The sequence below is a fragment of the Sulfuricurvum sp. genome (genome assembly GCF_031427015.1).
Lineage (GTDB): Bacteria > Campylobacterota > Campylobacteria > Campylobacterales > Sulfurimonadaceae > Sulfuricurvum.
In genome coordinates this window covers 518,171-633,513 of record NZ_JASJOW010000003.1, presented here as the reverse complement: position 1 = coordinate 633,513, position 115,343 = coordinate 518,171, and the positions used below count along the sequence as shown (strand labels likewise).

The following is a 115,343-nucleotide window of genomic DNA, read 5'->3' as shown; positions in this document are numbered from 1 at the left end:
CAATCATACTCTTTACAATCTCAGGACTAGGTTTTGAAGTTGCGATAACTCCCCACTCCGGGTAAAGATCCGTTGAATGCCAATACGGAAAGTGATCATGTTTACGGGAATTGATAATGGTTAACTCTCCCGACTTGAGTTTTCCGTTTGCAAGCATCTCTTCGATATACCCTGTTCTGAAAAAGCCGACATCGGCTTTATGAGAACGCAATGCTTTGAGTACTTTATCCATTGGCTGACCGGTATAAATCATCCGGCAATCTCTTAGGATATCGATACCGACTTTGGAAAAAACCTCTTGTTGACCTACCATTACCGCGAATCCGTTCGAATGACTGGTCGCGATTGTTTTTCCTTTAGCGTCTTGGAGTGTACGAATATCACTTCGCGACGATAAAACGGCGATCACCCCTCCGTACTGGGTCAGCGGTTCTTTGGTTGTTGTGGATAATCGTACCACTGACGCAATATTTGAAACACCGTACTTCACCTCCATGGCGACGAGTGCGTCAGGATGGAGTACGGCAAAATCGATTTTTTCTTCGGAAATATGTTTTTCGAGATCAGCTTGCGTATAAGAGGTAATATTAAAGTCAAATTGAGGAGCAAAGGAATGCAGATGTTGTTCAAGCGGGAGCCATATACGTTGATTATCAGGAATAGGGCGAAAAGATAAAATACCGATATGTATTGTTTTTCGAGGTAGTGTATCAGATGCAAATAACAGGGTTAAACTGATCATCATCAGTAGAATAAAGCGCATATGTACTACCTCACTTCGTAGGCTTATTGTAACATGTAAATTTAGAATTAGTAGTATTTATTTTAGTTTTTATCAATTATACTTATCAGTGAAGCGCTGTTCATCGGTTTATGATAGTAATAGCCCTGAATGGCATCAATACCGTTCTCGCACATAAAGCGGAGCTCTTCAGCGGTTTCTACCCCTTCGGCTATGGTCGTCATTCCTAACCCTTTCGCCAGCGCGATAATCGTTTTGACAATGGTTTGATTTTTAGGATGATCGGTGATATTTCGTACAAAGGAAATATCAATTTTCAGCTTATCTACCGGTAAGTTTTTTAGATACGATAAAGATGAGTATCCGGTTCCGAAATCATCGATTGAAATCTTAAACCCTTTCTCTTTGATCATTCCAAGTAGCGCAATCACTTTTTCAGGATATTCGAGAATGGAACTCTCGGTAATTTCAATCTCGATCCAAGCCGGATCGCACTTTGTTTTCTGTAAGAGTTCTTCGAGTTTGGCTAAAAAATGTGGGTGGATAAGCTGTTTAGCTGAAACATTGATAGCTATACGTCTGGTTAATCTCCCCTCTTGAGACCATTTTTTTGCCATTCGAAAACCTTCTTCCAACACAAATGATCCCAACTCAACGATTAATCCGCGCTCTTCCGCAATAGGTATAAAGAGGGAGGGTGGGATCATCCCCTCAGGTGTAGGCCAGCGTAAAAGTGCTTCAACCCCTGTCATTTTTTCTGAATTTGGATCGATTTGAGGCTGATAATGGAGTAAAAGCTCGTGATTGGCTATCGCTTTTTTGAGATTTGAGGCGAGGGTCGTCCTCTCCAGTACCTCCTGTGTCAAACCTGAATTGTAATAACTGTAAGTATTCCGTCCCATATTTTTGGCACGGTACATAGCCGCATCGGCTTTTTGGAGAAGTTCTTCGGTATTGTCTGCATCTTTCGGATAGATTGCAATACCGATACTGGCAGTGATGTAAACATCAATCGTATTGATAAGAATAGGTGCGTTAAAGAAGTCATGCAACTGTGTCATACAAGATTCAATAGCACTGTTTTCTTGGGCAACCTCAAGGATGATTGCAAATTCATCTCCACCGGTACGAACAATATACGATTCAGCGGGGAATACTTCTTTTAAAATTTGGGTTACACGGATCAGAAGCTCATCACCGAATCGGTGCCCGTATGCGTCATTAATCTCTTTAAATCCGTCCAAGTCGATAAAAAAGAGGGTGAACGGAGCACTTTTTAGACTTTTGGATGTTAAAAATTCACTCAAACTTAAGCGGTTTGGAAGTCCGGTAAGGACATCAATATGGGCTAAATGATCAAATCGTTCTTTCGCTTCTCTGAGGGTTTGTTCGATCTTCTTTCGATCATTGAGCTGTTGTGTATATTCGACAAATCGTGCATGTAGAAATCGGTAGCTTAGGATAAATAAAAAGAGCGTGGTTATACTAATGAAAAACCACCCTTTATACGTTTGCAACAGACTCATCTCTTGACTGGTTTTGCTCATTAATTCAACAAAAGTATCCGATAAATAGATCCATAATACACCGAATATAAGGTAAAAAAGAGAGATAACAATGGCATTCTTGAGACTTTGGGGATCACCGCTCTTCATTGCGCTCCTTTGTTGATTTTTCACGTATATAGGATTATAGCACCATCAAGGTGGAATGTCATATGCAGAGAGATTATTATCTCAAATAAAGGATTTCTTTATGGAACATCATGTCGTTATTGAAAAACTCTGCAGTTGCGCAAAAAAAGAGGAGATGGCTCAAATCACTACCTACGATGCCAAAGAGGTTGCGCACGAAGCGGCTCAAACACAATTGGCGTACATGCAAGGGCATTTTTGCGGTAAACACGAATTTCAACTGGTAGAAGTAGGGGATAATTTTGTTATAGGAATGGTCGGCGGATGCGGCTGTAAAGGGTAAATCATGGAACATCATGTTGTTGTTGAAAGATTATGCAAATGTGCTATTCGTAAAGGGATGCCACAAATTAAAACGTTTGATGATAAAGAAAATGCGATGCGCATTGCCCGTGCATGGGCGCAGGAGTTGAATGAGAGCTTTTGCGGACAGCATTCTTTCGGAGTTGTAGAAGTCGATGAAAATTTTGTTATTACCGTCGGTGAAGGGAGCTATTGAAGTTTCATAAAAGACAATATCGAGTAGAATAAAACAATTTTGTTTGAACTAAGGTATTGTCAAGGATGAAAAAATACTATTACAGTGCGGTAGCTTTTTATCTGATGGCACTAATTACTTACATCGGATATGAGTACACGCAGCAGCGTTCAGAGCTTATAGCCCATATTGATCAGCGACTGATTCAATGTGCGAGTGTAACCGATCAACTTCTCCCTTCCTCTTTGCATACTCCCGCTACGAAAGCGGGATCAATCTCTGCTGATGAAGATCTTAAAAATCGTCTTCTCTTATCGCGGTTTTCACAAAGTGTAAATGTTAAATATGTCTATTCGTTTGTTCTGCAAGATGAAAAAATCTATTTTACTTCCAGCAGTGCAACTCCCGAAGAACTCAAAAGCGGGGAAGACATTAGCTACTATTTCGATGAATATGAGGATGCCTCCCCGATATTATTTAAAGTATTTCGATCCGGAGAAATACAGTTTGATGAAACAAAAGATCAGTGGGGACATTTCAGATCGGTATTTTTGCCTCATGTCTCACCGAGCGGGCGAGTTTACATCACGGCGGCAGATATTGAGATCAGTAACATAGATGCACAATTAGATGCCCTTTTAACGCGTTCTCTATGGGAAGCATTGTTTTACATATTCATTTTAATCCCCTTTTTCATTGCGTATCGAATGCATAATAAAACCATTCAAAAAGAGCTTAGTCGCCAAGTGAATGAACGGACAGTCGATTTACAAGAACGCTCTAGGGCTATTTCACGTTTACTCAATAATGCTAATCAGGGGTTTTTGACGTTTTCTACCTCCTTGAGAGTGGAAAATGAGTATTCTCAAAAATGTATTGAAATCTTTGGTGATAGGATTGAAGGGGAACCTATCGCTGCTCTTTTATATCCGGAAGATATTCAGAAACAGGAATTTTTTGAAGAGACACTTCGAGCGATTTTCGAAGAAGAGGATGAAGTAAAAATTGATGCCATTATCTCTTTGCTTCAGCATGAGTTCGTCCTTCAGCACAAAGCAATCGATGTAGTTTATAAACAGATAGAGGCGCAGCGGTTTATGATGATCCTTACGGATGTTACCGATAAGAAAAATTTGGAAAAAAATATTGAAAGAGAACGTAATACGCTCAAAATGATTGTTTCCGTTATTAGTGGTAGTGATGAGTTTTTTGAACTCTTGGACGATTACCGACACTTTTTGGAGAATCGTGGCGAGTTGGTGGACGTTAACCAAACACCTCTGGAAAATCTCACTGCAATTTATCGTATTATTCATACTTTTAAAGGGTTGTTTTCCCAAAAAGATTTCATCACAACTCCGAAAGGGCTTCATAAAGTTGAATCCCGACTCTCTTTATGGCTACAAGAGGGATCAGTTTCAAATGATACGATCCAATCGATGATGAACAAAATTGATTTTGAGTTGTGGCTAGAAAAAGACATTGAAGTGTTGCGCAATACGCTCGGTGATGATTTTATGGAGAAAAAATCGACGATAATCCTTGATGATCTCACTTTTGAACGGTTACAAAACAAAATAACCGAAATGGTTGAGGCACAGCCTGAGGAGTGCCATGATTTGATTGAATTGTTGGATGTACTTCAAACGCTAAAATATAAATCAATCAGCGACTTTTTTAGCTCACTTCCTAAATATGTGGAGCAAATCGGTGAACGTTTGGAAAAATCTTTGTATCCGATGGAGATACATGATGAGACAAGTCTCATGATGGGTGATGCTTTTAGAGGTTTTGCAAAATCATTGATTCATGTGATTCGTAACAGTGTGGATCACGGCATTGAAAGTGCCGAAGAGAGAGTGCAACAGGGGAAAGAGGAACAGGGGAGAATCCTCCTCTCTATCACCCATACTGAAGAGACAATAATTATTGAGATTGCGGATGACGGTCGCGGAATCGATAAAGAGAAACTAAAACAAAGAGCCCTTTCCGGAGGTTTTCGCACCTCCTCAGAGCTTGAAGATGAAGAGTCCGTAATCGAATTATTGTTTGAAGACTATCTCTCCACCAAAGAGGAGGTGAATGATCTCTCGGGCAGAGGTGTGGGATTGGCATCGGTACGTTCCGAACTCTTAAAACTCGGAGGAAAATATCATGTTATTTCCCAGCAGGGGCAGGGGAGCCGATTTATATTTTTTATCCCTAAGCAATCAGTATTGAAAGGGGTATAATGGAAAATATTGACGTATTAAAAGAAGTTTTAAAAGCAATCGTATATCGTGTAGAGCTCTTGCTAAATAATGAGTTACATATACAAACATCGTTTGACGGGGAATATCGGTCCGTCCATAAAATCGAACTCAAAAAATATACAACGACAATCGGTGTCGGCGGAACGATCAATCTTTTGTTCTATGCAACGTATGATGATCTTTTGCTTGATAATTTGACCAAAGCTTTAGCGTATGGGGAAATAAAGAACGATGAGTTTGTTGAATTACGAGAAAGTGCGGCCGCGGAGATTGCTAATATGATCATTGGACATGCCGTTGTTGATTTTCCTAATCGAGGAAAGGGTGTGACCATTACCCCACCTGTGACTATTGAGAATGCAAAATCAATTTTAAAAACAAACGGTGCCGGTATTATCACCGCATTTCTCTCAACCCCTTACGGAAATGTAGAGCTAAATGTCATAGGTACCGCTGAGGGAGAATGGCATGCTTAATATTCTTGTTGTCGATGATTCGTTGATCATGAGACGAAATATTACAAAAATCATAGAATCACTAGGACATAGAGTCGTCGGTGAAGCTAAAGACGGATTGGAAGCGATTACGCTGTATATGCGATTGAAACCCGATTTAGTGACCATGGATATCACAATGCCGGAGATGGATGGTATAGCTGCGGTAAAAGAGTTAAGAAAGATTGATAAAGAGGCTAAAATTATTATGGTGACGTCCCATGGGCAAGAGGATATGGTGATTACGGCTATCCGTTCCGGTGCGAGCGGTTATCTTTTGAAACCGATCAATATTATGAAGCTTCGCGATTCGATTCGGAAAATATTTCCACATATAATCGATGAAACGACATTGGCCAGAAAAGAAGAAGCCCTTTTAGAAAATGAGGATATTCACATACCTGAAATCGAAGATATATCCTAAGAGGAGAGTGCCTCTCCTCTAATTTAACGTAATTTATAGCTATTTTCTTTTATAATTCCCTAATTTTTTTTAGTTATATTCACAAACTTTTAATGTAATACAAGGAGACGACATGCAAATCAGCGGTGCACAGATGGTTATCGAAGCACTCATCGCCGAGGAAGTCGAAGTCGTATTCGGTTATCCCGGCGGGGCGATCATGAACGTCTATGATGAGATTTATAAACAACGATCGTTTCAACATATTTTGACACGTCATGAACAAGCCGCGGTACACGCAGCGGAAGGGTATGCAAAAGCGACTGGAAAAGTAGGGGTGGCGATGATTACCTCAGGTCCAGGGTTCACAAACGGTGTGACCGGTTTGGCGGATGCTTATATGGACTCAATCCCTCTTGTCCTTATCAGCGGCCAAGTTCCGATGTCGCTTATCGGTACCGATGCGTTCCAAGAGATCGATGCGGTAGGCATTAGTCGCCCGTGTACGAAACACAACTATCTTGTTACCGATGCTGCCGATTTACCGCGTATTTTAAAAGAGGCGTTTTACATTGCACGTACCGGACGACCGGGACCTGTACATGTCGATATCCCGAAAGACGTAACGGCGCAGATTGCTAAATTTGACTATTCCAAAGAGGTTGAACTCGAAACCTATAAACCGACGACGAAAGGGAATACCCGTCAGATCAAAAAAGCGATTGATGCGATTGCGGCAGCAAAACGTCCTCTTTTGTATTTGGGTGGAGGTATTATCAACGCTAATGCGGCAGAGTTGGTACGGGAATTCTCTAAAATGACTCAAATTCCTGCCGTTGAGACCTTTATGGCGCGCGGAACGCTTCGATTTGATGATCCGTTATTAATCTCGATGCTCGGGATGCATGGATCGTATGCGGCGAATATGGCGATGAGCGAGACCGATTTGGTTATCGGTTTAGGTGCCCGATTTGATGACCGTGTTACGGGAAAACTCTCGGAATTCGCTAAAAATGCACAGATCATCCACGTTGATATTGATCCTGCGAGCATTTCAAAGCTTGTTAATGCTCATTTCCCGATTGTCGGCGATGTCAAAAATGTACTAGAGCAGATGATTCCATTGGCAAAAGAGCAAATTGATCCTAAGCGTTATGAGTCATGGCACAACACGATCGCAAACTTCAACAAACTCCATCCTTTGTCCTATAAAGAGGAGGGTGATCGTCTCAAACCTCAATGGGTTGTTGAACGAATCGGTCAGCTTTTGGGTGATGGTGCCAATATCTCGACCGATGTCGGACAGCATCAGATGTGGACGGCACAGTTCTATCCATTTACCCGTCCGCGTCAATGGGTCAGTTCAGGCGGTTTGGGGACAATGGGCTTTGGATTTCCGGCAGCCTTGGGCGTTAAGCGTGCTGATATGGATCGTGTCAGTATTAACATTACGGGTGACGGCTCTATTTTGATGAATATTCAAGAGTTGATGACGGCCGTTGAATATAAGCTTCCGGTTATCAATGTTATTTTGAATAATAACTTTTTAGGAATGGTACGTCAGTGGCAGACACTGTTTTACGATAAACGCCACTCCTCAACCGATCTTTCCATGCAACCGGATTTCATCAAGCTTGCCGAAGCCTTCGGCGGAGTCGGATATCGTGTCACGACTAAAGAAGAATTTGATGCCGCGCTCAAAGATGCGGTTGAGAAAAATGTCGTTGCGATTATCGACGTTGCGGTTAATCGATTTGAAAATGTTTTACCTATGGTTCCGGCGGGCGGATCGTTGTTTAATATGATGTTAGAGTACAAGGAGAAATGATGGAACAGACAGAACGTCGCGTTATTTCCGTTATTGTAATGAATGAAGCAAGCGTACTCTCACGCATCGCAGGATTGTTTTCAGGTCGCGGATATAATATCGAGTCTTTGACGGTGGCTCCTATCCCTGAATCAAAATATTCTCGGATTACGATTGTAACGTCAGGATCCGTCCGTGTTATTGAACAAATTACGAAACAGTTGCATAAGCTGATTCCGGTACTAAAAGTGTATGAGCATGCCGATTTAGTCGAAAAAGAGATGGCTATGGTCAAAATTCCGATGTCGGAATCAATGGGTGATATTGAAGCGCTTACCCATGCGTACAACGGTCGTATCGTCAATGTTGGAAGCGATACGATGATTGTTATGGTTGCGGATGAACCGATGCGGGTAAACCATTTTCTTGAAGCGATCAAGCGGTTTCATCCTAAAGAGATCGTCCGTAGCGGTTCTGTCGCATTAGAAAGATAAATACAATGAAACTTTATGAAATAGCGGCATTCCTTGGATGCAAAGAGATTAACGACTCTATCGAAATTAGCGGATTGAATACGCTTCGTGAGGCAGTGGAGGGGCAAATATCATTTCTCTCCGATTCAAAATATGAGAAAGAACTCTCCGAAACACGGGCTTCGGCAGTGATCCTTCCCCTTTCTAAAGCGCATCTTCTCCCTAAAGGTGTCGTAGCATTAGAATCGGATGAGCCGTACATGAGTGTTGCGCTTCTTTCAAAATATTTTGCTAAACCGATACGCAGCAGTGAAATCCCTCCCGTAATTGGAGAAGGAAGTGTTGTCTATCCGAATGCCCATATCGAAAACGGTGCACGTATCGGCGCGCATTGTACGATTATGAGCGGTGTCTATGTCGGGGCAGAGACGGTGATCGGTGATAACGTTATCCTCTATCCCAACGTTACGATTTATCGTGATTGTCTGATCGGAAATCGTGTCATGATCCATTCCGGTAGCGTAATCGGAAGTGACGGTTTCGGATACGCGCATACTAAAATAGGTGAACATATCAAACTTTATCAAAACGGTAACGTCATTATCGAAGATGATGTAGAGATTGGGGCGAATACCACCGTCGATTGTGCCGTATTCGGTTCAACCATTATTAAAATGGGGTCAAAAATTGATAATTTAGTTCAAATAGGACATAACTGTGTTGTCGGCGAACATTCGATTTTGGTTTCACAATCAGGTCTTGCCGGTTCAACAACCTTAGGGCGTAATGTGGTTATGGGGGGGCAAAGTGCTACGGCAGGTCATCTTAGCATTGCCCCCTTTACAACCTTGGCCGCACGCTCAGGTGTTACTAAAAGTATCATAAATAAAGGGATATACAGCGGCTTTCCGTTAATGGAACATAAATTATGGCTGAAAATGCAGGCGAAATTGGCTAAAATAGTAGAACATTAAGTTAAAGGGGAGATGGATGAGGATAACTTTCGTTAGTCTTATTATGGCTGCATCGCTTTTGCATGCAGATGGAGAACTTACGAATGATATTCGAATGCCGGATATTGTCCTTGATGCCATTAAACATTGCGAGTGTCTTAAAGAAGAGGGGCAATGTATTCCGCACGTTATCAGAATTAATGCGATTGAAGATGCCCAAAGAGCACAGGCAGCCGGTTTTGCGGTTAACGGACATCTGATCAAATGCGGTTCAACCGAACAATGTACTGCCCAAGCTCAGGCGCTCATTGCGGGTGGGATTACCAATCTCGACCTTGGACCTTACCAAATCAATTATAAATATCATCCTAACCCGATGCTTCACGAATTTTTTGAGGAAAATGATGCACGTGAAAAAGCCAACACTATTTTGACCCGTTTGGTGAAAAGTTTTGGATATTCATGGGAAACGTTAGGGCGCTATCATCATTTCAGTGCAACGGATCGAACGCGCAATGAGCGTTATTATCGAAAAATGTATGCTTTTATTTACGGAAATAATACAAATAATGAAGGTTCAAATTAATTCCTCTTTTTTTAAGATTGCTTTAGCCAAAATCGGCTAAACTCTTTACTATACTGTTAAGTAGGAGAAATTATGAGTTCTGCGGTAACCATTATTAAAGAGATCCCTTTGGATGGGACAAAAAAAGGGATTATCTCTATCAGTAAAGTAGATGAGCCTTATGGAACGGGAAGTGATAGTGTTGCCAGTATCGGTATTTCATTGGCAGGCGATGCAAAAAATCCTGAGTGGAAAGTTCATTTGCCGATAGGAAATATTGATGCGGTTATTGAGGCGCTAAAAAGTATTAAGTAAGTAGTTTGTTTTTCCCCTTATGCGGGGAAATACGAAGAATAATTATTTTTTTGACGCTACGAAATGGGCGATACGTTTAATTCCTTCGCGAATGCTTTCAATATCCGTTGCAAAACTAAATCTAAAATATCCCTCAGAACCGAATCCTACACCCGGAACAACGGCAATTCCCTGCTCTTCAAGCAACTCTTTGCAAAACTGCATAGAATCATTGCTCACCTCTTTGATATTTACAAAAAGGTAGAATGCACCCGCAGGGGAAAGAACAGAAAGCCCATCTACTTCGTTGAAAAGTTTTACCGCTTCGTCACGACGTGCTTTGAACTGAATACGCATCGCTTCGATATCCGCGTCCGCATCACCGTTTAGACCGACGATAGCCGCTTTTTGAGTAATGCTGTTGATGTTTGATGTGCTTTGGCTTTGGAGTTTTTTAGTGGCTTGAATGATTTCGGTTTTTGCGGCTGCCATATATCCGAAACGCCATCCGGTCATCGCTACGGATTTACTAAGACCGTTGATGGTAATAGTACGTTGATACATATCATCACTAACGGCTGCTGCAGAGGTAAATTCACCGTCATAAATCAATTTCTCATACATCTCATCACTGGCTACAAGGACGTTTGTCCCCTCCAATACTTTTCCAAGTGCCGTAAGCTCTTCACGTGAGTAAACAGCTCCTGTCGGATTGGAAGGGGAAGTAAGAATAACCATTTTGGTTTTAGGGGTAATGGCTTTTTTGAGTTGCTCAGGGGTAATTTTAAATCCGCTCGCATCGTTAGTCTCGATCTCGACAACACTCCCGCCGCAGTACATAACCAGTTCGGGGTAGGTGACCCAGTAGGGTGCCGGAATAATCACTTCATCACCCGCTTGTATGGTACATGCAAAAAGGTTGTAAAGAGAGTGTTTTGCACCGTTATTAACAATGATCTGATTCGGTTTGTATTCGAGATGATTATCCCGTTTGAGTTTAAGGGCGATAGCCGCTTTTAATTCAGGAATACCGTCAACGGCGGTATATTTGGTGAAACCGTCATTGATTGCTTTAATAGCGGCATCTTTGATGACTTGAGGCGTATCAAAGTCAGGCTCACCGGCGGAGAAGCTAAGGATATTTTTTCCTTGAGCTTTTAATTCTTGCGCTAACGTAGAGATAGCAATGGTAATCGATTCGGAGAGTATATTGACGCGATCGGTTAACATGAGGTGACCCTTATAAAAAATTTCGGAATTATAACATGGCTGGCTTTAAATTTTACATGAGTTGAGGATTTAAAAATAGAGGCTTTCCTGTATAAAATCCCTGTGCGTAGGTAACACCCATATCGGTGACATTTCGGAGTATTTCTTCGGATGAAACGAACTCAGCTACCGTATCGATACCGATCCGATGGGCAAAATCAACTATGGCTTCAACAACGATCCGATGGCGAGGATTTTCGTCGATGGATCGGATTAAAGAGCCGTCTATTTTGAGTATATCAACATTAAGTTTGAGAATATTTTCAAAGTTAGAATAGCCGGTTCCGAAATCATCAATCGCTATTTTTACCCCTAATGCTTTCATACGTGAGATAAAGGAGGCAACTTCGTCAAAATTTTCGATCCCTTCAGATTCTAATATTTCAAAAATAACCCGATCGGCAGTTCCGGTTTGACGGAGGATATTTTCGATGGTAGAGACGGTTCGACTATCGGACATATCACTTCCGGAGAGGTTGATTGAAAATTGCTCATGCCGTGCGGCAAAAAGATGACACGCCTGATAGACAACCTCTTGCGTAATATGGTGGTAGAGTTTTGTTTTTTGGGAAATCGGTAAAAAATCATTAGGGGCGATGAGTGTGCCGTCTTCATTTTTTATCCGAACCAAGGTTTCAAATTTTTCTATTTTGCCGCTACTGCAAGAAATTATAGGTTGATACTGACAGACGATACGATGCTCGATGAGTGCTTGGCGTATTTGGGCCGACATTGCTATATTGGCTTGATAGCGTTGTTCAATCCCTTCGGATTGATCATAGACAGAGTAGGGCTGCTTAATACTGCGCGCTTTATTAAGGGCAACATCGGCATGAATAAGCGGCTTATCACTTTTAATAGCAATACCTACGGTAGCTCGGATATGAACCGTTTCATCGGCAATCATAAAAAGTTTTTCATTTAAAAGAGAGAGAAGTATCTCGATATCGTGTCGGATTTCAAGGGGAGAAAGATCTTCACTCAAACGAAAGGCGAACTCATCTCCTCCGAGGCGATAGGGTGAGAGTTTCATCTCACTAAGCCAATGGGCGATTTGAGTTAAAAGCCAGTCGCCTGCATCGATACCGAAAAAGTCATTAATCTCTTTAAAATCATCAATATTTAAGAGAGCAACGGTATTAATCGGTTTAGTTAAAAGGTCTTCTTGAAGCTTTAGCCGATTCGGTAAAGCGGTAAGATTGTCATAATACAAATGGCGTATTGCCTCATGTGTTTGTTCAGTAATTTGGATTTCAAGATTTTTATTGATGGTTTCGATTTCACTAGAGTATTCTAATACTCGTTCCTGCATCGTTTCAAAAGCATGGACGATTTGTATAAATTCGGCTTGAGAATAGGGGATATCAAATATGATTTTTTCACCGGGTTTAAAATTTCGTACTTTATTGGCAATCAGTTTGATAGGTAAGAGAAGATAATTTATCCATATCAGCATAATCCATAAAATGGCAAATATGCTCAATAAAACCCAGCCATATAGCGTATAAAAATGATCCATTGTTTTTGAAAACTCTTCTCCTGAATAGGTAAGGGTAATTAAGCCGATAGGCTTAAGTGAAGAGGGCTCAATCAGTGTTTTGCTTACTTTGATCATATCATAGGGGGAAGATGCGCCAAAGGGTTGATAATCGAGTATAACGTTTCCATTTTGGTCGGCAATTTCTAACCGTATAACCTCTTTTTGTTGGGTAACGGTAGAGACCTTCTCTCCGATATCGGTGATACCAAGAAATAGAGCAAGAGAGACAGCCGGTTTAACGGTATCGATCAGTAAAGAAGCTTTTTCTTTTTGAACGTTAATAGTTAAATCCCGAACGATTAAAAAGGTCGCCACGGTAATAGTAATAAAAATGATTGAAGTGGCAAAAATGAGAGTAGCAAAAAGTTTGGTTGAAAGGCGTGCATTTTTAAAACGGTTCATTCGATAATTCTCGCAATTTGAAATAAAATGTCATTGAAACGGAATTTACCCTCTTTGAGGGTATTTTTATTAATATAAACGACAGTTGAACGTTCTATCGCAATAGCTCCAAGTATACCGTATTCGAGATCAGTTACGTCATAAGAAAAGGTTGGTATGCTATGTACTATTCCCCATGCGGCAACTTTTTTCACCAATTGAGTATTAGATCTCGGAACAACATAAATAAAAGCGATATCACGGTGTTCAATTAACTCATCGAAGGTATAGGCGGTAGCACTAAAAGAAAGATTAGATACTTTTCCGTTGTGAATTTTGTTGAATTGTTCTGCAATAGAAAGCGCGGCATTTTTTTGGTTGGTGTCATATACGACAGCTAACGTAGCTTTAAAAGAAGGGGATTTAGAAGATAATCGTGTATCTAACGCCATTATTTTTGGAATCATACGAATATGCGCATTTAATACAAAGGATTCATCGGCGGCTCCAACAATATAAGCGATGAGTAAAAGGAATAAAAGTCGCATTAAAATTTAAAACCTGACCGAATCCAAAACGTTCGACCCTCTATCGGATAATCATCCGGATAGGTGGATGGGGTGGAAGGATAGCGATAGATGACATCGGCAATATTTTTGACAGCGCCTTGGAGATAGAATCCGTTTTGGTCTGCCCATCCTAAAATCAGATCAAGCGTTGTAAAAGAATCCATTGAATTACGGGTATCGTTAGGACGGCGATCTTTCTCACTGGTATACCGACCGACAACACCGGCATTAATTTGCGGTGTGAGCGCATAAGAAAATGCCCATTTAATCATGTGGGATGATGCATAAGGGAGATAATCGGTATATTCATTTTCTTTGACGGTTTCTCCCGAAATGTAGCTATAGGAGAGGGCAATCAGGTCATTTTCGCCGATACTTCCGCGAAATTCTGTTTCGAACCCCTGGATAGTGCGTTCACCGATATTTTGATACATTTTATTCGGAGTATTAGAGGTGATTTGATCCGAATTCTGCAGATAAAAGAGATTAATCCCCAATGTTGTAGACATGGTCGGTTTATAGAGATATTGTGCTTCATATGAGAGTACATGCTCAGGCTCTAAATTTGGATTTCCGGTACGTAAAGGGTGGTTTTGAGTATACATTTCTCTAAATGAAGGGAGCCGATAATTATTCCCTACCATAAATTTTACGATATGTTGACGATGAGGTTGATAGACCAAAGCTCCTCGGGTATAGTGCTGGAAGTCTATATGAGAGGCTTTGGTTCCTCCCAGATAAAGAGACAAAGCTAATTGCTCATTCAAATCAATGGTGTCACTGAGGTAGAAATCATCGGTATGTCTGCAAGCCGCTCCGACATTAATGAAAGGGGCAACAACCGTATAATCAACTAAAGCTGACCCTCCGGTTTTGTTGGTAGTTACGGTAGACATGTCAACGATATCTTCGTACTTTTGTGTGTAACCGGCGATGATCTTATGATTTTTGATTCCGGTGTAGGTTGCGGAAAGTGTGGCATAGAGAAGACGGGTACTAAAATCCAAATATGCCCAATAACCGGTCGGAAATGTAATGCCGGTATAAGTACCGGGTGGGAGTAAACGAGCTTCATCTTCCCATCCGTCTTCCATAATCCCGGCCTTTGCTTGCAGTACTAAATTTTCAGTCATTTTATGGTGATAACCGCTTTCTAGATACCAAGCGGGAATCGTTTGTGTTCCGTCAATATTCGGCAATGCGTTCAAATTACCGAACGCACTTCCTGTTGTAAATTGGTTAAAACGTCCCTTGAGAGAAAAATTTCCATAAAGATAGGAGAGCCCAAATCCGATTTGACGGCTATTGAGTGGAGCTAGTCCCGTATTGCCGTATTTATCGGTGACATTGATAGGGGTGGTTGCATCGTTACTTTGGTAGAAAATATCCGTTGAAAGTTTCCACTCCGATCCATTATGGCTATACCAAAATCCGGCTTGTTTGGCCGAATCATTTCCGAAACTTCCGAAAATAGCTCCATTTAGAGGTTTAATGGTCTCCTGCGCATAGGTGATTACATTGATGGAGCCTGAATACCCGTTGACCCCCTCGATAAAGCTTCCCGAACCCCGTACGACCTCTATCCTTTTTATAAGTTCGATCGGAAAATCCAAATAACCGTTATAACTATCATAGACTCGGTCATTAACGACGACACCGTCAATAGCAAGTTTGGTTTGTCCATAGGTAAGAGGATTTGAGCCACGGATGACGGTTGTACGATTATTCATCGTATCTCCCATCATATCGATTCCGGGAATGAGCATGAGTGCATCTTTGAGGGTGTGGGCACCAAACTTAAAAAGATCGTCGTGTTCCCATACGGATAAAATAAAAGGTTGATAATCGATATTTTGATTGATTTGGGTTGCCAATTGTGTAGTTTGGGTTATATCTTCACTTAATGAAGTCGATACGGGAAGACCATCAGCTTTTATACTCAAGGCAAGAAGAAAGTAGGGGACAAAGCGGGTCAAAAATTTCACGGGTTACCTTGATTCTTTATAGAAAAAGTATAAATAAGTAAAAATATTTCAATTTTAATCTAAGAGAACGGTTCGATTTTTTCCCTCTTCTTTAGCACGATACAGTGCATCGTCTGCGCGGGAAATTAGAACATCATAGGTATCACCTGCATGATGCATAGTGGCTCCTACACTTACGGTCATTTTGATTGTTTTTCCGGAATATATCAGATGGCTTTGTTCGATTTTAGAGCGAATCTTATCGGCTACGATAAAAGCTTGTTCTTTATCACATCGATTTAATACCACCGTAAACTCTTCTCCGCCGTAACGATACACTTTGTCACCGCTTCGAAGGACGGATTTGATACTTTGCGCAAAAAAATAAAGGACTTTATCTCCTGCGACGTGTCCGTGTTTATCATTAAGAGATTTAAAATTATCGGCATCAATCATCAGTAGTACTAAGGGGAGCTCTTTATTCTTGCCTGCTTTAATAGCAGACGTTAAATCTTCGATTAAACCTTTACGGTTGGTTACTTTTGTAAGTGGATCAATGGTGAGTTCTGAAATGGTTTCTTGTAACTCCGCGGTTAATTCGTCAATCTTCTTCTGCGCTTTTTTGAGTTCCAAAGACATGTTTTTCCCAAGTTCACTGAGCCCGTCAACAAAAGTAATACAACGTTCTATACCATCTTCGGAGGCTTTGCTAATATAATTTTCCTGTAATGTAGCAACGTGTGAAATATCCGCATGGCTTTCGATAAACGAGGCGATAGAGCGCTGGGCAAGGTCAAGGTATCGGGCTAAATTATCATGGGACTCAAGTAAGAGATCATTTCTATCACCCATTTTTTTTCCTCATTATTTTCTAGGGGTGATTGTAGCATTTTTCAGCTCATTTGTAGATGGAACAGGTCTTAAGAGTTGGAGGGACGAATGGCAACACTAAAATTATAGGCCTTGGCGTATATTTGATAAAGTTTTTCAGCGGTGAGATTGATTTTCGGTGCTAAATTTTCGATAAGAATTTGGATTTGGTCTGTTTTTTCAAGCTTCTCGGTAATGAGTAATAATTTTCCTAAATACCCTTCACGTTTCAGCAACGCACTGATGATAGGTTGCCCGAGATGAATCTTTTCAATAATTTCAGCCATGCTAAGATGTAAGTAGGCATCGATAAGGGAGAGGCTTCCCGTTAAAAATGCTTCATCTTCAAGCGCAGGTTTACCTAACGCTATTACCAGTTCACGCATCATATTCGCTCGAAATTTTGCGGCATCGACAATAGCTTCTTGAAACATCTGCTCTTGTGCACCGGAATAGAGGAACAGTCCGAGCCATGAACGCAGCCGTGAGGGGCCAAGAAGGTTGAGTATTTGTTTAATACTCGTAATTTCCTGCCTAAAAGAAAATTCAGCCGAGTTTATATAGCGTAAAAGATTAAAGGTCAGTTCCGGATAGAATGAAAATTTTTCACTTACCGTATTGATATCATTGGTAGTGTATAACGTGTTAATGATGTCGATGGCATTAATAACGGAAGGTTCAATTTTAACTCCGCTGATGACAGTCGGTTTTTCAAAAAAGTAGCCCTGAAAATAAGAAAAGCCTGCTTTTTTACACTCCTCAAATATCTCTATATTTTCTACTTTTTCTGCTAATAGCTTAACATTTAGAGAGCTGAACTCCGAGGCGATAGCTTCGATACTCATAGCCATAGGTGCCAGCAAATCTATTTTTATAACATCAACATAGGGAAAAAGAGGTTTGAAATATTCGATATTTTCAGATTCACAGGAAAAATCATCTAAGGCAAAGCGGTATCCGAGCTCGTGAAGCTGACGTATTTTTTCAACTACTTCCGGAGTAACTTTCGTATATTCTAAAATTTCAAAAACAAATTTGGATTTAGGGAGAGATAAAAAAACATCACTGAGTATAATTTGTTCGTCTACATTGATATAACCTGTTTTCGTACCGATGATAGAAGAGAGACCGATATTATGGATAAGATTGATGATAACCCGTGCCGTGGCATTGGCATTGTTAGAGAAAACAGCACCGCTTGATTCGTGCGTACTGCGATAAAGAAGCTCATAGGATACACATTTTCCATCTTTATCGAATATAGGCTGCCTTCCGATAAAGATATCTGTTTCAATCATGCTAATACCTAAAATAGTTTTTCAATGTTTAATACTATATAGTAGGTATTATACACTGAAATTTTAGATTTTATTTATATTTTCTGTTAATTGAGCCCTTGTGAACTGTAAACATTACGCGGGTTCCAGAGAATCCATCCACAACTGCCGAACGCTTCACTGGCGGCAATCTGCTCACGAATTTCTTTGGCTCCGTAGATACGGCGATCAAACGCATAATCACGAAACGCTTGTAACCATGGACGATAGGCCAACGGGGAGGTTCCCGATTTTTCAAGCGCTTTATCAAGAGATTGTTTGACCACTTCATAATTAGCTTTTACAGGATCGGGATGCCCCGGAATACCTGCATTAAAACCTGAGGGATAGAGCATCGGAGAGAGATAGTCGACATACGGTGAAAGGGCATCGACACGCTGACCGATCTCGATATCGGCATTATGCCAGCTGACGTATCCGAAAATATCGGCAGAAATAAAGACGTTGTACGGGGTTAAACGCGTACGTGCCGCTTCCAAAAAGCCTGAAATGGCTTTGACCCGTTCCGCTTGTGTATTTTCGACGGAAAATTTTACCCCTTTCGCATCGGGAAAACGGACGTAGTCGAATTGAATTTCATCAAAACCCGCTTTAGCGGTCTCTTCAGCGATGGAAATCATATAATTCCATGCATCTTTACGGGAAGGATCGATCCAGTAGAGCCCCTCTTTATCTTTAAAGAGGCTTCCGTCACTTTTACGAACACCCCATTGAGGGTAGGCTGTAATAAGGGGGGTGTCTTTAAACGTAACGATACGTGCTATAGAGTAAATACCCTCTTTTCGAAGCTCGGCGGTGAATTTTTTTATATCTTTAAACAAAATCAACTCTTGTGCACCGATTTTGTTTGCTATTGCATTGTTGGTAGCAAAAGCAATTTGACCGCGATCCATTTTAATATCGATTACCAGAGCATTAATCTCGGTATTTTTAATAATGTCTTTGGCATTTCCCATAATCTTTCCGTGAGTAGCACCGAAACTTGAGAGGTAGAGCGCTTTTGGTTGAAAAGGTTCTAAGAATATTTTTCCGCCGCTTTTGTAAAATTTACGTTCGTAACCGATTGCACGTGCTCCGATAATAGGAGACTTCGGAACTTTAAATGTTCCGTTAGAATCTGTACGATACTCATTTTTACCTGAGATAATAATAGCATTTGGAATAGGTTTTTTGGTTGTTTTGTCCAACACGGTACCGATCATACTCGATCCCCATGTTAGTGTAGCTAATGTTACTAAAAGCGTTAATGCTTTCACTCTGTTCTCCCTGTTGAATCAATTGCGGTATCGTAGCAAAAAATAGTCCATAATGGGGAGGTTTGAAGCGATAAAATGTTAATATATATTAATACACTACCAAAAAGGTAATATCTACGATGTCATTTACGACTTTAGGGCTTAGTGCCCATCTGCTCGAAACTCTTTCCGAAAAAGGGTACACCGAAGCGACTCCGATTCAAACACAGATTATCCCGCTCATTTTGCGTGGGCGTGATGTTCTCGGAGCTGCACAAACAGGAACGGGTAAAACGGCTGCATTTGCCCTCCCGATCATCCAAAAACTAAACAGTGCAACTGAAGCTAAACAAGCGAGTGCACGTGCTCTCGTGATTGTTCCGACGCGTGAGCTTGCTTCTCAAGTCGCATCAGCGATTGAATCGTATGCACAGGGACTTGAACTTAACTGTATCGCCCTTTACGGCGGAGCCAATATGGCGCGTCAGGCCAAAGAATTAGGAGAAGGGGTCGACATCATCGTTGCCACTCCGGGACGGTTGATTGAGCTGAACAAACAAGGGCATGTTCCGTTGTCACGGATTGAGTTTTTAGTATTTGATGAAGCCGATACGATTTTTGATATGGGATTTATCCGTGAAGTGGGGCAAATCATCGATCTTCTTCCACTGAACCGACAAAATATGCTTTTTTCGGCAACGATGACCCCTGCGGTAAAACAGCTAAGTGAAAAGATTCTCAAAAAACCGCTTTTGGTGGAAGTCGATAACCTCAAAGCCGCCGATATGACCCTACGACAAGTGGTTCATCCGGTTGAAAAAGAGCGTAAAAAAGAGCTGTTATCCTTTTTAATCGGTTCTAATAACTATCCTCAGGTTCTCGTCTTTACCCGAACCAAGGCTGAAGCGGATGAAGTAAGCACTGAACTGAACGCCAGCGGTTTAAAAAATGTCGTTATCCACGGCGATAAAAAACACGGTGCACGCGATCGTGCTCTCACTGAATTTAGAGAAGGCTCTGCCCGAATTCTCGTTGCGACCGATATTGCGGCGCGAGGACTAGATATCGAGGGATTGGATGTCGTCATCAACTATGATATCCCTCATGTCAGCACCGATTATCTCCACCGCATCGGACGGACGGGACGTGCGGGGAATGAGGGTCTCGCTATCACGCTTCTCTCCTCTGCTGAGCATATTTCATGGTCAAAAATCATCACAATGCTCGGTAAAAACGTCGAGACGATCTTGGTGAGCGGATTTGAACCCCCAGCCGATAATGCACTGGTAAAAACACGGGGTAAAAGTCTCTCCAAAGAGGGAGAAAAAAAAGAAAAAACAGCCGGAGCGTTCGGGAACAAGCGTAAAAAAGCTCCTGTTCAGCCGAAATTCGTCGGGAAGCGCGGCCCTCGCGTCGCACGTGAAGAATCTATAGACAAAGGAAGCACTTCAGCTCGTGGAAGCGCTTTTGGCAATACCAAAAAACCATCACCGAAAAAATCGGGCGGACGGGGGAGATAATCTCTCCTATCACAGAAGTTTGTTATGTTAGAAATTTCAAATTCTCTCACCATCCCCGACTCTGAGATCGAGATAACCGCTATCCGTTCTCAGGGAGCGGGTGGACAAAATGTCAACAAAGTCTCTACTGCGATACACCTCCGCTTCGATATCAATGCCTCAAGTCTTCCCGATTTTTACAAAGAACGCCTCCTTGAGATCACCGACCACCGCATTACCAAAGACGGTGTTATCAACATTAAATCCCAAGAATCACGCTCGCAGGAAGAGAATAGAGAAGGGGCGTTGGAGAGGCTCAAAGAAATCATCAAAAGCGTCACCATTGTTCAGAAAAAGCGCCGCCCGACTAAACCGACCCGCAACTCACAGAAGCGACGGATGGACAGTAAGACGAAGCATGGGAATATTAAGAAGATGCGGGGGAAAGTGGATAAAGGGGAGGGGTGAACTAGGATGCGAAATAACTCTGTGCTACAATCACACGAATAAAACCACCTCTACAGGATTTCTTATGAGCGCTATCGATTTCTCATCACTACCCCATACTCCCTGCTATATCTGCGAAGAGGCTCTTTTAGAGAAAAACCTTCAAGTGATGGAGCGGGTACAGAGGGAATCGGGTGCAAAGATCATCCTCGCTCTCAAAGGGTTTGCGATGTGGTCGACGTTTCCCCTCGTGGCGAAATATCTTCAAGGGTGTACCGCCAGTGGACTCCATGAGGCCAAGCTCGCACGTGAGAAGATGAATAAAGAGGTACATACCTATTCACCTGCATTCAAAGATGAAGATATAGATGAAATCGCTCGTATCAGCGATGACATCGTATTTAACTCCCCCTCACAGTTTCACCGCTATGTTGAGCGGGTCAAAGCGATAAATCCAAATATCTCCGTATCACTCCGTGTCAATCCCGAATACTCCTCTAGCCCCGTTGATCTTTACAATCCGTGCGGACTTTACAGCCGTCTGGGGACGACGTTAGCTAATTTCGATGATTCGATTGTCTCAAAACTTGACGGACTTAATTTTCATGCGTTATGCGAACAAAACGTAGATGCGCTAGAGGGAGTTTTGGAAGCGTTTGAAGCGAAATTCGGCCAGTATATCGACGGAATGAAATACGTCAATTTCGGAGGAGGGCATCATATCACCCGTAGTGATTACGATGTCGATCGTCTGATCGAGGTGATTCGTGCGTTTAAAGCGCGACATAACGATATCACCGTCTATCTCGAACCGGGTGAAGCCATCGGATGGCAGACAGGGCCGTTGGTCGCGTCGGTGCTTGATATCGTCCATAACGGGATGGATATAGCTATTCTCGACACCTCTGCCGAAGCCCATATGCCCGACACTCTCGCGATGCCGTACCGCGCTATGATTCGTGGCTCAGGAGAAGCGGGAGAGAAAGCATATACGTACCGTTTCGGCGGTAACACGTGTCTGGCAGGGGATATTATGGGGGATTATTCGTTCGATGAACCGCTCAACGTTGGTGATAAGATCATTTTTGAAGATCAAATTCATTACACATTTGTGAAAAATACGACGTTTAACGGAATTAAGCTTCCATCGCTGGCGATCTGGACAAAAGAGGGGAAACTCGAGATGGTTCATGAATTCGGCTATGAGGATTATCGCAACCGTTTATCGTAGTGGAATAATTACCTTTTTGTAAGGGCGGTGGCGAGTGCTTCGGCAATGATTTCATAAGACTCCAGAACAGAAGCCATCTGTTCTAGATAGGTTTGCAGCGATTTTTTCTCATAATCGAGTTTTCTTTGGCGTCGCGTGAGCTCACTCATTTTATTGGCAATGCGGTTTTTACAAAGATCGACCTGATTGGTAGTTTTTTTCTTTAATTCAAACAGTTCCGTCTGATGATAATTGAGTCTATTGACTTGTGATTTTAGGGAGAGTGCTTCTTCGGGGGTTGCTCCCCTTTGATTCTTTACTTTTAGGATCGCCGCATCATTTTCATTAATCGTATCTTGCAGATCGGTTAATTTATCTTGAATAATATCTTTATTATTTTTTTCGGTCGTCAATTCCAAGAGACACTGATTCAACTCTTCTTCTACAACTGATATAGACTCTCTTTGAGAGACAATTTTTTGTTTGACTTGTTTGTATTGCATCATAACGGAGATTATAGAGCTGTAGTTCCATTTTTGTTGTTTTGAATCGATAATAGCGTATTTTTGAATTTTATTACCGTTAGTGTCAATAACAATTTCATCGGAAAAATATTTGATAAATGCTTCGGCATTTTTATCCCGTTTTTCAATAAAATGCAAAAGATTTTTCGCCGTATAGATGAAAATTCGGTGAAAGTGCTGTCGTAAAACGTATCCGGTGAACCCCTCGATTCTTTTTCTATCTTCTTCATTTATGATTTCAAGTAAAAGAATCTCAATCATAGAACGGAAAACGGGTACAAAGGTTCGGGTAAACGTGATATTATCAATCACCCCAAAGTTTAGTTTTTCTGCGATAACTTCTCCTAAAATCGGTTCAATATGGGTCCATGCACCTTCTGGAAAATAGGAGTTGTACATAGCTTCCATGAGTTCTACCGATTCACCGCCGAATCGTTTATCGACACCGTCGGGAAGTTTTTTAGGGGGAGTGTAATGACGTATCGTTATACGACCGCGTAAAAAAAAGATAATATCTCGAGGATCGAGGTTGAATATCTTGTCGATTTGTTGCCGAGTTATTTGGCGTACCGTATCATGATTATCGTCAAATTTAAGATAATTTTGACATATAGGTTCACGAATATTTTCCGGAATAGAGACCAAATAAGGGAGTGGGGAAAAATCAGATTTTTTCTCAAGTACATCGAGCAAAAGGACGTTGTTTTGATGAAGCATACGATCATATGCTTCAGGTTTTGAGGGATATATAAAATTCTTTTTTAGAGCAAAAGAAGAAAAGGTTATTTGCAGATCAATCTCTTGGTAGCTTTTGGCAAAATATTTGACCAGTGCTTTTCGAATGGCCCCTTTTTTATCATTAAAAAGTGATTCGTCATCTCCGATTTTTAACATTTTAAGAAGTGTTTTATACTGCTCTGTCGTATAGTCGAGTGCGTATAAATGTTTTGGTAAATTTTTATCAAGGATCGTGACAATCTCAGAAATAATACGAGGATTCAAAACGCGCCCTTTTTTCTCATATTGAACGTTATTGCGGCAGATATTGCGTTATTGTAACTTAATAAAGAGGCTTTATTTTGGTAAGCGATATCAAATGCCGTTCCATGGTCGACAGAAGTCCGTATAATGGGTAAACCGAGAGAGATATTGATCCCCTCATCAAAATAAAGCGCTTTGAGAGGTGCAAGACCCTGGTCGTGATACATCGCCGCAATCATCGAATAGCGCTCTCGAAAGTGGGGGGTAAAGGCGATGTCGGGGACGATAGGCCCTATAAAAACTTCTTGACCTAACGTCTCATTAGCCCTTTGGATAGCCGCTTCGATAAAACGCTCTTCATTTCCCAGCACTCCGTGATCCCCTGCATGGGGATTTAACCCTAATACGGCTATGGGTGTATGTTCGGTAGTTTGATGGAGTTGAAGTAAAAAAGAGACTAAGGGATCGATTTGTATGTATTTGGCTACTTCACGTAGGGGAATGTGCTCGGTGTAGAGGGCAACATAGAGTTTATTACATCCGAGCATCATAATGGCATCGGATTGGAAGATGTCACGTAATGCGTCGGTATGTCCCACGTAATGGATTCCTGCCATCATCCATGCCTCTTTGTGAATAGGTAGGGTAACGATAGCATCAACATGATTGTTTTTGGCCAGTTCAACAGCCGCGATAAACGAGTCATAACTGTATTGACCGCTTTGTGCGGATACTTTTCCGGCTTCGATAACAAATTCCCCTGAAACATTGAAGATCTGAAAATCATTGGGGATTTGGGTATGTAATAAATTTGCGGCTTGATGTGCCATGGTATAGTTAATACAATAGAGCGGATTGCAGAGTTGCTTAATCGTATTATGGGCTTTAAGAATGATCTCAAATCCGACACCGTTAAGATCCCCTACGCTGATAGCGATACGTTTTAACGTTGGCATAATGCTTTCATATCCGATACGGCGGTAGCTAATCCGGTAAAGACCGACCTAGCGATGATACTCTGACCTATGTTGAGTTCTTCAATGGTGTCGATATGGACGATGGGGAGAATATTTTGGTAATTTAGCCCGTGACCTGCCGCGACTTTTAATCCGAGTGAACGGGCATAATTCGCCGCATCGACAAGTTCACCGTATGCATTTTCCAACAGATTGTCCAAATCATGTCGAGAGAGGTTTTTCATTGACTCGATTGCATGATGGGAATGGGGTAATGCACTGTGGCGCATAGCATAAAGATTTGCATAGCTTCCGGTATGGAGTTCTACCCACTCGGCACCGAGACGCTCCGAAGCTTCGATTGCTTCACGTGTCGGATCGATAAAGAGGGAAACATCGATTTCATGCTCTTGCAGTTGTTGGATAGCATCGGCTATTAAATTGAAATTTCCGATAACATCCAATCCCCCCTCGGTGGTTACCTCTTGCCGTTTCTCAGGGACGAGGGTAGCTCTGTGGGGACGAAGAGCACAGACGATATTGATGATAGAGGGTTCAATAGCACACTCAAGATTAACCGGAAGCGGCGAGCTTGCAATGATTTTGCGGGCATCATCGTCGTGGATATGACGACGATCTTCTCTCAAGTGAATCGTGATTTGATCCGCACCGCTTTGGGCACAAACTGCTAATGCCATGAGCGGATCGGGATCGTTTATTTTACGCGCTTCCCGTAAGACCGCGATATGGTCGATATTGACTCCGAGTGTCATTTTAGCTTTGGCGACGTGCATAAAAATCCTTTTTGAATTCAACAAATTTTCCCGCTAAGATCGCTTCGCGTGCTTGACGTACCAGCCACAGATAGTAGTGGAGGTTATGGAGTGATGCAAGGCGAAAATAAGTCAGTTCTTTGGATCGGAAGAGATGGTGCAAATACGCACGGCTGTAACGGCGGCATGTGTAGCACTGACAATCAGGATCAATCGGTTGCGCATCGTATTTATAGATAGCCCCTTTGATATTAACTTTGCCGAACGTCGTAAAAAGGGTACCGTTACGGGCATTGCGGGTTGGCATGACACAGTCGAACATATCGACTCCCCGTTCGATGTTTTCGACTAAATCCTCAGGGGTTCCGACTCCCATAAGATAACGTGGTTTATCGTGAGGCATGAGCGGTGTCGTGTGTTCTACCGTATCGTACATAAGATTATTCGCTTCTCCGACGGAGAGCCCTCCGATGGCAAATCCGTCATAATCCATTGCGCACAGTTCTTCGGCCGATTGGGTACGAAAATTGAAATCCGTTCCCCCTTGGATAATAGCAAAAATATTTTGGTTTACACCGATCCCTTTGGTTTGGTTATTACGATGGTAATCAATCGACTGTTGCGCCCATTGGGTTGTTCTTTGAATCGAGGTCTTTATACGCTCTTGGGTTGCTGGTAGTGCCACGAGATCATCAAGAATCATCATAATATCGCTGTTCAGATTGTTTTGGATGTCGATCACTTTTTCAGGGGTAAAAAAATGCTTTGAACCGTCGATGTGACTGCGAAATTCGATTCCCGATTCGGTCGGTTTGGAGATGTCGCTGAGGCTGAATGCTTGAAATCCGCCGCTGTCGGTCAAAAAGCTATTCGGATAAGTGGTGTAGTCGTGCAATCCGCCAAACTTTGCTACCGTTTCATCTCCGGGACGGAGGTACATATGATAAGTATTGGCTAAAATAATTTGAGTATCTAAAAGCTCCGTCATATCGGCCATATCAAGTGCTTTGACACTCCCGACTGTTCCCACCGGCATAAAAATAGGGGTTTGAATGGTTGAATGTGCCGTGGTAATGGTGCACGCTCTGGCATTGCCGCACGTAGCATCGACGTGAAATTGCATAAATGACCTTATTTTTTTTTGTTATTTTAGCGCATAACGAGCCGTTTGGACAACCCAATTTTGCTATAATATTAAAAATACTATTAATTAGGATTATAAATGAGCATTGAACACTCCCTTGCAGCCTTTGAAAAAGCCCAAAATCTTATCCCCGGCGGTGTAAACTCCCCCGTACGTGCCTTTAAAAGCGTCGGTGGAATTCCCCGTTTTATCGCACAGGGTGAAGGCGGTTATTTAATCGACATCGATGAAAATCGTTACGTCGATTATGTTCAGAGCTGGGGGCCGCTTATCTTCGGACATCGTGATGAGTCTATCGAAAATGCCGTAATCGAAGCGGTCAAACACGGTCTTAGTTTCGGTGCTCCTACCGAAGCGGAGAACGATTTGGCAGAACTTATTATCTCTATTTATGACTCAATCGAGAAAATTCGCTTTGTGAGTAGCGGAACCGAAGCGGTGATGAGTGCCATCCGTTTGGCTCGGGGATTTACGGGGCGTGATGATATCGTTAAATTCACGGGATGCTACCACGGTCACAGTGACGCACTTCTTGTTCAAGCAGGTTCAGGTGCCGTGACATTCGGAACTCCGAGTTCACCGGGTGTTCCTGCTGATTTTACGAAACATACGTTGTTGGCGGAATACAACAATATCGAGAGTGTTAGAGCGTGCTTCAAAGATAGTCCGGGGATCGCGTGTGTGATCATCGAGCCGATTGCAGGAAATATGGGACTCGTTCCCGCGACCAAAGATTTTCTGGCTGAACTGCGCGCCGTGTGTGACGAATACGGCGCATTGCTGATTTTTGACGAAGTAATGAGCGGTTTCCGCGCATGTCTGCACGGAGCGGAGAGTATCACGGGAACCAAACCTGATTTGGTAACACTGGGTAAAGTGATCGGTGGGGGTATGCCGGTTGGTGCTTTCGGAGGTCGTCGTGAGATTATGGCACATCTCTCTCCTGAGGGGGGAGTCTATCAAGCGGGAACCCTCAGCGGGAACCCCGTAGCGATGGCGGCAGGATTGGCTTCGATCCATAAACTCAAAACCAATGCACGTGTATTTAGTGTCCTCGAAGCGCGTGCTGTGCGTTTGATGAGCGGTTTTGCGGAAGCGGCAGCGAAACATAATATCGGATTACAAACCGATGTCCGAGGGTCAATGTTCGGATTTTTCTTCTCCGATGATTCAGTCGGCAATTTTGCTGAAGCGTTGAAAAGTGATACGGCACGTTTTGCCTGTTTTCATGCGGCAATGTTGGATGCGGGATTTTATTTTGCGTGCTCGCAGTTTGAGACGGGCTTTATCTCCACCGCAACGACCGATATGATGATCGAAGAGACGATTGCTGCGGCGGATAAAATTTTTGGAGAGATGCAATGAGTGCAGAAGAGGAAAAACCGAGACTAAAACCGATCATCGAGGGGGCTGAAACACTTTCACTTGGCATTTCGATGGTAGTTGCTATCTTGATCGGTGTGGCGATAGGATTAGGGCTTAAAAAACTGACAGGTATCACGTGGCTTTTATGGGTAGGTGTCGCTATCGGTATTTTAGCGGCACTATTAAATATCTACAAAGCCTACAGCAAGCAATACAAAGAGTTCGAAAAGTTGGCGAAAGATCCACGCTACAATATGGGTAAATCCCAAAAAGATGACGATGACGATGATGAGGACTAAAAATGTTTAGTTTTCTAGTCGCGATGATCTCCTCGATGCTGATTGTTACGGGGTCACTCTACTCTTACCGCAATATGATTCAAAGCCGTGTCGGGGAGGTTAATGTAGACGATGTCAAAGACAGTATCGATATGATGGATGATCCGTATGATTTGTACGAAGAGGAACGCGAATCAGAGATAACCGATATAAAAGAGATGATTAAAGAGGAAAAAGCGCGTCAAAAGAGCAATATTATCGAAAATACGACCAAAAATGTATCGGCTATGGTCTCTGTCTATCGATTAATACCGTATGCTTTTTTGATACTCGGATTTATTGGACTTGAAAATGCTCATGCTTTGAACATAATACCCTATCTTCTGGGTTTAGCGGCAGGGATACCCGTCGGATATCTAATCTCTAAAAAACTATTTATTTCACAATCATAGGGACATTGATTGTGATTTTATTCTCTTTTTGATCAACGAAGAGATTGTTCTCTTCGGCTAAATGGGTAATTTCCGGTAAATATTTTCGAGTAATCGTATCGGCAGAGATCTCAATAGAGAAGAGGGAATATTTCTCCCCTTCGAACTTGATATGTTCACCGACACGGAAAAAGAGTCTTGTAAGAATTTTTTCATTGCCGTTCATAGAGATATAAATTTTATTAAGCAGTTTGATAAAAATTTCGGTGTGAAGACGAATTTCTGGAATAGTCGGATCAAGTTCTTTTGGATATTTCGTAGAAGAGCCGATTGAATTGGAACTGATACACAAATCGATTAACGTATAAACATTGACTAACTGACCGTTCGGTTTTTGGGCGGTAAATTGGAAAGAGGGGAGCTGATAAAGTCGGATACCGATTTTTTCTTCATCTTCATACCCGACGGTAATACCAAAAAATTTAAAACGGCCGAATTCAAGTTCTAAAAAAGTGGTTTTAAATCCGAAGGAAGAATTGGCGTACGTAGTCGCAATTTTATAGATAGCGGAAGCTTCAATTGCGCCGAGGAGGTATTGTGCCTCGGTATTGAGCGATACGATTTTTCCGCCGGAGTTAAAAAGTATAAATGGATTAAAATCGTATTCAATCCATTGCTGATCGAATGTCATCAGTCCTCGATATAATTTTTGAGTTTACGACCCACTTTAGGGTGTTTAAGTTTTTTGATCGCACTGGATTCGATCTGACGGACACGCTCACGGGTAACGTTAAGCTCTTTACCGATCTCTTCAAGGGTACGGTCACTCTCATCATCCATGATTCCGAAACGCATTTTGATTACCGCTTTTTCACGTTCATTGAGCTGTTCAAGAACACTTTCGATTTGAACTTTTAAATCATCTTTCAAGATAGCATCAGACGGTGAAAGTGACATTTTGTCTTCGATAAAATCACCGAAACGGCCATCTTCTTCATTCCCGATAGGGGCTTCAAGCGAGATAGGCTCTTTGGTAATTTTGATGACGTTTTTAACTTTCTCAACTGACAAGCCTACTTCTTCAGCGATGGTTTCGACATCCGGCTCTTTTCCGTGTTCTTGGAGATGTTTACGCATAATTTTATTAATACGGTTGATCGTCTCGATCATATGGATCGGGATACGGATGGTACGCGCTTGGTCTGCGATAGCGCGGCTGATCGCCTGACGGATCCACCATGTCGCGTAGGTCGAAAACTTGTACCCTTTTTGGTATTCGAATTTATCGACCGCTTTCATCAATCCGATATTTCCCTCTTGGATCAAATCCAAGAACGGTAGACCACGGTTGGTATAACGTTTCGCGATGGAGACAACGAGACGGAGGTTCGATTTCGCCATACGGGTTTTAGAAACTTCCGAAATATTTTTACCCCGTTTGATTTGTTCCAAAATATCGGCCAGTTTGTCCGGCTCCATATTGAAGCCCCCTTTGGAAGCCTCTTTGGTCTGGATCAGTTTTTTGATCTCCATATAGGTGCTTACCATTGTTGCTTCAGGAACTTTGGTTGAAATCTCTTCTTTGGTCAAATCGCAAATTTTGTTCAAAATCAATGTGTGATTCTTTTTAAGTTGATCGTTAAAAAGAGGGAGTTTGTACTCAAGACGTTTCAACTCGCGATCAAACCCCTCATCACTGCGTAAGGCTGTTTCCATCGAACGGACAAGCTCATTGATAAGTTTTGAGGTTGGTCCAAGATCAAGCAACGCTTCTTTAAGCATTTTTTTCTTGAAACTGACGTTTAGGAAAAAGAGAACATATTCCGCATCCATATCATCAATCGGACGCTCATCTAACATTTTCTCAGTCGCTTTAACCCACTCTTTTTTTGCTTTTTCGAGTGCTTTAAAGCTGGTTACCACTTTTTCTACCCGTTTTTTATCTTTGAGCGACGGGGCTTTTTCATTCGTTTCTTCTTCATCAGCATCATCATCGCTATCGTCATCGCTCTCTTCTTCTTCTGCCTCTTCAAAACTTTTGAAAAGTTCTTTTACACGGCGTTCACGGTTGATAAGCGGATCTTTGTAATCAAGGATAAAATCGATCAAATACGGGACGGAACAGATCGCATCGATAATAATCCCTTCCCCCATCTCCATACGTTTGGAGATTTCAACTTCTTCTTCTTTAGTAAGAAGGGGAATTTGACCCATTTCACGTAGGTACATACGTACGGGAGAATCCGAACGTGACCACTCAAGAAGTTCGTGTTGTTTGAGAATGTCAAACTCATCACCGCTTGCTTCTTCAATGTATTTAAGCTGAGCGGCACGTTTGGCCGCCGCTTCTTGTTGATTGAGCATCTTGGCATGCTCTGAAGAGGTAAAAAGGCAGATTTTATGTTTTTGTGCCAGTTTTAGGATATTTTTCGCTTGTGCAAGGGTGGGTTGCTTGTCAAAAGGATCAACAATTGTTTCATAGGTGAGACAATTTTTGGATTTATGTTCGGTAAATAGGGTTTCGAGATGTTTATTTAGATCTTTGACACTCATACGAGGAGGACTCCCTTAACGTTAAAAAGAGGTGGATTATACCGAAATTTTTCTTAAATAGCTTACGATACTTTTTATTTTGAGAATATTTATACTGTGGAACACTTGTTGCTATCAAAGTCTCAATACTCCACAAGGATGATAAATGCAGACCGGATATTATGCGGCGACAGGCGGGATGGTAGCGCAGTTTAATCGTATGGATACGATTGCTTCCAATCTTGCTAACGCCAATACGGCAGGGTATAAACGGGATCAATTGATCACGGGTGATTTTGCACGTTTATTTAAAACGGTACAAAGTGAGCTTCCGATTGCCAACCATACGGAAGAGGCAGCACAATATTTTAACCGCTCATTAAGTAGAGTGCCGCAAATTACTGATTCCTATACCGATCATACTTTGGGAGCAATGCAACGCACGGATAATACCTTTGATATGGCACTTTCTAAAGAGGGACAATTTTTCGCGGTTCAGACACCGCAGGGGATTCGCCTTACTCGTGATGGAACTTTTACTATTAACGATGAAGGCAAATTGGTAAATAAACAGGGGCATGAAGTTCTCTCTGCCGATAAAACACCGATTACGTTTACTCCGCAAGACAGTGTTATTACGATTGACAAAAATGGTCAAGTTTCAACCAATGTGCCCGGTACGACTCAAATGGTAGCCAACAAAAAACTTTTGGTTATTGAACCGCAAAATATCCGAGACCTAAATAAAGAGGGTGAAAACCTTTATATCCCTGATCCTGCCGATCCCCTTACCCCATTAGCGCAGAGCGGAAGTGTTATGCAGGGATTTGTTGAAAAGAGCAATGTTAATGCGGTCAATGAAATGATTGCACTTGTTGAAGCAAACCGTCTTGTCGGAATGTATCAAAAAGCGATGGATTCACAAATGAATGATCTAAACCGTGATGCGATTGAAAAACTCGCAGTAACACGTCGATAAGTTTAAGGAGATAAAACTATGATGCAATCACTCTACACCAGCTCTACCGGGATGCTGGCAATGCAAACTCAAATCGATACGACGGCGAATAATATTGCCAACGTTAACACCATGGGATACAAAAAGTCTCGTGCCGAATTTGCCGATTTGATGTACAAAGTAATGACGTATGCCGGAACCTCTACCAGTGATACGACCAAATCACCGACAGGGATTGAAGTGGGTCTAGGGGTTCGTCCTACCGCGATCAATAAAATCTTTACCGAGGGGAGTTTGAAGCAAACCGATAACACACTCGATACGGCGATTACGGGAAAAGGGTTCTTTAAACTCGAACTCCCTAACGGAACGGAAGTGTATACCCGTAATGGTTCATTTAAAATTGATGAAAACGGTACGATTGTAAACTCCGACGGCTATAAATTGGTTCCGGAAGTAGTTATTCCTGAAGATGCTATTAACATTAGTATCGGAACCGACGGTATCGTCAGTGTTACACAATCAGGTCAAGCACAGGCAACTCAAGTGGGACAAATTTCATTAACAAACTTTATTAATCCTGCCGGTTTGCATGCGATGGGAGATAACCTTTTTGTGGAGACCGACAGTTCAGGTCAGCCTGTTGAAGGGACTCCTGGGGTTGATGGATTAGGGAATATCCGACAAGGGTTTGTAGAACTTTCAAACGTTCAATTAGTCGTTGAGCTTACGGACCTGATTACGGGGCAACGTGCATACGATGCCAACTCAAAAGTCATTACGACCAGTGATGAAATGCTGGCAACCACCAATAGTCTTAAACGATAATATTGATTCATATTAAAATCCCTTTTTTCGGGATTTAAAACTCTTTCAACACATCTTTGCTATAATCCAATCAATTTTACGTACCATAGGATTTTTGATGCAAAAAATTGAAGGCAAAGTTTGGAATTTCGGTAAAGATATTGATACTGACTTGATTATCGCTGCCCGTTATCTCAATACCTCAGACCCGAAAGAACTGGCTAAACATGTCATGGAGGATGCAGATCCGACATTCGTGAATAAAATGGTTCCGGGTGACATCATCGTCGCCGATGAGAACTTCGGATGCGGCTCTTCGCGTGAACATGCCCCTATCGCACTTAAGGCTGCGGGAGTCGCCGCGGTTATCGCACCGACATTTGCCCGCATTTTTTACCGTAATGCGTTTAATATGGGATTGCCGATTCTTGAACTTCCCGAAAGCTTAGAGATTAAAGAGGGTGAATCGGTCAGTATTGATATGGATGCGGGAACCATCACAAATACGACGAATGGAAAAGTATATAACTTTATCCCTATCCCGCCGTTTATGCAAGAACTTATTGCCGCAGGCGGTTTGATGAATTATGCAGAAGCCGAAATTGCCGCTCAGGAGAAATAGTTGATGAAAAGTTATAATATTGCATTGATCAAAGGGGACGGAATCGGTCCTGAAATCGTTGACGAAGCGGTTAAAGTTTTAGATGCGGTTGCGGCATGTGAGAATTTAGAGTTTAATTACCAAGAAGCTCTTATGGGCGGATGTGCTTATGATGTAACGGGTGATCCTTTGCCGCAAGAGACCATTGATATCTCTTTAGCAAGCGATGCAGTCCTTTTTGGAGCTATCGGCGGAACAAAATGGGATACTCTTCCGCGTGAGAAACGCCCTGAGAGCGGGTTACTCCGTTTTCGTAAAGAGTTAGGAGTATTCGCTAACCTTCGTCCGGCTAATGTGTACGATGAACTCGTCAATGCCAGTTCATTGAAGCCTGAAATCGTCAAAGGGGTTGATTTGATGGTTGTTCGCGAGCTTATCGGCGGTATCTATTTCGGTGAACCGAAAGGGCGTGATGAGAATCGTGGATGGAATACGATGGTGTACACTCGTGATGAAGTGATCCGTATCGCTCACGTCGCGTTTAAAATCGCGATGGAACGTTCTAAACGTGTTTGCTCGGTGGATAAAGCGAATGTTTTGGATGTCAGCCAGCTTTGGCGTGAAGTGGTCGAAGAGGTTGCCAAAGAGTATCCGGAAGTAGAACTTTCTCATATGTATGTTGACAATGCGGCAATGCAGTTAATTCGTGATCCGAAACAATTTGATGTTATTCTGACCGGAAATATTTTCGGAGATATATTGAGCGATGAAGCAAGTATGCTCTCCGGTTCTATCGGCTTACTACCATCAGCTTCAGTAGGGGCTAAAATCGGCGTGTATGAGCCTATCCACGGTTCTGCTCCTGATATCGCGGGGCAGGGGATTGCTAATCCGATTGCAACCATTGCGAGTGCATCAATGATGCTCCGATTTGCGCTGGGAGAAAATCGTGCCGCAGATCGCATTGATTATGGGATTAAGCATGCACTGGCTGAAGGGTATCGTACCAAAGATATCGCGGGATTCGGTGCTAAAGAAGTTTGTTCAACCAGCGAGATGGGTTCTATCATCGCGAATTTTGCTGCAAAATGCAAACTTTAACTCTCGCAAATATTTACGAGCTTCAAGGGCTGAAAGAAGATGCTCTTGAAATTTACAAAGAGATTTTAAAAAAAGATCCCTCTAATGCCGATGCAAAAATTGCTATTCGCCGACTTTCCGGTATGCGTAAAAAGTTTTTAGGGGTTAATAATGAAATGAAAACTTTTTTCATTGAGATGGAAGAAGAGGCTGAATTTATTCAATTTGAAAGGTGGTTGTTGCGCGCATGGAACTAAAAGATGTCATTTTATCTACATTAGCCGAAATTGAAGAGTTATCCACGGTGTCGGAACCTGTTGAAAATACGGAAGTATTAAAAATAAAAGAAAAACCGATTCTTGCCCCTAAAGAAGAAATAATTCCTCAACACCCCAAGAGTGAGATTGTTCAAACCGTAATCGAAACAGTTCATGCCGTTCGTGATGATGAAGCTCGAATGCTTGAGGGGATCAGAGAACGGCTATTAGTCCTTTTTGAGGGATTCCAATCACCGAATAACAAACAAATAGAAGCTAAAGTCGATTTGACACTTAATTTTTTTGAATATCTGCTTGCTACCATCGATAACCGTTTAGAGACGATTAAAGAATCGTAAATACGCGTATAATTTAGGATTAATGAATGAATGAACATTATAGAGTACTAATCCATTGTAATGATGAAAAAGGGCTAGTATACAAAGTATCCGGTATTTTTTATCACCGTAATCTGAATATTATCTCTAACAATGAATTTGTAGATAAAGCGCATAATAAATTTTTTATGCGAAGTGTTGTTGCCGGTGAAATCGCTCCTGATGTACTCAGAAGCGAACTTAAAGCAGTTCTACCTGCAAATGCTCATTTAGAAGTGATTGCTCCCCGTAAAAAACGGGTTGTATTGATGGCAACGAAAGAATCCCATGCGTTGGGTGATATTTTAATCCGATACGAAGCGGGTGAACTCGATTGTCATATTATCGGTGTTGTCTCTAATTATGATCTGCTTGAACCGTTGGTTTCTAAATTTAATATCCCTTTTTATACGGTATCGCATGAGGGATGTGATCGAGATGAGCATGAAAAGCGTGTGATAGCCCAACTTTCACAACTCGGTGAGATTGATTATATTGTATTGGCAAAATATATGCGTATTTTGACTCCACAATTTGTGGAGGCGTATGAAGATAAAATTATTAATATTCACCATTCGTTTCTCCCTGCTTTTATCGGTGCTAACCCTTACAAACAAGCGTATGAGCGGGGTGTTAAAATTATTGGAGCAACAGCTCATTTTGTCAATAATCATCTTGATGAGGGGCCTATTATCGCTCAAGACGTTATTCATGTCAATCATGCTTACGGATGGGAAGAGATGCAACGATTAGGGCGTGATGTTGAAAAAATTGTGTTATCGAAAGCATTGAAACTGGCATTGGAAGATCGTATTTTTGTTCATGCCAATAAAACGATTATTTTTTAAATGTTTAACATTGTTTTAGTTAATCCCCAAATTCCTAATAATACAGGTGCTATCGGGCGGCTTTGCGTTAATACGGCTTCATCGCTTCATCTTATCAAACCGATAGGCTTTGATATTGATGAAAAAGCGGTTCGCCGTGCTGGTTTGGATTATTGGCATAAAATTGATTTACACGTATGGGAAAATATCGATGAGTTTATGGCGGCTCATCCGGTGAGGGAACGTTTTTTCTTTGCCACTACTAAAACGGATCGTCCTTATTTTGAACAGGAGTTTGAAGAGGGAGATTTCCTCTTTTTTGGAAGCGAGACCGCCGGAATCCCTTCTGAAATTTTAGAAGCGTATCCAAATCAGACAATGACGATTCCGATGACCAAAGAGGGGCGTAGTCTCAATCTTGCTATTAGCAGCGGAATCATCCTCTACGAAGCAATCAAACAAAATTTTAATTCTTACCGAAAGATGATGTAAAATGATGCAAATACTTGATACTTTAGTTGTCGTCCTACTGGTTCTTTTCTTAGTCTATATTTTTCGAGGATATCATCTTTCTCGTATGGAAAGAGACAATAAAGAGGATTAGAACAGTCTCTCTGCCCATCTCTCCATATTCATCTCGAACTTATCCATCCACCCGTTAGCTCTGCGAATTACCTTTGCCATTGTCTGCTCCTTGAGTTATATTAGGCAAATAGTAGAATAGTTTGTAAAATAATGTAAAAAATATTTCATTTTGTCATAAAATATAAAATTATATGTCATAATACCTACAATACATTATCAATATATCAAAAGGATTTCAATATGAAAACATTCAGTGATATTGTCGAGACGATCAAAGATATCGTCTCTTCTGAATTTCCCGAAAAAAAAGTATTTGATAAAGATGTCGCAGAGTTATTGGATATTTCTCAAATGAATTTTGCGACGATGAAAAAGCGTAATAAAGTTCCTTTTACCGAATTACTCGATTTTTGCGCTAAGCGTTCGATTGCAATTAACTGGTTATTGTATAACCAATCTCCGGAAAGTCTGATTGAACCGACTAACCGTTTTTATATGGTTCGTTATTTCTCTTCGGTAAATGCCTCTGCAGGGGGAGGCGCTGAGAATGAAGAATTAGAATATGAACCTCTGATGCTCGAAGATAACTTTGTCCTTTCCTTAGGCGGTGAAAAAGAGTTACGACATATTGAAGCGATAAATGTATCGGGTGATTCGATGGAGCCCTCTTTTAGTTATAACGATATTATTTTTATAAATCGTTCTAAGACCGATATTAGTCGTGGAGGAATTTTTACGATTCGTACGGAACATGGGTTATTTATTAAGAGATTGCAAGTACGGATTGATGGTAAACTTGATATTATTTCAGATAATAAAGACTATCCGACTTACGTTGCCGCTAAAGATGAAGTTGAAATCATCGGAAGGGTCGTAGGGCGATTTGGCGGAGTTGAATAAAATTGGATATTGAAATGAAAACTACCTATTGGATGAGTGGAATCTTATTGATGGCATTAAGCGGGTGCAGTACCCACACACCTGTTGTCTCCGCATCCAAAACGTTAACTTCTCTTCCAAAGCTTGATGTAAATCAAAGTGTTTTAGATGATCCTTTCTGCTGTATGCTTCCTCAAGATCTTGATATGAAATTACCTGAGTTTGGCCCGAAAGTTAATGATCTGGAACGATTTGAACAGTCAATGGTTCCTTATGTTGAACAAAACGGCATTGATCGAGAAAGTTTATTGGAAATACAAACAACATTTGGCGGACGCTATTTTTCTCCATGGGGTTATAATGCCCCTCCCCAAAAAGTTCAAGAGATTATGTGGCCTTTGCGTGCATTTAGAGGAGGATATGGGAGTAACCTCAGACCTGTATCTCCTTCATGGTTCGAAGAGATAAAAAATATTAGCAATTTTGATGCATACGGCTCAATCAATAAAAAAGCGATTACCCTAAAATGGATGAACATACGGGCACTTCCTACCGATAAGCCGCTCTATAAAGATCCTTCAAAAGCAGGGGACGGTTATCCCTTTGATCTTTTACAAAACAGCAGTGTCAATTACAATGAACCTATATTTGTCTCTCATATTTCAGACGATGGTGCTTGGAGTTATATTTTTACGAATAATGCTTCAGGTTGGGTTCCATCGGATGGTGTAAGTTTTATTGATGATGCGACAGCTTTATCGATTCAAAAATCGGAAAAAGTATTTATTACGGAAGATAATATTGCATTCCACGATGAGGCAAATCGATTTGCGGCCTATTCCCGAGTGGGAATGGTATTGCCATTGGATCACGTGGAGGGTGAATATTATTATGTCAAAGCAGTTGATTCCAATAACACTATTAAAATCTTGTCTCTCCCTAAACATTCAGCACACGTTGGAGTGAGTCGATTAAATAAGAGTGACTTGATTGCAATCGGAACACAATTGCTCAAAAATACTTATGGATGGGGCGGTATGTACGGAGAGAGAGATTGCTCTTCCATGATACGCGATTTTATGACCCCTTTTGGGATTTGGCTTCCGAGGAATTCTGCATCACAGTCTCGTAAGGGGGAAGTAGTCTCTTTTACAGGGCTAAGTGATGATGAAAAACTCTTTGCTATTAAAGAGTACGGTATTCCGTTTGAGACAATCCTCTATCTTAAAGGGCATGTATTGCTTTATGTTGGGACTTATCAGGAAAGTGTCATGGTAATGCATAACATTTGGGGAATTCGTACGATTGATAAACAGGGGAATAAGGGGCGTCATATCATTGGAAAAGCGGTTATTAGTACTTTAGAGTTGGGAGCTGAACTGGATGAATTTGATCCAGCAATGAAATTGCTCACGCGGATAGAGAGTATGAATATCTTTACAAAAACTCCACTCACACTTACCCGTCAGGGCAAAACATTTATTAAAAAGAAATCTCTTTAATTTATCCCCGAATATCGAGAAGGGAACCGTACATCTCATCTTGTGTTCTTATAGTCTGAACATTGGATTGTGTTGCTTTTTCGATAACCATTTGATCGGTTAACTCTTTCGAGAGATCGGTTTGAGATTTTTCTCCGGCTTTTGCAGAGGCTTCCGCGGTATTCGCTTTAGTTCCTCCATTTTGTGTTTCACTAATTGTTGTATTTTGGGGAGTGAAACCGTCGGTATTGACATTCGCTACATTATGAGCATTATTATTCATCCATGTCTGATGGGAAGCGATGGAAGAGACGTTTGAGCTTATCATGGTTAGCTCCTTTGTTTAAATGATGTATCAGTATAGAATCCATCACCTTAAACGGTGATAGAAAATAGAGATTAGTGTAAATCTGCGTTTAATTTAACTTCACGAGTTGAGCGGCGGATGAGCAATTGTCCCGTTGTGGAGTCTTGACGGTAGTGAATACCGTTTAGTCCTACCAAATCTTTCCCTTTAAAGCTCACTCCACTCAGTGTTTTTGATGGGTTGGCTTCTTGGATTTTTTGGAGTTCCTCGGCACTTACCGCAAATTTGGTTCCCGCTAATACGGCAATCCCCGCATCGACGATACATCCATCACCGAGCGCAATACCGGTAACCGAGTTGGCGCCCAATAGAGTATTCTTTCCGATGGTAACAGGAATACCGTCAGTACCGCTGAGAACACCGAGAATGGAAGCTCCTCCACCGACGTCTGAACCATCACCTACAACGGCAGAACTTGATATCCGCCCCTCAACCATGCTGACACCCGTGGTTCCCGCATTGAAGTTGACATAACTTGCACCCGGCATGATCGTAGTACCTGCATGGAGTTGTGCGCCGAAACGGACTTTTGAATCGTCTAATACTCGGGTATTGTTTGCAGGGATGATATGTTGGAGATAGCGTGGGAATTTGTCAACAAAATCGATTTTCGGATATTCGTTGGCAAATTTGAGTTCGATTTCGTTTTCACGGAGCCATTCGAGCTCTATCGGCTGACCGTCCGACCAAGCAACGTTGTGCAGTGCACCGAATGCACCGTTTAGGTTTAGTGAACGAAGAGCCGCTTTGGAAGTAGAGAGGGCATAGAGTTTAAGGTAGGTTCCCTCGACGCTCGTACAAGCAACGTCATTGAAAAGGATAACGAGACGGAATTCACCATCACGCATACCGCGCTCTTTGATTTGGTTGTAAAGGGCTGAGATCACTTGGATATTTTTGTGTGCATCACCGTAAGCTTCGTCGGAGTAAGGGGTAAATGCATTTAAACACCCTTCTAAAAATTTAAGGGTTACGGGGATGATAACTTCATCGGTATTAAAATCGATTACACATCCTTGCTCTTGCGCACTTTTGATAAAGATTGCCGCACTACCGAAGTTTTCGTTCCAGTTAATATGCGGATAGGTCGCTTGCAGGATTTTAGAACCATCAAGCTGACCGAAATCAACACGGCAGATACCGAATCCAAGAGGATTTTTGTATCCAGCGGTGTTTTGAATCTCTTGCACACATGCTTTAAAAGCGGCTTCGGTCTCTAAAATTTCCATATTTTCTCTCTTGGTGTAAAATTAATAGAGAATTTTACCATAAGAGCCTATGTATGGGTTGAATGTTGCGTGTTATACTACGATCATATTTTTGAATGGATTTATTATGGAACACTGGATTACTTTATTAAAAGCAAACGACTATCTCGGAATAAAAAAATACCTTAAAATCGGCGGAAATCCGAATTCGGCAGAAGAGAACGGCGAATCGGTCATCTGTTTTGCGATGCGCTACCATTGTGATAGTGATATTTTAGATCTTTTGATCGATAACGGGGCTGATTTGAATCATGTTGACAATGAGGGGGTAAGTGTTTTTGATGTAGCGGTCACTTACAATGTTCTTGCGATAATCGAACGTTTGATTGACGGTGGATTTGATGTTAATCGTCCGACACGTCGCAGCGGATTCACCCCACTGATGGGAGCCGTATGTTATGGTCGGGTCGAAGTAATTAAAAAATTGATTGAAAAAGGTGTTGATATTACGGCCAGAGATAATCATGGACTCAGCGCACTTGATTTTGCCCGTAAAATGCACAAGAAATCGATTTTAGCTCTATTGCAAGGAGAAAAGAGTGGAACAGATTAAAACTTTTTTATTGCTTGGATCGCTGAGCATTTTATTTGTTTTTATCGGAGGATATCTCGGAGGGCAGGAGGGTATGTTCATTGCTTTGGTGATGGCCGGTGGTATGAACTTCTATGCTTACTATTTTTCCGATACGATGATCCTCAAACACTATAATGCACAAGAAGTAGATCCCCGTGAAGCCCCGATGCTCTATCGTGTTGTTGAACGGTTAGTAGAACGGGCTGAGCTTCCTATGCCGAAGATCTATATCGTTCATGATCATATTCCCAATGCATTTGCAACGGGGCGCAATCCTGAACATGCCGCAGTTGCGATAACAACCGGATTGCTTGAACTACTGAACGAAGATGAAATAGAGGGGGTGATGGCACATGAACTTTCTCATGTCGCCCATCGTGATATTCTCGTTGCGACTGTTGCGGCGACGATTGCGGGTGCGGTTGCATTTATCGCCAATATGCTTCAATTCGGAGCAATGTTCGGTAGTCGTAATAATCGCGGAAATCCGATTATAATGATTGTGATGGCCATTTTGTTGCCGATAGCGGCGAGTATTATACAAATGACAATTAGCCGTTCACGAGAGTTCATGGCGGATGAAGGGGCGGCACGTCTCACTGGGCATCCTGAATGGCTACAAAATGCGTTAATAAAACTTACAAATTATAATGTGCGCGGAGAGGTTCATGGAGCTACACCCGAAAATGCGCATATGTTGATCGTTAGTCCGTTTGAGGGTAAAAATTTTTCTTTTTCCAATCTTTTTCGTACCCATCCTACGACACAGCAGAGATTGGAGCGTTTGGAGGCTTTAAAAGAAGAGTTATCAGCCGAAAATGAACAAAATAAACTTTATGATCGCCATTATGTTTAACGAGAATTATTATTCAGGCTCTATTTTGAGAGTGAAATGAGGTTTTCTCGGTATTTTCTTTTTCGGGGTTTTTAGAAAAGTATGACGATAAAGTATATAAATAACGGCACTGATTCCCAATCCAATAAGTAAAAAGCTCATTTTACCCATGTTATCTCCTACATCCTTGATATAAGTAAATCGACCATTTAAATAAAATGTTTATTTTTAATTATTTTCGGTGATTTCATACGGGATAGATTTTGATTCTAACGCCTGAATAAAGAGATTAAAATTTTTGTGACATAAATTACTATCTTCTGATGCCACTGAAATTTCTACAATAGGATTTCCTCCGTTTATCATAGGTAAAGATGAAAATTCGACGCTTTGATCCATTTTTTCCATAACTTCAATCAGGGTATTTTCAGAAGTTTGTGCGATTAATGTCAGGCGGAAACGAAGTGATGCTTGTGGGTAAAAACACTTTAGTGCTTCTTCGACCATCGGATGAGACATCTCCGGGAATCCCGGCATAAAGAAGTAGCGATCCTCCAAATAGAATCCTGACATATTATTGACAACGTTGTGAAGCAGTTCAGAATTTTTCGGTAATTCCGCCATATGGATGCGGTGAGGATAGGCCGCATCGCCAAAGCGTTCGATAATGTCATGTGTAAATTGTTCATGCGGATAGAGAATTCCATTACCGAATACATCAGAGGCAATCTGGCGTGTTAAATCATCGGGGGTGGAGCCGATTCCGCCGAAACTGAACATTACGGCATTCGGGTCGTCTTTTATCATCATAAATGTATTACGGATTAAAATAGGGTCGTCTTTGATGATAAATGAAGAGAAGAGGGTAAAACCGCGAGAGATGAGAGCATCACGAATAAAAAGAAAATGCTTATCTTCGCGACGACCGTTTAGGATTTCAGAACCGATGATAACGGCATAAAAATGGGGATTTTTCATAAGAGGATTATAACACGAGATTCCCCCATAAGGGGAGAAGGAAAATTATTTGAGTTTTTCTAAAATCTCTTTTTCGACAACATCGATTTTTTGAGTTCCGTCGATGGTGATATATTTGACCGAGCTATCAACTGACGCAACACCTTGGTAGTAGTTGACAAGAGGTGCAGTTTGCTCGTGGTAGACACGGAGCCGATCCAATACCACTTCAGCTTTATCATCAGCACGTTGTACCAACTCTTCACCTGTTTCATCATCTTTATCTTCCACTTTCGGCGGGTTGAAAACAACGTGATACGTTCGACCTGAAGCGAGGTGGGCACGACGTCCTGACATACGCTCAACGATAACACTGTCGGCAACATCGATCTCGATTACGGCATCGATCGCTACACCCGCTTCTTTGAGTGCATCGGCTTGAGGAACGGTACGTGGAAAACCATCAAGGAGAAAACCGTTTTTACAATCATCTTCTAAAATACGCTCTTTGACGAGACCGATAATGATTTCATCGGTAACGAGTTTACCTGAATCCATAAACGACTTCGCCAATGTTCCCAGCTCGGTTCCCGCTTTGATCGCGGCGCGAAGCATATCACCCGTGGAGATTTGAGGGATATCGAATGCTTTGGTCAAAAACTGTGCTTGTGTCCCTTTTCCGGCACCCGGAGCACCTAATAAAATGATTTTCATATTACTTCCTATGATTAGATTTTTGATTCAATAAAGAGTTCCATCTCATCGACAATCGCTTCGATAGAGCGTTCACCGTCGATTTTTTTGAGAAGTTTTTTGGATTCATAAAAGCTTTGTATATCCGCCAAAGGATCGGTATAAACGCTCATACGATTGTTAAATACTTCTACCTTATCGTCTGCGCCGCGTGAACGTCCGAGAACGCGATCACGTGCCACCTCTTCACTGACAACCACTTCAATGACACTGACAAGTTCTATCTCGTTATCAGAAGCGAGGAATTTGTCCAGTTCATTCATTTGCTCTAATGAACGGGGATAACCGTCGAATAAAATAACATCGGAAGAGGCTGTTTTGATGGCACTGGTGATGGTGTCGATTGCGATCTCGATAGGGACGATAAGACCACGGCTGATAAAGCTGTGAATGAGTTGTCCGCGTTCGCTTCCGCTGGCTACTTCGGCGCGGAGGAGATCACCGGTAGAGTAATGAACGATTGAATCGTCGTTGCGTTGAGCTATGATCTGGGCATCGGTTGTTTTTCCTGAACCCGGTGCGCCGATAATAAGGAAAAGTTTCTTCATGCGTTATTTGGCACTTTCGCGTAGGCGAATGTGAAGCTCGCGAAGTTGTGTCAACTCAACCGGACTTGGTGCCTGCGTCATAATACAAGAGGCTTTTTGTGTTTTCGGGAATGCGATGACGTCACGGATACTATCTTTTTTAGACAATAGCATCATAAAACGATCAAACCCGATAGCAAATCCGCCGTGTGGAGGTGCTCCGAATTTGAGTGCATCGAGGAGGAACCCGAATTTCTCTTGAGCTTCCTCTTCTTCAATCCCTAGAAGGGTGAAGATTTGCTCTTGAAGCGCTTGTTTGTGGATACGGATCGATCCTCCGCCGAGTTCGGTTCCGTTGAGGACAATATCGTACGCAATCGATTCGATATCTTCAAGATGCTCGTGGTTCAAATCACGCGGCATGGTGAACGGGTGGTGAAGGGCTTTAACACGACCCTCTTCGATCTCGAACATCGGAAAGTCAACAACCCAGACAAATTCGAAGCGATCTTTGTCGATTAGGTTCATTTTCTCATGTTCGGCGATGAAGATGCGGAAACGTCCCATATAATCCCACACGGTTTTTTTGTCTCCCGCACCGAAGAAGACGACGTCGCCCACTTCCATTCCCGTACGATCAATGAGGAGCTGGAGATCTTCAGGGGAGAAGAATTTCTCTAGAGGTCCTTTGAGACCGTCCTCTTTCATTTGGAAGTAACCGAGACCTTTAGCCCCGAATTTACGGACATAATCTTCGAAACTTTTCATCTCACGTTTCGAGAACGCTAAATCGGCACCCGGAACACGAAGCGCTTTGATACGGTTCATTTTAGGATTAGCCGCGATTCCCGTAAAAATTTCGTTGTCACAACGGGCGAAGATATCGATCACATCAACCATTTTAAGATCGTATCTGAGATCGGGTTTGTCGGAACCATACCACTCCATCGCATCGGAATATTTGATACGGTTGAACGGCGTATGGACTTCGTGTCCTGCAGCAGCAAACATCCCAGTAATTAACTCTTCGGCGACACGGATAACGTCTTCTTGGTTACAGAAGCTCATTTCGACGTCGATTTGGGTAAATTCAGGTTGACGATCGGCACGCAAATCTTCGTCACGGAAACATTTTGCGATTTGGAAATAGCGGTCAAATCCGCCCACCATCAAAAGTTGTTTAAAGAGTTGCGGGGATTGTGGCAGGGCGTAGAACTCACCCTCGTGTACACGGCTCGGTACGAGATAGTCACGTGCCCCCTCTGGGGTAGATTTGGTCAAAATCGGGGTTTCCACTTCCAAAAATCCGAGGCGATCGAGTACATTACGTGCCGCGATGGCCGCTTTTGAACGGAGCATAAAGGTGTTGTACATGGCTGGATTACGCAGATCAAGGTAGCGGTATTTAAGGCGGATTTCTTCACCGACATTGTTGTCGCCGATTCCGAATGGGACGGGCTCAGAACGGTTTTCGATGATCAGCTCTTCGACGACCACTTCGATAGCACCGGTTTTAAGGCGGGGATTGACGAGACCTTCGCCACGGTTACGGACACGTCCGTGAGCGATGAGGACGAATTCGTCACGTACTTCGCTGGCAAGCTTATGCGCGTGGGCATTGTCGGCAGGGTCACACACGAGTTGAATCAGACCGCTTTTATCACGTAAGTCGATAAAAACAATTCCTCCGTGGTCACGGTAGCTATTCGCCCAACCGCACAAGACGACGTTATCGCCTACGTTTGCTTCACTTAAATCGGTACAAAAATGACTTCTCAATGCAAAGTCCTTAGATTATATTTTTCGCAATTATAGCGGGTAGAAACTTTTGGTTTGATAATAGTGTTGAGTACACCGCTTGGCGGGTGTACTAAAAATTAAGCAGGTTAACTCGAAGGTGTATCGACGGCAGTGAAAAAAGTGTTGCTTTTTGCAGTTGTACGCGGGATCGGCTGGGTCAATGCTGATTCATCTTTTTCCCCTGTACGGATACGTTCAACTTCAAGAACCGGAGTAACCCACATTTTACCTGCACCGTGGCCTAAATCTTGTGTATGGGCACGGATTGCTTCCATTGTAATGTCTTTTGTTTTTTCGTTGGATACTACGACAAAAATCATTACTTTCGGATACAGATCGGGTGCGTTGTTTTTTTCGGCGATTCCAAGTGAACCTTTTCCGATTACTTCGGTAACCGTGACCCCTTCAATCTCATTATCGAACAGTTCTCGAAGAACATCATTTAAACAGTGACGGTTGAATACAGCAGTAATCTGAACCATTTTGGACTCCTTAAGGGTTTATGATAGTGTCATTATAGGTTGAATACAGGTGAGCATTCACCAGGGAGTTGATTATTTTATAGGCAACTCATTAAAAATTGAATGCATATTTGATTCTCAATCTGATGAATAACAAAAATGTAGTTTTTCAACTAGAACACCATTTGCAATGGTTCGATTAACGAAGATCCACTAAGGAGTTAACTATGGCACGAGACACACTGATCGGCGGAGCATTATGGGAAGAGTACTCATCTGAGGTGCAACGTCGGATGAATGATCCGATCAATATGGGTGAGATTACTCAAGAAGAAGCAGATGCTGCAGAAAAAAAACTTATTATTGCCGATTTCGGTGCAGAGAGCTGTGGGGATGCGGTGCGTTTGTACTGGATGATCGATCCTAAAAATGATGTGATTGTGAAAAGTCGATTTAAAAGTTTCGGATGCGGTACAGCGATTGCCAGTTCAGACATGATGGCAGAACTCTGTATGGAAAAAACAGTTGATGAAGCGTTAAAAATTACCAATATTGATGTAGAAAAAGCACTTCGTGATGAAGAAGATATTCCAGCCGTTCCGGGGCAAAAAATGCACTGTTCGGTAATGGCGTATGATGTGATTAAAAAAGCGGCATCGATCTATAAAGGGGTCGATATGTCGGAGTTTGAGACCGAATTTATTGTCTGTGAATGTGCCCGTGTTAGTCTTGATACGCTTAAAGAGGTTATCCGTCTTAATAAACTTGAAACAATTGAACAAATTACTGATTACACCAAAGCGGGCGGTTTTTGTAAATCGTGTATTAAACCGGGCGGGCATGAGAAAAAAGATGTCTATCTTGTCGATATGCTCTCCGAGATAACAGCTGAACTTCAAAAAGAGGCGATCAGCAAAAAAATCAAAGAAGCCAAAGGGGACGGAAACTTTAATGCGATGAGTTTGGTACAAAAACTCCGCAGTATCGAATCAATCCTCGAAGAGTACATCCGTCCTACACTCAAAGCTGACCACGGGGATGTTGAAGTGATCGATCTTAAAGAGATCGACGGTGAACACGAACTCTACATCCAATACAAAGGTGAGTGTATGAGCTGTTCGATGAATACCACGACTACTCTCGCCGGTATGCAGGATATGCTTAATTTCAAACTCAAAACTAACTTGCGAGTGATGGTGGTTTAATGTCACGGGCAACCAAAGAGGGGACATTCGGGTATCTCAAAAAATTCGGTAAATACTCTCGTGACTTTTACCGTTTTAACGGAGAATTGTTTTTTTCCTCTCTCGGAATCGGAACCTATAAAGCAGAACCGTACAAAGAAGATAATTACATTATCAACTTTGCCGAGGCAATCAAAACCGCATTGCGCAACGGTATCAACTTGGTCGATACGGCAATCAATTACCGCTACCAAATCAGTGAACGCGAGATCGGTGAAGCGTTGAATGAGATGTTTGCAGCGGGTGAAATTACACGTCAAGAGGTGATAATTGCTTCTAAAGCGGGATTTATCCCTTTAGATTTCCCTTTCCCTGAGAATCCATACAGTTGGATACAGCAAAATGTTATTCAAGCTGGACTGGCCTCAAAAGAGGAAATTGTTATTGATCAGCACTGCATGAGTCCTGATTTCTTACGCTGGAGTTGTGAACAATCTCTCAAAAATCTGGGTATTGAGACATTGGATATCTTCTATTTGCATAATCCTGAAACACAACTCGGTTATGTGGATCAAGAGACGTTTTATCGCCGTATTGAAGCGGCATTTACCCTTTTTGAAGCATTAATTAGAGAGAAAAAGATTGTTAGTTACGGAATTGCGGCATGGAACGGATTTTTATATGAAGCGGATCATACCGAATACGTTTCATTGGCAAAAATAGTTGAAATTGCCCGACGTATTGGAGGAGATAATCATGGCTTTAAATACATTCAGAGCCCTTTTAATCTTGCAAAACCGCATGCATACGGCTATTCAAATCAACAATGTGAGGACGGAATGTATTATCCTTTGATGCATGCATGTGCCTCTTATGGAATTACCTATTTTGGTTCTTCGCCGTTACTTCAAAAAAATCTTTTTAAGCGTCCGTTTGCTTCAAAAATCGGTGAATTGATGAGAACATCAGAATTAAACGATGTGGCGAGCGCATTGCAGTTTGCCCGTTCTGCCGGAGCGATTAGTGCGATATTCGGTGCGGTTGATCCTTCGCATGTCGTGGATAATGCGATTTTGGCATATCTGCCTGCCGCTTCTGCCGAATCGATGAATAGTATGATGAGTGACAGTTATGCTGTATGATGTAATCGTCGTCGGAAGCGGTATCTCAGGACTCTATGCAGCGTTGTATGCTCGGCGGGCAGGTTTGCATGTCGCCCTAATTTGTAAGAGTACTCCGTTACGGTGCAATTCTGCCGTTGCATCTGGAGGGATTAATGCTGTACTTCAAACAACACAGCATGATTCAATTCGTGATCATATTGCCGATACCTTAAAAGGGGCCGATAGGTTAGGACGTTTGTCTTCTGTCAGTGCAATGGCAACCGGCGGGGAAGAGATCATCAATGAGCTGCGAGAGATGGGTGTCGTATTTGATACCCAAGAAAACGGTGCCGTTGCTCAGCGCCCTTTTGGAGGAACCAAAGCAAAACGAACCTGTTATATTGCCGATAAAACAGGTTCATCGATTACTCAAACACTCCTCGTGCAATGTCGTAAAGAGGGGGTAGAGATTTTACAGAACCACGTGATGCTCTCTATTGCTACGTTTAACGACAAACTTTCCGGCATAACCCTTTTACGTAGACGTGATTCAAACGTGATCGCGTTTGCCTGTAAGTCTCTTATATTGGCGGGAGGCGGATTCGCAGGCATTTATCGCGGACACTCGACTAACTCGCAAGAGGCTAGTGGGGATATCCTGGCTATTGCATTAAGAGCTAAAATGAGATTAGTCAATATGGAGTTTGTTCAATTCCATCCGACAACATTAGCAAACAGCGGGACATTGATCAGTGAAGCGGCACGGGGTGAGGGGGCGTTTATCGTTGATGAGAGCGGTGAGCGTTTCACGGATGAGTTGCAAACACGTGATAAGCTTTCTCGCGATATTGTTAAACATCAACTCTCCGGACATAGTGTTTATTTGGATTTTCGCCATTTGGGAGAAGAGCTGATCGATAAGAAGCTTCCCTCGGCTCGTAAACATGCTCTTAACGGGGCAGGGATCGATATCCTTACCGAATTGTTACCTATTACCCCCTCAGCCCATTACACTATGGGAGGGATATGGAGTCGGAACGATACCTCTACCGATATCGATAATGTTTTTGTATGCGGTGAATGTGCCTACAGTGGGGTACACGGGGCTAATCGACTCGGAGGGAACAGTTTACTTGAAGCGGCCTATTTCGGTCGTGTAGCGGGGTTGGAAGCTGCACGTGCGGCAAAAAGAGGGGAGTTTCATCCGATTGACTATGCCTTGGTGAATAAAGAATCCAGATACGTTGAGACCATTTTGGAAGGTGAAAATCGCTTTAACATCAATACGATGCGTCGCAACCTCGGTAATAATCTCTATAATAACGCAGGGGTATTTCGCACCCACGATTCTTTGGCTTCTTCTTTAGAATATATCCATTATCTGATGAAAATGTCATCAGGACTGTGTTGTATTAATAAAGAACGCAGTGATAATGTAGAACTATTATCGATTATCGAATTTCGCAACTCGCTTACCGTTGCCGAAGCGATGCTAATGTCGGCATTGGGACGTGAAGAGTCGCGGGGAAGCCATTACCGGAATGATTTTCCGGATAAAGATGATAAAAATTATGAAGTCAATACCATAATCCGTCGTTTGACGAAGACCTTTTTACGAATCAGTTTCGAGGGACACCTCTCTTCGGACTGGTGGCATCGAATACGAAAGTTTTTTCAAACCCAAATCGGGTAAAGAATTTAATATTATTAAATATAAGGAATATAAAATGGCAAAAGTAATGTTGCGTTACGATAGTAAAGGGGCGATTTCGTTTTATGTCGCTAAAAAAGATATGGAAGAGACCATTATCAAAAGTGAGTTTGATACGGAAGACAAATGGGGCGGTGAAGTGGAGCTTTCTAACGGTGAAACATGGTTTATCGAACCGTGTGTGAAAAAATTTCCTTCTGAAGTGGTTGCAGTTCGACGCGGAGAATAATTCTCCGCATAAATTAGGTTTAAACCTCTATCCCGTACTGCTTGATTTTATAGCCGATTTGGCGCGCACTCATCCCTAGTGCACGGGCTGCTTTTGTCTGTATACCGTGTGAATCGGTAAGTGCCTGGACAATGGAATCACGTTCTAGCTCTTGTAAGGTTTTTTTCGTCATCGGCCCCGATAGATGTGTTTCATGTTGAGGTATCGGCTGCGAGATCGGTTGCATAGGCGTTGGAGTGGCCATCGGTGCGGATTCGCTTTGCATATAGAGCTTTTGGTAGTTAAAAGGGAGTACATGAGAGAGCATCTCCGGTTGGATATCTCCATCAGGACAGATGAGTACAATCCGCTCCATCGTATTTTGAAGTTCGCGGATATTACCCGGCCACGGATAATCGAGTAACAACTCCATTGCCCCTTTGGTAAAATGCATATTTTTACGATGCTCTTTCATAAAACGGTGTAAATAATGCTCGATCAACAGTTTCACATCCTCATAGCGTTCACGTAAAGGGGGCAGGTTGATTGGAATAACATTGAGACGGTAAAACAAATCTTCTCTAAACTCCCCTTTGCGCACCATCTCTTCGAGATTTCGGTTGGTAGCGGCAACGAGTCGAACATTGGTTTTAATGGTTTTGTTTCCGCCCACTCGCTCAAACTCCTGCTCTTGTAAAATACGGAGCAATTTTACTTGGAGTGATGGGGTGATATCTCCGATTTCATCGAGGAACAATGTCCCACCATCAGCCAACTCAAAACGTCCTTTACGCATCTCTCTCGCATCGGTAAAGGCTCCCTTCTCATGTCCGAAAAGTTCACTTTCAAGTAAGGTTTCACTGATGGCGGCACAGTTAAGTTTGATAAACGGGCCGTTTTGACGGCGGCTGAGATTATGGACGGCGGTTGCAATGAGTTCTTTACCTGTTCCCGTTTCACCTCGGATTAAAATCGTTGCATCTGTGGGAGCGACGGTATTAATCATGCCGAAGACTTGTTGCATCCGTGTGGAGCGTCCTACAATGTTTTCAAATTTGTAGTCTTTTTGCATCTCTTCTTTGTAATAGGTTTTGAGTTCGCTGAGAGACTCTTTCTCTTTTGTAATACTTTGTTGTACTTTCAATGCACCGACAAAAAGGGATCCGACTATGGTGAGCATGCGGACAATTTCATCGAAATTAAGTGGACTGCCTTTACCGATATTGGCAGAAATAACCCCGATTACCTCATCGTCTTGTAATAGCGGAACGGCAACATAAGAGACCATTTGCGTCGAGATATTTCCCATTTTATTGAGATAATTGATGTTGTTGTGAATATTTTCGATGACGATAGGCTCACGGCTCTTAGCAGCCAAACCGGTTGCCCCTTCGCCGAAACGATACGTTGCCATTTTCTTTTGATACGGTTCTAAATCGATTGAGTTAAGGAGTTCGAGTTCATCCACATCTTCTTTTTTACGAAAGAGGGCACAGCGCTCCAAATAACCATGTTGTTTGAGACGGCGCATAGCTTTTTCGACACTCTCAAGGATATCCGTGGTACTGGTCAACATCACGGCAATGTCATACAAAAGATTGATCTCTTTGTACGCAAAGGTGAGGCTACAGGTTTGACACTCTTCACGATTGGGGATGTTGGTTTCAAAAGTCATCATAATCTAATCTTTTTCATAAGTTATCTAGTATTTTAATACAAAAATGTCTAATGAATGGATATTCATATGGATAAAAAATAGGCAATTTGTAGAACTGATTTTGCACATTACTTTTAAAATATCCCTAAAGGAGAAATTATGCAGATTACCGTTCATGGAACACCGACACTTTTAGAGGGAAAAGAGATGACGATATGGCGTGAAGCACCTGCTGCTCGTGTCATGAGTCTTGACGGAAGTCAAAATGTCATTGGGATGATTGCTCCCACGGCACAACTGCTTATTGCTATCCCTTCACTCAAGACAGAAGTGTGTTCATTGGGTGCTAAAAAATTCAATGACCTTATCAAACAGTTTAAAAAACTAAAAACAGTCATGATTACTACCGATGACGCAGAATTTGTGAACGATTTTGTAGCTCGTGAAGGAATCGACAGTGCTGAAATAGTAATCGATAGTAATCGGGACTTTGCAAAAAAATTCGGTTTACTGATAACGGAGGGGAAACTCAAAGATCGTCTTGCTCGTGCGGTATTTGTCATCGATCAAGAGGGGATGATCAGCTACAAAGAGGTGGTTGCTGAGATTACGGATGAAGTGGATTACGATAAATGCATTGAAGCAGTTGATAAAGCGGCTAACTTCAAGAAAAAAGGGCACGACCACGAAAACTGGATGGGTGTCTAAAGAGATAAAGGATTTGTCATGGTAGAGCAATATATTACGTGGATGAACGAGCGGGGATTTCATCCCGATGATCTCGAATTTCGTGGCTTCAACGGTAATACTCCGCTACTCCTTGCCGCATTGGAAGGGAATGCCATGATGGTTTCTCGTCTTATTGAAGCGGGAGCAAATCTCTATGCAATTAATGATGATTTTAATGGGGTTCTTTTTAATGCCTGCTATGCGGCTTCTCCTGAAGTGATCCGTTTGTTGATTGAGGCGGGTGCCGATATTAATGATACGAATGAAGAGGGGACAACCGCTCTGATGTATGCCGCTTCGGCTTCACGATTGGAGTGTGTTCAAATACTTCTAAAATTGGGAGCGGATACATCTTTGCAAAATGAAGACGGGTTCAGTGCTATTGAGCTTGCAACCAGTCGAGCAGTATTCAAGGAATTACGCAGTGCGTGAGGAGACACTCCTTACACCTCAACGGATTGCCGCTAAAACTACTTTTTTGGATTGGGATACCCAACCATCACTTTTTAAACATTATCCCCACTTTTGTTATCGAATAAAACTCTCCGATTTTCCCTCTCTGCAATGGCTAGAACACACACGTTGTATCACGGATGAGCGCTCAGTTGGGCAAAAGCCGTATTATCGACTTAATGTACCCTCTGCAGGTAACCTCCATCCGATTGAGATATATGTTCAGCTTCGCAATATAGCCGGAACACTCAGCGGTATTTACCATCTGGACATTTTAAAGGGTGAGTTGGTAATGATAACGGAGATCGCGGGGGAAGGGATAGAACCGTTTTTGGGTTTAGAACATCGGTTTAACGGAGTGCTCTTAATGATGTCACTTGTTCCGTTTCGTTCAAGCTGGAAGTATGGATTACGTGCGTGGCGTTATCTTTACCTTGATCTTGGTCATCAGATCGGTACGCTTGGCACATCGGTAGAACATTTTGGACTGACTTTAACAAAAATGTCTCCTCTTGAGGGGTTAAATACCATTATGGGGATGGGAAATGATGAGGTTATTGGGGCAGTATATGGAATCGGCGAATCTTCATCACGCAGCGTTAAGCCACTTTATAAACCTCTAATGAGCGTTCAGCCTACCGATTATACGGAACATAATAAAAAGCTGTACACTAGTATAGAATCGGTCTCTATCTATACGAATCTACCTGTATTCACTCACTATGAGGATTTTTTGAAACTTAATACTACCCGTCGAAGTGCTAGAGAATTCGATGCATCGCTGATGCGTGATGATATGATAGTGGAGTTACTTAATCAACCATCTCCCGCAGGGATAGAAATCGTTGCAATTGTTTTACAGGCACAAAGTATGCATTTGGGAGTATATCGTAGCGGGGAATGTGCCGTGAAGGGTAATTTTGTCTCTGAGTGTGTCCGTCTGCTTTTGGATCAGCGGTTTATTGCGGGGGCAAATATGGTATTATTGATTTATTCAGAGAATTTTTGTGCCTCTTCTCATATTGAAGCAGGAGTGTATGCACAGAATCTCTATATGGTGTGTGAAAATCATAACATCGGATGCAGCGGGATCGGTGCATTTTATGATGAAGAGGGTTCATACTGGTCAACCAATCCGCTGATATATGCAGTAGCTGTAGGGGGAAAGAGATGATTGTCGGTATTCCAAAAGAGATTAAAACAGATGAATTTCGTGTGGGTATGACCCCTGCGGGTGTTTTAGAGATGGTGAAAGCAGGTCATACGGTATGTGTTGAGAAAAATGCCGGAGTCGGGAGCGGTTTTGATGACTCTCTTTATGTTGCAGCAGGTGCAGTTATTTGGGAAAACGCCGATGATATTTATAGCGGAGCCGATATCATCATAAAAGTTAAAGAGCCGATAGAGGTGGAGTACAATCGACTTAAAGAGGGGCAAATCCTATTTACCTATCTTCATCTTGCGGCAGATAAACGGTTGACTGAAGTGCTATGTACGAAAAAAATTACGGCTTTAGCCTATGAAACACTCCGAGTAGGGCGACGATTGCCGTTGCTCGAACCGATGAGCGAGATTGCTGGACGGATGGCAACATTATTCGGTGCTGTTCATCTAGGCCGTTATAACGGTGGAAGCGGACGATTGCTTGGCGGAGCAGTAGGGGTGGAACGCAATCGTGTTGTTGTCCTAGGTGCGGGAGTGGCAGGTAAATCGGCAGCCGATGCAGCGGCAGGATTGGGCGCAGAGGTAAGTATGCTTGATATAAACATCGAGCGGCTAACGTATTTACGGGATGTAATGCCTGCCAATGTAACCATGCTTTATTCGACGCACGATACCATATTAAATAGTATTAAAGATGCCGATTTGATTATCGGAACGGTTCTGGTAGCCGGGGCAAAGGCTCCTAAACTTGTTACCCGCGATATGCTCTCACAGATGAAAAAAGGGTCTGTCCTTGTCGATGTCTCCATCGATCAGGGGGGATGTTTTGAGACTTCTCACGCTACTACACATTCAGAACCTACCTTTGAAGTAGGTGGTATTGTCCATTATTGCGTTGCTAATATGCCGGGGATGTATCCTCGTACTTCTACGGTTGCATTAACAAACGCAACTTTGCCATATGCCCTTAAAATTGCTTCAACGCCGCTGGATATTTTGTTAAAAGATGAAATCTATTTAAGTGCATTGAACACGTATGAGGGGGATGTTACCAATGAAGCGGTAGCCGTCGCTCACTCAATTTCCTATAAGGCTTTTGCATGAATGAAATGGATAAAGCACACGAGATACTAGCCATCTATCGTTTTTATAAAATGGATGGGAAGCTTTATCATTACGATGAAGATGATCGCCTTGATGAGCTATTTGATGCGGTGGTTCATGCGATAAACGATTGCGGTATTCTCAAGCCTCTTTTGCCGCGTGAAGAGTTTGTTGTTCCGTGTCGGGGGATACTCAACCAAGAACGTGCTTGGCTACAGAGGTTCGAGCATCAAGATACCCGAGCTTTTTTTCTGAGTGATATTTATGATTTTTTGAAACTGTTTACGGGACGGACACAATTACGGGTGAATTGATATTCTTAAATCACAAAAGCCCCGTCTTTATAGATCACTTCAGCTCCGAGTGAAAAGGTATGGGTATCGGCAAAAACATCGACGTGGTAGAGTCCGTCTCGGCGTTTAAATCCGGGTTTACCGTAGGTACCGTGTTTCGCTCCCAATGATATGTGAACCCCGCACATCCGCTCATACGTTCCCGTATCAGCTACCGTACGTGTTTTGCTAAAGGCTCTGTTAAGACCGAAACCGAGTTCTCGTATCCAAACGACTCCCCCCTCATCTCGTCGTATATTAGATAATATCAGATCAAATGCAGGGGTCGAGTTTTCGCACGCAACCACTTGCCCCTCTTCGATAATGAGGGTAATAGGAGTTTCAGGGGTGTTGATTTTATAGGTTACGTCCCCGAAACAATAGATTTTGACCCGTCCGTGAACGGCTCTGAGATCTTGCGCTTCGGTAAATACTTCCCCCAGAGGGAACTGACCACCCCAATTCGGTAATCCCGTGTAATCTCCGATATTGACTTTGGCAGACTCGAACGGTGAACCATAAACCAACAGCTCTCCGCCGCTGTCGAGTACCCCCATCGGTGCGCTGTCTATTTTAGACTGGAGGGTACGACCGAGAGGACGGTAATAATCCTTGTCATATTCCAACGAATCGATAAAATATGACGCTTCATCATCTGACATACGGCTGAGATGCGGATGCTCAATCACTTTGAGTTTGAGTTTAAAGAGCTCGACACGCAAGCGAAATGCATCGAGGCGGAAATTGGTTGATTGGATCAACACCACCAAATCAGAAGGGTTCAGAGCTTCTAACTGTGCTCGAACCTCTGCAGGTTCATATTCATCAAAATTGATTAATCGTGCATGGGGGAGGGCACGTTTGTACCCCTCCATCAAAAGTGTCGCGATCAGACACCGTGTGTCATAGACCACGACGGCATTCTCTGAATCGCTGTGATGAAATGCTTCACTCAAAAGACCACGGAGATGCTTTGTGGTTCTTGCAATCAATTCTTCACTCTGCAATGGTTCTTCCTCGCTTACAAAGAGTATTCTCTTTTATTAAGCGAATTATAGCTAACCCGCTTAACAAAAAGCTACACTCGCATACCCGACTACACGGGAAGTATCTCCGCTTGCATCGGCGCTGGTACGATAATCTAGGATAACACTCTGAAGTGCTTTTTTCCGTGCGACGGATAACATCGCTTCTACTCCTATCATTCCACATGCTTCGCACCCTTGATGCAAAGTATCCGTATTTTCATTTTGAATCGCTTCTAAACAGATTGCATCGAGTTGTTTTGCCCTATCGACTGAATAGAAGTGGCTTAAATCGGTGCTGATAACAACTGCGGTATCTTTTTTGGCTAAACAATAATCGATAATCGGTTCAAGCAAAGAGGGCTCAGCATACGCATAGACAAGCTCGATTACTTTTATTTCGGGGAAATAGTGTTTGATAAACGGCATCTGTACTTCGGTACTGTGTTCGTGATGTGCTTGAGGAAAATAGGGGAGGGCATAGTGCTGCATTAACTCTTGGACAAGATCCCTATCGATTTCAATATCTCCTAAAGGAGTCTGATAAAACTCCGTATCTGCAATGCTAATCCCATCAAATCCGACACGGTGTGATGGTCCGATGACAACAAGAGTCTGAGGTTTGGAATCGGAAAGAATACGAAAAGCGATATTTGCGGTAAATCCCGAATATACCCATCCCGCATGCGGTACGATAATCGCATTAGTGTGCAGAGAGGCGAAGCGTTTAATTATGTCGGGATGAGACGCTAAAATCGTGTTGAAATGCTCTATCATCTTTTTGATTTCATCGGCATCGGTAGGATAAAAGCTTCCTGATACGCTCATATGTCTAAGAGTCATCGGATTCCTCCTTATATTTTTGAACTTGATACGTATAGATATCGGGGTGATAAGCGATAGGATCACTTCCTAATCCCGCCTTAACCCCTAAATGGGTAAAAAAAGATTCGAAATCGGTAAGTTCTTCCCACACTTGCGGTAGAAATGTTGCTTGGTAATTGCCTAAGCGTAAAATAACCCCATCGATTTCCGGACGAATGATTTGAGCAAGATCGATTCTATTTTGATACGCTACCTCATGCGGATCCGTTAAAATGGAAACTTCTATCGAAATTTTAGAAAATTCATCTTTATTCAGAGGAGAAAAGCGGGGATCATGAAATGCGGCAGAGCGAGCATTCGATATCAAATCATCGATAAGAGGACGATGTGCAATAATCGATCCGATACATCCTCGCAACCGTTTCTCTAATGTCAAAGTTACAAAAGATGCCTTTTTTAATGAAAGTTCAGGATAAGCGGATATGTAAGCACTTTTATTAATAGGTATGCCATCAAAATGTTCCTGAATTGCTGTTTTAGCAATTTGAATATAAATCGAAGCGTCCATTTTTTTACCTCACAGGAGTTTTTTTTAGAGAAAATAGATGTTAAGAACAATTTTACACAACTTTTTAATCAAAATTCTTTGATAATTAGGTAAGATAGTACGATATAGAGTAATAAGAATTAGTAAACAAAGAAAAACAATGGATAGAAGATCGTTTTTATCGTTAGCGGTTGCATACAGTAGTTCCTTTGCATTAGGATCAGCAGAAGAGTTTATCCCTTCTTCTCATTCAATAAAGTCCGTCTCTCCGGTTATAAAAACTTTATTAGATAAGTTAAATACCGTCCAAGATCATGTCGGATATGTGAAATTTAATACGATCAGTTTCGATGAGATGCTAAAGATAGCTTTGCATTGTAAAAAAGGACTTACCCCTTCTGAAATCGGCTATATTGAAACCATTTTTTACAGTGATCCCCGCCGTTATGGATTTTACGGTGAGCGAACGGTACCGCGTTTGACGGCGGTAATTCCCGAAAAAGATATAGTATACATCAAAAAATCAGGACATTTTCTATTACGGGGTGCCGCAACTGAGAAGTATGCAACGATCAAATCCCTTATCGGTAAAGATCTTATCCTCACTTCCGGTGTTCGTGCACCTGTTAAGCAACTCCATCTTTTTCTAAAAAAAATGGTGAGTGAGGGGGGCAATCTGCGGATGGTCTCTACTTCTATCGCTCCACCTGGCTTTACATTTCACAGTGTCGGGGATTTCGATATCGGAAAAGTAGGTCTTGGTCATGGTAACTTTAGTGAAAAATTTCAAGAAACCGATGTTTTTAAAAAGCTTCATGACGGTGGATATATCACGATACGCTATACGAGCGGGAACCCTTACGGTGTACGCTACGAGCCGTGGCACATTAAGGTAACAAGCGGAAACGGGACTGCATAATCAAACTATCAAATGATATTCTGAATCGGTTCCGCTTCGTGCAAATAATTTCCTTGGAATAGCTCAATATCGAGTGATCGTACAATATCAAAAATATTTTCAGAATGGATAAATTCAGCTACAACCTTTATGTTAAGCTCTTTTGCCAGTGAAACGATTGACTTGACCGTTAGGTACGCATTGTCATCTGTATCGATATTCTGAATCAAACTGCCGTCTATTTTCAAAAAATTTGCTTTCATATTGACCAGATAGTTAAAATTAGAATATCCGCTCCCAAAATCGTCAATGGAGATTCTGCATCCAAACTCTTTCGCTTTTTGGATAAATTGGCAAATTTCACTATTTGATGAGTCAATCCGCTCACTCTCTACGAGTTCGATAATAACTCTTCCTTGCATTTTATAGGTTTTTATCGAATTGAAAAAATAAGAAGTGACTTCATAATTGAGCATATCTTCAAACGTGATATTGATGGAAAAATCAAGGGTGTTATGTCGAAAATGTTCAAAAACCCCTTCCATCATCTGCAGAGTAAGTTGGGTATATAAACCGGCTATTTTGGACTGCTCTAAGAATATTGTAGGGGATATTATCCGGTTGTGTTCATCGATGATACGCATTAATGTTTCAATTTTATAACTGTTATCCAAAATATTGTGAATTTTTTGTCCAAAAGGCTTTATTTGCTTTTTAGTGATGGCCTTTTGAATCATTGCGGTTAACTCTTTTGACTTTTGTAGTTCATCTACGATTTGGGTATTGGTATTAAAGTTGATAAACGATATGTTATGTTCTTTTGCATAATGCAAGGCAATATCGCATTTTCTTCGGAGGTTCTCATCTCCTTGCGCTAGTGCAATGAATACATTTATATTCAGTTTCAGCTCACCGATACTAAAGGGATCATTTTCGATACATCGAATGATCTTGCTACGCTTTAATTGTATTTTTTCTTCATAATTTTCTAGGGAAAGGATTGCAAATTCATCTGCGGAGACTCTGTACGCTTTTTCATGATTCTCCAAGATACTAGTAAGCCTCTTCGAAAATATTTGTAAAATAGTATCTCCGATGTCGTAGCCGTACGATTCATTAATATTTCTAAATTTTTTAATGTTAATGAGCATAAGGAGTTGTTTCACCCCTTTGATTTCGAGGTCTTCCGTGAGTTGTTGTCTATTAGGAAGGCCCGTCAAGGGATCGGTAGTTTGTCTTATGATACGTTCGGTTTGAATGAAGTAGTCGTCTATGGCCCTTGCCACTTCTCCTATCTCATCTTTTTGGGCTAAAAGTTTTGATAATTTTTCACTCTCTTTATTGTTGATCGTATCGGTGATCTCCTTGAGCGGCCTGATGATAGTTCGAAATAAGATGTTTCCTAAGAAAAATAAAAAAACCAGACCCATGATAAAAATCAAATACAACTGATTTTTAAAAATATGATTAACGATGTCCGTCGTTGTCGAATTTAGTGTGATTCCCAAATGTGCTATATGTTTTTTATCGTAGGACAATAATGGAAAAAAGAAATCGTAGTTTCCTGTTTCACTGGTAATCGATATACTTTGTTTAGTGATATTTTCCAGATCATCTATGTATGCTTTGTCCCAGATTTTTCCGATAACATAATAACCTTGAGGAGCCGCTTTTCTATATGTGTCTATTGAGGGTTGTATGGGGGCAGAAAATATTTGAATGAGTTTTCCATCTATCAACAAAAAGTAGTTTGAAAAGAATACTTTTTTACTATCTAAAGTAGAAAGCGGGATTTTATTTTTTAGACTCGCAAGCTTACTATCATATTGGTTGTAGTAGATAAGATTTTTATGATTATCGTAGACTAAAGTATAGTCGAATTTATAATTGTGCATGGGTTCTTCAAGGTTGAACTTAGCCCATACTTCATCTTTGGTTTTTACAAAATTGATCATTTCATCCCAATAAGAATAATCGTAATTGATAATTTTATAGGGGCTGCTTTTAAAGGATAATACTTCGTTGAATGTTGATTGGAATTCATTAATTCTGATTTTTTGTAAAGTTTCCAGTTTTTGAGTATTGTATTGCCAAAAAAAGATGAGGATAATAAAAAAGAGGGATATTAAAAAGGTGGTTGAGAATAATATTTTATTTTTTAAATTCATAATTCTATTTTCTCTTAATATCTAAAAATATTCTACTATTAATTATACTGCGGTAGTGTCGCAAATATGTTGCATTTACTATCGATACAGAACAATTCATTATAGATAAAAAATTAGCAAGAGGATTTTGTGAGTTTAAAGTGGTGACCCCAACGAGATTCGAACTCGTATGGCCAGAATGAAAATCTGGAATCCTAACCATTAGATGATGGGGCCGTATTGATAAGATCAGGTAAACCTGAGCTGAAATTATACAAATCTATTGCTGAAAAAAAGCTAAATTTGGAGAATGTTTTCCCGCATAGCGGGAAGAGGGGAGGTTAGTTGTTGTAGAAAGAACGAAGTGCGCGGATAATAACCGCATTTTTAGAGATGCTTTCTGCTTTTGCATTATCGTCAACCAATTCATAGACATCTAAAGGCAATGAGATTGAAAAAGTTTTAGTTTCAATTTTTTTACGTTTAGCCACTAAACTTGTAATGTTTTGAAGCATTTCAAGAATTTTCTTGGTATCGATCGGTTTTTGGATGAAACTATTGACACCCACTTCAATTGATTCAGAGATTTTTTGAATGTCATTGCTTGCCGAGATAACGATAATGATTTGTGAAGGATTGATTGAACGGATACGACGAGCAAGCTCAATACCATCGATTTCAGGCATGATGATATCAACGAAAATGATATCTGGATTGATTTTTTCATACATACGAAGCGCTTCAGCTCCATTGTAAGCTGAAGTTACTTCTGCAAAAAAGTTTTTGAAGGTTGAACTTAAAAGGTCATTGGCTACAACTTCGTCTTCAACGACCATAGCGGTTAGTTTTTTGGTCTGTTCGGTAAGCTGGATGAGATCTACGTTCGATGACATGTATATATCCTTTTTTTTCAGCAACATGTTAAAAAATGTAGCTGTGGTTAATTGTTGTAATTATAGATCATATTTTTTAGCATTACCTTAAAAAAACAATTTTAGGTAGAATTATTACAATAACCGTTTTTGTGATCAATATTGTTTAAACTGTTCAAGCCATTCTACGTTTGATTCATTCGTTTTTTCCTGCTGTCGTAATATTGAATCAATAATGCTCAGAAGTGTTTGTCGGTCTAAAAACTGTAAGAGTTCAGGATTAATATGGGTTGGACTGACCCCATCGTAGCGGTTCAGGAGGTTTTCGATATCGAGGATAAGTTGTTCTTTTGTAGATTCCATATTAAAAGTGTAACTTAACTCACCTGAATTCTATTTGGTTAACATAATATATATTATATTCAAAATGTACGTTATACGGAAAGCCGTATGTCTATGTTTATATCACCTGTTTATTTTTTAATCATTCATTCGTATGCATCATGCTGTTTAATCGACTACAATTATTTCAGATAAAAAAATCCTAATTAGGGGAAGAGATGAAATTCGGTGATTTAAAAAAAGAGGGACACTGGCCGACGCTGTTTGCCGCCTTTTTGTATTTTGACTTTAGTTTTATGATGTGGACGATGTTGGGGCCTTTGGCTACTGAGATCAATGAGTCTCTTAGCTCACGCGGCTTTTCGATGAATGACGATCAGACGGCGACACTCCTCGCAGTTCCGGTTCTAGCGGGGGCAATTTTACGTCTGGTATTAGGGATTTTCGTCGATAAATTCGGGCCTAAAAAGACGGCTTTGGTCTCGCAGGTGATTGTTATCGCGACACTGTTTTACGGATACCTAGCGGCTGAGAGCATCACGTATGATCAGTTGTTATTCGTGGCATTGGGATTAGGCTTCGCAGGGGCTTCATTCGCCGTAGCGCTGCCTCAAGCGGGACAATGGTACCCTCCCCGTCTGCAAGGGACGGTTTTAGGGATCGCGGGTGCCGGTAATATCGGTGTGGTCATCGACTTTTTGTTCGCCCCGAAGATTGCCGAGATTTGGGGATGGCCATCGGTTTTTCTCGTCGGTGGCGTATTATCCTTTATCGTCCTCATCGCGTATATGTTTATGGCTAAAGATGCTCCCTCGTCGGTGTATAAAGCCAATCCAAAAAAACTCGGCGATTATATGAAACTGATGCGTGATCGTGATACATGGTGGTTTAACCTCTTTTATGCCGTCAGCTTTGGAGGATTTATCGGTTTTGCCAACTATATGAAAGTGTATCTGATGAATACCTACCAAGCCGATATGTCAGCTTTTGGTCTGAATGTCATGGATGAGAGCAATGTCAAAGTAATCGCCGGATATTTCGGTGCGCTCTGTATTTTTGCCGGTGCGTTGCTTCGTCCGGTAGGTGGAGCCGTTGCCGATAAAATGGGGGGGATTAAATCGCTTTATGTTTTTTATGGCAGTATTGTAATCCTTGCTCTTATCAGTGCATTTGTCACATTGCCGTTTTGGGCAGCGATTGTCGTGATGTTTCTCATTATGGCGAATCTGGGAATGGCGAACGGTTCGGTGTTCCAACTCGTACCGCAGCGCTTCGGAAAAGATATCGGTGTGATGACCGGTCTGATCGGTATGGCTGGCGGTTTGGGCGGTACGGCTCTCATCAAAACCTTCGGATGGTCACAAGGTGCCTTTGATGGCTACACTGCCGGATTTATCATCTTTGCAGTGATGACAATGATCGCCATCAGTGGAATCAGTCTAGTTAAAACACGATGGCGTACGACATGGGGCGCTACATCAGGAGCAAGAATTTAATGCTAAAAGTGCAATCTTCCGAATTCATCCTCCCCAAAGATACCACCACAGGCGATGATGCCTGTGCGTACAGTATTATCGATAATGCTTTGCTGGTGAGCGTATTATGCGATGGAGTCGGAAGTGCCGCACGTGGGGGGACTGCCGCCCGTCAATGTGTCAAATTTTTCATCGATCAGTTCAAAAACCGCCCGAGGGCTTGGGATATCCCTAAAACGATGGAAGTCTTTACCCGCCATATCAACTCCCTCCTCTTTAAAGAGTCAATGACCCAGTACGGGAAGATCGAACTTCTCACGACACTCTGCCTTGCCGTCATCGAAGGGGAGAGTCTCTACACCCTCAATCTCGGTGATTCACGGATCTATTTATTGCGCTCTGCTGGAGAACTTCTACGCCTCAGCGTCGATCATACGATGGATGATGAGTACATGTCCCATGTTTTGACCTCTGCATGCGGATTGAGTGAAAATGTTGAACCGGAGATACTCTCTACCCCTATCGGTGTCGGTGATACTCTGATACTGTGCAGTGACGGGGTTTATAATATAATGGATGAATCTCTCTTTATCGATCTACTCAAAAAAGGGTTAGGTGCCTCGAGCATCATCCACAATGCAGCCCAAAATTGTGATCCCAAAGATCGGGATGATATCTCTCTCCAGATTTTTCGTGTCGAATCCCTCGATCCGCTCTATGCGATCAAACATGCCCCACTTGTCATTCCCGAAACACTGAATGAGGGACAAATCATCGACGGCTATACCCTCCTCTCTCCTATGATGGAGCACAAACGTATATGGAAAGTACGTAAAGACTCAGAACTCTATGTGATGAAATTTCCTCTAAAAGCGGATGATGAGGACGCACTCGATGCCTTTGTCCGTGAAGCATGGTATGCCAAACAGATTACCCACAAAGCTTTCGGTCATGCGTGGGTTCCGCAGGTGCGTAGCATGCGCTACTATCTAATGGAACTGGTAGAGGGGGTAAATCTATTAGAGTATCTCAAAAACCGCACACTGTCGGTGGATAATGCCATAGCTTTGGGAAAATTTCTCCATAAAGCCGAAGCTCATCTGCTCCATTTAGGACTCGTTCATGGGGATATAAAGCCTGAGAATATCCTCGTTTACCAACGAGACGGTGAAGCGGGAGTCGAATTTAAAATGGTTGATTTTGGCTCTATAGTCGAAATATTTTCTCTCAATAACCGCGCAGGAACGCCAACGTATCTCGCACCTGAGCGATTTAGTGAGAGTGTTATTAACGAATCAACCGAAATTTTCTCAATCGGTGTAACGCTTTACTGGGCTCTTAGCGGAAAATTTCCTTACGGAGAGATTGAGCCGTTTCAAACTCCTTCCTTTAAATCACCCATCCGCCCCTCTGAAATCAATAAAAATATCCCTTTATGGCTTGATTCAGTGATTATGCGCTCCATCGCTATCTCACCCGATCAGCGTTATCGACATTATTCTGAATTTTTTTACGATCTGAAAGATCCTAAAAAAGTAAAACCTTTTTTTTCCTCTACAACCCCTTTGATCGAACGTTCCCCTGTTACCTTTTATAAAACAGCGTTTATAATACTATTCCTATTAGAGATTATCACTTTTTATCTCTATGTCACTAAATAAAGGTTTTTAATGCTCTCTTCTGCTTGCCAAGATACGATTCGTGCAGCCGTATGGCTCTCCACCAAACCCTCCGGAGAGTTTCATCGAATCCAAGAGATCAGCGAAGCATTGGAACTCCCTTTCCATTTTATGGCTAAATCACTCCAAAAGCTGGTACATGCCGGAATTCTCATCTCTCAGCGCGGTGCTGCAGGGGGAGTTACCCTATCTCGCACGGCATCTGATATCACCCTCCTCTCAATTATCGAAGCCGTCGATGGAACAACATTTTTTGATGCATGTGTACTGGGAATCGGAGATTGCGAAGCAGAAAAACCGTGTGCACTCCATGCCCAATGGGACGTGTGGCGTCAAGAGATGCTGGAGATGTATTCGGCAATGCGCCTGAGTGAAATAACCGAAGACCTACTCCACCGAAAAATTAAACGAATTTAGAACTTTTCCTTATTTTCCAACAAACATTTTAAATATACAGCTGAATGATTATTTTTTAATCAATAGCTTGTATCTTATTAAGACTTTTTACTCTACAATTATTTCAGACAAAATAGTCTTAATAAGGAGTTCCCATGAAAAGCTTAAATATTTTAGGAAAAAGTGCGTTAGTGTTATCACTAGCTGCTTCCATAGCGATGGCGGCACCCGAGAAAAAAGATCTCAAAATCGGATTTATCCCATTGACCGATTGTGCAGCTTTGGTTATCGCAAAAGAAAAAGGGTTCTTTGCCAAACACGGTTTGAATGTCGAGCTAAGCAAAGAGGCTTCATGGGCAAACGTCCGTGACAAAATGACGGTGGGTGAGCTCGATGCATCGCACATGCTCGCTGCTATGCCAATCGCGACGACACTCGGTGTCGGAAGTACCAAGAAAGATATGGTTGCCCTTATGGCACTGGGTCAAAACGGCGATGCGATCAGCGTATCAAACAAAATGTACGATGCAATGATGGCAGCAGACCCAGCGGCTACCAAAAAAGGCTCAGCCGTAGCCCTCAAAAAAGTGATCGCTAGTAAAACGATGGGAGTTCCTGAGTTTGGGATGACGTTCCCTACGGGTACGCATAACTACCATGTACGCTACTGGATGGCTGCAGGTGGGGTTAATCCTGATACCGATGTCGCGCTAAAAGTCGTTCCGCCACCACAAATGGTCGCCAACATGACGGCAGGAAATATCGATGGCTACTGTGTCGGTGAACCGTGGAATCAACGTGCCGTTATGGGAAATATCGGTAAAACCGTCGTCACAGGATATCAACTTTGGGAAAACGGACCGGAAAAAGTGCTCGGTGTTCAAAAAGCGTTTGCCGATAAGAATCCTGAAACAACCAAAGCAATGATCAAAGCGGTGATCGAAGCGGGTGTGTGGCTCGATGCATCATGGGACAACCGTAAAGAGGCATCCAAAATCCTCTCATCCAAATCTTATGTCAACGCACCGACGGACGTTATCGATAACTCGATGACAGGAACGTATATGTTCACCAACGGAGTTAATACCCCTATGCCGAACTTTAACGTTTTTAGTAAAAAACAGGCTCTTTATCCCTACTACAGCCACGGTTTATGGCAAGTAACCCAAATGATCCGTTGGGGGCAACTTGACAAACCTGTCGATATGAAAAAAGTCGTTGAGAGCGTTTATCGCCCTGATTTGTTCGCGAAAGCGGCTAAAGAGGTCAATTATGCACTTCCTTCTACACAATGGAAAGTGGAGAAAAAATTCATCGACGGTGTAACCTTCGATCCAAACAAAGCAGTTGATTACATCTACAACGCTCCGATCAAATCGCCGAAAATCACCAAAGAAGCACTCCTAAAAGTGAATAATTGGAAAGTATCCGCGAAATAACGCCAAAGGAGTACATTATGGTTTCAAAATATATCAATGTCGTCCTTTTACCACTGCTCCTTTTTGGTGTAGTAATCGCGATTTGGTCGGCTATTGCCGCTCAGATACCGGGGTTCCCCCCGCCTAGCGAAGTATGGAGTGAACTCCTCATCGTCCTCTCCGATCCGTTTTACAACAACGGTGCGGGAGATCAGGGGATTGCTCTGCAACTGGGTAATTCACTGGCTCGTGTGTTTGGCGGATTTGCCCTCGCTATCGCTGTGGGTGTTCCGGTGGGATTGTTGATCGGGATGAGCAAAAGTGCTTATACGGCATTCAATCCCTACATTCAAATTCTAAAACCCGTTTCACCCCTCGCATGGTTGCCGTTGGCACTGTTTGTATTCAAAGAGGTCAACACGACGGCGATTTTCGTCATCTTCGTCACCTCGATTTGGCCGATTATCATCAATACGGCGCTGGGTGTACGGAGCGTCAGCGAGGATTATCTCAACGTCGCGCGTGTCATTCAACTTAGCGCGTTTGAGAAGGTATTTCAGATCATCCTCCCTGTTGCCGTCCCCTTTATCTTTACGGGGATGAGGCTTTCACTGGGGATCGCATGGCTGGTTATCGTCGCGGCTGAGATGCTCACCGGAGGCGTAGGGATCGGATTTTGGATTTGGGATGAGTATAACAATCTCAACTACTCTCATATTATTATCGGGATACTCCTCATCGGAGTTATCGGGTATATCCTCGATGCGCTGATGGGGCTGATCGCCGATTTCTTTGATTACCGTAAGCGAGGACTCAAATGAGTGCAAAACCTTTTTTAAAAATCGATCATGTCGATAAGATTTTCCCTCTCGGCGGTGGTAAAGAGTATGTTGCCCTTCGAAATGTCCAGCTTGATATCCGTGAAAATGAGATTGTCTCGATCATCGGACACTCAGGATGCGGAAAATCGACGATCCTCAACCTCATTGCGGGACTCGATACGATCTCGCACGGGACTATTTTGCTCGAGGACAAACACATTCTCGCTCCCGGACCGGAGCGAGCGGTAGTGTTTCAAAACCACTCTTTGCTTCCATGGTTAAGTGTCTATCAAAATATCGAGATGGCAGTGCGTAAAGTACTCGGCGAAGATTTGAGCAACAGTGAAATCCGCGATCATGTGATGAAATACATCCAGATGGTTAATCTCGATCATGCCAAAGACAAATACCCCGGTGAGATCAGCGGTGGGATGAAACAGCGTGTCGGTATCGCCCGTGCCCTCTCCATCGAGCCAAAAGTGCTCCTTATGGATGAGCCATTTGGAGCACTCGATTCGCTCACTCGTGCTAATCTGCAAGATCATTTGATGCGGATACAGATGCAAACGGGTAATACCGTCGTCATTATCACCCATGATGTGGATGAAGCAGTACTCCTCAGTGACCGAGTCATCATGATGACGAACGGTCCTGAGGCAACCATCGGGGAAATTTTGGAAGTGAACCTTCCGCGACCGCGGAATCGTTTGGAACTTCAGAATAATCCTGAGTACCTACGATGTCGTGGCGCGATCATCGAGTTTTTATACTCAAAATTTGCCAAAGAAGATGAATAAAAACCTTACCCTCTTTTGAGGGGAATCATTCCATCAAAAAACTCTGTACACATCTGAATTATCTTCTCCTGTCGGGGTTTACCCACCGGCTCACTCTGACGGATCGCATGAACTTCATCAATCAAATCATGAATCCCAGCCGGTATCATCGACGTTAAAAATTTCCGTAACGCCGAACTCACCGCAGGAGCTTTGCCTGTCGTATTGATCCCGACACACAAATCTCCCTCGACGATAAGCGCCGGAAAGATAAAACTGCACAATGCGGGAGAGTCGACACAATTAACCGGTGTTTTGCTCATCATACACGTATGATAGATTTTTTCTTGTTCACTCAAATCATCCAATGCACCGATCACTAAAAAACGCCCCTCACAATCACTGAGCTCATATTTGCGATCTATCAGAGTCATCGGATATTCTTTAGCAAGAGCACGAATCTCAGGATGAATTTCGGGTGCAATGATACTCAGGGCGGGTGAGAACTTCACTAACTGCTCAATTTTACGCAATGCCACCTCCCCTGCTCCAATGACCACACAATTTTGATCTTTTAAATCTACGAACATCGGAAAAAGTGCCATTGTCAATCCTTTGCACTAAATTGATTAAAAATTAAACAAAAATTTGTTTTTCTTATCGCTATTTTACACTATTATTTTTTAAAGACAAAAAAGTCCTAATAAGGAATATTCCATGAACGGAAAATTATATTTAATCGGTTGCGGACCGGGCGATGCCGATCTGCTCACCTTGAAAGCTCTTAAAACCATCGAAAAACTAGATATCGCCCTCATCGATCATCTCCTCACCCAAGAGATTATTGATCTCATCCCGCCATGTGCCAAAGTGGTATTCGTCGGAAAAGAGAAAGGAAAGCACAGCTTCCCGCAAAGTGAGATCAATGCGATGATCACCGAGTATGCTCAGCAAGGATACACCGTTGGTCGGCTCAAATGCGGTGACCCCTACATCTTCGGTCGCGGAACCGAAGAGGCGATCTACGCTTCGCAAAATGATATTGAGACCGAAGTGATCCCAGGTATCTCATCGGCACTCTCAGGCCCCCTATCGGCCGGAATCGCCCCGACTGCTCGCGGTGTCAGTACCGGAGTTTCCGTCGTATCGGCACACCTCTCAGGTGATCGTGTCAATCTCTCATGGATTCCGATGCTGAGCGTCAGTGATCACACTACCGTAGTCCTCATGGGACTTAGCCGAACTCGTCAGATCGTCAAAGAGGCTTTAGATCAGGGGGTGGATGCCACATTGCCCGTCGCGATTATCTCTAATGCCACCACCGCACACCAAAACTCTATTATTACGACGTTAGGTGAACTCATCTCTGCCTCCAAAGGAGCACCCAAACCGGCAATTTTGGTTTTCGGAAATGTTGTCAATTTAGCAAAAGTTCTCCCAACGTATCGTTACGAGTCAAAAGGAGAAGGTTATGACATCGCTACAGCAAGCTAATGAAGCACGCAGTGTAAAAAAACACAAAACTGAAGCGATCAAAGAGGCTTTTAGTGCCCAAGAAGCTTGGGATCGTCTTTTGGGATATGCAACAAGCGGATATAGCAGTATTAGTGAAGATGATCGGGATTTTGTTCTCAAAAGTTTTGGTGTATTTGATCGCCCTGCAACCCCAGAGCGGTTTATGATTCGCGTTCGGATCGCCGGAGGATCGCTTAGCGTCGAGCAGGCTATGGCGGTAGCGTATGTTGCCAAAACATTTGGACAAGATTACATCGATCTTACAACACGGCAGCAAATAGAATTACGCTATCTCCGTATCGAAGATATTCCAGAGTCATTGAAACTCCTTGAAAATGTTGGACTCACCAGTTATCAGACGGGGGTCGATAATTTTCGCAACATTCTCCTCGATCCCCTTGATGGATTGGCAATGGACAATATCATCGAATGCTCTCCCATCCTCCGAGAGATTCAAGGGGTATTTTTAAAAAACGACGAATGGATCACCACCCTTCCCCGTAAATTTAACATCGGCATTAACGGTTCCCTCTCCAATCGATGTAATATTTTCGGTCAAGATTTTGCCTTGACATTGGCTCAAAAAGAGGGAATATATGGATTTAATCTTTACTTGGGGGGTCGTGTCGGTGCAGTCGCTCAAGATGCCGATATGTTCGTTCTCCCATTCCAAGCCAAAGAGGTATTTGTCGCCGTTGCATCCCTCTTTAAAACCTATGGATTTCGGGATAACCGTAACAAAAACCGACTCAAATTTTTGATCGATACTGTGGGAATGAATGAATTTAGAGAAGCAATTATCACAACACTTGGTTATCAAATGCCCTATGCTGGTCAACTTCTCACCGAGATGCAGGGGGGAGATCACTATGGAAAAATTGCGCTCAACGATGGAACCTTTGCTCTTTATGCGGCTGTACCAAGCGGCGTCTTTAGTGGAAGCGATCTATTGTACGCCGCCCAAATAGCTCAATCTCAAAATGGAGCCATCCGTCTCACGATAGAGCAAAATCTAATTATCACTGGGATACGTAACGAGGTAGCAGCGTTAGATTCACCGCTCTTTGCTAACTATTCCAACCGGCCATCACCTTATATGGCGAACCTCATTGCATGCGCCGGAAGCGAACATTGCCCCTTTGGCGTTATCCCCGGCAAACCCGATGCAATAACCATGGGAGAATATCTATCTCACGAAGTCCCCATAGAGGATGCAAAGGTACGCCTTTATTGGTCAGCTTGCGTCAAAGGATGCGGAATACACGCTGCAGGAGATTTGGGCTTTTTGGGATGTAAAGTTCCCCACAAAGGGAAGACGGAACTAGGGGTCGACATCTTTATTGGCGGAACGCTCAGCGGGGATGGGTCAGAGGCTCATCTGCTACTCAAAGGAATTTTACTGGAACACGCAAACGAATATGTCGCTGAGCTTATGCGTGCGTATCGTGATCATCGAAAATCAAAAGAATCGTTAGAAAGTTATATTGCTCGTGTACAGCAAGGGTATACGAACCCCGCTATCGCATTTATGATGCGCTGGAACCGACTGATACGAAACCATAATGAAAATCTGTTTCTATCCTGCAAACACCCTTACGGCTCACATGTTGAATCGGATGAAATCTATCGCTATGGGATCGAACTGATAGGTCAAGCCATTGGGTATAATCCTTACGAGAGCGATGCGGCATTGTTTGAAGGACGAAAAGGATTCAAATTTGATAAAAAAACGTTGAGCGATTTTATACAACCGTACGCACCGATTATCGAAAAAATGGTCGAACCGGATTCCAAAAAACGTTACGTTGTCTTCAGTGAAGTTGTTGCCGATTTAAAAGAGATTGATTCTTATGAGTGATTTGATCTCTACAGGGTGCCCGTTTTGCGGGACGGGATGCGCCTTAAGCGTCGAGTGCACCGATAAAGGCTATAAGGTCAAGGGAGATAAAACCAGCCCCTCAACGCAGGGAGATTTGTGTTTCAAACCGATCCAAATGGCAAAAGGACTCGATACCAACCGTCTCACTACTCCGCTGTATCGATCCCGTAAAACCGACCCTTTCCGCGAAATATCGTGGGAGGAGGCGATCTGCGTTTTAGCCGATCAGATTAAATCGCTCCCCCGTGAATCTCTCTATTTTTACCTCTCAGGACAGCTTCTCACCGAAGAGAGCTATCTCTTCACCAAACTGATCAAAGGGTACCTAGGAACCAACAACGTAGATGCGAACTCACGGCTGTGTATGGCGAGTGCCGTCGTCGCCCACAAGATGGCATTTGGAAGCGACGGAGCCGTGGGGAGTTATGCCGATATCGACGATGCCGACGTGATCCTTATCAGCGGTTCTAACCCCGCATGGGCACACCCGATCATCCATCGCCGTATCATGGCACGTAAAAAATCCCATCCCGAAACCCAAATTATCGTGATCGATCCGATCCGTACCGAGAGTGCCGAAAAAGCCGATTTATGGCTCGGACTTCGTAGCGGAAGCGATACGATGCTCTACAACGCCCTTTTGTCCGAGATTCACACACGAGGCGGGTGTGATAACGATTTTATTGCTCGCTCTTGTGAAGGGTTTGCTAAAGCCATCGATGCCGCACAAGCGATACCATACGCCAAAGCCATTGAATCGTGCGGACTCTCCACTAGAGAAGCTGATATTCTAGTCGATCTTTTCACTTCGGATAAAAAAATCCTCGGCCTATGGTGTCAGGGATTGAACCAAGCTATAGATGGGGTGATGCGCAATCTCGGATTTATCAACCTCTTTTTGGCTACGGGTCGAGTCAACGCCCAAAAAGGGCTCCCGTTCTCTCTCACCGGTCAGCCCAATGCCATGGGGGGACGCGAAGTGGGTTACCTCTCCAACGGCCTCCCAGGTTACCGCGATGTCCGTAACCCTCAACATCGCAATGAGTGTGAACACCATTGGAATCTCCCAGCAGAGTCGATCTCTTCAGACGTAGGGATCACTATCACCGATGCTATCGACTCAATTTTACAAGAGGAGTTACGCTTTCTATGGGTAGCTTGCACGAACCCCCTCCTCACCCTCCCCGATATTTCTAAAACCCGCTCCGCACTTGTGCAAAACGATCTTTTTTTAGTTGTTCAGGACTGTGTACTGAGCGAAACTGCCACTCTTGCCAACCTCGTCCTCCCCAGCGCCGCGTGGGGTGAAAAAGAGGGAAGCATGACTAACTCCGAACGCTTTATAAAGCGTGTCAGAGCCTTTAAACCTGCTCCGAACGGTGCCAAAAGTGATTCTGATATCGTCTGTGCCATAGCCAAAGCGTTGGGATTTACAGGATTTGATTTTACCGATACGGTAGAGATTTACGATGAGTATAAGGCATTAACCGAAAAACGGTTATGCGATCAAAGCACACAAGAGTATGAAAGTCTATCGTACCAATGGGGAGGCGAACGCCTCTATGCAGACGAAGTGTTTGCAACTGCCTCGCACAAAGCACAGTTCCATCCCATACTCTCTTGTGTTCCTGAAATAAACGAGGGGGAATTCGTTCTCCTCACCGGACGGACGAAAAAGCAATGGCATACGATGACCCGTACCGGTGAAGTCGCCGAACTTCTCAAAGATGAAGAAGAGGCGTATATACTGATAAACGAATCCGAGGCAAATGAAAAAGCGCTTAAAGAGGGAGATATCGCCGTAATATCAAATAGTCTCGGATCATTGGAACTTCCCATCCGCTTTGGAATCTTGGCACCCCATCACCTTTTTGCACCGTTTGGATACCCGAAAACTCCGATCAATACTCTTGTTCCGACCATAAATGATCCATTTTCATTTCAAAGTGCACTCAAATCAGCCCATGTACGATTAGAGATACCTTGATTAATTGCACCCTAAATCTTATATCTCTTTTACATTTTTTTACAACATTTACTTTTGCAACATTTTAGACATACTAAATGGGTATGATTCGTTACCTTATACGATATTAAAGGTATTGACAGTTTATGCCACTGAATCCACTCACATCGCCAGATGAGAAGAACTACGAAAACTTACTCGATGAGATTATTGCAAAAGCGCGTCTCAAAGGGGCTAATATAAGCTCGTGGACACAATCTCCGAATGGGAGAACCATTATTAATATCCCCGGAAAACTGCCGATCTATTATCTTAGTATGGATGCTGCCGCCGATAGTTTGATTCATCAGTATAAATTAGCATCTCAATACCGATATCTCTATCAAAACGCAGCGTACAAATTTAAACCGCTTTCTCAAAATAATGAATTGCAAGATGAACAGAAAAGTTCTATTACGGCTCAGGCTATTTATGAGTGTGATCCTCTTATTCAAAACATGAGTAACGAACTAACAGGATCAATAAAAAGAAAGCTCAATCACATTATTGAAAAGATTAATTCTACACATCATCTTAATCCGTCTGAATTTTATCTCTTTCAAACCTCTTTGGCTGAACATTATCGAAATAAAATGATTGAAGCACCTACGACACAAAAGAAAAAACAGCTCCAAATGTTTACCCATTTTATAGAGGAGATAAGCCACTCGGAAATGTAAAGGGTTATTCCAACATCTCTTCAGATTCACCGAGTTGCAAGATACCCTGCTCCGCCAATGCCTGAACCGTATCAACAATTCTACGTTGCGCACCCTCGACCTCTTTCATCTTAACCGCACCCAAAAATTGGAGCTCTTCGATAAAGGCATCTTTAGCACGTTGGGACATATTGGCATAAAATTTCTCTTTGAGCTCTTCCGCCGCATTTTTCAACGCCAGCATAAGATCATTTTTATCCACCGCTTTAAGGATTTCACGAATACTGTTACCGTCGAGATCAACCATATCTTCGAAGGTAAACATCATCTCTTTGATCGATGCCGCAAGCTCTTGATCCAACTGCTCGATTTGTGACAAGGTGGCTTTAGACGCTTTTGCACCCAAACGGTTGAAGACATCGGCCACGGCCCGAGGCCCGCCCACTTCGACTTTGTAGCTGGCAAGGGATTCGAGTTTGGATTCGAGTACCGCGCTGACCCGTTTGATAATCGACGGTGAGATGTCTCCGAGTTTGGCCATACGCATCGCTACTTCGGCGCGCAAATCATCCGGAAAGATATAGAGGGTCTCTGCAGCGGCGGAAGGGTCCATATGCGCTAGGATCAAGGCTACGGTTTGAGGATGTTCGTTCATAATAAAGTCGGCGAGCTGCTGAGGTTTGATTTTAGATAAAAAAGCAAAATTTTGAGTTCCCTGCATCGTTTTACTAAGACGATCAAGCACTTTTTTCGCCTCTTCGGGTCCTAACGCTTTGTAGAGGATTTCACGTGCGTAATCTAAACCGCCGGTGTTGAGATATTGGTTTGATTGGATAATCGCGTAAAACTCTTCTAAAACGGCACCACCGATATTTTTTTCCACCGAACGGTTAGAAGCAATGTATTTGGAAACTTGGGTAATCGCTTCGACATTCATACGGGAAAAGATAGTGGCCGTGACATCTTCACCCAACTGCATTAGCAAAATAGCGATTTTTTCAGCCATTCCCATTTCATCGAAAGAGATTTGCTGATTTTGATTAAGATTCAATTTTGACCCTTAGTGTTTTATCGAAAATTATTAAAATTTGCTATTGCTTCGATTATCCTATAATAGCCAAGGAGGTATGAAAACGGTATTAAAATATAATTGCAGTTTTAGAAGATGGAGAAAAGGAGAGATAAAGTGCTTTTAGCACTCCATCTCAATGATTTTCCAAGGGAGTCCTTGGGTATTCATCTCTTCCATAAACGGATCCGGATCGAGCTGTTCCATATTAAAGACACCTTGTCCGCTCCATTTACCTTGCACCATCAGTTTCGCACCGATAACCGCAGGAACACCTGTAGTGTACGAGACACCTTGTGATTTTACTTCGGCGTAGCACTCTTCATGGTCTTTGACTTGGTAGATATAGATTTTACGTTTTTTGCCGTCTTTGAGACCTTCAGCAACGATACCGATGTTGGTTTTACCTTTGGTACGAGGTCCCAGTGACGCCGGATCGGGGAGCAATGTTTTGAGAAATTCCATCGGAACGATCTTCATCCCTTGATGCTCAACCGGCTCGATCCCAAGCATACCGACATTTTCGAGACATTTCATATGGGTAAGGTAGCTTTGACCGAACGTCATGAAAAAGCGGATACGCTTGAGCCCTTTGATGTGTTTAACGAGGGACTCCATCTCTTCGTGGTACAAGAGATAACTGTCTTTTGGTCCCACTTCGGGATAATCCCACACTTGCATAATCTCCATCGGTGCCGTTTCGATCCACTTACCCTCTTCCCAGTAACGCCCTTTGGCACTCACTTCGCGAAGATTGATTTCAGGGTTAAAGTTGGTTGCGAACGGATAGCCGTGATCCCCTGCATTGCAGTCGAGAATATCGATCGTATGGATCTCATCAAAATAGTGTTTTTGAGCATACGCACAGAAAACGTTCGTCGCACCCGGATCGAATCCGCTTCCGAGTAATCCCATAATCCCCGCTTCTTTAAACGCAGTATCCCGCTCCCATTGGAGTTTGTATTCGAATTTCGCCTCATCCGGATGCTCATAGTTGGCCGTATCGAGATACGGAGTTTTGGTCGCGATACATGCATCCATAATGGCGAGATCTTGATACGGAAGAGCAACGTTGATTAAAATATCAGGAGAGTATTTTTGGATGAGTGCAATCACTTCATCGGTATTGTCCGCATCGACGGTTGTGATTTCAAGAGCACCGGCTGGAAGTTCGCTTTGGATCTCTTCACAGCGCCATATGCTACGGCTTGCTAAAATGATACGATCGAAAACATGGTTATTCATGACACATTTATGTGCCACAACGCGCCCTACTCCACCGGCGCCGATAATAAGTGCTGTTGCCACGGCATATCCCCTGATTAAAAAATTATGGAAATTATAAGCGATTATCTCTTACAAAAACGTTACAGACAAAATGCTTCATAGAGGGTCAATCCCCAAATGAACGCTAACATTCCCAATGAGAGAAAAACCAATGCGGCACCGGCATCTTTTGCACGCTTGGCCAGCTCATGATGCTCATACGTCACCAAATCGACCGTACGCTCAACGGCACTGTTAATCACTTCCGCAATCAACGGAATAAATAAAGAGACGGAAAGTATCGCTTTTGAAATAAACCCTATCGGCAAGCTCCATGCGATAATCATACCAATCACAAACAGTATAATTTGCAGACGAAATGATTTTTCGTTTTTTGTCACTTCGAGTAGACCGTTCAGGGCATAACGGGTATTTTTGAAAAGGGTATATTCAGGCTTATTGAGCGCCATGCGTCTCCTTTAAAGAGATAATTGCATTATAAACGGTTTGCGGTTCACTGTTCATGGGAAGCGGCTCTCCGTAAATGACACGTATATTGCGTCGGAATCTTGTACGTGATGGCGTATGACGGTTACGTGAGCGGGAAAACAGACTCCCATAGACTCCGTCAATGTAAAATGGGATGATCACACCCTCCGAGTCGGTAGAAACTCTTTTATAGCCGTGTAAAAACGTCCCTACTTCACCATCAGAGCTGATACTTCCCTCGGGAAAAATACCGATTATTTCTCCGTTTTGTAAACGTTTTTGTGCTTGTTTAAAGGCCTCTTTCGCCCCCCGAGCAGAGATCGGAATTACTTCTCCCAACCGCATGATGGGTTTAATAAGCTTTTTTTCATAGATTGAACGTTCCATAAGATAGCGTATACGGCGTTCTACCCCTATTTGAACCAGTATCCAATCAATCCAGCTAATATGATTACCCAAGAGCAATACGGCCCCTTTTGAAGGGACATTATGCGTTTGCATCGGGATAATGTTGTAACGTAATGCCAACAAACGTTCAAAAATGAGCCAGATAAAGTACTCTTTATAACGGATAATTGCCCCCGTACTTAAGAGAAGAGAGACAAAAAGCATCGCATAAAATAGCATCAATGCATCCCACCCTGCATAGGCAAAAAGGGTGGTCAAAACTAAAAATAGGGTCATAAAAATATTTTGGATCCAGTTATTGCCTGATAAAACATAGGCAAGATGCGCGCGGGGAGTTTGGGATAAGATAAGGGCGTTGAGCGAAACGATCATCATGGCCCCGCCGATACCGAATCCGAAGAAGATCAGTCCGATCAATGGGAGGCTGTGCACTAATGGCAAAAGGATTAGCATAATAGTAATTTTTACCGCTCCGGCAACAATAACCCCTTTGTGAAGATAATGGCGGGATAAGCGTGCGGCAATCACAGAGCCGATGATAATCCCGAAGGCCGCCAGTGCCATAAGCCCTTGGACAATAATGGTATTCTCAATTCCCAGCGTCGATTTCGCATAGGCTCCGAAAGCTGCCAAGATTACTTGTGAAATAGACCAAAAGAGGGAAAGAAAAAGAATCGCTTCAAATATTTCCGGCTTACGACGGAGTAAAATCCAATTTTTACGAAGGGTATATCCATTTAGATATTTTTTAATATTAAAAGAAATACCACTAGCCGATCCATACGATTGGAGTCGAAGAGTAAGGATGAATTCGAAGATACTACCGATAACAAGTAACCATCCCAGCGGTGCGATTTGACGTAAAATTTGTGCTTCATTGTCATAATTACCGCTGAGAGAGTTTTCAAACATCACCGTGTACGCAATGATCCCTGAGAGGATTGCAACCGTTGTAACCGACTGCACCAGTGCATTTAGAGAGCTAAAATCTCTCACCCCCGCTATCTCTTTAATGTATCCGTATTTAGCGGGAGAGTAGATGGCACTTTGGGCGGCGAGAATAAAGGTAAGGAAAAAAGCACTCCAAAACCACCCCTGATAATAGCTATACGTGATCAGTAAGGTGATAATAACTGCGGCAAATGCACCGTATCGCATGACACTGACTTTTGAAAAACGGTGAGAGAGGTAGCCGGATGGGGTAAATAAAAAAATGAAGGGGAGTAAAATAAGGGCGTTTAAAATGGCCGTATAGATAATTTGTGTTTGGTCGTCATAAATTTTGAAAACGGTATTTTGAATAATGATTTTATGCCCTAAATCGGTGAAGGCATTGAGAAAGAGTGCAAGGGTGTAGGGAAAAATCCCTTTTATTTTGGTGATATTCATTATCCCAGCACCGTACTCCATCCCTCATATATTCCATGCTCCTGCATAGCCGATTCATACAACGAGGTTGTTGTCTCTTCTACAATTTCAGGGGTAATGGCCTCTTTTTTGATGAGGACAACCCCGTATGCATAATCACTTTCATCATCGTTAACGTACTCTTTGACCGAGTAGCCGTGTGAGGCAAGTTGCGAGACACTGCGTTCCATCGAAGTTTTGGTTTGAAAGAAAAGATAGTGTTCGACTTCTCGAATGAGGGATAGGTCATCTCCTGCGTCGAGCAGTGCCGCTATCGTATGGCGATTTTGGATACTGAGCAATCCATAAGGATCGGGATAGAGATTATCACGGTACATCTCCCATTTAGCATCTTTGGATGAACCGCGTTCATATACAAACCCGCCATGAGTGCTCATCACGTCGGAGCTAATGTTTTCAAACCGTTTGGATTGGGGGGCATAAAAATAAAATTCAGCCCATCCCTCTTTCATAACTCTTCCGGCAAACAGTGCATCTACTGAGGTGAGTGCCGTTATTAGCTCTTTTGTAAAGAGTTCCAACGCTTCGGTAACGCTATCGGCTTTGACAAAGAGCCATAGGAGCCAAGGACGCTCTTCTTGGGGAGCTTCTTCGATGAGATCGAGTTCTACGTCGCATCGATACGGTATATTTTCATCATCGAGGAGTTCGTAAAATTCTATCATCAGAGTAAAGACCTTATTTTTTCGTAATTATATGGTCTTTATTCTTGGTTTTCTCCCAAATAGCTCTTATGCAACTTTACTTTACTTGCCAGCTCTTGAACATTTTTGGCTTCGATCATCGATAGGGATTCTTTCGGGTGAGACTCTCTTTGTTGGAGGCTTTGGGATAAAAGTTGCATTTGTACCGTTGCTTCTGCGGCGACTTGTTCCAGACTTTGACGAATGGCACGGTATTCTTGATGTTCATACGATTCGAGGGTGACGATCAGTTCACTCAGTTTTCCCTTGGCATGTAGGAATTCGTCGTGAAGTGTTTGGGCCGAAGCAAAAAGACGAGAGAGCGGCATAAGCGAATCGGAGAGCTCTTTTGAATGGGTCGTCATTTCTCGCATATGTTTTGTCGAGAGAACCATTTGCTGCATAATGAGTTCACTTTGTTCACGTGAACTGCGTAACAGCGAGTCATTTTCAAGTAAAGAGGTTACAATGGATTCACTTTTAGCACCGAGCATTTGGATGTGATGTGAAAAATCATTAATGATACGGTCAAACTCTTTTTGTACCACTGCAACGGTATGATCTGGAAGTTGATGATGACTCATCTGAACGACAAGTTCATGCATATCTTTTATCTGAGTAAGTACCTCTTTTTGTTCATCACTGCTCAGATGCGCAACATGTTTCAGATGATTAAAGTGATCTTGTTCCGCGATACGTAAAAGATCAATATGGCGATGAACGACATTATCCAAACTTGGAAGTTCAGAGAGGGTAAACTCTTCAAATTTCCCCATTGCCTTTTCTTGCTGAATCAAAAGAGCCTCTATTTTAGAGATAAAGAGTTTCTGATTGGCTTGAATGGCGTTGAGTGCATCAAACTCTTCTCTAAATACGTTGCGTATCTGATCGTGGGTCGTTGTCTCCATCTGAGAAACCAGATTAAGACGCTCGTTTAGTCTCTCCAGTGAAGAGCTTAAAACAGAAATATCTTCTCCGATTCCGACCATACGCAAGCGATCTTCATAGGTATTGATGACACTTACGGTTTGATTCATCACACTCATGATCGCAGATAAAACGATTCCGACACTCAAGGACAATAAAGACTCTTTGAGGATATTTATATCCATCGACTCACTAAGGATAAAATGCAACAGTGCCCCGATTGCCCCCAATGCCAAAACAACAGGGGTATAGTTGATCTTGCTGTGGTCTTTATAGACTGCCGTATGGCGTAAAAATAAAAGTGACATGGCCATAATGGTGAGTAACAAATCGATACTGATCATACGTTATCCTTTTGATAGATGATATCCAATAAAGAATCAGGAGAGGAAGCAAAGTAGTCCCCTTCCCCTTGCGCACTAAATCCCCAACCTGCAAAAATTCCCGTGATCCCTGCTCTTTGAGCCGCTTCCATATCTTTGGTATTATCACCGATCATCCAAGCATAATCCGTGCCCGAACGATAATCATCGTGTTCGAGATGACGATGGAGCATTTGGGGATGAGGTTTTGGGGTATCAACATTGTCTGCACCGATAATGAGTTTGAAAAATGAATCAATTTCTAAATACTCCAACATACGCTTTGCAAAAATACTGGGTGCGTTGGTGGCAACCCCCATTAGAAATCCATTTCGGGAAAGGTTTTCTAAAAGATCAGGGATCCCTTTGTAGAGAGTAGCGTTTTGGATACATTGATCATAATAGTGGCATTCGAAAAGCTCCCGAGCCCTCTCTTCATAGATAGGGTTTCCATAAAAAATTTCAGAGAGATTTCGTACAGGTGCATTGATCGCATCAATGACGGATTGAACACTTAGCGGATCAAGATCGTAACACACTTTTCTTACATGATTGATAGAGAGGGTGATATCAAGTCCCGAATCGATCAAGGTTCCGTCCATATCGAAAAGTGTGATCTTTTTCATTTATTTCATCTTTTGGTAAAGCTCACTAAGGGTTTGAACAAACAAAGGGTGGTCGTTCGGACAACGGCAGACACGATAGGCTTCATAACCTAAGTGATCCGCTACTTCGGCGTATTCTAACGAGAGCTCGAAATCCGTTTCAGAGTTATCGATGGTAAATGCGATAGGGACGATAATGGCACGTTTATTTTTGAGTTCGTGTAAAGTGCTCTCGAGTGAGGGTTCCAGCCATTTCATCGGCCCAACTTTGGATTGATAGGCTACATGAACACCGTTGAAGTGCAGACCGCTTTTTAGCATCATTGTTTTGATCAGTTCAACATGGGCGATCACCTGTCGCTGATACGGATCCCCTTGATCAACGATTTTTTGCGGTAGACCATGAGCTGAGAAGATAATATCGAACGACTCGGCGGTCTCATCTTGTAAAGCTTCTTTAATACGCTCGATCAAACATCGGTTATAGGTTTCATGGGCAAAGAAATGTTTGATTTCTACCGTTATGACCTCCCAACCGATAGCATGAGCTGTTATTTCAAAATCATCCAGTGAGGATTGGGTAGTAGTAGAAGAGTACTGCGGATAGAGAGGAATCAGATAGACTTTTTCAATCCCCTGTTCTTGTAGTCGTTTACACACCTCGTTTGCCATAGGGGGGGTATAGCGCATGATGAAATCAACGACAATTTCATCTCCTATATATTTTTGTAATGATGCAACCAATGCACGGGTATGTCCGACGAGTGGAGATTTTCCACCGATTTGCCGATATATATCCTGAGATTTTTCGGCACGTGTCAATGTGATCATGCCGGCGATAAATCGACGTAACAAAGAACTTTTGGTACGGATGATATAGGGATCGTTGAACATGTTATGTAAAAACATTTCAACTTCTCCTAGATTGTTAGGACCGCCCATATTGAGTAAGAGTATAGCTTCTTTCATAATGCTGATTATCCGTTTGTTTTTGGAGAAAGTGTACCATAACGCTTTGTTAAATTCAGGTATTATAAAAAAAACTAAAGCTTTTTAATCTATAATGACTTTAACGCAGAAAATGAGGAGGGTTAATGCTGATAAACCGAACAGTGTTATCGCTGATTTTACTGACAATGACGGTTCAGGCTGATTCACAAAGGCGTGAACCCTCTCTCTTTTTAGAATATGAACGCGAATTAAAAAAAACGAACGACGCTCTTATCAAAAATGATGAAACTGCATTTGTAAAGAATATCACGTATCTATCTGTAACGAAGCCTCCTCTTCCCGTAGAACCGACTGTTAACAAGCCAACCGTATCGGAAACGACGACAACCGTGTTGAAAAATACAAAAGTCGATACCGATACGATCGGACAAGACAGCAAACCTTTTTTAGTTGTGAGCAAACCGGCCCCTATTGCTTCAAAAGAGGGATGTCCGGATGAGGTTCTGATAGCCGAAGTACCTAAAACCGCACCCCAAAAAATCATTAAAAATTTGAATAGCGTTAAAGAAAAAGTCCTTTCTCGTGCCAAAGATTTTCTCGGAACTCCTTATGGTTTTGGGGATAAGGAGGGGGGGCGTACCGATTGTTCAGGATTTACACAGCAGGTTTTTCGACAATTCGGAATTTCACTTCCGCGCAGTGCGATGGAACAGGCGCAATTCGGGGAAAATGTAAATCTTAATGATCTTCAAGTAGGCGATTTGCTTTTTTATCGTACCTATAAATCCGATCCTTCACATGTGGCTATCTATGCGGGAGAAGGAAAAATTATTCACGCTTCGTATGCCGCTAAAAAAGTACAATACGACTCAATCGAAAAAGCGTATTACCGAGATCGTTTCATGTACGCTAAACGTCTTGCGTTTAACGACCCCGATCACGACGAGTAATCTCTATGTCAACACTTCACTCTACATTGGACAAACACTGGCTCTGGAAAGAGGTATATACCAAACTGGATATCTCCTCCCCAGCCTATCAATACTGGAATGATACACGCCATATTAAACTTAATCGGTATATTTTTCTTGAAAAACATACCCTCCCCTCAAAATATTCGTATATCGAAGAGGATTTAACCGATCTCACAGGTTATCTTCCGACCCAATACGCAGCAACACAGCTTGGTATTGACAGTCATATCTTCGGCTACAAAAAAATGCGGTTATACAATCAATTCGAGTATAAATTTGTGAATGATATTAAATTTGTCAATCTCAAACGGTTTTTTCTTGAAAACGGGATTAAAATCGGTAAAAAAAGCTATGTCCACTTAGCCCGTTTGGATGATCTTATTATTACGGCGGATTCACGCTTTTACCGAATCGACGATAACTACGGAGTCGTTGTCTACGATTGACGCTTTGCCCAGCGCGGAAAGAATCGCGACGGTGACAAAATAGGACTCAATTCTTTCCCTTCTACTAAAAACGCACTTAATCGTTTCGACAGATACGGTGCAAGTACAAATCCATACCCTCCTGAACCGTTAATCATCGTAAGATTCGGATAGTAGATATATTCCGATGACTCAACCTTTTCACCGTGTTTCAGATGAGGGTATTTCTCTAGCGTTGCCTCAGCATCAACAAGGTTTCCCAGCATGGGGAGATAGTCGTTTGAGCCTGAACGCAATCCCGTATAGTCTTTTAAGATATTAATATTATTTAATTTTAAAGTTTTTGAAGCTTTTTCGAGGAGTTGTGCTCTCCCCTGCTCCATATCATACGCTTCGCCTGAAAATGGGGAATAATGGACATCATGAGTAGCCCCGATGGCTACTATCCCCTCCTTGGTCGTAGGGGAAATAGAGACATGGTGATGGAGGATGCAGGGGATGTGGGTAGAGGTCTCACTATCGATCCTGTGCCCCCATATTCCGCGTAATCCGACGTAGTCGATGGGGAGAAGTTTGGGATAGGCACCGATAGTGAGAACGAGGTGTTTGGCTCGCAGTTCACCGACCTGCCATAAACCGTCGGTTTGGATGAGACTTTCGACCTTAATCGGATAAAAATCGATCCCCTCCACCATCGCATGACAAACCCCCTGCGCATCGACAACGGCACCGATGTCAAAATATATCGAAGGGGAGATTAGTGCTTCATCGCTCAGGAGACTTTGAATTTTATGGGGAATATTGGAGTGCTTTATATGTGTTTCATCCTTGAAAGATTCAACTTTTTCACCCTCTTTCGGGCTATTGGCAATATGAAGGAGCGGTTTTACGAGGGTAAACTGAGGAAAATGGGTCGTATAAAAGGCTAATGCTTCAGCATGTGCTTCAGCCATGATCTCTTTAAGCTCTCCGGCTTTGGAGATTTTAGGCGAGATAAATGCCCCCGCCGCACCGCTCCCGCCAGCAGCGATGCCGTCTTGGTCGATCAGAGCGACGTTTAGCCCTGCATGTGAGAGAGTATAGGCGCTACAGCAGCCGTTTATCCCTGCACCGATGATGATGACATCATAAATCATTGCGAATCAGTATTAATGTTTCTTTGAGTGTATGAATATAGTTTTTACAGACATCAAATACGATTTCAGCATTCAGATCAAAATAGTGGTGACTGATAATATCACGTAAACCTGCTACCTCTTTCCATGAAATGATAGGGTAAGAGGCTAATAGTTTTTTGTCGGTCTCTTTATCGATATTTTTGACACTTTCACCTATAGCGATTAGTTGCATACATATCGAATCAAGTTTCTCTATCCCTTCTTCGCTATCTAAAAAATCATCGATACTTTGAATGGGGCGAAAACGGTTTTCAACTCTCTCACATGAGAGAATCATTTGATTTATAATGTCTTTGACGAGTTCCGTATTAAACACGGATTCCCTCTTCAAGAATTGTTTTTTTTAAATAAGGATTCATCCGATCGCGCAGTTGAACAAGATCGACTTTAGTATTGAGACGTTCTTGAATATCCTGCATGATTCGAATTAATAAAAAAGCGTCTGTTTTTTCGAGCTTTACTGCGACATCGATATCACTACCGATATGGTTAGTATGCTTTGCATATGAGCCAAAAAGATAGAGTTCGGGGAGGTGATAACGCTCTTTGATCTGTTTGAGTGTTTCAATAACGGTGCTTTCAGACATTATATTTTCCTCCCACAAATTTTTCAGAAAGTATAACATGAAGTTGATGGAAAGTGGATTCACCCTAAAGGGCACTTTGCCCAATCAAGTCGGGAACCTCGAAGAGGTTCTTGTGCCCTTTGGGGATAACGAGAAAGCTAGAGGGTGATATTTTTGATGTCGGCAATCGAATAAATCTCGGCGTAGATCATCCCGACCAACGCTTTACGGTTAGCACGGACGCTCAAATCTTCGGCATTAACCATAACATTGTCGAAGAAGTTATCCAATGGGGCTTTGAGGGCGAACAATGCATCCAAACGCTCTTCGAGGGTTTTGTAGCTCGCAGAGATAGCTGACGTTGCGGCAGAGTATAGATGACGCTCCGCATCGTTTTCAAAGAGTGATTCGTTGACGCTGAAACCTTTGTCCATCGCTTCGTCTTTGAGGATGTTGCTGACCCGTTTAAAGGTGGAGAACGCTTCGATAAACGTCTCTGACGATGCGATAGATGAGATGGCACGGATTTTACGGTCGATTTCGAGCACATCGAGTTCGACATTAGCATCTTTGGCAACGACCGATTGGATGATCGATGGATTAACACCGACGTACGCTCCCGCTAGACGTTCGATGATAAAGGTTTCTATGTTCTTTTTGTACTCTTTGCCTTGCGGATAGAGCGATGAGAGTTGATCGATCAAGGTGGAGAAGTTGAGAGGGATTTGGTGCGCTACGGCGATTTTGATGATCCCGTTTACGGCACGGCGAAGGGCGAACGGATCACGTGAACCTGTCGGGATCTCACCGATGCTGAACATACCAATGAGGGTATCGAGTTTCATCGACATAGCGACGATGGCACTGAGCATTGTACTTGGCAACGCACTCTCTTCACCGCTTGGGAGATACTGCTCTTTAATCGCCGTGGCTACTTCAGTGGATTCACCCAGCGCTAGGGCATAGTAATACCCCATAAGTCCCTGTAGCTCGGTAAACTCATACACCATCTCAGACATCAAGTCCGCTTTTGCCAACTCCATTGCCCGCTCTAAATGGTCAGGATTAATATTATCATATATGAGATTGGCAATGGTCGATGCAACCACTTTTTCGCGTTTGATCTTCTCCGCTAATGTCCCCAACCCATTCATAAAGACAACTTTTTCCAATCCTGCCGTACTAAGCCCTTTTTTGAGGTCGTTACGGTAAAAGAAAAGTGCATCGGAGAGGCGTGGACGGAGAACCCGCTGATTTCCCTCGATGACATGACTGAAATCATCGGTAAGGGCATTGGAGACCACGACGAATGCGTTGATAAGTTTTCCCTCTTTGAAGACAGGGAAATAACGCTGATGCTCTTTCATCGAGGTGATGATAACTTCAGGAGGGAGTTCGAGGAAACTTTCGTCAAAACTTCCCAAAAGCGGTGTCGGATGTTCGGTAATGGCGACGACTTCATCGAGCAAGTCTTCGTCGATCTCGATAGAGATGCCGTTTTCACGTTCGAGTGTAGCGAAATTGGTCAAGATCGATTCACGACGGCTTTGGGGGTAAAGATCGACGGAACCCTCTTTGAGAAGATCGAAATAATGATGGATAGAGTTTACTTTTTTGGCTTCGAAATGGCTAATACGGTGGACGTAGGTCTCTGAAGATGAGCGGACACCGAAGAGTTCCATATCGACCAATTCTTCACCTAAAAGGACATTAACCCAGCGGATCGGACGGATAAAGCTCTCATGGCTTGATCCCCAGCGCATTGATTTACCAAAGCTCAAGCTTTTGATCCACGTATCGATCATTTCACCCAAAATCTCAGTGCTATCTCGTCCCGCGATGGTTTTAGAGAAATAAAGAACCTCTTTACCACCCTTTTCTGAGCGGGAGAGTTGATCGAATTCTACACCGCATTTTTTGGCAAAACCAAGTGCCGCAGGGGTAGGAACTCCGTCTTTGATCGCGATCTCTACGGGTGCTCCGAAGAACTCTTCAACGCGGTCGTCTTGGCGGGTTTTGAACTCGCGGTGCCATAGTACCAAACGGCGCGGTGTGTAGTAGAACTCAAACTCCCCTAAAAGAGCATTTTTTTCCAATACGGCTACCCATTTTTTCTCAATCTCAGCGAGTTCTTTGAGGAGTGGTACAGCCGGAAGTTCTTCGACACCGATTTCAATCAAAAGAGGTTTTAGCATAATCATTTATCCATCAATCATTTTTAAAGGCCGATTTTACCCCTATAATGGTTAAAAATCGCTGTTGCTTTGGAAAAAATTAATTCAGAGATAAAGTATCTTATTTAGGTTTGATTAAAAGTTTTGAGTTGTACAATGTCCGCATTATATTACATACAATAAGGAACAAAAATGCCAACAATTAACCGTTACGTCGATATCAGCACTGTAGATCGTGAAGCGAAAAAAGATTATATCGACCGTCACTCTCCGTTTATTCACTGTGCTTCAACTGCAAAAAAAGGTGAAAAACTTGCGGTAACCGTAAAAATGGGGAACGAATATTCTCATCCGGATGATTTCGATCACTTTATCGCTAACATCGCACTTTACAACGGTGAGACATTGCTTGCTCGTGCTGATTTCGTCCCGGGAACACTCGGAAATGAAAAAAATCATGCAGAAGTGACCTTTAACATCGTTCCGACAGGTAAAAAATTGACTTTAGTAGCTCACGGTTACTGTACCAAACACGGTGTGTGGGAATCTACACCTGTGGAAGTTGAAGTAGAAGAAGCTTCTGCTTGCTGCGGCGGCGGTCACTGTTCGTAAGTACTTCGAACAACCAACCCCTAAAGCCCTTTTCTTGGGCTTTAAAACTTTCTGCTTAAATTTTCATCTGCAATTAATAGATATATAAAAGATTATCTATGTTAAAATCCTTAATATATCAATCGTGTAATACCTAGAAAAATAAAATAATAAAGACAAGTGCTAAAATGGATTCTGATATCTTAGAGCGTGTGAATGAACTCGTAAAAAAGAGCTATTATACCTTTGACAGATTTGAGGTCGATGCGACATTCGCATTGCTTTATCATGAAAAACCTCTTAACCCAAATGAATTGGCAAAATTTATTAGACTCTCAGACCATTTATTACAAATTGATGCAAACCACTATTTTATAATTTTCTCATTTACTTCTCAAAAAAATGCCTACAAAGCATCACAAAATATTCTTTATAAATTGGATACCCATTTTAATGATCATAGCTCATTAATCGCAATGGATATCCTGAACCCTACTAAATCTCCCCCAAGTGTTTTAAATCGATTAAAGCAAATTATGACTGAAATCCATAAGAACAATTTTGTCCGTATCGAAACGGAAGATATCCTCGACAGATAAAAAGGGCTTACTCTCCCCTCTTTAGCTCCTTTTAACCCCTTGTTCTTTATACTCTTTTTAAATTCATAGAAGTGAAACCCGTGGACTCTTTTCAAAATATAGCACTCCTCGAAAACCTGTATCGATTGAAATCACTCGGGTACGATTATGTCGATCCTATTACCCCGAATATTCAAGCAACCTCGAACACCCTACCGGATTCTTTGCACACTTTAGGAGAGAGTATTTCACAGTGCTATTTGTGCGATTTGAGTAAGTCACGGCGTCAGAGTATGCGTGGGTACGGAAATGAGCGTGCACAGTTGCTTTTTGTCGATGCGTATGTTTCTGCCGCAGAAGATGAATCCTCCGAATATTATGTCGGAAGATCAGGGGTAATGTTGCGAGATATGATTGAAAAAGTGTTGAACCTGAAAGCTGAAGAGGTCTATTTTACCCATGCGGTAAAATGCAAACCATTCGGCTTTCAAATCCCCTCACACAGTGAATGCAGCAGCTGCTCTCCGTTTTTGCTAAAGCAATTTGAATTGATAAAACCGCGAATCATTGTGACACTCGGTCCTGATGCTTTTAATATAGTGAGTGGAGAGAGCGGGGATTTTGAACGTATGCGCGGCGAGATTATCCCTTACGGCGATGCCTTACTTATCCCGATGTATCATCCCCTCTATCTGGTTAGAAATCCATCTCTTAAAAAAGAGGCATTTCGTGATTTGCAGACCATTAAAGGGCAATTGTCGTGATAGTTGCCCGAATAGTGATAGCTCTTTCTCTCTTTTTCTTTGTCGCTTCAGGAAAAACGATCACTATTCAAAATACTTTGGAACGTGAAAATAATAAAACAACGCAGATGCTATCAAAAGAGCCGATTAAAATTGCGGTTCTCTCTTCTCCTAAAGTGATCGGTAGATACTCTCAATCGGTGTTCAACGTCGCACTAGCTACTTTAATGAGTCGTAGAAATAATGACTTTGAAATCAAACGCTATGATTTGGAAGATGAGTCTGAAATATCTTTTGGAAGGATACTCGAAGAGATACATCGTGATGGTATGGATGCCATACTCGCACCGCTCACCGTTGCAGGGGCTAAAAATCTGATTGCTTTACAGAGTGATTTACCTATCTTTATCCCCACGGTACACAAGCGTGAACTCCCCTCCGCACCTGAAAATATTGCATTCGGAGGGATTGATTATGTGGCTCAAATCGAAGCGCTGCTTCCGTATATGGGGGATTCGATTGCAATATTTTATGATAGCTCTCCCGTAGGTTTACAGCTAAAAGCATCGACCGAAGAGATTTTTTTGTCGCATAACAGCGAAAAGAAGAAAATTGCTTCGTATCCGGTAGATCTTAAAGGTGAGAATATTATCACCCATCTCTCTAAACCTTCGGCGTTTAATAAAACCAGTGTCATCTTGCACATTCCGGTCGTTAAAAGCGCTATTCTTACGGCACATATGACTTTTAGCGGGATAAAAGAGCGCAATATCCTCTCAACCCAAATCAATATTGATCCTAATCTCCTTACCCTCACCCAATATCAAGATCGGAAAAACATGATTCTAGCCAATTCATTGTTGGAGTTTCCTTCGGCGATTTATGAGTCTAATGCCCTTATGCAAAATGATATTACGGTAGATTGGATCCAATACGCCAGCAGTGTCGGGATCGATTATCTTGTCTGGGTTTTGGATAGTTCACCCAGAGAGTATACGATGCGTCTGATCCATTCTCAGGTAATTTATCCTGTTGAACTCATGCGTGCGAAAGAGTTTGGTTTTGAGCCCGTTGCTTCACGATAAAACGTTATCGCTTGAAAAAGTCGGTATTTTTTCCCATTTAACACCGGATCAACGTGCTCAAATTGAGCGTATCGGTCTTATTCGCCATTTCAGTGAAGGTGAGATTATCTTTTATGAAGGGGATGAGAGCCATTATTTTCATTTACTGATCGAAGGGGAAGTTTCTATCTTTAAAGTGACTGCTACAACCGAGACGATGCTTATCCACCGCTTTCATGCACCATCTTTGATCGCGGAAGTGGCAACCCTAAAACAAATCCCCTATCCCGCATCGTGTGAAGCGACACAGCCATCTATCGTGCTTAAAATATCGAGAGACCCGTTTCTCAAACTTTTGCAAAACGATCCTTCGCTGAGTATTGCTTTGATCGCATCCCTTACCCAAAAAATCTCCGCATTGGAACATTCATTACAGCGTCACACTGCACCTAACGCATTGGCGAAAGTCGCACGGCTCATACGAGAGGACTCCAATGCGTTTCAACGTTTGAAGGGGATTGAAATAGCACATTTACTGGGTATCACTCCCGAAACACTTTCTCGTATGATTAAAAAACTTAAATCTGAAGGGATCATTACCCTCTCTAAAACCGAGGGGATAAACCTTTTGTTAGCGGATAAACTCGATACCTATTGCGGATAATAATTTTCCTTTAAGAGAAGCAGTGATAGAGTTAATGTATCTATAAATGAGGAGCATCCGATGGGTAAAAGAGGAATTTCACTTCTACGCGGAATCGAAGCACAAACCGTCTATGAGTTATTAAATAAAGCATACTGTGATGAATGGCTTGCCTACTATCAATATTTTATCGAAGCGAAAGTGGTCAAAGGGTTAATGAAGGATGCCGCTATTGTGGAACTTACCCAACATGCTGCGGATGAACTTCGTCATGCGACGATGGTATCTGATCGTATTATCCAGCTCGGCGGAGTCCCTGCTTTGCATCCGGCGGAGTGGCTTACCAATTGTAACTGTGGATACGATGCCCCGACGGAGCCAGATGTACGCAAAGTACTGGAACAAGCGATCAAAGGGGAACAGTGCGCGATCAGTGTCTATTCCAACATCCTCGATATCACACGTGAAAAAGATATTATCACCTATGATCTCGTCTCTCAAATTTTGGCGGATGAAGTAGAACATGAAGAGGATCTTCAAGCGTTATTTGACGACATTGAAGAGTTTATCGAGCAATTTAAGAAATAAGAATGAAGCAAACGTTTTTTTTCGCTTTACTTTTAGCCGTTTCGCTTCACGCGGCGGATATTTTGGATTTAGTGGGATTGTTGGATCGTAATGATACGCAAACCTTTATCACACGCGTGCAAACGTTAAACGATGCCAATGCCGCACGTGAAGATAACAATAAAACGATATTAATGTATGCGTGTTGGGTCGGTAATGCGGATGCCGTCAAACATCTCATCTCTAAAGGTGCGGATGTCAATGCACAAGATACAGGCGGTGCTACCGCTTTACATCTTGCCGCGTGGAAAGGGAATACCCCTATCGCCTTGTATCTTCTTGAAAACGGCGCTTCAGGGCAGAGTATGAGCAAAGAGGGGATGACTCCACTCGATATTGCGATAATGCAAGGAAATCAAGAGATTGCCGCCGCCATCGAGAAAGCGGCTCCAAAGCTCAAAAAACTGCTATAACGCGGATAAAAAAGCTTTTTCTTCCGGAGGGATTTTTGCCATATTCCCTCCAAAATCGATATAAACCAATACGATTTTCATCGAAAAAAGCTTCTCCTCACCTCTAAAAACTTCCTGCAAAAAGGTAAATGAAGCATTTTTAATCTCGATTAATGTCGTTTTTACCTCTAAAATATCCCCGAATTTGGCACTTTTGAGATAGTCTGCCTCGATATGTTTGGCGACAAAATGTCCCCCCTCTAATATCGGAGAACGCCCCGTATCAAAAAAGAGTTGACTTCTCGCCCGTTCGCAAAAGTTCAGATAGTTGGAGTGATAAACCACCCCACCGACATCGGTATCTTCGTAATACACGCGTATTTGCATTTTAAACCTTGTGATTCAGGGATTATTCACCCTTATTTTCATAGTGAGAAAATACCATTTTAGCCCTTAAGTAATGGCTAGCTATTTATCTAATACTCTTGCATGTTAAAATATGTGTAATATTTTATAACAGTAATAATATATTTAAATTATTAAGTATAATTTTACTCTATTACTTTTATAATCCAAGTTCTTATTAATAAGATAGCAAAATGAAATGTATAAACAAGTAACCTCTCCTCTTTAGCCGTAACTAAATTTAGAATTAGGAAGTAAAAATGGTAGTGAACAAATGGATTTTTTTGGCTTTATTGGTAGGATCGTCTGCATTTTCACAGCCATTCGTTCCGCCAAAGAATATGGAGTTATTCGGCAAACAGTACACATTGGTGTTTCAGAATGAAAATGCTGATGTAGCACTCTATGAATATACAACTGACAATGAACTAGTTGAAAACTGGACGCATCTTATTACATTAATAGCCTATAAATATAAAATGAATGTATATCAATTTCTCAATGCTACTAAACAAGGGGTTAACACTCCGTATCATGTACATTTCAGAAATGAGAATAATGGATATGCATTGCTCGTCTATGAACCATCTCGAGAACATTTACATTATGAAGCAGACGTTAAAAAAAGTTTTCATATTGAGAAATGTGATGGTACGATTGAGTTGCAATACGGCATACGAAAACCAGTTTTTAACCAGTTTTCTAAAGAAGAGAATCAAGATGCAATTAAAGCTTTAATGCTGCAGCTTACACAAGACTCTCAGCAAATAGCTAAAGATCAATGGGTGCCAACATGCGAGTAAAATATTATATTAAAGCATTTGTTGGAAGTATACTATTTACTGGATGTATGACGATGTCTGGGTATTATAATGTGGATGCGTATAACTCATCGGGTGAACTTTTGAACAAAAATAGAGCAATGGTAGTACAGGGATCAAGTATTTACGCTGCACGAAATGGTATGTGTTCAGCTTTTCCAAAATCTGTCATTATTATCCGCGATATTAAGACAGGAGAACAACTTTCGGGTGAAAGTCCATATCAATGTCGATAATTTTCGATCTTCCATCGCTTTGGAAAGAGTAATGAGTTATAGTTATCACCTGACCCCTTTTTCGAAACTGTAATCGAGAAAACGAAATGAAAAAAGCACTTCGTTATTTAATTATTGGTTCTTTTTTGTATGTTGTTTTCATGCTTTATATAGTATCTACTAATAAATATTTTTCATATAGCGAGATGGATATAAATAAAGATGGATTTATTCATCCAGGAGAACTGTCACACTATACCGAAGTGGGTACAAGAGTGAGTTGTAATAGTTATGCCAGTAACTCTTCAAAAGAGAAATGCATATTTGAAGTTTTTTCACTAAAAGATGGATTAACACTAAAAGAGTTTTCAATGGATCGTAATAGTACAACCTATCCAGTTCCACCATCTCAATATCATTACGATAGAAGATGATACGATTTATTAAATTTTTAATACAAAAATTAGTTGATTATATCAATACAAGTAAGAATGAATATAAATATGACATAGCGCAAACCATCGTTATTTTGGTCATATTTCCTATAAATTATTTATTTTTTCACTATATTATACATAGTACTTCTACAGCATGGATTGTATTGTTTTCTATAGGTAGCGGCAGACTTCTTAACGCATGGATTATGGAACGGCATAATTGTGATTTTGGAGAAGGATGGAATACAACTTTAAGCGTGCCATTACGATATATGAGCTATTCGGCTGTTATATTATTGACGTTTATCGCTTTCTTTATGTTGTTACGAGATGGCTACGAAAATTATTCCGTCACCGACCGAATAAAAGAAATATCAAATAAACCTGCATATAAGGTTTCAGAGAAAAACGAAACAAACACTACCATAAAATCTATGTATCAACCATCTTTTCCGACGGTACAGTTACACCAACCATTAAAGGAGTAGATCAAGAGATATTACAGGTATCTATCACAATGTAAGCATCAAAAAACTAATAACACAAAGGGAAAAAATGAAAAAAGCGATTATATGGTTAATGTTGATAATGTCGGCATTTGTACTGATAGGATGCAGTTCAAAAGCACCTCAAGTACCATTAGAGCCAATGAGTGAAAAGTTGCGATTTGAGAAAATTACATTTCAATTTGATCAGAAATATCCAACTAAGATTCAATATCAGTCACCTGAAGCGTTAGAAAAGCGGATAAATGACAAGATCATAGTTTTGATGGTGGAAAAAGGATTATTGAGCAATGATACATCCATGGATACATTAAAGATTGACGTAGGCTATTACAGAGGATTTGTAGGGGAAGGCATACCATTGCTAGCGACTGAGTCACTTGCACCACCTACCGTAGGTTTTGATATACGTGTAATTAAAGGTGAAAAAGAGATACGAATGATTAAGAGATACAATTTGATGTATGATGGTGGTTTACTTGCCAATCTAAGTGTTATGGCGGGTGCCAATCGAGATAATGAATATGAAAACAAAGCTGCGGACGCTTTAGCCAAAGAGATAGTCAATCGGATTGAAAAATTACGATAAAACGAAAAGCTGTCCCGTCCCAAAGAAAAAGGGGACAGGCTAATTTCTTAAGCCTAAATACTCACCCGATCTTCCATCGCTTTGGTAAGTGAGAGAACATCGACATTTTCCAAACTTACTCCCGTCGGAACTCCCTGCGCTATACGACTAAAGCGTACATCACACTCCATAAGTTTGTCCTCGATATAGAGCATAACACCTTGGTTGGCGATAGAGGGGGTAAGGGCAAAAATAATCTCTTTAATTCCGCTTTTGACAATCCCCCGAAGATGAGAGAGATCGAGTTCTTCAAGAGAATCCAAAACAAAATAACGTCCGTCAAAAAGTCCGTTTTCTTCGAAGGTTAGAATATCTTTGGCATTTTCAACGATACAAAGGATTTCGTGATTGCGCCGTTCATCACTGCAAATCGAACAAAGCTCATCTTCACTCAGCCCTCCGCACGAACGGCATTTTTTCAGGCTTGTGATCGCATTTTCGATGGCATGGGCGAGTTTGAGCGCGCCGAAACTGTCATGCATGACCATATGATAGGCTAAACGGGTTGCCGATTTTTGTCCGAGTGTAGGAAGCTGTTGCAAGGCGTCAACGAGGCGGTTAAATTTCTCTAGGGAACGTTTCATAGTCGTATTGTAGCAAAGGTTGTTCCAAAAATAGTTTAGTCACTGTGACTCAATTAAGCTAACACTCTTTTTGACATGGTATAATTGCGTAAAAATATCTTTTTGGAGTTAATGCGTGGAAGAAATGAGCTATTATGAGATTTTAGAGATTAGTAAAAGTGCCAACGGCGACGAAATTAAAAAAGCGTATCGTAAAATGGCAAAACTCTACCATCCCGACCGTAATCCGAACGATGATACGGCAGAACATAAGTTCAAACTCTGTAATGAAGCGTACCAAGTTCTAAGCGACGATCAACAGCGCGCTATCTATGACCGTTACGGCAAAGAGGGTCTCCAAGGGGGCGGCAGTCGCCGAGGCAGCGGTGGGTTTGATGATCTCGGAAGTATTTTCGAAGAGATGTTTAACGGTTTCGCCGGTGGCGGTCGTAAGCAATCACGTGCGGCAACGGATAAATTCCCTCTCGATATGGGTGTGGAGATGCGTGTCAGTTTCAAAGAAGCCGTATTCGGATGCGAAAAAGAGGTGACGTTTACCGCTAAGAATTCGTGTAAAACGTGTAAAGGTACCGGAGCCAAAGAGGGTAAAGTAACTACGTGTAGCCAATGCGGCGGCAAAGGGCAAGTGTACGTTCGTCAAGGATTTATGACCTTTTCCCAAACCTGCCCTGCGTGTCACGGTGAGGGGACAATGGCCAGTGAGAAATGTCCTGACTGTAAAGGTAAAAGCTATACAGAAGAGAAAGAGAGCGTGACGATCAAAGTCCCCGCCGGAATCGATACGGGGAACCGTTTACGTGTTTCAGGGCGCGGTAATACGGGCAAAAGCGGTGTACGGGGTGATATGTATGTCACGTTTGACGTGGAAGAAGACAGCCACTTTATCCGTAACGGGAACGATATCTATCTCGAAGTTCCCGTATTTTTTACCCAAGCGGTTCTCGGGGAAGATATCACGATCCCTTCACTAAACGGGGAGTTGACGTTAGAGCTTGAAACGGGAACTAAAGATGCCCAGCAGTATCGTTTCCGAAATGAGGGAGTCGCCGATGTTCACGGACGGGGCAAAGGGGATTTGATCGCTCAAATCCATCTCACCTACCCTACCCGTCTGAATACGGCGCAAGAGGAACTGTTGCAAAAACTTCAAGAGAGTTTCGGTATCGAGTCCAAGCCGCATGAATCGCTGTTCGAATCGACATTTGAAAAAGTGAAGGGATGGTTTAAATAACCCAATTATGAGGAGTTTCTTTCTCCGGAGTCGGAATCATTTGTATAAAATTTCGAACTTCTTTTATGAGTTGAAGCTGCCCCGCATTCATCCATTCTCGTAATAAAGCTCCGTTATGTAAATCATATCCTATAGTAAATGCTATTTTCATCATTCCTGATGATTCATCTAATGGAACCGTATAAAGCCATACGGCATTAATAGCTATTTTATTTCCGTTTAGAAGCAATATAGCATTTATTGTTCTACCGCTTATTGTCGATAAAGCAACTAAAATAGAGGTATCATCGGTTTTAACCGATATACCTTTTTCTGAAACGTTCCGCAATGCTAATAGACTTTTTTTCCCCTGAATTGTAAGTATTAGACGATCATTATCTTCATCGGCAATATAGCGTATAACATTCCGTAAATGAAAACCTTGTGAAAGTATGGTTAAGTTTTCAAGAGAAACAGTACTTCTGTTTAAATCGTATCGGCATACCTCTCCATAGAGCATCGCATTTCGTTTTGTTCCAACTAGCCATTGTGTACCGACTTGTGCTGCGGCAAGCTGCTTTTTTTCAACTTTAATGGAAATTTCCCCACCCTTCGCATCCATGATCATACAATCACTTTTGATCGGGATACCTTTATAAAGTACGATTGAAGGAAAATGCCCCTTCTCCCATGATCCTAACGCCTTTTCAAGTATTTCTGCTTCATTATGGTCAGTAGAATTAGTATTAATGTTTTTTTCACGTCGTAATAATCGAAGTTCACGAGTCGAATCAACTGCTTCGATTGCTTTTTCCGATAATCGTATCAGAACGAATATTGTAATATCATCGGCAATATTTCGTTCTATCTGAATTACCCGATCACCATATAAAAAAAGATCATTATAAGTTAAAAAGTCATTGAGAGTGCTGTGTGAAGGATTCTCTAATCCTACCATGCTTCCAATGATTTCGATAATTTCGTCACTGGAAAGATTAGCTAAGAGTAAAAGAGTTCGAAGATGTTCGTTGACGAAAAAAAGAGTTTCATTTTTGAAAAACATTACCCCAACGGGGAGATACTTGTATGCGTTAAAAAGCTCTTTTAACGCGTCATTCATTTTATCGTGTTTCCCGTTTCGGATACGCCATTGCGATCACGATTGCGATTACGGCGTAGGTCCACGGCACAAAATCAGGTACCGGAACCGGATCGCCTTTTGCGTACGAATGAAGACCCGCAAGATAATAGTTTACCCCGAAATAGGTCATCAACACCGAAGTAAACGCTAAGAGCGACACAACGCTGAAAATATAATCGCTGTATGCTCCTTTGATCATACGTAAGTGGATAACAACCGCATAAACGAGAATTGTGACAAGTGCCCATGTCTCTTTCGGATCCCATCCCCAATAACGTCCCCAGCTCTCATTCGCCCAGACCCCTCCGAGGAAGTTTCCGATAGTAAGGAGTACTAGACCGATGAGAAGACTCATCTCATTGATAGCGTTGAGCTCTTTGATCGCCAAATTCAAGCGTGCTGAATTCTCAGGTTTTTTAAGGACAAAGAGGATGAGGGTAATCATCCCCAACAATGCGCCGAGACCTAAGAAACCGTAACTCGCGGTAATCATAGCCACGTGGATGGTGAGCCAATAGGATTGGAGAACAGGGACGAGGTTAGTGACCTGAGGATCCATCCAGTTGAGATGGGCGACAAAGAGGATAAGCCCCGTCATGATCGCCGTAGCCGCCATCGTCATTACGGAGCGACGAGAGAAAATAAATCCTGCCAATACACTCGCCCATCCGATATAGATCATCGACTCATAGCCGTTCGACCACGGTGCATGACCTGAAATATACCAGCGCATCACTAGACCTGCCGTATGGGCAATGAAGAACATGACGAGAAGGGTGAAAGAGACTTTGCTCAACCATTCGGCACGGATAGCGGGCTTGATGATTTTGATGAAAGATAAAATGAGAAGTGTAAACCCGACGACGAAATACAAAGGCCATAGCTGTTCGAAAATATTGGCTTTGTTGTAGAGAATCTCAACTTTGGATTTTGTGTCGCTCGGATAGACGCTTGCACCGACAAAACGTTGATATTTATCGATAAGGGCTAACGCTTCGTCCGCTTTTTTCCAATCTCCGCTTTTCATCGCTTCATCGATTGAACCGAAGTAGCCGATAGCTAATAGACGGACGATTTCAGACTCTTTCGGACTAAGAGATTGCAACGCTTCGATCGTTGCATCCCATTTGTGGTTTTTATCGTTCGGTTTCGGCCACATACGTACTAGTGAACCGGTATAGACCATATAGGCGACGTTGACCCGCTCATCTATCTGTAAAAGAGATTTGTCAAACTTGTCTCTTTTCCCCGGAGCTTTACGATTGGCTTCATCAACCAAACGGGCCAATTTATACCCTGCAATCTCATCCGGTGCTTCGAAAAACTGTGAAAATGCCGCTGTTTTCGCACCCTCAGGAAGTCCGATGAGTTTATTGATCTCTTTATCTCCGGTACGGATGATCGCAATCTCACGCCATGCATCCGGTCGGAGCATCATCCCTAGTACGACTTGGTTGGATGTTAATCCCATAAACGTACTATTACGGTTGATCTTCGCCAAAATTTCATGGCTTAGGGTGTCCATTGGCTTCATTCGTCCGCTGGAGTCTTGAACAATCAAATGACCGAATTTATCGGCATGCGTTTTATCAAACCCTTTTGCCGTTTTAATAACGGGGTTTTCCGAATCAGCGGCAATAGAGTGTGTCGTACCCAGTGTCATAAAAAGGATCGCCAACGATGCGACCGTTTTTTTAGCATCCAATGATTTGAGCTTATCGTTAAGCGCGGCAAAACGTCCGTTTTTCACGATCAATACGCCGAACATTCCGATGGCGAGCAAGAGATACCCGATGTAGGTGATAAGGGTTCCCGGATCACGGTTTACGGAGAGAACCGTGCCCAATTCATCTTGATCAAACGAGGATTGGAAGAAACGGTACCCTTGGTAATCAAGAATATGGTTCATGTAGATACGGAAATCAAATTTTTCCTGATTTGCAGGATCAACAACGGTGACTTCACTCGCATAAGAAGCGGGTGACATCGATCCCGGATAACGTTCAAGTTCAAAGTCACGCAACGCTACCGAAAACGGAAGTTTACGCTCGATCGAACCGTAGGCAATCTCCACGGATATATCACCCATCATCACTTTTTTAGGCTCACCGACCTCTCCTACTGAACCCAATACCACCACACTCTCTTTTGTATCTTTATGGGAGAGACTAAGGGTGAGTGCATCTTCTCCTTGCATCATAGGTCCTTTGGCAGGTTTTGAGACCAACTGCATCGAAGCTTTAGGGAAAAAATCACGTAAAACAAAGCCGCTCTGAGAACTTTGGAACAACGTACGTGTTGTCATTTCATGTTTGCCTGCGTTCAATGTTCCTGTTTTTTGTGTATCCATACTTAATGTGGCAAGTAGGGACGGGGAAGTTAAATAGGCTTTATCACCCTCTACACTCAACGTAATTACCGGTTTTTCGAAAGTTTTGTTGGAAGCAAAGTCGATGACAATGTCATTGGCTTCTATAAATTCCCCTTTTTTGAGCGTAACTTGCTGGGCCCCTTGCGCACCGGTTACCATCAGGTTGAACAGAGGTTCTCCCTTCGGATCGGCCATGGCTTCATAGCGGGCATCTCCCATGTAACTCTCAAGTTTCACATGGATTTGCTCTCCGTCAACTTCTAAGGTACGCTCAAAATGGTTAGAGGTACGTTTAGAGAGAAAAAGGTTCTCTTTAAAGTCATAGGTTTTTTCACCTTTGGTGACATTAAAAGTGACATAGGGCTCTGAGCTGAGTATCACATCACTGCTCTCCCCCTCACGTATGTGCATGACACCCTCGTGACCCATATAACGGGTTACCGCCGCACCGATAAGGATAATCAAAAAAGCAACATGGAAAGTAAAAACAAGCCACTTCCCACGCCGTGCCATGTTGAAGTTGACAATGTTTAGCGTCAAGTTGATCGCCAGTAACGCAAGTAATATTTCAAACCAGCGTGCATTGTAAATATCAGCTTTAGCACTCATAGAGCCGTAGTCATTTTCAATAAATGTAGCATAGCCGATAGAGATGGCAAAAACGAGCATGAGGATCGCCATGGTTTTCATGGAGCTTAAGAGGGAGAGAACTTTGTTCATGGATTACCTATGTAAAAATATAACGCAATTGTAGTGGGTGTTGGGTAAATGTTTGTTAATTTATTATTAACAATCATACCCCTTCAAGAATCATCGCTTCTGCAACCCGTTTAAAGGCGGCAATATTGGCACCGTCGACGAAATTTCGCTCTACTCCGTACTCTTTTGCGGTGAGGGCAATCCGTTTGTAAATCTGACGCATTAGCTCATCGAGTTTGCGATCTACCTTATCAAAATCCCATTTTTCCATCGAGGCATTCTGGGACATTTCAAACTCACTGACGGCAACTCCACCGGCATTAGAAGCTTTTCCCGGAGAGAAAAGAACCCCTTCGCGCTGTAGAAGTTCAATCGCATCCGGTGTCGTAGGCATATTCGCACCTTCTACGACAGAGACGCATCCGTTTTCCACCAATTTTTGAGCATCTAGGAAGCTAAGCTCATTTTGTGTCGCACACGGAAATGCGGCAAAACAAGGAACTTGCCATACCGCGTGGCCGTTTTGCGGATAATCTGATTTTTTAGTATAGAGTGAGCCGGGGATCCGTTCAACGTATTTTTCAAGAGAGAGATGTCTCCCCTCCTCTTTTAATTCACGTACGAGGGACAGGTCAATCCCTCTGGGATCGTAAATACTCCCCTCACTGTCACTGCACGTTACGACAAGCGCACCCAACTGTTGAAGTTTTTCAATCGTATGAATGGCGACATTTCCCGCACCGCTTACGGTACATATTTTCCCCTCTAACGATTCTTGAAGTTCCTGAGCGAGCATTTCTCTGGCAAAATAGACAACACCGTACCCTGTCGCTTGCGGACGCATAAGAGAACCGCCAAACGCATAAGGCTTTCCACTGAGGACTCCGTCATAATTATGGGTAATGCGCTTGTACTCACCGAACAAATATCCGATCTCTTTCGCCCCTACTCCGATGTCACCGGCAGGAACATCAACACGGGCGCCGATATAAGGGTAGAGTTCACGCATAAAGGCACGACAAAACCGCATAATCTCATAATCGCTTTTTCCTTTAGGGTCAAAATCGCTTCCCCCTTTAGCTCCGCCGATAGGGAGACCGGTTAGGGAGTTCTTGAAAATCTGCTCAAACGCTAAAAACTTGAGAACTCCTGTCGAAACGCTCGGATGAAATCGAAGCCCTCCCTTATAGGGCCCAAGAGAGTTATTAAACTGGATACGATAGCCGTTATTGATATGCACCTGATTGTTGTCATCGAGCCATTGTACTTTGAACTGGATAATCCGATCGGGGGTGACGAGACGCTCTAAAATGGCGAATTGTTCATAACGTGAATCGGTTTTGACGATGGGTTCCAATGAGGTCAGAACCTCACTGACTGCCTGTAAAAAGGTGTTATCGGTGACACAATTGGATTTTTCGAGACTGGCTAAAATTTTTTCGACCACAATGATCTCCTAATAATTATTTCAACTCACCCCAGTGGTTGCCGATGTGCATCGAAGTTTTGAGCGGAACGCGGAGCTCTAAGATATTTTCCATTACGTCGACAAAGCGTGAGGCATACTCTTCGGCGACATCTGCATCCACCTCGAAAATAAGTTCATCGTGGATTTGTAACAGCATTCGGGCGCGTAGAGCCTCAGTACGGATCATCGTATCGATTTTGTTCATCGAGAGCTTGATGAGATCGGAGGCGGAGCCTTGGAATACGGTATTGACCGATTCGCGCTCATACGCCGCTTTGAGCATCGGGGTAGCGGAGCCGAAATCAAAATAGCGGCGGCGGTGCAATAGGGTCTCGACATATCCCATCTCTTTGGCCTGTTCGACAATGCCGCTAAAGTATCCTTTGACACTCGGAAACGTCTCGAAATAACGCTCGATAATCTCTTTGGCCTCTTTGGTCGTAATCCCGAGTGTATCGGAGAGCTTTTTTTGCCCCATACCGTATAAGAGACCAAAGTTGACCGTTTTGGCAATGTTACGCTTACTTGCCGCTTCCGTTTCACCGAATAGCGCAATCGCCGTTTGCATATGGATATCATGCCCTTCGTTAAAAGCATTCACCAATACGTTATCTTCACTAAAATGGGCGAGAAGCCGCAACTCGATTTGAGAGTAGTCGATTCCGATCAGTTTTTTCCCCGCTGGGGCGACGAAGGCTTCTCGGATACGCATCCCAAGCGCCGTTTTGACGGGGATATTTTGGAGATTTGGGTTTTTAGAACTAAGCCGACCCGTTGCGGTTCCCGTCTGAACAAACGACGTATAGATACGAGAATATGAATCATTTTGCGCCAATGCAATGAGCGGCTCAATATAGGTGGAGAAGAGCTTATGATACTCTCGGTATTGCAACAACATCGCTATCACGGGATGCTCATCTTTAAGTCCGTCTAAAACCTGCTCGTCGGTGCTGTATCCTGTTTTCGTTTTTTTACCGTGAGGGAGGTTCAAGGTTTCAAACAATATAACGCCGAGCTGTTTCGGAGAATTGAGGTTAAACACGGTTCCGCATGCACTGTGGATTTGCTCCGTTAAGGTTGCAATCTCGGAAGCCACCTCTTTTTTAAAGAGTTCTAGTACTGCCGTATCGACGGCGATTCCCTCTCTTTCCATACCTAGAAGCGTCAGGGTAAAAGGAAATTCGACGTTATAAGCTTCATCTAAGGCTTCTTGAGCACCCTTCAAAAGAAGCTGTTCACGTAGTACTTCATAGAGTCGATAGGTGATATAGGCATCTTCTCCCGCGTATTTGCACGCATCCTCTATCGCAACCGAGGCGAAGTTTTCCCCTTTTTTTACCGTGTTTTTGAAATGGATCATCTCATGGTGCAAAAGATTTTGTGAAAGGTTGTCCATAGAGAGCGAACGTGCCGAATCGGTAAGCCATGCCATCACCATTGTGTCAGCATAGATATTGAGTCGATCCACTTTTAAAAATCGGGTAACGAAATGGAGGTCAAATTTGATATTATGACCGATAACCCGACGCTCAAAAATCGCTTGAATCGCTTGCGCCGCCGCTTCTGCGGAAACTTGATCCCCTACTCCCAAATAGCTGTGCTTCATCGGGACGTAGTAGCCGCTTTTGCCATCAGTACTGAAACTAAATCCGACTAAATGATCTTTAGTTGCATCCAACCCCGTTGTTTCGGTATCAAAAGCGATAAGAGCATTGTGAGGGAGGGTTTGAATCAGATGATGCAGTGCCTCGTCATTATCAATCAATACAGAACATCCATCGAGATTATCACATTTGGGTACGACCACTTTTTCAACTTTGAGTGTCGTGTCACTATTGGATTGGGACTCGTCAAATAAGGCTTTCGCTTTAAGGGTACGGAGTGCCGCATTCATCTCATAATGGACTAAATCATCATAAATAGGTAAAAATGGATTCTCAAAATGCATTGCAAATTCACTAAAATCGAGTGAATCAAACACATCATCCTTAAGGCGGACTAATTCACGAGATCTGAACGCATCTTCTTTATAGGTCTCCAGCAATCCACAAATACGAGGCGGTGTCACCTCGTCTAAACGAGCATAGAGGCTATCGAGAGTCCCGAATTGTGTGAGAAGTTTTTGCGCCGTTACTTTTCCTATCCCTTTGACTCCGGGGACGTTATCGGCCGTATCACCGATGAGCGATTGGTAATCGATAAACTGACGCGGATGGACACCGTATTTTTCTTCGCAGTGGCGCTCATTCATCACTTTTTTGGTGATGGCATCGACTAAAACGACTCGGTCATCATCGATGAGTTGATAGAGGTCTTTATCGTGAGAAACGACACGAACCAAAAATCCGTGTTGGCGTGCTTGGCGTACGACGGAAGCGATCATATCATCGGCCTCAAATCCGCTTTGAGAGAGCGATTTGTATCCCATTTTATCGATCCAATCGATCGCAACGGGAAGCTGTTTTATCAGCTCTTCAGGTGCAGGGGAGCGGTTGGCTTTATAGTTTGGATCTATCTCGGCACGGAAGCTTGGCCCTTTTGCATCGAGGGCAAAAATGAGATAATCGCTGCTATGATCTTTGTGCAGTGACGCGATGAAATTTATAAATCCGGTCAAAAGTCCGGTAGGAAAACCTTGCTTATTTTTAAGTGGAGGAAGAGCGTAAAATGAGCGGAAAAAAAATCCGAACGTATCAATAATAGTAACGGTAGGTTGAGCCATCAATCGCCTTTTTTAGGCGTGGATTTTATCAAGAATCGAATCGATCGATGCTTGAAGTTTAGAGATGTCATAACCGGCCTCTTCTGCTTTTTTTAGTCCAAAAGCGATGCCGTGTTCTCCAAACGGATTATTAATAGGGAGAATTGTTTTAACAATATTCAAAGCGGTAGCGTACTCTTTTACCTCTTCGGGTGCCTCTTCAGGGGTGTCGGAGAATTGAATCATCTCCACAAACTCTTTGTCAAAATTCCAATGGGTGAAAATTGCTGCGGTAACACTGGCAGAGGATTCTTGAATGTATGAGCGTTCAACGCTCGAAATATCAATAGCAATTTCAATATCTGATTTAAACTTTGATCCTAAATTTTCTTGTATAACGTCACTGGCAATGATGATTTTCCCCGTCTCTTGTAAAAATGAGGCCAAGAAAAGTTTATCCGCTTTTATGCGGTCTATTTTAGTGTACCACTCATGCATTAACGCCGCTTGCATCGAAGAGATTTCTGCAAAACGGTCTGAACTGATTCCATAGGGTTCCATATCAACATTCAACAGCTTTCGCACGGAGTTTCCGATGCCGATGGATCGTGTCATACTCATACCGAATAAAGATACGGCTTGAGCGACGTTATTAATTTCACGTCGGAAACTGTATAGCGGTGAATTGGCTGCTTTGAGCAAATTGGCAACAATCATAGGATCATGTTCAACGGCTTTAACCAAATCGTTAATTGAGCCGTTGGGATCGTTGCAGACACGCTGCATATCAATCACTGTTTTTGGAAGTGGAGGCAAAGATTTTATACTGTTTATAATTGAGCTCTTCATTAACATAATCCTCTACAAATACAATTGGGGTTATTATAGCTTATTTAACTCAAGAGCCAAATATTTTCCGGTAAAACTTCCGGTTTTTTCCCATTCTGTGGCAACTTTTTCAGGGTCACCTTCGGCGACCAGCAAACCACCGCCGCTTCCCCCCTCAGGGCCCATATCGATGATGTAGTCGGCATTTTTAATCATATCGAGATTATGTTCGATAACCAATACGGAATTGCCGAGTTCGACAAAATTATGAAGCACTTTTGTAAGGCGATTCACGTCATCAAAATGGAGCCCTGTTGTCGGCTCATCAAGGATATAGAGGGTATTTCCCGTATCACGGCGGCTCAATTCTTTTGCCAATTTAATCCGCTGTGCTTCACCGCCGGATAGGGTAACGGCGTTTTGTCCGAGGGTGATGTAATCAAGACCGACATCGCTAAGCGTTTGTAAGATTGCTTTGATTTTCGGGATAGGTGCGAAAAATTCCAATGCTTCGCCGACGCTCATGTTGAGTACGTCAGAAATAGTTTTCCCTTTGTACTCTACTTGGAGGGTTTGCAGGTTATAGCGGCTTCCGTGACACGCATCACATTTCACCATAATGTCGGGCAAAAAGTGCATTTCGATCTTGATCTCCCCTTCCCCCTGACATTTCTCACACCGTCCCCCTTTGACGTTAAAACTAAAGCGAGACGCCGTATAGCCTCGGATTTGTGCCTCTTTTGTTTTTGCAAACAGATTGCGGATTTCATCCATCACCCCCGTATAGGTAGCGGGATTTGAACGCGGTGTACGACCGATTGGGCTTTGATCGAGATAGATCACCTTGTCGAGCTTTTCAAGCCCCTCTACTTCGACTCCGGCTACACGGTTGATCTTACGGGCGTGATTGAGAATTTCTCGTGTGACAGGGAGGAGTGTCTGTAAGATCAAGGAACTTTTGCCGCTTCCGCTTACCCCCGTTACACAGACAAAATTATGAAGCGGAATTTTTACGCTCAGATCAGTAATATTATTTAATGTGACATTGTTAATCGACATCCACTCTTTTTGTGCTCTTCGGTAAAAATATTCGATTTTTTTCCGGCCGGAAAGATATTGGGCCGTTAAGGTATCGGACTTTTTCATCTCTTCAAGGGTACCGGCAAATACCACGTTTCCGCCGAATTTTCCCGCACCCGGTCCGATATCTACGATATAGTCGGCATTCTCGATGGTCTCTTTGTCATGTTCGACCACGATCACGGTATTCCCTTTTTCTTGGAGAGAACGGAGGGTTCGAATGAGCTTTAGGGTATCACGCTCGTGCAGCCCGATGCTCGGCTCATCGAGAACATACATTACCCCCGTCAAACCGCTTCCTATTTGAGAGGCGATTCGGATACGCTGGGCTTCTCCCCCGCTGATAGTACGAGCATCTCGGCTGAGGGAGAGGTATCCCAACCCCACATCAAAAAGGAAGAAAAGGCGTTCGCGGATTTCATTTAGAATTGATGCGGCAATCATTGCATTTTGATCACTTAGATTTTCGAATGTTTTTGGATCGGCAAACCATGCATAGGAATCTTTTAGCGGCATCGAAATAACTTCACCGATCCCTTTTTCAGCGACACGAACCGCTAAGGATTCACGTTTGAGACGGTGAGAATTACAGACGTTACACGGTTTTTCAGACATATAATCGGCGAGGTCTTTTTCATCTTTGAAAATATCGTAGGCGATACGGACTATCCCCGGCCACGTCCGTTTTATCGGATGATCTTGCCATTTGAACTCCACTTCTTCGACACTGCCGTGGAGAATTGCTTTTTTCTGATACTCTTCTAGTGTATAAAAAGGGACGCTGATGTCTATTCCTGCGGTTGCACAAAACGCTTTCAAGAAGGTAAAGTAGTACCCCTTGTTAAAGCCGTAGACGATTTTGATTGCCCCTTTTTCAATGGGAAGTTCAGAATCGATAATTTTCTCATAATCAAGAGCGTAACGGATACCTAGACCGTCACACTCAGAACAGGCTCCTTTTGGGGAATTAAATGAAAATGAGAGGGGTTCGAGCGGATCAAAGCTCACCTTACAGTCAAAACAAGCGCTGTGCTCACTGTAATGGATCAATTTTTCCGCCATCCCTACTTCATCGTGGTTTTGGATCTCAATCTCTACTTCGCCGTAGGACTCTTTTAGCGCTTTTTCAACGTCTTGCGCCACACGATCATGGTTGTCGTCTTTGATAATCAGACGGTCTATGACCACTTTAATCGAGTGTTTTTTAGTTTTTGAGAGCTCTATCTCTTCATCGAGGCGCACCATAACACCGTCGATCATGGCGCGTACATACCCTTTATGTCGAAGGGATTCGAGGATATCGGCGAATGATCCTTTTTTCTCACGAATAAGCGGTGCCAAAATAACGATTTTTGCCCCATCCGGGAGTTTTAACACTTGGTCAATGATATCCTGAGCGGACATTTTAGAGATTTTTTTACCGCACAAATGGCAGTGTTGCACTCCGATACGGGCATACAATAGACGCAGATAATCATAGATTTCAGTGATCGTCCCGACTGTTGAGCGGGGATTTTTTGAAGTAGTTTTTTGATCGATCGCGATAGCGGGGGTGAGCCCTTCGATTTTGTCAACGTCAGGTTTTCCGACACGATCCAAAAATTGCCGTGCATATGAAGAGAGAGATTCAATGTAACGGCGTTGCCCTTCGGCATAGAGGGTATCAAACGCCAATGTCGACTTACCGCTTCCGCTGATTCCGGTACATACGACCAATTTATTTTTAGGAATCTCCAAAGAGATATTTTTGAGATTATGCTCTCTTGCCCCAATAATTTTTATTTTATCCATAACTGTTTACCCCGCGATCAATTTGTATGCCGTAATAGCAAAAATAACAATATAAAAAACAACCAAAATATGCTTGTAATGATTTACTTTGACTCGGTTAAGAAGCCAAATTCCTAACATGATACCTAACAGAGATGAAAGTGCCATAATCATTCCCGCATGGAGGTTGACCATCCCTAGCCATAACAAGGTAATAAATGCCGATATTGACGTGAACATAACAAAAAACAGTCCGACTGCCGACGCCTTTTTGAGAGGAAATCCCATAAAGCTGACCAAAATAGGTGTCATTAAAATAGATCCCCCTACCCCAAGCATTCCGGAGAATATCCCAATCCCGCCTCCAATGGTTGTGTAAAGAGGTCGGTTAATCACTTCCTGACGTGTCGGTATCGGATTGGAAAAGGCCAATCGACCCAATGTAAACGCAACAACACTTAAAAAAAGCCATTCTAAAAGGGTTGCATCGAGTATTTTGACCAAAAATCCTCCGATGATTGCCCCAATAATTCCACCGTAGCCGAAGTATTTGACATCATTGACCGCATATGTATTGTTTTTTTTATGTATCCATGCGGCCATTAGTGATCCGGCAACCATTTGCATGACCGATATGCCGATCGCCTCTTTGATACCAAAACCTAAATAAAGTAAGATAGGAACACTCACCGTACCGCCGCCGATGCCGAAAAAACCTGAGAGGAGACCTACTCCGATACCTAAAAGGGCTAATTCTATTGTCATCTTATTCTTTAGTATTTAGTTTGTGTCGCGCGATTATACTCCCTTAGTGCTTCAACGAATACCTTTTAAGTTCAATTGATTTTACGCTATAATCAATTATCATACTTTAAAAAAGAGTGAGGATAGAATGTTACCTATAATTGTCGAAGCTGCAACGAATTTTTGTCTTCATCAAATACGTCTTCCTTACGATCTTACAGCTGTTCCCCCGAAAAAGAGAACACTTTTTGCTTATATTGACATTGAAACGTCGAATGGGGATGCACATCGCGCTTATATCGGGTGCGATGAGATGTTGATTCAAACCATTGCCGAGATATTTTTAGGTGAGGATGAAAGTGATGAACAAACACTTATCGATATGCTTTTGGAAACAACCAATATGATCGTCGGAAGTGCAAAAGTACTTGCCGGTGAATTGTACGAAACTACAATCACCATTGCAACCCCTTTTGTTTTGGCTCACGAAGAGATATCACATCTTCAATTGGATAAATCGCAATGCATAGGAATTGACGGCGGTGCAATGACAATCGCATTACAAAGGCTTTAAAAGATGGATGAAACTGCAGTAGACCACCACCTTTCGAAAGATCATGTTTTTGATCCCGATCGAGAACTCTCATGGATGGATTACGATGGATTACTTGATATGGAAGTGGAGTTTGTTTCTGATTTGGGGCAGACGACTCTTTCGCTCGAAGAGATTCTTAAACTGGAAAAAGGGTCCGTTATTGATTTGGGCAAACCTGCAGGTGAAAGTGTCGAATCGTATGTAAACCGACGGATCATCGGCAAAGGGGAAGTTATGGTTTATGAAAAGAATTTAGCAATACGGATCAATGAGGTGCTTGATTCAAGTGCCGTACTTTACTACCTTTCAAAAGAGAGATTATGAGATATTTACTCCTGTTACTTCTGCTCCCGGCATTTTTGTGGGGCGCAAAAATTTTAAGTTACAACATTTATGATCGTAATGATCGTGTTGACGTTATGTTGACTTTTGACACTCCCTATGAAGGGGTGCTTCGTCAAAATCGTCAAGGCAATACGGTTATTGTTAAACTCGAAGAGGCGTTTATCGAAGATCCGAAAGTTAAAAATGTAAATTCAAAATATTTAAATAAACTTACGATCTCTCCCCAAGATGAACATATTGAAATTATCGCTGAAGTCTCCAATGATGTCGTTATGCAGGCCTCTAAAACATCAGACTCATATGGTTTGCGTCTCCGTTTTACCCATCTTTCATCTACCGCTACGGCTGGAGAAGCTTCGCCGGTTGATGAAGCTTCCATCGGAGCCATTCCCACTAAAAAAAGTAATGAATTTGAACAAAGCTATTATGTCGTGATCGGTATTTTAGTGATCGGAATCGGTATCTTATTTTGGTTGAAACAAAATATTACCAAGCGTGCCGCAGCGATTCAAAGTGAACCTAAAACACCATGGCTTTTTAATAAAACAGCTGCAGAGACAAAAGCAACGATCTCTTCCCCTCTTTCGATTGCAGGCGATGGAGGCGGTATCCATATTAGATTTCAAAAGTCTCTTGATCAAGGACATACTGTAGCCATGCTCGATTACGGGACGATGAGCTATTTGGTTCTTTTAGGGAATAACACCCTCATCTTAGATAAGTTTCAAGATAATATTCCGATTACACAAAATGATTTTGAGACCCTCTTACAGTCTAAACACCGTGAACTTGACGGCTATTTTCAACTAGCTCCCGCACAGGATGAAGTATTTGACTCTTACAAAGAAAAAGCATCCGGGGTGTATTAATAGATGGATTTAAAACAGAAGCTTATTAGTTATGGTTGCGGAATTGAATTTGTGGAAATTGCACTAGGGTATCAAAAGTATTATAATCCGGAAAACGAGCTTGAAGTGTTTATCGAATATGTGGAAGAAGAACATGCTAAAGTTGAAGAAGCCGAAGCTTTAAAAGAGATGGAGAAAGAGATTGTCGATGCATCAGCTCTTTTATTAGAGTTTGAAGATGAGAAACAGAGCTAAAGTTCCTCTCTTCTTGGTTTAAACCGTACGCTCTTATTTTGGGAGTGTGAAGCACACTCTATTTGATATTTTACCATCGATGTAAACGGGGTCAGAAATTTTTCAAATTTTTCTGCTTCGATATTCTCTATCCCCTGCAGGTTAAGCAATTCTAAAATACTCAAAGTGGATTCAATCGTTGAAAGACAGAACTCTTTGGGTTGCTCTTTAATCATAAATTGCGAACATTTGGAATGGGTAAAACTCAGCTTAGGTAACTGTTGGAGATTTTTACTTACTCTAAGCATCTTTACCGAACACGGCCAAGTGGAATCGATAATAAAGATGACAATTTGCTTCCTTTCAGCCTCAATTTTCTGAGTATTTAGATTAAGGCTGTTTTTTCCGGGATAGAGGACATAGCAGAGATGATCGGGATTATCAATCAAGGCATTGACAGCGTTATGGCTGCTAAAATTCTCATCAACATAAAGCTCTGAATTCGGAAGTGAAAGATGGGTTAGTCGTCCTGTACCGTTTTTGGTCTTTTTGAACTCTTTCGGATGCATTAAGATGACAAATTTTGTTTGCGTTGGAATTGCTCTGACGTATTCGCACATGCATGAACTCATCGGGCGATAGCACTGATAACATTTTGCTCTCCCCTCTTGTAATGCCTTCATCGTTAAATCATTTTTTTTCTTTACATTCATGTGAAACTTTTATTTTTCGTCATTATAACGGAAATCATCGAGACTAAAATTTTGATATCATCTTGACAAGATAAGGGTTACAATTTCTCCAAAAAAGATAGGAACCTATGCATTTAACAGATAATATTTGGGTTGTAGTGATTGAGGGAATTATTTTATTCGGTCTGATTATTGCTATATTAGTAAAAATTGCATCAACGATGGACAAATGAGATTTATATATCCGTATCGCCACTATGTGGTTTCTTTTTTATTGCTTAGCATGATAACCATGGTAAGTCAGCTGTTTAGAATTGAGCTGGGACTTATTAATATTGCATTGATTCATTTAATTCCGGTTATCGTCATGGCTCTCCGCGGGAATATGGGATCAACTATGGTTGTGACTGCCGGTTCCGTTGTCTTGTTTGATTTGTTATATGTACCGCCGGAATACAGTTTTGATGTACATGACCTCTCTTATATATGGAGTTTTATTATTTTTTTTGCGGTGGGTTATACGATCAGTGCGCAGGCAAAACGGATTCAGGCGAATACGATCAAAGAGATATTTTTAAGCACCCTTTCGCATGATTTAAAAACGCCCCTCTCCTCTATTTTAGGAAATGCCTCTTTGTTATTAAAAGAACAAATGTATGATGCCGCAACCCGACGGGAGGTATTGGTACAAATCAATGATTCAGGGCAAAGGATGAATCGTTTAGTCGCGAATCTTCTTGATAGTGCCCGTTTACAAGACACACACAGTGCTCTTCGTAAAGAGTGGTGTGATTTTGAAGATATTATCGGCGTAGCTTTACAAGAATTCCGCTATAACCCCAAAGAATCTCAGATTAGTGTCCGAATCGACCCCGATTTACGGCTCTTTTGGGGAGATTGTGCATTACTGGTCCGTTTAATCGTCAATTTGATTGACAATGCTTTAAAATACACCGATAACGGGAAACAAATACGCCTAAGCGTTACGTCAGATGCAAAGACAATCAAGCTTATGTGTTTCAATGAATCTACTCCGATTAAAAAGGCGGATCTTAAAAATATGTTTGACCGCTTCTATCGTATTGATCATATGGGAGATA

General features: G+C 42.4%; 120 protein-coding genes and 1 tRNA gene (2 of these 121 running past the window's edge). 67 read left to right on the top strand and 54 right to left on the bottom strand.

Annotated elements, in window-relative coordinates; translation table 11 throughout:
* Together RMO68_RS08490 and RMO68_RS08485 are read right to left on the bottom strand one after the other, a co-directional pair.
* Nucleotides 1–763, bottom strand: partial view of an EAL domain-containing protein gene (locus tag RMO68_RS08490; protein WP_310440299.1) — the start only. Its footprint begins 1,913 nt before the window's first position; 763 of the gene's 2,676 nt are visible here — the first part of the coding sequence; the start codon lies at nt 761–763; its stop codon lies beyond the left edge, outside the window.
* Between the two features lie 62 nt (nt 764–825).
* A complete protein-coding gene (locus tag RMO68_RS08485) occupies nt 826–2,397 on the bottom strand; it encodes a putative bifunctional diguanylate cyclase/phosphodiesterase (RefSeq protein ID WP_310440298.1) in 1,572 nt (523 codons plus the stop codon).
* A gap of 100 nt (nt 2,398–2,497) precedes the next feature.
* Here RMO68_RS08485 and RMO68_RS08480 point away from each other — a divergent pair, with 100 nt between their 5' ends.
* The 10 genes from RMO68_RS08480 (at nt 2,498) to RMO68_RS08435 (ending at nt 10,176) form a co-directional block, all read left to right on the top strand.
* Nucleotides 2,498–2,719 carry a hypothetical protein gene (locus RMO68_RS08480; protein WP_310440297.1) on the top strand — a complete coding sequence of 74 codons (222 nt, stop codon included), beginning with the start codon at nt 2,498–2,500 and terminating at the stop codon, nt 2,717–2,719.
* A gap of 3 nt (nt 2,720–2,722) precedes the next feature.
* Nucleotides 2,723–2,935 carry a hypothetical protein gene (locus RMO68_RS08475; RefSeq protein ID WP_310440296.1) on the top strand — a complete coding sequence of 71 codons (213 nt, stop codon included), beginning with the start codon at nt 2,723–2,725 and terminating at the stop codon, nt 2,933–2,935.
* A gap of 65 nt (nt 2,936–3,000) precedes the next feature.
* On the top strand, nt 3,001–5,145 hold the full coding sequence (locus tag RMO68_RS08470) for an ATP-binding protein (RefSeq protein ID WP_310440295.1): 2,145 nt from the start codon (nt 3,001–3,003) through the stop codon (nt 5,143–5,145).
* Nucleotides 5,145–5,642 carry a chemotaxis protein CheX gene (locus tag RMO68_RS08465; RefSeq protein ID WP_310440294.1) on the top strand — a complete coding sequence of 166 codons (498 nt, stop codon included), beginning with the start codon at nt 5,145–5,147 and terminating at the stop codon, nt 5,640–5,642. The genes RMO68_RS08470 and RMO68_RS08465 overlap by 1 nt, the downstream gene beginning before the upstream one ends.
* Nucleotides 5,635–6,084 carry a response regulator gene (locus RMO68_RS08460; protein ID WP_310440293.1) on the top strand — a complete coding sequence of 150 codons (450 nt, stop codon included), beginning with the start codon at nt 5,635–5,637 and terminating at the stop codon, nt 6,082–6,084. The genes RMO68_RS08465 and RMO68_RS08460 overlap by 8 nt, the downstream gene beginning before the upstream one ends.
* A gap of 112 nt (nt 6,085–6,196) precedes the next feature.
* The gene (locus RMO68_RS08455) at nt 6,197–7,891 is read left to right on the top strand and encodes an acetolactate synthase large subunit (protein ID WP_310440292.1); all 1,695 of its coding nucleotides are present in this window, start codon (nt 6,197–6,199) and stop codon (nt 7,889–7,891) included.
* Complete coding sequence (gene ilvN / locus RMO68_RS08450) at nt 7,888–8,364, top strand: acetolactate synthase small subunit (protein WP_310440291.1); 477 nt, start codon at nt 7,888–7,890, stop codon at nt 8,362–8,364. The genes RMO68_RS08455 and ilvN overlap by 4 nt, the downstream gene beginning before the upstream one ends.
* A 5-nt stretch (nt 8,365–8,369) precedes the next feature.
* A complete protein-coding gene (lpxD, locus tag RMO68_RS08445; RefSeq protein WP_310440290.1) occupies nt 8,370–9,317 on the top strand; it encodes a UDP-3-O-(3-hydroxymyristoyl)glucosamine N-acyltransferase in 948 nt (315 codons plus the stop codon).
* Nucleotides 9,318–9,333: 16 nt separating this feature from the next.
* Nucleotides 9,334–9,882 carry a hypothetical protein gene (locus RMO68_RS08440; protein WP_310440289.1) on the top strand — a complete coding sequence of 183 codons (549 nt, stop codon included), beginning with the start codon at nt 9,334–9,336 and terminating at the stop codon, nt 9,880–9,882.
* 72 nt (nt 9,883–9,954) lie between these two features.
* Nucleotides 9,955–10,176: a hypothetical protein gene (locus RMO68_RS08435; protein WP_310440288.1), complete on the top strand. Its 222-nt coding sequence runs from the start codon at nt 9,955–9,957 to the stop codon at nt 10,174–10,176.
* Nucleotides 10,177–10,218: 42 nt separating this feature from the next.
* On the opposite strand, the gene RMO68_RS08430 is transcribed toward RMO68_RS08435, so the two are convergent.
* From RMO68_RS08430 to RMO68_RS08400, 7 genes are all read right to left on the bottom strand, one after another.
* A complete protein-coding gene (locus RMO68_RS08430; RefSeq protein ID WP_310440287.1) occupies nt 10,219–11,385 on the bottom strand; it encodes a pyridoxal phosphate-dependent aminotransferase in 1,167 nt (388 codons plus the stop codon).
* A 52-nt stretch (nt 11,386–11,437) separates the two neighbouring features.
* On the bottom strand, nt 11,438–13,366 hold the full coding sequence (locus RMO68_RS08425) for an EAL domain-containing protein (protein ID WP_310440286.1): 1,929 nt from the start codon (nt 13,364–13,366) through the stop codon (nt 11,438–11,440).
* Nucleotides 13,363–13,893, bottom strand: a complete 531-nt coding sequence (locus RMO68_RS08420) for a hypothetical protein (protein WP_310440285.1) — start codon at nt 13,891–13,893, stop codon at nt 13,363–13,365. The genes RMO68_RS08425 and RMO68_RS08420 overlap by 4 nt, the downstream gene beginning before the upstream one ends.
* Nucleotides 13,893–15,899, bottom strand: a complete 2,007-nt coding sequence (locus RMO68_RS08415) for a TonB-dependent receptor plug domain-containing protein (RefSeq protein ID WP_310440284.1) — start codon at nt 15,897–15,899, stop codon at nt 13,893–13,895. Before RMO68_RS08415 ends, RMO68_RS08420 begins: the two co-directional genes overlap by 1 nt.
* Nucleotides 15,900–15,953: 54 nt before the next feature.
* Entirely contained in the window at nt 15,954–16,730 is a 777-nt protein-coding gene (locus RMO68_RS08410) for a GGDEF domain-containing protein (protein WP_310440283.1), read from the bottom strand.
* Nucleotides 16,731–16,798: 68 nt separating this feature from the next.
* On the bottom strand, nt 16,799–18,046 hold the full coding sequence (locus RMO68_RS08405; RefSeq protein WP_310440282.1) for an EAL and HDOD domain-containing protein: 1,248 nt from the start codon (nt 18,044–18,046) through the stop codon (nt 16,799–16,801).
* 86 nt (nt 18,047–18,132) lie between these two features.
* Nucleotides 18,133–19,341, bottom strand: coding sequence for a putative glycoside hydrolase (locus tag RMO68_RS08400; protein ID WP_310440281.1), 1,209 nt, complete (start codon nt 19,339–19,341; stop codon nt 18,133–18,135).
* 119 nt (nt 19,342–19,460) lie between these two features.
* Between RMO68_RS08400 and RMO68_RS08395 the strand changes: the two genes are divergently transcribed.
* The 3 genes from RMO68_RS08395 (at nt 19,461) to nspC (ending at nt 22,497) form a co-directional block, all read left to right on the top strand.
* Nucleotides 19,461–20,840: a DEAD/DEAH box helicase gene (locus tag RMO68_RS08395; RefSeq protein ID WP_310440280.1), complete on the top strand. Its 1,380-nt coding sequence runs from the start codon at nt 19,461–19,463 to the stop codon at nt 20,838–20,840.
* Between the two features lie 24 nt (nt 20,841–20,864).
* Nucleotides 20,865–21,287: an alternative ribosome rescue aminoacyl-tRNA hydrolase ArfB gene (arfB, locus tag RMO68_RS08390; protein WP_310440279.1), complete on the top strand. Its 423-nt coding sequence runs from the start codon at nt 20,865–20,867 to the stop codon at nt 21,285–21,287.
* Between the two features lie 64 nt (nt 21,288–21,351).
* Nucleotides 21,352–22,497 carry a carboxynorspermidine decarboxylase gene (gene nspC, locus RMO68_RS08385; protein WP_310440278.1) on the top strand — a complete coding sequence of 382 codons (1,146 nt, stop codon included), beginning with the start codon at nt 21,352–21,354 and terminating at the stop codon, nt 22,495–22,497.
* 8 nt (nt 22,498–22,505) lie between these two features.
* On the opposite strand, the gene RMO68_RS08380 is transcribed toward nspC, so the two are convergent.
* The 4 genes from RMO68_RS08380 to tgt are packed head-to-tail and all read right to left on the bottom strand — an operon-like array spanning nt 22,506 to nt 26,833.
* Nucleotides 22,506–24,002 (bottom strand): hypothetical protein, encoded by a 1,497-nt coding sequence (locus tag RMO68_RS08380; protein WP_310440277.1) that lies wholly within the window; start codon nt 24,000–24,002, stop codon nt 22,506–22,508.
* Entirely contained in the window at nt 23,999–24,937 is a 939-nt protein-coding gene (gene pdxA / locus RMO68_RS08375) for a 4-hydroxythreonine-4-phosphate dehydrogenase (protein WP_310440276.1), read from the bottom strand. Before pdxA ends, RMO68_RS08380 begins: the two co-directional genes overlap by 4 nt.
* The gene (locus RMO68_RS08370; RefSeq protein WP_310440316.1) at nt 24,925–25,710 is read right to left on the bottom strand and encodes a pyridoxine 5'-phosphate synthase; all 786 of its coding nucleotides are present in this window, start codon (nt 25,708–25,710) and stop codon (nt 24,925–24,927) included. The genes pdxA and RMO68_RS08370 overlap by 13 nt, the downstream gene beginning before the upstream one ends.
* A 1-nt stretch (nt 25,711) precedes the next feature.
* Nucleotides 25,712–26,833 (bottom strand): tRNA guanosine(34) transglycosylase Tgt, encoded by a 1,122-nt coding sequence (tgt, locus tag RMO68_RS08365; RefSeq protein ID WP_310440275.1) that lies wholly within the window; start codon nt 26,831–26,833, stop codon nt 25,712–25,714.
* A gap of 99 nt (nt 26,834–26,932) precedes the next feature.
* On the opposite strand from tgt, the gene hemL reads away from it, so the two are divergent.
* From hemL to RMO68_RS08350, 3 genes are read left to right on the top strand one after another with little or no spacing between them, the layout of a single operon-like run.
* Nucleotides 26,933–28,219 (top strand): glutamate-1-semialdehyde 2,1-aminomutase, encoded by a 1,287-nt coding sequence (gene hemL, locus RMO68_RS08360; protein WP_310440274.1) that lies wholly within the window; start codon nt 26,933–26,935, stop codon nt 28,217–28,219.
* A complete protein-coding gene (locus tag RMO68_RS08355; protein ID WP_310440273.1) occupies nt 28,216–28,518 on the top strand; it encodes an AtpZ/AtpI family protein in 303 nt (100 codons plus the stop codon). Before hemL ends, RMO68_RS08355 begins: the two co-directional genes overlap by 4 nt.
* Nucleotides 28,519–28,520: 2 nt before the next feature.
* On the top strand, nt 28,521–28,949 hold the full coding sequence (locus tag RMO68_RS08350; protein WP_310440272.1) for a hypothetical protein: 429 nt from the start codon (nt 28,521–28,523) through the stop codon (nt 28,947–28,949).
* Here RMO68_RS08350 and RMO68_RS08345 read toward each other — a convergent pair.
* Together RMO68_RS08345 and rpoD are read right to left on the bottom strand one after the other, a co-directional pair.
* Nucleotides 28,933–29,619 (bottom strand): hypothetical protein, encoded by a 687-nt coding sequence (locus tag RMO68_RS08345; protein WP_310440271.1) that lies wholly within the window; start codon nt 29,617–29,619, stop codon nt 28,933–28,935. The two genes, RMO68_RS08350 and RMO68_RS08345, sit on opposite strands and share 17 nt — an antisense overlap.
* Nucleotides 29,619–31,481 (bottom strand): RNA polymerase sigma factor RpoD, encoded by a 1,863-nt coding sequence (rpoD, locus tag RMO68_RS08340; RefSeq protein WP_310440270.1) that lies wholly within the window; start codon nt 31,479–31,481, stop codon nt 29,619–29,621. Before rpoD ends, RMO68_RS08345 begins: the two co-directional genes overlap by 1 nt.
* Nucleotides 31,482–31,626: 145 nt before the next feature.
* Between rpoD and RMO68_RS08335 the strand changes: the two genes are divergently transcribed.
* The 10 genes from RMO68_RS08335 (at nt 31,627) to RMO68_RS08290 (ending at nt 39,333) form a co-directional block, all read left to right on the top strand.
* Nucleotides 31,627–32,439, top strand: a complete 813-nt coding sequence (locus RMO68_RS08335; RefSeq protein WP_310440269.1) for a flagellar hook-basal body protein — start codon at nt 31,627–31,629, stop codon at nt 32,437–32,439.
* An 18-nt stretch (nt 32,440–32,457) separates the two neighbouring features.
* Nucleotides 32,458–33,246, top strand: a complete 789-nt coding sequence (flgG, locus tag RMO68_RS08330; RefSeq protein ID WP_310440268.1) for a flagellar basal-body rod protein FlgG — start codon at nt 32,458–32,460, stop codon at nt 33,244–33,246.
* Between the two features lie 97 nt (nt 33,247–33,343).
* Nucleotides 33,344–33,847 (top strand): 3-isopropylmalate dehydratase small subunit, encoded by a 504-nt coding sequence (locus tag RMO68_RS08325; RefSeq protein WP_310440267.1) that lies wholly within the window; start codon nt 33,344–33,346, stop codon nt 33,845–33,847.
* A gap of 3 nt (nt 33,848–33,850) precedes the next feature.
* Nucleotides 33,851–34,927: a 3-isopropylmalate dehydrogenase gene (leuB, locus tag RMO68_RS08320; protein WP_310440266.1), complete on the top strand. Its 1,077-nt coding sequence runs from the start codon at nt 33,851–33,853 to the stop codon at nt 34,925–34,927.
* Nucleotides 34,915–35,163: a tetratricopeptide repeat protein gene (locus RMO68_RS08315; protein ID WP_310440265.1), complete on the top strand. Its 249-nt coding sequence runs from the start codon at nt 34,915–34,917 to the stop codon at nt 35,161–35,163. The genes leuB and RMO68_RS08315 overlap by 13 nt, the downstream gene beginning before the upstream one ends.
* On the top strand, nt 35,154–35,522 hold the full coding sequence (locus RMO68_RS08310; RefSeq protein ID WP_310440264.1) for a CiaD-like domain-containing protein: 369 nt from the start codon (nt 35,154–35,156) through the stop codon (nt 35,520–35,522). The genes RMO68_RS08315 and RMO68_RS08310 overlap by 10 nt, the downstream gene beginning before the upstream one ends.
* A 26-nt stretch (nt 35,523–35,548) precedes the next feature.
* Complete coding sequence (gene purU / locus RMO68_RS08305; protein WP_310440263.1) at nt 35,549–36,388, top strand: formyltetrahydrofolate deformylase; 840 nt, start codon at nt 35,549–35,551, stop codon at nt 36,386–36,388.
* Nucleotides 36,389–36,859, top strand: coding sequence for a tRNA (cytidine(34)-2'-O)-methyltransferase (locus tag RMO68_RS08300; RefSeq protein ID WP_310440262.1), 471 nt, complete (start codon nt 36,389–36,391; stop codon nt 36,857–36,859).
* Between the two features lie 333 nt (nt 36,860–37,192).
* Nucleotides 37,193–37,852, top strand: coding sequence for a S24 family peptidase (locus RMO68_RS08295; RefSeq protein WP_310440261.1), 660 nt, complete (start codon nt 37,193–37,195; stop codon nt 37,850–37,852).
* Between the two features lie 14 nt (nt 37,853–37,866).
* Nucleotides 37,867–39,333, top strand: coding sequence for an SH3 domain-containing protein (locus RMO68_RS08290; protein ID WP_310440260.1), 1,467 nt, complete (start codon nt 37,867–37,869; stop codon nt 39,331–39,333).
* Nucleotide 39,334: 1 nt separating this feature from the next.
* Here RMO68_RS08290 and RMO68_RS08285 read toward each other — a convergent pair whose 3' ends face one another.
* Together RMO68_RS08285 and RMO68_RS08280 are read right to left on the bottom strand one after the other, a co-directional pair.
* Nucleotides 39,335–39,640 carry a flagellar basal body rod C-terminal domain-containing protein gene (locus RMO68_RS08285; protein ID WP_310440259.1) on the bottom strand — a complete coding sequence of 102 codons (306 nt, stop codon included), beginning with the start codon at nt 39,638–39,640 and terminating at the stop codon, nt 39,335–39,337.
* Nucleotides 39,641–39,711: 71 nt separating this feature from the next.
* A complete protein-coding gene (locus RMO68_RS08280) occupies nt 39,712–40,908 on the bottom strand; it encodes a tetrahydrodipicolinate N-succinyltransferase N-terminal domain-containing protein (protein ID WP_310440258.1) in 1,197 nt (398 codons plus the stop codon).
* A 106-nt stretch (nt 40,909–41,014) separates the two neighbouring features.
* On the opposite strand from RMO68_RS08280, the gene RMO68_RS08275 reads away from it, so the two are divergent.
* Nucleotides 41,015–41,500 (top strand): ankyrin repeat domain-containing protein, encoded by a 486-nt coding sequence (locus RMO68_RS08275; protein ID WP_310440256.1) that lies wholly within the window; start codon nt 41,015–41,017, stop codon nt 41,498–41,500.
* On the top strand, nt 41,487–42,377 hold the full coding sequence (gene htpX, locus RMO68_RS08270) for a zinc metalloprotease HtpX (RefSeq protein ID WP_310440255.1): 891 nt from the start codon (nt 41,487–41,489) through the stop codon (nt 42,375–42,377). The genes RMO68_RS08275 and htpX overlap by 14 nt, the downstream gene beginning before the upstream one ends.
* Before the next feature lie 9 nt (nt 42,378–42,386).
* Here htpX and RMO68_RS08265 read toward each other — a convergent pair whose 3' ends face one another.
* From RMO68_RS08265 to RMO68_RS08240, 6 genes are all read right to left on the bottom strand, one after another.
* The gene (locus tag RMO68_RS08265) at nt 42,387–42,527 is read right to left on the bottom strand and encodes a hypothetical protein (RefSeq protein ID WP_310440254.1); all 141 of its coding nucleotides are present in this window, start codon (nt 42,525–42,527) and stop codon (nt 42,387–42,389) included.
* Nucleotides 42,528–42,584: 57 nt separating this feature from the next.
* Nucleotides 42,585–43,334: a competence/damage-inducible protein A gene (locus tag RMO68_RS08260; RefSeq protein WP_310440253.1), complete on the bottom strand. Its 750-nt coding sequence runs from the start codon at nt 43,332–43,334 to the stop codon at nt 42,585–42,587.
* A gap of 45 nt (nt 43,335–43,379) precedes the next feature.
* Nucleotides 43,380–44,027 carry an adenylate kinase gene (gene adk / locus RMO68_RS08255; RefSeq protein WP_310440252.1) on the bottom strand — a complete coding sequence of 216 codons (648 nt, stop codon included), beginning with the start codon at nt 44,025–44,027 and terminating at the stop codon, nt 43,380–43,382.
* 14 nt (nt 44,028–44,041) lie between these two features.
* Entirely contained in the window at nt 44,042–44,614 is a 573-nt protein-coding gene (locus RMO68_RS08250; RefSeq protein WP_310440251.1) for an adenylate kinase, read from the bottom strand.
* 3 nt (nt 44,615–44,617) lie between these two features.
* The gene (gene aspS, locus RMO68_RS08245; protein WP_310440250.1) at nt 44,618–46,372 is read right to left on the bottom strand and encodes an aspartate--tRNA ligase; all 1,755 of its coding nucleotides are present in this window, start codon (nt 46,370–46,372) and stop codon (nt 44,618–44,620) included.
* Nucleotides 46,373–46,479: 107 nt separating this feature from the next.
* The gene (locus tag RMO68_RS08240) at nt 46,480–46,875 is read right to left on the bottom strand and encodes a P-II family nitrogen regulator (RefSeq protein ID WP_310440249.1); all 396 of its coding nucleotides are present in this window, start codon (nt 46,873–46,875) and stop codon (nt 46,480–46,482) included.
* A gap of 206 nt (nt 46,876–47,081) precedes the next feature.
* On the opposite strand from RMO68_RS08240, the gene RMO68_RS08235 reads away from it, so the two are divergent.
* Genes RMO68_RS08235 through nifT form a run of 4 tightly spaced genes read left to right on the top strand, consistent with a single transcriptional unit; the run spans nt 47,082 to nt 51,081 of the window.
* The gene (locus RMO68_RS08235; RefSeq protein ID WP_310440248.1) at nt 47,082–48,059 is read left to right on the top strand and encodes an iron-sulfur cluster assembly scaffold protein; all 978 of its coding nucleotides are present in this window, start codon (nt 47,082–47,084) and stop codon (nt 48,057–48,059) included.
* Complete coding sequence (locus RMO68_RS08230; RefSeq protein WP_310440247.1) at nt 48,059–49,180, top strand: aldo/keto reductase; 1,122 nt, start codon at nt 48,059–48,061, stop codon at nt 49,178–49,180. The genes RMO68_RS08235 and RMO68_RS08230 overlap by 1 nt, the downstream gene beginning before the upstream one ends.
* Nucleotides 49,170–50,834 (top strand): FAD-dependent oxidoreductase, encoded by a 1,665-nt coding sequence (locus RMO68_RS08225; protein ID WP_310440315.1) that lies wholly within the window; start codon nt 49,170–49,172, stop codon nt 50,832–50,834. Before RMO68_RS08230 ends, RMO68_RS08225 begins: the two co-directional genes overlap by 11 nt.
* A 34-nt stretch (nt 50,835–50,868) precedes the next feature.
* Entirely contained in the window at nt 50,869–51,081 is a 213-nt protein-coding gene (gene nifT, locus RMO68_RS08220; protein WP_310440246.1) for a putative nitrogen fixation protein NifT, read from the top strand.
* A gap of 19 nt (nt 51,082–51,100) precedes the next feature.
* Here nifT and RMO68_RS08215 read toward each other — a convergent pair whose 3' ends face one another.
* Complete coding sequence (locus RMO68_RS08215; RefSeq protein WP_310440245.1) at nt 51,101–52,738, bottom strand: sigma 54-interacting transcriptional regulator; 1,638 nt, start codon at nt 52,736–52,738, stop codon at nt 51,101–51,103.
* A 138-nt stretch (nt 52,739–52,876) separates the two neighbouring features.
* Between RMO68_RS08215 and RMO68_RS08210 the strand changes: the two genes are divergently transcribed.
* From RMO68_RS08210 to RMO68_RS08190, 5 genes are read left to right on the top strand one after another with little or no spacing between them, the layout of a single operon-like run.
* Nucleotides 52,877–53,425, top strand: a complete 549-nt coding sequence (locus tag RMO68_RS08210) for a redoxin family protein (protein WP_310440244.1) — start codon at nt 52,877–52,879, stop codon at nt 53,423–53,425.
* Nucleotides 53,426–53,443: 18 nt separating this feature from the next.
* Nucleotides 53,444–53,878 (top strand): ankyrin repeat domain-containing protein, encoded by a 435-nt coding sequence (locus RMO68_RS08205; protein WP_310440243.1) that lies wholly within the window; start codon nt 53,444–53,446, stop codon nt 53,876–53,878.
* On the top strand, nt 53,871–55,073 hold the full coding sequence (locus tag RMO68_RS08200; RefSeq protein ID WP_310440242.1) for a nitroreductase family protein: 1,203 nt from the start codon (nt 53,871–53,873) through the stop codon (nt 55,071–55,073). The genes RMO68_RS08205 and RMO68_RS08200 overlap by 8 nt, the downstream gene beginning before the upstream one ends.
* A complete protein-coding gene (gene ald, locus RMO68_RS08195; protein ID WP_310440241.1) occupies nt 55,070–56,167 on the top strand; it encodes an alanine dehydrogenase in 1,098 nt (365 codons plus the stop codon). The genes RMO68_RS08200 and ald overlap by 4 nt, the downstream gene beginning before the upstream one ends.
* Nucleotides 56,164–56,481 carry a hypothetical protein gene (locus RMO68_RS08190; RefSeq protein WP_310440240.1) on the top strand — a complete coding sequence of 106 codons (318 nt, stop codon included), beginning with the start codon at nt 56,164–56,166 and terminating at the stop codon, nt 56,479–56,481. The genes ald and RMO68_RS08190 overlap by 4 nt, the downstream gene beginning before the upstream one ends.
* Before the next feature lie 5 nt (nt 56,482–56,486).
* Here the strand turns inward: RMO68_RS08190 and RMO68_RS08185 are convergent, their stop codons facing one another.
* Genes RMO68_RS08185 through amrA form a run of 3 tightly spaced genes read right to left on the bottom strand, consistent with a single transcriptional unit; the run spans nt 56,487 to nt 58,917 of the window.
* Nucleotides 56,487–57,506: a hypothetical protein gene (locus tag RMO68_RS08185; RefSeq protein ID WP_310440239.1), complete on the bottom strand. Its 1,020-nt coding sequence runs from the start codon at nt 57,504–57,506 to the stop codon at nt 56,487–56,489.
* A gap of 60 nt (nt 57,507–57,566) precedes the next feature.
* Complete coding sequence (gene amrB, locus RMO68_RS08180) at nt 57,567–58,367, bottom strand: AmmeMemoRadiSam system protein B (protein ID WP_310440238.1); 801 nt, start codon at nt 58,365–58,367, stop codon at nt 57,567–57,569.
* Complete coding sequence (gene amrA, locus RMO68_RS08175) at nt 58,357–58,917, bottom strand: AmmeMemoRadiSam system protein A (RefSeq protein ID WP_310440237.1); 561 nt, start codon at nt 58,915–58,917, stop codon at nt 58,357–58,359. The genes amrB and amrA overlap by 11 nt, the downstream gene beginning before the upstream one ends.
* Before the next feature lie 139 nt (nt 58,918–59,056).
* Here amrA and RMO68_RS08170 point away from each other — a divergent pair, with 139 nt between their 5' ends.
* A complete protein-coding gene (locus RMO68_RS08170) occupies nt 59,057–59,815 on the top strand; it encodes a M15 family metallopeptidase (RefSeq protein ID WP_310440236.1) in 759 nt (252 codons plus the stop codon).
* A gap of 8 nt (nt 59,816–59,823) precedes the next feature.
* Here RMO68_RS08170 and RMO68_RS08165 read toward each other — a convergent pair whose 3' ends face one another.
* The 4 genes from RMO68_RS08165 to RMO68_RS08150 form a co-directional block, all read right to left on the bottom strand.
* Entirely contained in the window at nt 59,824–61,962 is a 2,139-nt protein-coding gene (locus tag RMO68_RS08165) for an EAL domain-containing protein (protein WP_310440235.1), read from the bottom strand.
* Between the two features lie 141 nt (nt 61,963–62,103).
* Nucleotides 62,104–62,178 (bottom strand) — tRNA-Glu (locus RMO68_RS08160).
* Nucleotides 62,179–62,282: 104 nt separating this feature from the next.
* On the bottom strand, nt 62,283–62,834 hold the full coding sequence (locus RMO68_RS08155) for a response regulator (protein WP_310440234.1): 552 nt from the start codon (nt 62,832–62,834) through the stop codon (nt 62,283–62,285).
* Between the two features lie 135 nt (nt 62,835–62,969).
* Nucleotides 62,970–63,176 (bottom strand): hypothetical protein, encoded by a 207-nt coding sequence (locus tag RMO68_RS08150; RefSeq protein ID WP_310440233.1) that lies wholly within the window; start codon nt 63,174–63,176, stop codon nt 62,970–62,972.
* Between the two features lie 197 nt (nt 63,177–63,373).
* On the opposite strand from RMO68_RS08150, the gene RMO68_RS08145 reads away from it, so the two are divergent.
* The 6 genes from RMO68_RS08145 (at nt 63,374) to RMO68_RS08120 (ending at nt 69,741) form a co-directional block, all read left to right on the top strand.
* Nucleotides 63,374–64,651, top strand: coding sequence for a nitrate/nitrite transporter (locus RMO68_RS08145; RefSeq protein ID WP_310440232.1), 1,278 nt, complete (start codon nt 63,374–63,376; stop codon nt 64,649–64,651).
* Nucleotides 64,651–66,291 carry a bifunctional protein-serine/threonine kinase/phosphatase gene (locus RMO68_RS08140; RefSeq protein ID WP_310440231.1) on the top strand — a complete coding sequence of 547 codons (1,641 nt, stop codon included), beginning with the start codon at nt 64,651–64,653 and terminating at the stop codon, nt 66,289–66,291. Before RMO68_RS08145 ends, RMO68_RS08140 begins: the two co-directional genes overlap by 1 nt.
* Before the next feature lie 9 nt (nt 66,292–66,300).
* On the top strand, nt 66,301–66,726 hold the full coding sequence (locus RMO68_RS08135; protein WP_310440230.1) for an Rrf2 family transcriptional regulator: 426 nt from the start codon (nt 66,301–66,303) through the stop codon (nt 66,724–66,726).
* A gap of 134 nt (nt 66,727–66,860) precedes the next feature.
* Nucleotides 66,861–68,144, top strand: a complete 1,284-nt coding sequence (locus RMO68_RS08130; protein WP_310440229.1) for a CmpA/NrtA family ABC transporter substrate-binding protein — start codon at nt 66,861–66,863, stop codon at nt 68,142–68,144.
* A gap of 17 nt (nt 68,145–68,161) precedes the next feature.
* Entirely contained in the window at nt 68,162–68,944 is a 783-nt protein-coding gene (gene ntrB / locus RMO68_RS08125; RefSeq protein WP_310440228.1) for a nitrate ABC transporter permease, read from the top strand.
* Nucleotides 68,941–69,741 carry an ABC transporter ATP-binding protein gene (locus RMO68_RS08120; RefSeq protein ID WP_310440227.1) on the top strand — a complete coding sequence of 267 codons (801 nt, stop codon included), beginning with the start codon at nt 68,941–68,943 and terminating at the stop codon, nt 69,739–69,741. Before ntrB ends, RMO68_RS08120 begins: the two co-directional genes overlap by 4 nt.
* A gap of 5 nt (nt 69,742–69,746) precedes the next feature.
* Here the strand turns inward: RMO68_RS08120 and RMO68_RS08115 are convergent, their stop codons facing one another.
* Nucleotides 69,747–70,325 (bottom strand): bifunctional precorrin-2 dehydrogenase/sirohydrochlorin ferrochelatase, encoded by a 579-nt coding sequence (locus RMO68_RS08115; protein WP_310440226.1) that lies wholly within the window; start codon nt 70,323–70,325, stop codon nt 69,747–69,749.
* Between the two features lie 112 nt (nt 70,326–70,437).
* Here RMO68_RS08115 and cobA point away from each other — a divergent pair, with 112 nt between their 5' ends.
* The 4 genes from cobA to RMO68_RS08095 all read left to right on the top strand — a co-directional run bounded on the left by cobA (nt 70,438) and on the right by RMO68_RS08095 (nt 75,799).
* Nucleotides 70,438–71,214, top strand: coding sequence for a uroporphyrinogen-III C-methyltransferase (gene cobA / locus RMO68_RS08110; protein WP_310440225.1), 777 nt, complete (start codon nt 70,438–70,440; stop codon nt 71,212–71,214).
* Nucleotides 71,192–73,093: a ferredoxin--nitrite reductase gene (locus tag RMO68_RS08105; RefSeq protein WP_310440224.1), complete on the top strand. Its 1,902-nt coding sequence runs from the start codon at nt 71,192–71,194 to the stop codon at nt 73,091–73,093. The genes cobA and RMO68_RS08105 overlap by 23 nt, the downstream gene beginning before the upstream one ends.
* Nucleotides 73,086–75,101 carry a molybdopterin oxidoreductase family protein gene (locus RMO68_RS08100; RefSeq protein ID WP_310440223.1) on the top strand — a complete coding sequence of 672 codons (2,016 nt, stop codon included), beginning with the start codon at nt 73,086–73,088 and terminating at the stop codon, nt 75,099–75,101. Before RMO68_RS08105 ends, RMO68_RS08100 begins: the two co-directional genes overlap by 8 nt.
* A gap of 125 nt (nt 75,102–75,226) precedes the next feature.
* Nucleotides 75,227–75,799, top strand: coding sequence for a hypothetical protein (locus tag RMO68_RS08095; protein WP_310440222.1), 573 nt, complete (start codon nt 75,227–75,229; stop codon nt 75,797–75,799).
* A 4-nt stretch (nt 75,800–75,803) separates the two neighbouring features.
* Here RMO68_RS08095 and fliG read toward each other — a convergent pair whose 3' ends face one another.
* The 8 genes from fliG to hemH form a co-directional block, all read right to left on the bottom strand.
* Nucleotides 75,804–76,829: a flagellar motor switch protein FliG gene (fliG, locus tag RMO68_RS08090; RefSeq protein ID WP_310440221.1), complete on the bottom strand. Its 1,026-nt coding sequence runs from the start codon at nt 76,827–76,829 to the stop codon at nt 75,804–75,806.
* 141 nt (nt 76,830–76,970) lie between these two features.
* On the bottom strand, nt 76,971–78,155 hold the full coding sequence (locus RMO68_RS08085; RefSeq protein WP_310440220.1) for a saccharopine dehydrogenase family protein: 1,185 nt from the start codon (nt 78,153–78,155) through the stop codon (nt 76,971–76,973).
* Between the two features lie 59 nt (nt 78,156–78,214).
* Nucleotides 78,215–78,583: a diacylglycerol kinase gene (locus tag RMO68_RS08080; protein WP_310440219.1), complete on the bottom strand. Its 369-nt coding sequence runs from the start codon at nt 78,581–78,583 to the stop codon at nt 78,215–78,217.
* A complete protein-coding gene (locus tag RMO68_RS08075) occupies nt 78,570–80,399 on the bottom strand; it encodes an MFS transporter (protein WP_310440218.1) in 1,830 nt (609 codons plus the stop codon). Before RMO68_RS08075 ends, RMO68_RS08080 begins: the two co-directional genes overlap by 14 nt.
* Nucleotides 80,399–81,103 carry a DUF695 domain-containing protein gene (locus RMO68_RS08070; protein ID WP_310440217.1) on the bottom strand — a complete coding sequence of 235 codons (705 nt, stop codon included), beginning with the start codon at nt 81,101–81,103 and terminating at the stop codon, nt 80,399–80,401. The genes RMO68_RS08075 and RMO68_RS08070 overlap by 1 nt, the downstream gene beginning before the upstream one ends.
* A gap of 38 nt (nt 81,104–81,141) precedes the next feature.
* Entirely contained in the window at nt 81,142–82,392 is a 1,251-nt protein-coding gene (locus RMO68_RS08065) for a hypothetical protein (RefSeq protein WP_310440216.1), read from the bottom strand.
* Nucleotides 82,389–83,036 (bottom strand): HAD family hydrolase, encoded by a 648-nt coding sequence (locus tag RMO68_RS08060; protein ID WP_310440215.1) that lies wholly within the window; start codon nt 83,034–83,036, stop codon nt 82,389–82,391. Before RMO68_RS08060 ends, RMO68_RS08065 begins: the two co-directional genes overlap by 4 nt.
* On the bottom strand, nt 83,037–83,984 hold the full coding sequence (gene hemH / locus RMO68_RS08055; protein ID WP_310440214.1) for a ferrochelatase: 948 nt from the start codon (nt 83,982–83,984) through the stop codon (nt 83,037–83,039).
* Between the two features lie 125 nt (nt 83,985–84,109).
* On the opposite strand from hemH, the gene RMO68_RS08050 reads away from it, so the two are divergent.
* A complete protein-coding gene (locus RMO68_RS08050; protein ID WP_310440213.1) occupies nt 84,110–84,916 on the top strand; it encodes a C40 family peptidase in 807 nt (268 codons plus the stop codon).
* 5 nt (nt 84,917–84,921) lie between these two features.
* Nucleotides 84,922–85,386: a hypothetical protein gene (locus RMO68_RS08045; RefSeq protein WP_310440212.1), complete on the top strand. Its 465-nt coding sequence runs from the start codon at nt 84,922–84,924 to the stop codon at nt 85,384–85,386.
* Here the strand turns inward: RMO68_RS08045 and RMO68_RS08040 are convergent.
* The 4 genes from RMO68_RS08040 to glyS form a co-directional block, all read right to left on the bottom strand.
* Complete coding sequence (locus RMO68_RS08040) at nt 85,377–86,501, bottom strand: FAD-binding oxidoreductase (protein WP_310440211.1); 1,125 nt, start codon at nt 86,499–86,501, stop codon at nt 85,377–85,379. The genes RMO68_RS08045 and RMO68_RS08040 overlap by 10 nt on opposite strands.
* A complete protein-coding gene (locus RMO68_RS08035; protein WP_310440210.1) occupies nt 86,491–86,859 on the bottom strand; it encodes a HepT-like ribonuclease domain-containing protein in 369 nt (122 codons plus the stop codon). Before RMO68_RS08035 ends, RMO68_RS08040 begins: the two co-directional genes overlap by 11 nt.
* Nucleotides 86,852–87,130, bottom strand: coding sequence for a type VII toxin-antitoxin system MntA family adenylyltransferase antitoxin (gene mntA, locus RMO68_RS08030; protein ID WP_310440209.1), 279 nt, complete (start codon nt 87,128–87,130; stop codon nt 86,852–86,854). The genes RMO68_RS08035 and mntA overlap by 8 nt, the downstream gene beginning before the upstream one ends.
* 137 nt (nt 87,131–87,267) lie before the next feature.
* Nucleotides 87,268–89,304 (bottom strand): glycine--tRNA ligase subunit beta, encoded by a 2,037-nt coding sequence (gene glyS, locus RMO68_RS08025; protein WP_310440208.1) that lies wholly within the window; start codon nt 89,302–89,304, stop codon nt 87,268–87,270.
* Nucleotides 89,305–89,475: 171 nt separating this feature from the next.
* Between glyS and RMO68_RS08020 the strand changes: the two genes are divergently transcribed.
* From RMO68_RS08020 to RMO68_RS07990, 7 genes are all read left to right on the top strand, one after another.
* On the top strand, nt 89,476–89,895 hold the full coding sequence (locus RMO68_RS08020) for a class II SORL domain-containing protein (protein ID WP_310440207.1): 420 nt from the start codon (nt 89,476–89,478) through the stop codon (nt 89,893–89,895).
* A gap of 167 nt (nt 89,896–90,062) precedes the next feature.
* A complete protein-coding gene (locus tag RMO68_RS08015) occupies nt 90,063–90,473 on the top strand; it encodes a hypothetical protein (protein ID WP_310440206.1) in 411 nt (136 codons plus the stop codon).
* An 80-nt stretch (nt 90,474–90,553) separates the two neighbouring features.
* Entirely contained in the window at nt 90,554–91,216 is a 663-nt protein-coding gene (locus RMO68_RS08010; protein ID WP_310440205.1) for a uracil-DNA glycosylase, read from the top strand.
* The gene (locus tag RMO68_RS08005) at nt 91,213–92,280 is read left to right on the top strand and encodes a hypothetical protein (RefSeq protein ID WP_310440204.1); all 1,068 of its coding nucleotides are present in this window, start codon (nt 91,213–91,215) and stop codon (nt 92,278–92,280) included. Before RMO68_RS08010 ends, RMO68_RS08005 begins: the two co-directional genes overlap by 4 nt.
* Nucleotides 92,258–92,923 carry a Crp/Fnr family transcriptional regulator gene (locus tag RMO68_RS08000; RefSeq protein ID WP_310440203.1) on the top strand — a complete coding sequence of 222 codons (666 nt, stop codon included), beginning with the start codon at nt 92,258–92,260 and terminating at the stop codon, nt 92,921–92,923. Before RMO68_RS08005 ends, RMO68_RS08000 begins: the two co-directional genes overlap by 23 nt.
* A gap of 60 nt (nt 92,924–92,983) precedes the next feature.
* On the top strand, nt 92,984–93,490 hold the full coding sequence (locus RMO68_RS07995) for a ferritin-like domain-containing protein (protein WP_310440202.1): 507 nt from the start codon (nt 92,984–92,986) through the stop codon (nt 93,488–93,490).
* Between the two features lie 2 nt (nt 93,491–93,492).
* Nucleotides 93,493–93,942, top strand: coding sequence for an ankyrin repeat domain-containing protein (locus RMO68_RS07990; RefSeq protein WP_310440201.1), 450 nt, complete (start codon nt 93,493–93,495; stop codon nt 93,940–93,942).
* On the opposite strand, the gene RMO68_RS07985 is transcribed toward RMO68_RS07990, so the two are convergent.
* The gene (locus tag RMO68_RS07985) at nt 93,937–94,308 is read right to left on the bottom strand and encodes a YbgC/FadM family acyl-CoA thioesterase (RefSeq protein ID WP_310440200.1); all 372 of its coding nucleotides are present in this window, start codon (nt 94,306–94,308) and stop codon (nt 93,937–93,939) included. The genes RMO68_RS07990 and RMO68_RS07985 overlap by 6 nt on opposite strands.
* A gap of 278 nt (nt 94,309–94,586) precedes the next feature.
* Between RMO68_RS07985 and RMO68_RS07980 the strand changes: the two genes are divergently transcribed.
* The 4 genes from RMO68_RS07980 to RMO68_RS07965 all read left to right on the top strand — a co-directional run bounded on the left by RMO68_RS07980 (nt 94,587) and on the right by RMO68_RS07965 (nt 96,894).
* Nucleotides 94,587–95,129 carry a hypothetical protein gene (locus tag RMO68_RS07980; protein WP_310440199.1) on the top strand — a complete coding sequence of 181 codons (543 nt, stop codon included), beginning with the start codon at nt 94,587–94,589 and terminating at the stop codon, nt 95,127–95,129.
* Nucleotides 95,130–95,469: 340 nt separating this feature from the next.
* Nucleotides 95,470–95,796, top strand: coding sequence for a hypothetical protein (locus RMO68_RS07975; RefSeq protein ID WP_310440198.1), 327 nt, complete (start codon nt 95,470–95,472; stop codon nt 95,794–95,796).
* Nucleotides 95,793–96,287 carry a hypothetical protein gene (locus RMO68_RS07970; protein ID WP_310440197.1) on the top strand — a complete coding sequence of 165 codons (495 nt, stop codon included), beginning with the start codon at nt 95,793–95,795 and terminating at the stop codon, nt 96,285–96,287. The genes RMO68_RS07975 and RMO68_RS07970 overlap by 4 nt, the downstream gene beginning before the upstream one ends.
* A gap of 67 nt (nt 96,288–96,354) precedes the next feature.
* Complete coding sequence (locus RMO68_RS07965; RefSeq protein WP_310440196.1) at nt 96,355–96,894, top strand: hypothetical protein; 540 nt, start codon at nt 96,355–96,357, stop codon at nt 96,892–96,894.
* 53 nt (nt 96,895–96,947) lie between these two features.
* Here RMO68_RS07965 and recR read toward each other — a convergent pair whose 3' ends face one another.
* Nucleotides 96,948–97,517: a recombination mediator RecR gene (gene recR / locus RMO68_RS07960; protein WP_310440195.1), complete on the bottom strand. Its 570-nt coding sequence runs from the start codon at nt 97,515–97,517 to the stop codon at nt 96,948–96,950.
* A gap of 115 nt (nt 97,518–97,632) precedes the next feature.
* Between recR and dnaJ the strand changes: the two genes are divergently transcribed.
* A complete protein-coding gene (gene dnaJ, locus RMO68_RS07955) occupies nt 97,633–98,748 on the top strand; it encodes a molecular chaperone DnaJ (RefSeq protein ID WP_310440194.1) in 1,116 nt (371 codons plus the stop codon).
* Here dnaJ and RMO68_RS07950 read toward each other — a convergent pair.
* The 7 genes from RMO68_RS07950 to RMO68_RS07920 form a co-directional block, all read right to left on the bottom strand.
* Nucleotides 98,741–99,847 (bottom strand): hypothetical protein, encoded by a 1,107-nt coding sequence (locus RMO68_RS07950; protein ID WP_310440193.1) that lies wholly within the window; start codon nt 99,845–99,847, stop codon nt 98,741–98,743. The two genes, dnaJ and RMO68_RS07950, sit on opposite strands and share 8 nt — an antisense overlap.
* A 1-nt stretch (nt 99,848) precedes the next feature.
* Entirely contained in the window at nt 99,849–102,959 is a 3,111-nt protein-coding gene (gene ccsA, locus RMO68_RS07945) for a cytochrome c biogenesis protein (protein WP_310440192.1), read from the bottom strand.
* Between the two features lie 73 nt (nt 102,960–103,032).
* On the bottom strand, nt 103,033–104,388 hold the full coding sequence (gene gdhA, locus RMO68_RS07940) for an NADP-specific glutamate dehydrogenase (protein ID WP_310440314.1): 1,356 nt from the start codon (nt 104,386–104,388) through the stop codon (nt 103,033–103,035).
* A gap of 13 nt (nt 104,389–104,401) precedes the next feature.
* On the bottom strand, nt 104,402–107,128 hold the full coding sequence (polA, locus tag RMO68_RS07935) for a DNA polymerase I (RefSeq protein WP_310440190.1): 2,727 nt from the start codon (nt 107,126–107,128) through the stop codon (nt 104,402–104,404).
* 12 nt (nt 107,129–107,140) lie between these two features.
* Entirely contained in the window at nt 107,141–107,956 is an 816-nt protein-coding gene (locus RMO68_RS07930; RefSeq protein WP_310440189.1) for an HDOD domain-containing protein, read from the bottom strand.
* Between the two features lie 33 nt (nt 107,957–107,989).
* On the bottom strand, nt 107,990–110,806 hold the full coding sequence (gene uvrA, locus RMO68_RS07925; RefSeq protein ID WP_310440188.1) for an excinuclease ABC subunit UvrA: 2,817 nt from the start codon (nt 110,804–110,806) through the stop codon (nt 107,990–107,992).
* A gap of 6 nt (nt 110,807–110,812) precedes the next feature.
* Nucleotides 110,813–111,550: a sulfite exporter TauE/SafE family protein gene (locus tag RMO68_RS07920; RefSeq protein WP_310440187.1), complete on the bottom strand. Its 738-nt coding sequence runs from the start codon at nt 111,548–111,550 to the stop codon at nt 110,813–110,815.
* Between the two features lie 127 nt (nt 111,551–111,677).
* On the opposite strand from RMO68_RS07920, the gene RMO68_RS07915 reads away from it, so the two are divergent.
* The 4 genes from RMO68_RS07915 to RMO68_RS07900 are packed head-to-tail and all read left to right on the top strand — an operon-like array spanning nt 111,678 to nt 113,572.
* A complete protein-coding gene (locus tag RMO68_RS07915) occupies nt 111,678–112,103 on the top strand; it encodes a chemotaxis protein CheX (protein WP_310440186.1) in 426 nt (141 codons plus the stop codon).
* A 3-nt stretch (nt 112,104–112,106) separates the two neighbouring features.
* Nucleotides 112,107–112,448 carry a flagellar motor switch protein FliN gene (fliN, locus tag RMO68_RS07910; protein WP_310440185.1) on the top strand — a complete coding sequence of 114 codons (342 nt, stop codon included), beginning with the start codon at nt 112,107–112,109 and terminating at the stop codon, nt 112,446–112,448.
* Nucleotides 112,445–113,338 (top strand): hypothetical protein, encoded by an 894-nt coding sequence (locus tag RMO68_RS07905; protein WP_310440184.1) that lies wholly within the window; start codon nt 112,445–112,447, stop codon nt 113,336–113,338. The genes fliN and RMO68_RS07905 overlap by 4 nt, the downstream gene beginning before the upstream one ends.
* A gap of 51 nt (nt 113,339–113,389) precedes the next feature.
* A complete protein-coding gene (locus tag RMO68_RS07900; RefSeq protein WP_310440183.1) occupies nt 113,390–113,572 on the top strand; it encodes a hypothetical protein in 183 nt (60 codons plus the stop codon).
* Here the strand turns inward: RMO68_RS07900 and RMO68_RS07895 are convergent.
* The gene (locus tag RMO68_RS07895; protein WP_310440182.1) at nt 113,569–114,234 is read right to left on the bottom strand and encodes a tRNA-uridine aminocarboxypropyltransferase; all 666 of its coding nucleotides are present in this window, start codon (nt 114,232–114,234) and stop codon (nt 113,569–113,571) included. The two genes, RMO68_RS07900 and RMO68_RS07895, sit on opposite strands and share 4 nt — an antisense overlap.
* A gap of 238 nt (nt 114,235–114,472) precedes the next feature.
* Between RMO68_RS07895 and RMO68_RS07890 the strand changes: the two genes are divergently transcribed.
* Nucleotides 114,473–115,343, top strand: the 5' portion of a protein-coding gene (locus RMO68_RS07890) for a DUF4118 domain-containing protein (protein ID WP_310440181.1). It continues 155 nt past the right edge of the window; only the first 871 of its 1,026 coding nucleotides appear in the window; it begins with the start codon at nt 114,473–114,475; its stop codon lies beyond the right edge, outside the window.

What these genes read in the sequence shown, in the direction of transcription:
- RMO68_RS08485 (WP_310440298.1), bottom strand. Translation starts at nt 2,397, where the DNA reads ATGAAGAGCGGTGATCCCCAAAGTCTCAAGAATGCCATTGTTATCTCT.
- RMO68_RS08480 (WP_310440297.1), top strand. Translation starts at nt 2,498, where the DNA reads ATGGAACATCATGTCGTTATTGAAAAACTCTGCAGTTGCGCAAAAAAA.
- RMO68_RS08475 (WP_310440296.1), top strand. Translation starts at nt 2,723, where the DNA reads ATGGAACATCATGTTGTTGTTGAAAGATTATGCAAATGTGCTATTCGT.
- RMO68_RS08470 (WP_310440295.1), top strand. Translation starts at nt 3,001, where the DNA reads ATGAAAAAATACTATTACAGTGCGGTAGCTTTTTATCTGATGGCACTA.
- RMO68_RS08465 (WP_310440294.1), top strand. Translation starts at nt 5,145, where the DNA reads ATGGAAAATATTGACGTATTAAAAGAAGTTTTAAAAGCAATCGTATAT.
- RMO68_RS08460 (WP_310440293.1), top strand. Translation starts at nt 5,635, where the DNA reads ATGCTTAATATTCTTGTTGTCGATGATTCGTTGATCATGAGACGAAAT.
- RMO68_RS08455 (WP_310440292.1), top strand. Translation starts at nt 6,197, where the DNA reads ATGCAAATCAGCGGTGCACAGATGGTTATCGAAGCACTCATCGCCGAG.
- ilvN (WP_310440291.1), top strand. Translation starts at nt 7,888, where the DNA reads ATGATGGAACAGACAGAACGTCGCGTTATTTCCGTTATTGTAATGAAT.
- lpxD (WP_310440290.1), top strand. Translation starts at nt 8,370, where the DNA reads ATGAAACTTTATGAAATAGCGGCATTCCTTGGATGCAAAGAGATTAAC.
- RMO68_RS08440 (WP_310440289.1), top strand. Translation starts at nt 9,334, where the DNA reads ATGAGGATAACTTTCGTTAGTCTTATTATGGCTGCATCGCTTTTGCAT.
- RMO68_RS08435 (WP_310440288.1), top strand. Translation starts at nt 9,955, where the DNA reads ATGAGTTCTGCGGTAACCATTATTAAAGAGATCCCTTTGGATGGGACA.
- RMO68_RS08430 (WP_310440287.1), bottom strand. Translation starts at nt 11,385, where the DNA reads ATGTTAACCGATCGCGTCAATATACTCTCCGAATCGATTACCATTGCT.
- RMO68_RS08425 (WP_310440286.1), bottom strand. Translation starts at nt 13,366, where the DNA reads ATGAACCGTTTTAAAAATGCACGCCTTTCAACCAAACTTTTTGCTACT.
- RMO68_RS08420 (WP_310440285.1), bottom strand. Translation starts at nt 13,893, where the DNA reads ATGCGACTTTTATTCCTTTTACTCATCGCTTATATTGTTGGAGCCGCC.
- RMO68_RS08410 (WP_310440283.1), bottom strand. Translation starts at nt 16,730, where the DNA reads ATGGGTGATAGAAATGATCTCTTACTTGAGTCCCATGATAATTTAGCC.
- RMO68_RS08405 (WP_310440282.1), bottom strand. Translation starts at nt 18,046, where the DNA reads ATGATTGAAACAGATATCTTTATCGGAAGGCAGCCTATATTCGATAAA.
- RMO68_RS08395 (WP_310440280.1), top strand. Translation starts at nt 19,461, where the DNA reads ATGTCATTTACGACTTTAGGGCTTAGTGCCCATCTGCTCGAAACTCTT.
- arfB (WP_310440279.1), top strand. Translation starts at nt 20,865, where the DNA reads ATGTTAGAAATTTCAAATTCTCTCACCATCCCCGACTCTGAGATCGAG.
- nspC (WP_310440278.1), top strand. Translation starts at nt 21,352, where the DNA reads ATGAGCGCTATCGATTTCTCATCACTACCCCATACTCCCTGCTATATC.
- pdxA (WP_310440276.1), bottom strand. Translation starts at nt 24,937, where the DNA reads ATGCCAACGTTAAAACGTATCGCTATCAGCGTAGGGGATCTTAACGGT.
- RMO68_RS08370 (WP_310440316.1), bottom strand. Translation starts at nt 25,710, where the DNA reads ATGACACTCGGAGTCAATATCGACCATATCGCGGTCTTACGGGAAGCG.
- tgt (WP_310440275.1), bottom strand. Translation starts at nt 26,833, where the DNA reads ATGCAATTTCACGTCGATGCTACGTGCGGCAATGCCAGAGCGTGCACC.
- hemL (WP_310440274.1), top strand. Translation starts at nt 26,933, where the DNA reads ATGAGCATTGAACACTCCCTTGCAGCCTTTGAAAAAGCCCAAAATCTT.
- RMO68_RS08355 (WP_310440273.1), top strand. Translation starts at nt 28,216, where the DNA reads ATGAGTGCAGAAGAGGAAAAACCGAGACTAAAACCGATCATCGAGGGG.
- RMO68_RS08350 (WP_310440272.1), top strand. Translation starts at nt 28,521, where the DNA reads ATGTTTAGTTTTCTAGTCGCGATGATCTCCTCGATGCTGATTGTTACG.
- RMO68_RS08345 (WP_310440271.1), bottom strand. Translation starts at nt 29,619, where the DNA reads ATGACATTCGATCAGCAATGGATTGAATACGATTTTAATCCATTTATA.
- rpoD (WP_310440270.1), bottom strand. Translation starts at nt 31,481, where the DNA reads ATGAGTGTCAAAGATCTAAATAAACATCTCGAAACCCTATTTACCGAA.
- RMO68_RS08335 (WP_310440269.1), top strand. Translation starts at nt 31,627, where the DNA reads ATGCAGACCGGATATTATGCGGCGACAGGCGGGATGGTAGCGCAGTTT.
- flgG (WP_310440268.1), top strand. Translation starts at nt 32,458, where the DNA reads ATGATGCAATCACTCTACACCAGCTCTACCGGGATGCTGGCAATGCAA.
- RMO68_RS08325 (WP_310440267.1), top strand. Translation starts at nt 33,344, where the DNA reads ATGCAAAAAATTGAAGGCAAAGTTTGGAATTTCGGTAAAGATATTGAT.
- leuB (WP_310440266.1), top strand. Translation starts at nt 33,851, where the DNA reads ATGAAAAGTTATAATATTGCATTGATCAAAGGGGACGGAATCGGTCCT.
- RMO68_RS08315 (WP_310440265.1), top strand. Translation starts at nt 34,915, where the DNA reads ATGCAAACTTTAACTCTCGCAAATATTTACGAGCTTCAAGGGCTGAAA.
- RMO68_RS08310 (WP_310440264.1), top strand. Translation starts at nt 35,154, where the DNA reads ATGGAACTAAAAGATGTCATTTTATCTACATTAGCCGAAATTGAAGAG.
- purU (WP_310440263.1), top strand. Translation starts at nt 35,549, where the DNA reads ATGAATGAACATTATAGAGTACTAATCCATTGTAATGATGAAAAAGGG.
- RMO68_RS08300 (WP_310440262.1), top strand. Translation starts at nt 36,389, where the DNA reads ATGTTTAACATTGTTTTAGTTAATCCCCAAATTCCTAATAATACAGGT.
- RMO68_RS08295 (WP_310440261.1), top strand. Translation starts at nt 37,193, where the DNA reads ATGAAAACATTCAGTGATATTGTCGAGACGATCAAAGATATCGTCTCT.
- RMO68_RS08290 (WP_310440260.1), top strand. Translation starts at nt 37,867, where the DNA reads ATGAAAACTACCTATTGGATGAGTGGAATCTTATTGATGGCATTAAGC.
- RMO68_RS08285 (WP_310440259.1), bottom strand. Translation starts at nt 39,640, where the DNA reads ATGATAAGCTCAAACGTCTCTTCCATCGCTTCCCATCAGACATGGATG.
- RMO68_RS08280 (WP_310440258.1), bottom strand. Translation starts at nt 40,908, where the DNA reads ATGGAAATTTTAGAGACCGAAGCCGCTTTTAAAGCATGTGTGCAAGAG.
- RMO68_RS08275 (WP_310440256.1), top strand. Translation starts at nt 41,015, where the DNA reads ATGGAACACTGGATTACTTTATTAAAAGCAAACGACTATCTCGGAATA.
- RMO68_RS08265 (WP_310440254.1), bottom strand. Translation starts at nt 42,527, where the DNA reads ATGGGTAAAATGAGCTTTTTACTTATTGGATTGGGAATCAGTGCCGTT.
- RMO68_RS08260 (WP_310440253.1), bottom strand. Translation starts at nt 43,334, where the DNA reads ATGAAAAATCCCCATTTTTATGCCGTTATCATCGGTTCTGAAATCCTA.
- adk (WP_310440252.1), bottom strand. Translation starts at nt 44,027, where the DNA reads ATGAAAATCATTTTATTAGGTGCTCCGGGTGCCGGAAAAGGGACACAA.
- RMO68_RS08250 (WP_310440251.1), bottom strand. Translation starts at nt 44,614, where the DNA reads ATGAAGAAACTTTTCCTTATTATCGGCGCACCGGGTTCAGGAAAAACA.
- RMO68_RS08240 (WP_310440249.1), bottom strand. Translation starts at nt 46,875, where the DNA reads ATGGTTCAGATTACTGCTGTATTCAACCGTCACTGTTTAAATGATGTT.
- RMO68_RS08235 (WP_310440248.1), top strand. Translation starts at nt 47,082, where the DNA reads ATGGCACGAGACACACTGATCGGCGGAGCATTATGGGAAGAGTACTCA.
- RMO68_RS08230 (WP_310440247.1), top strand. Translation starts at nt 48,059, where the DNA reads ATGTCACGGGCAACCAAAGAGGGGACATTCGGGTATCTCAAAAAATTC.
- RMO68_RS08225 (WP_310440315.1), top strand. Translation starts at nt 49,170, where the DNA reads ATGCTGTATGATGTAATCGTCGTCGGAAGCGGTATCTCAGGACTCTAT.
- nifT (WP_310440246.1), top strand. Translation starts at nt 50,869, where the DNA reads ATGGCAAAAGTAATGTTGCGTTACGATAGTAAAGGGGCGATTTCGTTT.
- RMO68_RS08215 (WP_310440245.1), bottom strand. Translation starts at nt 52,738, where the DNA reads ATGATGACTTTTGAAACCAACATCCCCAATCGTGAAGAGTGTCAAACC.
- RMO68_RS08210 (WP_310440244.1), top strand. Translation starts at nt 52,877, where the DNA reads ATGCAGATTACCGTTCATGGAACACCGACACTTTTAGAGGGAAAAGAG.
- RMO68_RS08205 (WP_310440243.1), top strand. Translation starts at nt 53,444, where the DNA reads ATGGTAGAGCAATATATTACGTGGATGAACGAGCGGGGATTTCATCCC.
- ald (WP_310440241.1), top strand. Translation starts at nt 55,070, where the DNA reads ATGATTGTCGGTATTCCAAAAGAGATTAAAACAGATGAATTTCGTGTG.
- RMO68_RS08190 (WP_310440240.1), top strand. Translation starts at nt 56,164, where the DNA reads ATGAATGAAATGGATAAAGCACACGAGATACTAGCCATCTATCGTTTT.
- amrB (WP_310440238.1), bottom strand. Translation starts at nt 58,367, where the DNA reads ATGACTCTTAGACATATGAGCGTATCAGGAAGCTTTTATCCTACCGAT.
- amrA (WP_310440237.1), bottom strand. Translation starts at nt 58,917, where the DNA reads ATGGACGCTTCGATTTATATTCAAATTGCTAAAACAGCAATTCAGGAA.
- RMO68_RS08170 (WP_310440236.1), top strand. Translation starts at nt 59,057, where the DNA reads ATGGATAGAAGATCGTTTTTATCGTTAGCGGTTGCATACAGTAGTTCC.
- RMO68_RS08165 (WP_310440235.1), bottom strand. Translation starts at nt 61,962, where the DNA reads ATGAATTTAAAAAATAAAATATTATTCTCAACCACCTTTTTAATATCC.
- RMO68_RS08155 (WP_310440234.1), bottom strand. Translation starts at nt 62,834, where the DNA reads ATGTCATCGAACGTAGATCTCATCCAGCTTACCGAACAGACCAAAAAA.
- RMO68_RS08150 (WP_310440233.1), bottom strand. Translation starts at nt 63,176, where the DNA reads ATGGAATCTACAAAAGAACAACTTATCCTCGATATCGAAAACCTCCTG.
- RMO68_RS08145 (WP_310440232.1), top strand. Translation starts at nt 63,374, where the DNA reads ATGAAATTCGGTGATTTAAAAAAAGAGGGACACTGGCCGACGCTGTTT.
- RMO68_RS08140 (WP_310440231.1), top strand. Translation starts at nt 64,651, where the DNA reads ATGCTAAAAGTGCAATCTTCCGAATTCATCCTCCCCAAAGATACCACC.
- RMO68_RS08135 (WP_310440230.1), top strand. Translation starts at nt 66,301, where the DNA reads ATGCTCTCTTCTGCTTGCCAAGATACGATTCGTGCAGCCGTATGGCTC.
- RMO68_RS08130 (WP_310440229.1), top strand. Translation starts at nt 66,861, where the DNA reads ATGAAAAGCTTAAATATTTTAGGAAAAAGTGCGTTAGTGTTATCACTA.
- ntrB (WP_310440228.1), top strand. Translation starts at nt 68,162, where the DNA reads ATGGTTTCAAAATATATCAATGTCGTCCTTTTACCACTGCTCCTTTTT.
- RMO68_RS08120 (WP_310440227.1), top strand. Translation starts at nt 68,941, where the DNA reads ATGAGTGCAAAACCTTTTTTAAAAATCGATCATGTCGATAAGATTTTC.
- RMO68_RS08115 (WP_310440226.1), bottom strand. Translation starts at nt 70,325, where the DNA reads ATGGCACTTTTTCCGATGTTCGTAGATTTAAAAGATCAAAATTGTGTG.
- cobA (WP_310440225.1), top strand. Translation starts at nt 70,438, where the DNA reads ATGAACGGAAAATTATATTTAATCGGTTGCGGACCGGGCGATGCCGAT.
- RMO68_RS08105 (WP_310440224.1), top strand. Translation starts at nt 71,192, where the DNA reads ATGACATCGCTACAGCAAGCTAATGAAGCACGCAGTGTAAAAAAACAC.
- RMO68_RS08100 (WP_310440223.1), top strand. Translation starts at nt 73,086, where the DNA reads ATGAGTGATTTGATCTCTACAGGGTGCCCGTTTTGCGGGACGGGATGC.
- RMO68_RS08095 (WP_310440222.1), top strand. Translation starts at nt 75,227, where the DNA reads ATGCCACTGAATCCACTCACATCGCCAGATGAGAAGAACTACGAAAAC.
- RMO68_RS08080 (WP_310440219.1), bottom strand. Translation starts at nt 78,583, where the DNA reads ATGGCGCTCAATAAGCCTGAATATACCCTTTTCAAAAATACCCGTTAT.
- RMO68_RS08075 (WP_310440218.1), bottom strand. Translation starts at nt 80,399, where the DNA reads ATGAATATCACCAAAATAAAAGGGATTTTTCCCTACACCCTTGCACTC.
- RMO68_RS08070 (WP_310440217.1), bottom strand. Translation starts at nt 81,103, where the DNA reads ATGATAGAATTTTACGAACTCCTCGATGATGAAAATATACCGTATCGA.
- RMO68_RS08065 (WP_310440216.1), bottom strand. Translation starts at nt 82,392, where the DNA reads ATGATCAGTATCGATTTGTTACTCACCATTATGGCCATGTCACTTTTA.
- RMO68_RS08060 (WP_310440215.1), bottom strand. Translation starts at nt 83,036, where the DNA reads ATGAAAAAGATCACACTTTTCGATATGGACGGAACCTTGATCGATTCG.
- hemH (WP_310440214.1), bottom strand. Translation starts at nt 83,984, where the DNA reads ATGAAAGAAGCTATACTCTTACTCAATATGGGCGGTCCTAACAATCTA.
- RMO68_RS08050 (WP_310440213.1), top strand. Translation starts at nt 84,110, where the DNA reads ATGCTGATAAACCGAACAGTGTTATCGCTGATTTTACTGACAATGACG.
- RMO68_RS08045 (WP_310440212.1), top strand. Translation starts at nt 84,922, where the DNA reads ATGTCAACACTTCACTCTACATTGGACAAACACTGGCTCTGGAAAGAG.
- RMO68_RS08040 (WP_310440211.1), bottom strand. Translation starts at nt 86,501, where the DNA reads ATGATTTATGATGTCATCATCATCGGTGCAGGGATAAACGGCTGCTGT.
- mntA (WP_310440209.1), bottom strand. Translation starts at nt 87,130, where the DNA reads ATGTCTGAAAGCACCGTTATTGAAACACTCAAACAGATCAAAGAGCGT.
- glyS (WP_310440208.1), bottom strand. Translation starts at nt 89,304, where the DNA reads ATGCTAAAACCTCTTTTGATTGAAATCGGTGTCGAAGAACTTCCGGCT.
- RMO68_RS08020 (WP_310440207.1), top strand. Translation starts at nt 89,476, where the DNA reads ATGCCAACAATTAACCGTTACGTCGATATCAGCACTGTAGATCGTGAA.
- RMO68_RS08015 (WP_310440206.1), top strand. Translation starts at nt 90,063, where the DNA reads ATGGATTCTGATATCTTAGAGCGTGTGAATGAACTCGTAAAAAAGAGC.
- RMO68_RS07995 (WP_310440202.1), top strand. Translation starts at nt 92,984, where the DNA reads ATGGGTAAAAGAGGAATTTCACTTCTACGCGGAATCGAAGCACAAACC.
- RMO68_RS07990 (WP_310440201.1), top strand. Translation starts at nt 93,493, where the DNA reads ATGAAGCAAACGTTTTTTTTCGCTTTACTTTTAGCCGTTTCGCTTCAC.
- RMO68_RS07985 (WP_310440200.1), bottom strand. Translation starts at nt 94,308, where the DNA reads ATGCAAATACGCGTGTATTACGAAGATACCGATGTCGGTGGGGTGGTT.
- RMO68_RS07980 (WP_310440199.1), top strand. Translation starts at nt 94,587, where the DNA reads ATGGTAGTGAACAAATGGATTTTTTTGGCTTTATTGGTAGGATCGTCT.
- RMO68_RS07975 (WP_310440198.1), top strand. Translation starts at nt 95,470, where the DNA reads ATGAAAAAAGCACTTCGTTATTTAATTATTGGTTCTTTTTTGTATGTT.
- RMO68_RS07970 (WP_310440197.1), top strand. Translation starts at nt 95,793, where the DNA reads ATGATACGATTTATTAAATTTTTAATACAAAAATTAGTTGATTATATC.
- RMO68_RS07965 (WP_310440196.1), top strand. Translation starts at nt 96,355, where the DNA reads ATGAAAAAAGCGATTATATGGTTAATGTTGATAATGTCGGCATTTGTA.
- recR (WP_310440195.1), bottom strand. Translation starts at nt 97,517, where the DNA reads ATGAAACGTTCCCTAGAGAAATTTAACCGCCTCGTTGACGCCTTGCAA.
- RMO68_RS07950 (WP_310440193.1), bottom strand. Translation starts at nt 99,847, where the DNA reads ATGAATGACGCGTTAAAAGAGCTTTTTAACGCATACAAGTATCTCCCC.
- ccsA (WP_310440192.1), bottom strand. Translation starts at nt 102,959, where the DNA reads ATGAACAAAGTTCTCTCCCTCTTAAGCTCCATGAAAACCATGGCGATC.
- polA (WP_310440190.1), bottom strand. Translation starts at nt 107,128, where the DNA reads ATGGCTCAACCTACCGTTACTATTATTGATACGTTCGGATTTTTTTTC.
- RMO68_RS07930 (WP_310440189.1), bottom strand. Translation starts at nt 107,956, where the DNA reads ATGAAGAGCTCAATTATAAACAGTATAAAATCTTTGCCTCCACTTCCA.
- uvrA (WP_310440188.1), bottom strand. Translation starts at nt 110,806, where the DNA reads ATGGATAAAATAAAAATTATTGGGGCAAGAGAGCATAATCTCAAAAAT.
- RMO68_RS07920 (WP_310440187.1), bottom strand. Translation starts at nt 111,550, where the DNA reads ATGACAATAGAATTAGCCCTTTTAGGTATCGGAGTAGGTCTCCTCTCA.
- RMO68_RS07915 (WP_310440186.1), top strand. Translation starts at nt 111,678, where the DNA reads ATGTTACCTATAATTGTCGAAGCTGCAACGAATTTTTGTCTTCATCAA.
- fliN (WP_310440185.1), top strand. Translation starts at nt 112,107, where the DNA reads ATGGATGAAACTGCAGTAGACCACCACCTTTCGAAAGATCATGTTTTT.
- RMO68_RS07905 (WP_310440184.1), top strand. Translation starts at nt 112,445, where the DNA reads ATGAGATATTTACTCCTGTTACTTCTGCTCCCGGCATTTTTGTGGGGC.
- RMO68_RS07895 (WP_310440182.1), bottom strand. Translation starts at nt 114,234, where the DNA reads ATGAAGGCATTACAAGAGGGGAGAGCAAAATGTTATCAGTGCTATCGC.